This window comes from Mesorhizobium argentiipisi (SeqCode), assembly GCF_037179585.1.
GTDB lineage: Bacteria > Pseudomonadota > Alphaproteobacteria > Rhizobiales > Rhizobiaceae > Mesorhizobium > Mesorhizobium argentiipisi.
Genome location: NZ_JAPYKO010000006.1, coordinates 57426 through 170252, shown reverse-complemented (window position 1 = coordinate 170252; position 112827 = coordinate 57426). Strand labels below are relative to the sequence as shown.

110 protein-coding genes and 2 tRNA genes (2 of these 112 running past the window's edge) are annotated in these 112827 nt (G+C 64.3%); 40 read left to right on the top strand and 72 right to left on the bottom strand.

All coding sequences use genetic code 11. The annotated features are described in order from the left end of the window. The 6 genes in view from O7A05_RS11855 to O7A05_RS11830 are tightly spaced (at most 59 nt apart) and all read right to left on the bottom strand, a layout consistent with a single transcriptional unit that may run on beyond the window. Positions 1–642, bottom strand: partial view of an ABC transporter substrate-binding protein gene (locus tag O7A05_RS11855; RefSeq protein ID WP_140632473.1) — the 5' portion only. 612 nt of this gene lie to the left of the window's left edge; the window shows 642 of its 1254 coding nt (coding positions 1–642); the start codon lies at positions 640–642; its stop codon lies off the left edge, out of view. 59 nt (positions 643–701) lie between these two features. Further along, a complete protein-coding gene (locus O7A05_RS11850; protein ID WP_337093278.1) occupies positions 702–2213 on the bottom strand; it encodes an aldehyde dehydrogenase family protein in 1512 nt (503 codons plus the stop codon). 10 nt (positions 2214–2223) lie between these two features. Beyond that, on the bottom strand, positions 2224–2997 hold the full coding sequence (locus O7A05_RS11845; protein WP_337093277.1) for an enoyl-CoA hydratase/isomerase family protein: 774 nt from the start codon (positions 2995–2997) through the stop codon (positions 2224–2226). Further along, on the bottom strand, positions 2990–4591 hold the full coding sequence (locus tag O7A05_RS11840) for an acyl CoA:acetate/3-ketoacid CoA transferase (protein ID WP_337093276.1): 1602 nt from the start codon (positions 4589–4591) through the stop codon (positions 2990–2992). Before O7A05_RS11840 ends, O7A05_RS11845 begins: the two co-directional genes overlap by 8 nt. After that, positions 4588–5604: a Gfo/Idh/MocA family protein gene (locus tag O7A05_RS11835; protein ID WP_337093274.1), complete on the bottom strand. Its 1017-nt coding sequence runs from the start codon at positions 5602–5604 to the stop codon at positions 4588–4590. Before O7A05_RS11835 ends, O7A05_RS11840 begins: the two co-directional genes overlap by 4 nt. Then, positions 5601–6644, bottom strand: a complete 1044-nt coding sequence (locus O7A05_RS11830) for a LacI family DNA-binding transcriptional regulator (RefSeq protein WP_337093273.1) — start codon at positions 6642–6644, stop codon at positions 5601–5603. Before O7A05_RS11830 ends, O7A05_RS11835 begins: the two co-directional genes overlap by 4 nt. Before the next feature lie 242 nt (positions 6645–6886). On the opposite strand from O7A05_RS11830, the gene O7A05_RS11825 reads away from it, so the two are divergent. The 3 genes from O7A05_RS11825 to O7A05_RS11815 are packed head-to-tail and all read left to right on the top strand — an operon-like array spanning position 6887 to position 9212. Then, entirely contained in the window at positions 6887–8041 is a 1155-nt protein-coding gene (locus O7A05_RS11825; protein WP_337093272.1) for a dihydrodipicolinate synthase family protein, read from the top strand. Between the two features lie 16 nt (positions 8042–8057). Further along, the gene (locus tag O7A05_RS11820; RefSeq protein WP_337093270.1) at positions 8058–8888 is read left to right on the top strand and encodes an SDR family NAD(P)-dependent oxidoreductase; all 831 of its coding nucleotides are present in this window, start codon (positions 8058–8060) and stop codon (positions 8886–8888) included. A gap of 30 nt (positions 8889–8918) precedes the next feature. Further along, positions 8919–9212, top strand: a complete 294-nt coding sequence (locus O7A05_RS11815) for a DUF1330 domain-containing protein (RefSeq protein ID WP_337093269.1) — start codon at positions 8919–8921, stop codon at positions 9210–9212. 826 nt (positions 9213–10038) lie between these two features. Here O7A05_RS11815 and O7A05_RS11810 read toward each other — a convergent pair. Then, positions 10039–10320, bottom strand: a complete 282-nt coding sequence (locus O7A05_RS11810; RefSeq protein ID WP_337093268.1) for a hypothetical protein — start codon at positions 10318–10320, stop codon at positions 10039–10041. 303 nt (positions 10321–10623) lie between these two features. Here O7A05_RS11810 and O7A05_RS11805 point away from each other — a divergent pair, with 303 nt between their 5' ends. Beyond that, the gene (locus tag O7A05_RS11805) at positions 10624–10932 is read left to right on the top strand and encodes a hypothetical protein (protein WP_337093267.1); all 309 of its coding nucleotides are present in this window, start codon (positions 10624–10626) and stop codon (positions 10930–10932) included. Positions 10933–10982: 50 nt separating this feature from the next. Then, the gene (locus O7A05_RS11800) at positions 10983–11105 is read left to right on the top strand and encodes a hypothetical protein (RefSeq protein WP_337093266.1); all 123 of its coding nucleotides are present in this window, start codon (positions 10983–10985) and stop codon (positions 11103–11105) included. Positions 11106–11368: 263 nt separating this feature from the next. Here the strand turns inward: O7A05_RS11800 and O7A05_RS11795 are convergent. Both O7A05_RS11795 and cpdR read right to left on the bottom strand, forming a co-directional pair. Continuing rightward, positions 11369–11443 (bottom strand) — tRNA-Val (locus O7A05_RS11795). 127 nt (positions 11444–11570) lie between these two features. After that, the gene (gene cpdR / locus O7A05_RS11790) at positions 11571–11933 is read right to left on the bottom strand and encodes a cell cycle two-component system response regulator CpdR (RefSeq protein ID WP_006199474.1); all 363 of its coding nucleotides are present in this window, start codon (positions 11931–11933) and stop codon (positions 11571–11573) included. A gap of 151 nt (positions 11934–12084) precedes the next feature. Between cpdR and O7A05_RS11785 the strand changes: the two genes are divergently transcribed. Both O7A05_RS11785 and hisN read left to right on the top strand, forming a co-directional pair. Next, entirely contained in the window at positions 12085–13041 is a 957-nt protein-coding gene (locus O7A05_RS11785; protein ID WP_415926994.1) for an N-formylglutamate amidohydrolase, read from the top strand. A gap of 356 nt (positions 13042–13397) precedes the next feature. Further along, entirely contained in the window at positions 13398–14171 is a 774-nt protein-coding gene (gene hisN, locus O7A05_RS11780; RefSeq protein ID WP_337093264.1) for a histidinol-phosphatase, read from the top strand. A 12-nt stretch (positions 14172–14183) separates the two neighbouring features. Here the strand turns inward: hisN and O7A05_RS11775 are convergent, their stop codons facing one another. Next, positions 14184–15140, bottom strand: a complete 957-nt coding sequence (locus tag O7A05_RS11775; protein WP_337093262.1) for an alpha/beta hydrolase — start codon at positions 15138–15140, stop codon at positions 14184–14186. A gap of 513 nt (positions 15141–15653) precedes the next feature. Here O7A05_RS11775 and O7A05_RS11770 point away from each other — a divergent pair. Together O7A05_RS11770 and O7A05_RS11765 are read left to right on the top strand one after the other, a co-directional pair. Further along, positions 15654–16121, top strand: a complete 468-nt coding sequence (locus O7A05_RS11770; protein WP_040997220.1) for an Hsp20 family protein — start codon at positions 15654–15656, stop codon at positions 16119–16121. 135 nt (positions 16122–16256) lie between these two features. Beyond that, a complete protein-coding gene (locus tag O7A05_RS11765) occupies positions 16257–17009 on the top strand; it encodes a sulfite exporter TauE/SafE family protein (RefSeq protein ID WP_337093261.1) in 753 nt (250 codons plus the stop codon). Here the strand turns inward: O7A05_RS11765 and O7A05_RS11760 are convergent. After that, a complete protein-coding gene (locus O7A05_RS11760) occupies positions 17006–17869 on the bottom strand; it encodes an MBL fold metallo-hydrolase (RefSeq protein WP_337093260.1) in 864 nt (287 codons plus the stop codon). The genes O7A05_RS11765 and O7A05_RS11760 overlap by 4 nt on opposite strands. A 37-nt stretch (positions 17870–17906) precedes the next feature. Next, positions 17907–18956, bottom strand: a complete 1050-nt coding sequence (locus O7A05_RS11755; protein WP_337093259.1) for a threonine aldolase family protein — start codon at positions 18954–18956, stop codon at positions 17907–17909. 491 nt (positions 18957–19447) lie between these two features. On the opposite strand from O7A05_RS11755, the gene gltB reads away from it, so the two are divergent. After that, on the top strand, positions 19448–24184 hold the full coding sequence (gene gltB / locus O7A05_RS11750; protein ID WP_337093258.1) for a glutamate synthase large subunit: 4737 nt from the start codon (positions 19448–19450) through the stop codon (positions 24182–24184). 200 nt (positions 24185–24384) lie between these two features. Beyond that, positions 24385–25839, top strand: a complete 1455-nt coding sequence (locus tag O7A05_RS11745) for a glutamate synthase subunit beta (RefSeq protein WP_337093256.1) — start codon at positions 24385–24387, stop codon at positions 25837–25839. A 62-nt stretch (positions 25840–25901) separates the two neighbouring features. Here the strand turns inward: O7A05_RS11745 and O7A05_RS11740 are convergent, their stop codons facing one another. From O7A05_RS11740 to O7A05_RS11730, 3 genes are all read right to left on the bottom strand, one after another. Further along, positions 25902–26309 (bottom strand): MAPEG family protein, encoded by a 408-nt coding sequence (locus O7A05_RS11740; RefSeq protein ID WP_337093255.1) that lies wholly within the window; start codon positions 26307–26309, stop codon positions 25902–25904. A 129-nt stretch (positions 26310–26438) separates the two neighbouring features. Then, positions 26439–27656 (bottom strand): SGNH/GDSL hydrolase family protein, encoded by a 1218-nt coding sequence (locus O7A05_RS11735; RefSeq protein ID WP_337093254.1) that lies wholly within the window; start codon positions 27654–27656, stop codon positions 26439–26441. 114 nt (positions 27657–27770) lie between these two features. Continuing rightward, on the bottom strand, positions 27771–28991 hold the full coding sequence (locus O7A05_RS11730; RefSeq protein WP_337093253.1) for a lytic murein transglycosylase: 1221 nt from the start codon (positions 28989–28991) through the stop codon (positions 27771–27773). A 238-nt stretch (positions 28992–29229) separates the two neighbouring features. Here O7A05_RS11730 and galU point away from each other — a divergent pair, with 238 nt between their 5' ends. Next, positions 29230–30135 (top strand): UTP--glucose-1-phosphate uridylyltransferase GalU, encoded by a 906-nt coding sequence (galU, locus tag O7A05_RS11725; protein ID WP_337093251.1) that lies wholly within the window; start codon positions 29230–29232, stop codon positions 30133–30135. Positions 30136–30206: 71 nt separating this feature from the next. Here the strand turns inward: galU and O7A05_RS11720 are convergent, their stop codons facing one another. Beyond that, a complete protein-coding gene (locus O7A05_RS11720) occupies positions 30207–32003 on the bottom strand; it encodes an outer membrane beta-barrel protein (protein WP_337093250.1) in 1797 nt (598 codons plus the stop codon). Between the two features lie 159 nt (positions 32004–32162). Between O7A05_RS11720 and O7A05_RS11715 the strand changes: the two genes are divergently transcribed. Beyond that, a complete protein-coding gene (locus tag O7A05_RS11715) occupies positions 32163–33164 on the top strand; it encodes a KpsF/GutQ family sugar-phosphate isomerase (protein WP_337093249.1) in 1002 nt (333 codons plus the stop codon). 35 nt (positions 33165–33199) lie between these two features. Here O7A05_RS11715 and O7A05_RS11710 read toward each other — a convergent pair whose 3' ends face one another. The 11 genes from O7A05_RS11710 to O7A05_RS11660 all read right to left on the bottom strand — a co-directional run bounded on the left by O7A05_RS11710 (position 33200) and on the right by O7A05_RS11660 (position 46103). After that, the gene (locus O7A05_RS11710) at positions 33200–33664 is read right to left on the bottom strand and encodes an NfeD family protein (RefSeq protein WP_337093248.1); all 465 of its coding nucleotides are present in this window, start codon (positions 33662–33664) and stop codon (positions 33200–33202) included. A gap of 21 nt (positions 33665–33685) precedes the next feature. Further along, a complete protein-coding gene (locus tag O7A05_RS11705; protein WP_224514556.1) occupies positions 33686–34636 on the bottom strand; it encodes an SPFH domain-containing protein in 951 nt (316 codons plus the stop codon). A gap of 124 nt (positions 34637–34760) precedes the next feature. Continuing rightward, complete coding sequence (gene hemH, locus O7A05_RS11700; RefSeq protein ID WP_337093247.1) at positions 34761–35825, bottom strand: ferrochelatase; 1065 nt, start codon at positions 35823–35825, stop codon at positions 34761–34763. 144 nt (positions 35826–35969) lie between these two features. After that, the gene (locus O7A05_RS11695) at positions 35970–38096 is read right to left on the bottom strand and encodes a 5'-nucleotidase C-terminal domain-containing protein (RefSeq protein ID WP_337093246.1); all 2127 of its coding nucleotides are present in this window, start codon (positions 38094–38096) and stop codon (positions 35970–35972) included. Between the two features lie 190 nt (positions 38097–38286). Further along, positions 38287–38658 (bottom strand): hypothetical protein, encoded by a 372-nt coding sequence (locus O7A05_RS11690; RefSeq protein ID WP_337093245.1) that lies wholly within the window; start codon positions 38656–38658, stop codon positions 38287–38289. A gap of 86 nt (positions 38659–38744) precedes the next feature. Next, a complete protein-coding gene (locus tag O7A05_RS11685) occupies positions 38745–40190 on the bottom strand; it encodes a homospermidine synthase (RefSeq protein WP_337093244.1) in 1446 nt (481 codons plus the stop codon). Positions 40191–40331: 141 nt separating this feature from the next. Further along, the gene (locus O7A05_RS11680) at positions 40332–41258 is read right to left on the bottom strand and encodes a heme-dependent oxidative N-demethylase family protein (RefSeq protein ID WP_337093243.1); all 927 of its coding nucleotides are present in this window, start codon (positions 41256–41258) and stop codon (positions 40332–40334) included. A 39-nt stretch (positions 41259–41297) separates the two neighbouring features. Continuing rightward, positions 41298–41960: an aminotransferase class IV family protein gene (locus O7A05_RS11675; protein ID WP_337093241.1), complete on the bottom strand. Its 663-nt coding sequence runs from the start codon at positions 41958–41960 to the stop codon at positions 41298–41300. Next, positions 41909–43054, bottom strand: coding sequence for an aminodeoxychorismate synthase component I (locus O7A05_RS11670; RefSeq protein ID WP_337093240.1), 1146 nt, complete (start codon positions 43052–43054; stop codon positions 41909–41911). Before O7A05_RS11670 ends, O7A05_RS11675 begins: the two co-directional genes overlap by 52 nt. Before the next feature lie 153 nt (positions 43055–43207). Next, on the bottom strand, positions 43208–43912 hold the full coding sequence (locus O7A05_RS11665) for a proton-conducting membrane transporter (protein ID WP_337093238.1): 705 nt from the start codon (positions 43910–43912) through the stop codon (positions 43208–43210). 352 nt (positions 43913–44264) lie between these two features. After that, positions 44265–46103 carry a M3 family oligoendopeptidase gene (locus O7A05_RS11660; protein WP_337093236.1) on the bottom strand — a complete coding sequence of 613 codons (1839 nt, stop codon included), beginning with the start codon at positions 46101–46103 and terminating at the stop codon, positions 44265–44267. A 159-nt stretch (positions 46104–46262) separates the two neighbouring features. On the opposite strand from O7A05_RS11660, the gene O7A05_RS11655 reads away from it, so the two are divergent. The 3 genes from O7A05_RS11655 to O7A05_RS11645 all read left to right on the top strand — a co-directional run bounded on the left by O7A05_RS11655 (position 46263) and on the right by O7A05_RS11645 (position 50197). After that, a complete protein-coding gene (locus tag O7A05_RS11655) occupies positions 46263–47807 on the top strand; it encodes a sigma-54-dependent transcriptional regulator (RefSeq protein ID WP_337093234.1) in 1545 nt (514 codons plus the stop codon). Between the two features lie 378 nt (positions 47808–48185). Continuing rightward, a complete protein-coding gene (locus O7A05_RS11650) occupies positions 48186–50042 on the top strand; it encodes a peptidoglycan L,D-endopeptidase MepK (protein ID WP_337093232.1) in 1857 nt (618 codons plus the stop codon). An 81-nt stretch (positions 50043–50123) separates the two neighbouring features. Then, positions 50124–50197, top strand: a tRNA-Gln gene (locus O7A05_RS11645). A 50-nt stretch (positions 50198–50247) separates the two neighbouring features. On the opposite strand, the gene O7A05_RS11640 is transcribed toward O7A05_RS11645, so the two are convergent. Then, positions 50248–51117, bottom strand: a complete 870-nt coding sequence (locus tag O7A05_RS11640) for an AraC family transcriptional regulator (RefSeq protein WP_337093230.1) — start codon at positions 51115–51117, stop codon at positions 50248–50250. 234 nt (positions 51118–51351) lie between these two features. Between O7A05_RS11640 and O7A05_RS11635 the strand changes: the two genes are divergently transcribed. Beyond that, positions 51352–52098: an SDR family oxidoreductase gene (locus tag O7A05_RS11635; RefSeq protein ID WP_337093229.1), complete on the top strand. Its 747-nt coding sequence runs from the start codon at positions 51352–51354 to the stop codon at positions 52096–52098. A 9-nt stretch (positions 52099–52107) separates the two neighbouring features. On the opposite strand, the gene O7A05_RS11630 is transcribed toward O7A05_RS11635, so the two are convergent. Continuing rightward, the gene (locus O7A05_RS11630; protein WP_337093228.1) at positions 52108–52746 is read right to left on the bottom strand and encodes a 2-dehydro-3-deoxy-phosphogluconate aldolase; all 639 of its coding nucleotides are present in this window, start codon (positions 52744–52746) and stop codon (positions 52108–52110) included. Positions 52747–52890: 144 nt separating this feature from the next. Here O7A05_RS11630 and trhO point away from each other — a divergent pair, with 144 nt between their 5' ends. The 3 genes from trhO (at position 52891) to O7A05_RS11615 (ending at position 55659) form a co-directional block, all read left to right on the top strand. Then, positions 52891–53817 (top strand): oxygen-dependent tRNA uridine(34) hydroxylase TrhO, encoded by a 927-nt coding sequence (gene trhO, locus O7A05_RS11625; protein ID WP_337093227.1) that lies wholly within the window; start codon positions 52891–52893, stop codon positions 53815–53817. Between the two features lie 122 nt (positions 53818–53939). Further along, positions 53940–54671 (top strand): tellurite resistance TerB family protein, encoded by a 732-nt coding sequence (locus tag O7A05_RS11620; RefSeq protein ID WP_337093226.1) that lies wholly within the window; start codon positions 53940–53942, stop codon positions 54669–54671. A gap of 226 nt (positions 54672–54897) precedes the next feature. Then, positions 54898–55659, top strand: coding sequence for an SDR family oxidoreductase (locus O7A05_RS11615; RefSeq protein WP_337093224.1), 762 nt, complete (start codon positions 54898–54900; stop codon positions 55657–55659). A 12-nt stretch (positions 55660–55671) separates the two neighbouring features. Here the strand turns inward: O7A05_RS11615 and O7A05_RS11610 are convergent, their stop codons facing one another. After that, the gene (locus O7A05_RS11610) at positions 55672–56856 is read right to left on the bottom strand and encodes a pyridoxal phosphate-dependent aminotransferase (protein WP_337093222.1); all 1185 of its coding nucleotides are present in this window, start codon (positions 56854–56856) and stop codon (positions 55672–55674) included. Between the two features lie 82 nt (positions 56857–56938). Between O7A05_RS11610 and O7A05_RS11605 the strand changes: the two genes are divergently transcribed. The 4 genes from O7A05_RS11605 to denD are packed head-to-tail and all read left to right on the top strand — an operon-like array spanning position 56939 to position 59912. Next, positions 56939–57625: a GNAT family N-acetyltransferase gene (locus O7A05_RS11605; RefSeq protein ID WP_337093220.1), complete on the top strand. Its 687-nt coding sequence runs from the start codon at positions 56939–56941 to the stop codon at positions 57623–57625. Between the two features lie 56 nt (positions 57626–57681). After that, positions 57682–58677 carry a cation diffusion facilitator family transporter gene (locus O7A05_RS11600; protein ID WP_337093218.1) on the top strand — a complete coding sequence of 332 codons (996 nt, stop codon included), beginning with the start codon at positions 57682–57684 and terminating at the stop codon, positions 58675–58677. Positions 58678–58728: 51 nt separating this feature from the next. Beyond that, positions 58729–58935 carry a hypothetical protein gene (locus tag O7A05_RS11595; protein WP_337093216.1) on the top strand — a complete coding sequence of 69 codons (207 nt, stop codon included), beginning with the start codon at positions 58729–58731 and terminating at the stop codon, positions 58933–58935. Between the two features lie 2 nt (positions 58936–58937). Beyond that, positions 58938–59912 (top strand): D-erythronate dehydrogenase, encoded by a 975-nt coding sequence (gene denD, locus O7A05_RS11590; RefSeq protein ID WP_337093214.1) that lies wholly within the window; start codon positions 58938–58940, stop codon positions 59910–59912. A gap of 64 nt (positions 59913–59976) precedes the next feature. Here denD and O7A05_RS11585 read toward each other — a convergent pair whose 3' ends face one another. From O7A05_RS11585 to O7A05_RS11570, 4 genes are all read right to left on the bottom strand, one after another. Then, positions 59977–61140 (bottom strand): nickel/cobalt transporter, encoded by a 1164-nt coding sequence (locus O7A05_RS11585; RefSeq protein ID WP_415926993.1) that lies wholly within the window; start codon positions 61138–61140, stop codon positions 59977–59979. Positions 61141–61297: 157 nt separating this feature from the next. Next, positions 61298–61966 carry a DUF1007 family protein gene (locus O7A05_RS11580; RefSeq protein WP_337093211.1) on the bottom strand — a complete coding sequence of 223 codons (669 nt, stop codon included), beginning with the start codon at positions 61964–61966 and terminating at the stop codon, positions 61298–61300. Positions 61967–62045: 79 nt separating this feature from the next. After that, positions 62046–62945 carry a LysR family transcriptional regulator gene (locus tag O7A05_RS11575; RefSeq protein ID WP_337093210.1) on the bottom strand — a complete coding sequence of 300 codons (900 nt, stop codon included), beginning with the start codon at positions 62943–62945 and terminating at the stop codon, positions 62046–62048. A gap of 2 nt (positions 62946–62947) precedes the next feature. Continuing rightward, entirely contained in the window at positions 62948–64144 is a 1197-nt protein-coding gene (locus O7A05_RS11570; protein WP_337093209.1) for an amidase, read from the bottom strand. A 543-nt stretch (positions 64145–64687) separates the two neighbouring features. On the opposite strand from O7A05_RS11570, the gene odc2 reads away from it, so the two are divergent. Together odc2 and O7A05_RS11560 are read left to right on the top strand one after the other, a co-directional pair. Next, positions 64688–65821, top strand: coding sequence for an ornithine/lysine decarboxylase (gene odc2 / locus O7A05_RS11565; protein WP_337093208.1), 1134 nt, complete (start codon positions 64688–64690; stop codon positions 65819–65821). A 341-nt stretch (positions 65822–66162) separates the two neighbouring features. After that, entirely contained in the window at positions 66163–66663 is a 501-nt protein-coding gene (locus tag O7A05_RS11560; RefSeq protein ID WP_337093370.1) for a GNAT family N-acetyltransferase, read from the top strand. Between the two features lie 63 nt (positions 66664–66726). Here O7A05_RS11560 and O7A05_RS11555 read toward each other — a convergent pair whose 3' ends face one another. The 7 genes from O7A05_RS11555 to flhA form a co-directional block, all read right to left on the bottom strand. After that, a complete protein-coding gene (locus tag O7A05_RS11555) occupies positions 66727–67011 on the bottom strand; it encodes an SCP2 sterol-binding domain-containing protein (protein ID WP_224514514.1) in 285 nt (94 codons plus the stop codon). A 194-nt stretch (positions 67012–67205) separates the two neighbouring features. Then, positions 67206–67730, bottom strand: coding sequence for a hypothetical protein (locus O7A05_RS11550; protein ID WP_337093207.1), 525 nt, complete (start codon positions 67728–67730; stop codon positions 67206–67208). Positions 67731–67761: 31 nt separating this feature from the next. Next, positions 67762–68181, bottom strand: a complete 420-nt coding sequence (locus O7A05_RS11545) for a hypothetical protein (RefSeq protein WP_337093205.1) — start codon at positions 68179–68181, stop codon at positions 67762–67764. An 8-nt stretch (positions 68182–68189) separates the two neighbouring features. After that, the gene (locus O7A05_RS11540; RefSeq protein WP_337093204.1) at positions 68190–68759 is read right to left on the bottom strand and encodes a rod-binding protein; all 570 of its coding nucleotides are present in this window, start codon (positions 68757–68759) and stop codon (positions 68190–68192) included. Positions 68760–68830: 71 nt separating this feature from the next. Next, positions 68831–69217 carry a hypothetical protein gene (locus tag O7A05_RS11535; RefSeq protein ID WP_337093203.1) on the bottom strand — a complete coding sequence of 129 codons (387 nt, stop codon included), beginning with the start codon at positions 69215–69217 and terminating at the stop codon, positions 68831–68833. A gap of 2 nt (positions 69218–69219) precedes the next feature. Next, complete coding sequence (gene fliR, locus O7A05_RS11530; RefSeq protein WP_337093201.1) at positions 69220–69972, bottom strand: flagellar biosynthetic protein FliR; 753 nt, start codon at positions 69970–69972, stop codon at positions 69220–69222. After that, positions 69969–72056 carry a flagellar biosynthesis protein FlhA gene (gene flhA / locus O7A05_RS11525; RefSeq protein WP_337093200.1) on the bottom strand — a complete coding sequence of 696 codons (2088 nt, stop codon included), beginning with the start codon at positions 72054–72056 and terminating at the stop codon, positions 69969–69971. The genes fliR and flhA overlap by 4 nt, the downstream gene beginning before the upstream one ends. 122 nt (positions 72057–72178) lie before the next feature. Between flhA and O7A05_RS11520 the strand changes: the two genes are divergently transcribed. The 10 genes from O7A05_RS11520 (at position 72179) to O7A05_RS11475 (ending at position 81214) form a co-directional block, all read left to right on the top strand. Then, a complete protein-coding gene (locus O7A05_RS11520) occupies positions 72179–72478 on the top strand; it encodes a putative quinol monooxygenase (RefSeq protein ID WP_337093198.1) in 300 nt (99 codons plus the stop codon). 120 nt (positions 72479–72598) lie between these two features. Further along, positions 72599–72739: a cupin domain-containing protein gene (locus tag O7A05_RS11515; RefSeq protein ID WP_337093197.1), complete on the top strand. Its 141-nt coding sequence runs from the start codon at positions 72599–72601 to the stop codon at positions 72737–72739. Positions 72740–72897: 158 nt separating this feature from the next. Beyond that, on the top strand, positions 72898–74679 hold the full coding sequence (locus O7A05_RS11510; RefSeq protein WP_337093196.1) for a chloride channel protein: 1782 nt from the start codon (positions 72898–72900) through the stop codon (positions 74677–74679). 119 nt (positions 74680–74798) lie between these two features. Next, the gene (locus tag O7A05_RS11505) at positions 74799–75467 is read left to right on the top strand and encodes a helix-turn-helix domain-containing protein (protein ID WP_337093194.1); all 669 of its coding nucleotides are present in this window, start codon (positions 74799–74801) and stop codon (positions 75465–75467) included. Positions 75468–75508: 41 nt separating this feature from the next. Then, the gene (locus O7A05_RS11500) at positions 75509–76579 is read left to right on the top strand and encodes an extracellular solute-binding protein (RefSeq protein ID WP_415926997.1); all 1071 of its coding nucleotides are present in this window, start codon (positions 75509–75511) and stop codon (positions 76577–76579) included. 22 nt (positions 76580–76601) lie between these two features. Beyond that, positions 76602–77471, top strand: coding sequence for an ABC transporter permease (locus O7A05_RS11495; RefSeq protein WP_337093191.1), 870 nt, complete (start codon positions 76602–76604; stop codon positions 77469–77471). Further along, positions 77471–78268, top strand: coding sequence for an ABC transporter permease (locus tag O7A05_RS11490; RefSeq protein WP_337093190.1), 798 nt, complete (start codon positions 77471–77473; stop codon positions 78266–78268). The genes O7A05_RS11495 and O7A05_RS11490 overlap by 1 nt, the downstream gene beginning before the upstream one ends. Further along, complete coding sequence (locus O7A05_RS11485) at positions 78265–79377, top strand: ABC transporter ATP-binding protein (protein WP_337093189.1); 1113 nt, start codon at positions 78265–78267, stop codon at positions 79375–79377. The genes O7A05_RS11490 and O7A05_RS11485 overlap by 4 nt, the downstream gene beginning before the upstream one ends. An 80-nt stretch (positions 79378–79457) precedes the next feature. Continuing rightward, positions 79458–80843, top strand: coding sequence for an NAD(P)/FAD-dependent oxidoreductase (locus O7A05_RS11480; RefSeq protein WP_337093188.1), 1386 nt, complete (start codon positions 79458–79460; stop codon positions 80841–80843). A gap of 14 nt (positions 80844–80857) precedes the next feature. Then, positions 80858–81214 carry a cupin domain-containing protein gene (locus O7A05_RS11475; protein WP_337093187.1) on the top strand — a complete coding sequence of 119 codons (357 nt, stop codon included), beginning with the start codon at positions 80858–80860 and terminating at the stop codon, positions 81212–81214. 56 nt (positions 81215–81270) lie between these two features. Here O7A05_RS11475 and O7A05_RS11470 read toward each other — a convergent pair whose 3' ends face one another. The 31 genes from O7A05_RS11470 to O7A05_RS11320 all read right to left on the bottom strand — a co-directional run bounded on the left by O7A05_RS11470 (position 81271) and on the right by O7A05_RS11320 (position 109514). Then, the gene (locus tag O7A05_RS11470; RefSeq protein ID WP_337093186.1) at positions 81271–82914 is read right to left on the bottom strand and encodes an MFS transporter; all 1644 of its coding nucleotides are present in this window, start codon (positions 82912–82914) and stop codon (positions 81271–81273) included. A gap of 227 nt (positions 82915–83141) precedes the next feature. After that, complete coding sequence (gene fliQ, locus O7A05_RS11465; protein ID WP_040989996.1) at positions 83142–83408, bottom strand: flagellar biosynthesis protein FliQ; 267 nt, start codon at positions 83406–83408, stop codon at positions 83142–83144. A gap of 22 nt (positions 83409–83430) precedes the next feature. Continuing rightward, a complete protein-coding gene (gene flgD, locus O7A05_RS11460) occupies positions 83431–83838 on the bottom strand; it encodes a flagellar hook assembly protein FlgD (RefSeq protein ID WP_140632323.1) in 408 nt (135 codons plus the stop codon). A gap of 1 nt (position 83839) precedes the next feature. Continuing rightward, positions 83840–84277 carry a flagellar biosynthesis repressor FlbT gene (gene flbT, locus O7A05_RS11455; RefSeq protein WP_337093184.1) on the bottom strand — a complete coding sequence of 146 codons (438 nt, stop codon included), beginning with the start codon at positions 84275–84277 and terminating at the stop codon, positions 83840–83842. Next, the gene (gene flaF / locus O7A05_RS11450; RefSeq protein ID WP_337093183.1) at positions 84274–84621 is read right to left on the bottom strand and encodes a flagellar biosynthesis regulator FlaF; all 348 of its coding nucleotides are present in this window, start codon (positions 84619–84621) and stop codon (positions 84274–84276) included. The genes flbT and flaF overlap by 4 nt, the downstream gene beginning before the upstream one ends. A 31-nt stretch (positions 84622–84652) precedes the next feature. Beyond that, positions 84653–85702 carry a flagellar hook-associated family protein gene (locus O7A05_RS11445; protein WP_337093182.1) on the bottom strand — a complete coding sequence of 350 codons (1050 nt, stop codon included), beginning with the start codon at positions 85700–85702 and terminating at the stop codon, positions 84653–84655. 3 nt (positions 85703–85705) lie between these two features. Continuing rightward, positions 85706–87157 carry a flagellar hook-associated protein FlgK gene (flgK, locus tag O7A05_RS11440; RefSeq protein WP_337093181.1) on the bottom strand — a complete coding sequence of 484 codons (1452 nt, stop codon included), beginning with the start codon at positions 87155–87157 and terminating at the stop codon, positions 85706–85708. Between the two features lie 29 nt (positions 87158–87186). Next, positions 87187–88440: a flagellar hook protein FlgE gene (locus tag O7A05_RS11435; RefSeq protein ID WP_337093180.1), complete on the bottom strand. Its 1254-nt coding sequence runs from the start codon at positions 88438–88440 to the stop codon at positions 87187–87189. 91 nt (positions 88441–88531) lie between these two features. Beyond that, complete coding sequence (locus O7A05_RS11430) at positions 88532–89200, bottom strand: response regulator transcription factor (RefSeq protein ID WP_224514477.1); 669 nt, start codon at positions 89198–89200, stop codon at positions 88532–88534. A 223-nt stretch (positions 89201–89423) separates the two neighbouring features. Next, on the bottom strand, positions 89424–90014 hold the full coding sequence (locus O7A05_RS11425; protein WP_337093179.1) for a transglycosylase SLT domain-containing protein: 591 nt from the start codon (positions 90012–90014) through the stop codon (positions 89424–89426). Continuing rightward, on the bottom strand, positions 89944–91308 hold the full coding sequence (gene fliK / locus O7A05_RS11420) for a flagellar hook-length control protein FliK (protein WP_337093178.1): 1365 nt from the start codon (positions 91306–91308) through the stop codon (positions 89944–89946). The genes O7A05_RS11425 and fliK overlap by 71 nt, the downstream gene beginning before the upstream one ends. Beyond that, positions 91305–92750 carry a chemotaxis protein MotC gene (locus O7A05_RS11415; RefSeq protein ID WP_337093176.1) on the bottom strand — a complete coding sequence of 482 codons (1446 nt, stop codon included), beginning with the start codon at positions 92748–92750 and terminating at the stop codon, positions 91305–91307. Before O7A05_RS11415 ends, fliK begins: the two co-directional genes overlap by 4 nt. Continuing rightward, positions 92747–94153, bottom strand: a complete 1407-nt coding sequence (locus O7A05_RS11410) for a MotB family protein (RefSeq protein WP_337093175.1) — start codon at positions 94151–94153, stop codon at positions 92747–92749. The genes O7A05_RS11415 and O7A05_RS11410 overlap by 4 nt, the downstream gene beginning before the upstream one ends. Continuing rightward, complete coding sequence (locus O7A05_RS11405; RefSeq protein WP_337093173.1) at positions 94150–94776, bottom strand: hypothetical protein; 627 nt, start codon at positions 94774–94776, stop codon at positions 94150–94152. The genes O7A05_RS11410 and O7A05_RS11405 overlap by 4 nt, the downstream gene beginning before the upstream one ends. 3 nt (positions 94777–94779) lie before the next feature. Next, on the bottom strand, positions 94780–96426 hold the full coding sequence (gene fliF / locus O7A05_RS11400) for a flagellar basal-body MS-ring/collar protein FliF (protein ID WP_337093171.1): 1647 nt from the start codon (positions 96424–96426) through the stop codon (positions 94780–94782). Positions 96427–96599: 173 nt separating this feature from the next. Next, positions 96600–97670, bottom strand: a complete 1071-nt coding sequence (locus O7A05_RS11395) for a flagellin N-terminal helical domain-containing protein (RefSeq protein ID WP_337093169.1) — start codon at positions 97668–97670, stop codon at positions 96600–96602. A 256-nt stretch (positions 97671–97926) separates the two neighbouring features. After that, positions 97927–98913, bottom strand: a complete 987-nt coding sequence (locus O7A05_RS11390) for a flagellin N-terminal helical domain-containing protein (protein ID WP_224514468.1) — start codon at positions 98911–98913, stop codon at positions 97927–97929. Positions 98914–99160: 247 nt separating this feature from the next. Then, on the bottom strand, positions 99161–99892 hold the full coding sequence (gene fliP / locus O7A05_RS11385; RefSeq protein WP_320245743.1) for a flagellar type III secretion system pore protein FliP: 732 nt from the start codon (positions 99890–99892) through the stop codon (positions 99161–99163). Then, positions 99889–100383, bottom strand: coding sequence for a flagellar basal body-associated FliL family protein (locus O7A05_RS11380; RefSeq protein ID WP_337093168.1), 495 nt, complete (start codon positions 100381–100383; stop codon positions 99889–99891). The genes fliP and O7A05_RS11380 overlap by 4 nt, the downstream gene beginning before the upstream one ends. Positions 100384–100401: 18 nt before the next feature. Further along, positions 100402–101106, bottom strand: coding sequence for a flagellar basal body L-ring protein FlgH (gene flgH / locus O7A05_RS11375; RefSeq protein ID WP_337093166.1), 705 nt, complete (start codon positions 101104–101106; stop codon positions 100402–100404). After that, positions 101103–101708: a MotE family protein gene (locus tag O7A05_RS11370; protein WP_337093165.1), complete on the bottom strand. Its 606-nt coding sequence runs from the start codon at positions 101706–101708 to the stop codon at positions 101103–101105. Before O7A05_RS11370 ends, flgH begins: the two co-directional genes overlap by 4 nt. Before the next feature lie 8 nt (positions 101709–101716). Continuing rightward, positions 101717–102805, bottom strand: coding sequence for a flagellar basal body P-ring protein FlgI (locus O7A05_RS11365; RefSeq protein ID WP_337093369.1), 1089 nt, complete (start codon positions 102803–102805; stop codon positions 101717–101719). 149 nt (positions 102806–102954) lie between these two features. Continuing rightward, entirely contained in the window at positions 102955–103476 is a 522-nt protein-coding gene (flgA, locus tag O7A05_RS11360; RefSeq protein WP_337093164.1) for a flagellar basal body P-ring formation chaperone FlgA, read from the bottom strand. Between the two features lie 6 nt (positions 103477–103482). Then, complete coding sequence (gene flgG / locus O7A05_RS11355) at positions 103483–104271, bottom strand: flagellar basal-body rod protein FlgG (RefSeq protein WP_337093163.1); 789 nt, start codon at positions 104269–104271, stop codon at positions 103483–103485. 7 nt (positions 104272–104278) lie between these two features. Further along, positions 104279–104608 (bottom strand): flagellar hook-basal body complex protein FliE, encoded by a 330-nt coding sequence (locus O7A05_RS11350; protein WP_337093162.1) that lies wholly within the window; start codon positions 104606–104608, stop codon positions 104279–104281. Next, entirely contained in the window at positions 104608–105024 is a 417-nt protein-coding gene (gene flgC / locus O7A05_RS11345) for a flagellar basal body rod protein FlgC (RefSeq protein ID WP_337093160.1), read from the bottom strand. The genes O7A05_RS11350 and flgC overlap by 1 nt, the downstream gene beginning before the upstream one ends. A gap of 2 nt (positions 105025–105026) precedes the next feature. Next, positions 105027–105407, bottom strand: a complete 381-nt coding sequence (flgB, locus tag O7A05_RS11340; protein WP_224584028.1) for a flagellar basal body rod protein FlgB — start codon at positions 105405–105407, stop codon at positions 105027–105029. An 84-nt stretch (positions 105408–105491) separates the two neighbouring features. Then, the gene (locus O7A05_RS11335) at positions 105492–106271 is read right to left on the bottom strand and encodes a hypothetical protein (protein ID WP_337093159.1); all 780 of its coding nucleotides are present in this window, start codon (positions 106269–106271) and stop codon (positions 105492–105494) included. Further along, positions 106252–107658 (bottom strand): flagellar protein export ATPase FliI, encoded by a 1407-nt coding sequence (fliI, locus tag O7A05_RS11330; RefSeq protein WP_337093158.1) that lies wholly within the window; start codon positions 107656–107658, stop codon positions 106252–106254. Before fliI ends, O7A05_RS11335 begins: the two co-directional genes overlap by 20 nt. Positions 107659–107662: 4 nt before the next feature. Next, positions 107663–108385, bottom strand: coding sequence for a flagellar basal-body rod protein FlgF (flgF, locus tag O7A05_RS11325; protein ID WP_337093157.1), 723 nt, complete (start codon positions 108383–108385; stop codon positions 107663–107665). A gap of 7 nt (positions 108386–108392) precedes the next feature. Next, positions 108393–109514, bottom strand: coding sequence for a DUF1217 domain-containing protein (locus tag O7A05_RS11320; RefSeq protein WP_224603900.1), 1122 nt, complete (start codon positions 109512–109514; stop codon positions 108393–108395). A gap of 147 nt (positions 109515–109661) precedes the next feature. Here O7A05_RS11320 and motA point away from each other — a divergent pair, with 147 nt between their 5' ends. The 4 genes in view from motA to O7A05_RS11300 are tightly spaced (at most 43 nt apart) and all read left to right on the top strand, a layout consistent with a single transcriptional unit that may run on beyond the window. After that, positions 109662–110537 (top strand): flagellar motor stator protein MotA, encoded by an 876-nt coding sequence (gene motA / locus O7A05_RS11315; RefSeq protein WP_337093155.1) that lies wholly within the window; start codon positions 109662–109664, stop codon positions 110535–110537. Positions 110538–110571: 34 nt separating this feature from the next. Next, positions 110572–111507: a FliM/FliN family flagellar motor switch protein gene (locus tag O7A05_RS11310; RefSeq protein ID WP_337093154.1), complete on the top strand. Its 936-nt coding sequence runs from the start codon at positions 110572–110574 to the stop codon at positions 111505–111507. Between the two features lie 30 nt (positions 111508–111537). Further along, positions 111538–111918: a flagellar motor switch protein FliN gene (gene fliN, locus O7A05_RS11305; protein WP_337093152.1), complete on the top strand. Its 381-nt coding sequence runs from the start codon at positions 111538–111540 to the stop codon at positions 111916–111918. Positions 111919–111961: 43 nt separating this feature from the next. Beyond that, positions 111962–112827, top strand: the 5' portion of a protein-coding gene (locus O7A05_RS11300; RefSeq protein ID WP_337093151.1) for a flagellar motor switch protein FliG. The gene runs 157 nt beyond the window's last position; only the first 866 of its 1023 coding nucleotides appear in the window; the start codon lies at positions 111962–111964; the stop codon falls past the right edge of the window.

Here is a 112827-nt window from a genome sequence, read left to right as displayed (position 1 = left end):
GAGGTCGTTCATCGCCTTCTTGTAGAACTCCGGCCCGCCGGTCGACAGCACGACGGAGTCGAACATGGTCGCCTCCTGCCAGTTCTGGCCGCCGAGCGCGAGCGGGATGACGCCGGCCGCCTTGGCCTTGTCGAGCAATGCCACGAAGTCGTCGAAGGTCTTCGGCTCGGTGCCGCCGATCTTGTCCATCACCGCCTTGTTGATCCACAGCCAGTTGACGGAGTGGACGTTGACCGGAGCGGCGACCCATTTGCCGTCATAGACGGAGAACTTCTGCAGGGCGGCCGGAACCGACTTGTCCCAGCCTTCCTTCTTGGCGGTCTCGGTGAGGTCGCCCATGACGCCGGCAGCGGCATAGTCGAGCACGGTGTAGCCGAGCATCTGAGAGGCGGTCGGATAATTGCCGGCCGCGACCATCGCCTTCAGCGCGGTCATGGCGGCGTCGCCGCCGCCGCCGGCCACCGGCACGTCCTTCCAGGCATAGCCTTCCTTGGCCAGATCCTGCTTCAGCACGTTCAGAGCAGCCGCTTCGCCGCCCGACGTCCACCAATGCAGCATCTGCACTTCCTTGACGTCCGCGGCATGCGCCGAGAACGCAAAGCTCGTCGCAAGAGCCGTTCCGATAAGCAGTTTGCGCAACATGTACTACCTCCCTTGTTGCATTCACAGAACCGGCGGGATGGCCGCCGGGGTCTCCCAACTCAGCCGACCCACCATCCGGTGCGCTGGCCGCGATGAAACTGGATAGTCTTTTCCTCGGTATAATCCTCGACGGCGCGTTTGCCGAGTTCGCGTCCGAGACCGGACTGCTTGTAACCCCCGAAGGGCAGCTCGGGGTAACCTTCCATGAACGTGTTCACCCAAACCGTCCCCGAACGCACACCGCGCGCCACCGACATGCACGTGTCCATGCCGGCGCTCCATACCCCTGCAGACAGACCATAAGGCGTGTTGTTGGCAATGTGCAATGCCTTTTCAATCGTTTCAAAAGTGAGCAGCGATAGCACCGGCCCGAACACTTCCTCACGGGCAATCGCCATATCCTCCGTGACGTTACGGATGATGGTCGGATCGAGATATTGGCCGGCATTGGATGCAAGCCGGGCGCCGCCGGTGAAAACGCTGCCGCCGTCGGTTTGCGCCGCTGTTACATAGCCTACTACCTTTTCCATATGGTCGGCCGAGATCATCGCGCCGACCTTGGTGCGGTCGTCGAGCGGATCGCCGACACGGACCTTCCGGGACAGCGCCGCGACCATATTGAGGAAGTCATCGGCGATCGCCTCATGCACGATCAGGCGGCTGCCGGCATTGCAGCATTCGCCGGCATTGAAGAAGCCGCCGAACACCGCGGCATCCGCCGCCGCTTCGAGGTCGGCGTCGGGGAAGACGATCTGGCCGTTCTTGCCGCCGAGCTCCATCGAGATCTTCTTCAAGGAATCGGAAGCGGCCGCCATGGTTATCTTGCCGACGCGGGTCGAGCCGGTGAAGGAGACCATCTCGACCAGCGGATGGCTGACCATCGGCGCGCCGACATCGGCGCCAAAGCCGGCGAGGATGTTGACGACGCCGGCCGGCAATCCGGCTTCGAGCAGGATGTCGCCGAGCACGAAAGTGGAAGCGGACGTCATCTCGCTGGGCTTCACCACCGCCGTGCAGCCGGCAGCGAGCGCGAAAGGCAGCTTCTGGCTGACGATCAGGAAGGGGAAATTCCACGGCGTGATGATCGAGACGACGCCGATCGGCTCGCGCAGCACCACGCCCAGCATGGAATCGCCCAAATTGGCGTAGCTCTCGCCATGCAGCGTGCGGGCAAGCGAGGCGGCATAGCGCCAGATGTCGATCGCGCCACCGATCTCGCCGCGCGCCTGGGCGATCGGCTTGCCGGATTCCAGCGCGTCGAGGCGGGCGATCTCTTCCAGCCGGGTCTCGATCAGGTCGGACGCCTTCAGCAGAACCGCCGCGCGTTCCGACGCCTTCATGCGCGGCCACGGGCCGGCCTCGAAAGCCTTGTGCGCGGCCAGCACCGCCGCCTCGATTTCCGCTGCGCCCGCTTGCGCATAGCGGGACACGACAAAACCGTGGCCGGGGCTGGCGCGTTCGATGCTGCGGCCGTCGCGGGCATCGACATGCTTGCCGTCGATCAACAGCTTATAGGCCTTTGGCGCTTGGGATGCCTCAGCCGGCATGGCAATGTTGAGTGGTGCGTTCATTATGTCTTCTCTAGGATCTCGAAAAGGCCGGCTTCTGCTTGGCCTTGAATGCACTAACGCCGGCTTTGAGGTCGGCGGTCAGCGCCATGAAGCCGCTGGCCAGCGCCTCGGTCGCGGCGGCGTTTTCCTCGCCCTCGGCGATGCCGATCATCAGCTTGGCGGCCTCCGTGGCCAGCGGGCCGCGCTCGGCGATTTTTTCCCCCCAGGCCCTCGCTTCCTCGAAGGCCTTGCCTGTTTCGACCAGCCGGTCGACGACTCCGTGCGTCAGTGCCTCGGTTGCCAGGAAAATTTCGCCGCCAATCGCCATCCGGCGCACAATCTGTACACCGAAGCGGCGAACGGCGCGCTGCGTGCCGGACCAGCCGGGCACGACGCCGATGGAGGTTTCGGGGAAGCCGAGCTTCACCTGGGGTTCGGCGACGCGGAAATCGCACGCCGCGGCCAGTTCCAGCCCGCCGCCCAGCGCATGGCCGGACAGCACCGCGATGGTCGGTTGCCTGAGCCGCGCCAGCCGGTCGAAGACGCGGTGGCCGTAGCGGACCCATTGCACCTGGAAATCGGCGGCGCTTAATCGTCCCCAGGCCTCGACGTCGCCGCCGGCGCAGAAGCCCTTGCCTTCGCCGCGGATCAGCACGGCGCGGACGTCCTCGGCCAGTTCCGCTTCGTCAAGCGCCGCCTCGAGCGCGCGCAGCATCGGGACGTCGAGCGCGTTGAACTTTTCCGGCCGGCGCAGCGTGACGATGCCGATGGCGCCGTCCCGCTCGAGGGTGACAAGCTCAGCCATGCGCGCCTCCGAGCGAAGCGCCGCCATTGAGCGACAGACCGATCGGTCGGTCCTGATAGAGCGCCGCAGGCGTGATCTTGAGGTCGTTCGCCACAGCGAGCGGGATCTCGGCCTGCGCCAGCACATCGCGCTCGAGATCGATGCTGGGCGCCAGCTCCGTCACCATCAGCCCGTCCGGCGTAAGCTTCATCACGCAGCGCTCGGTGACATAGGTGATGTCCTGGCCTTGCGCGACGGCGCGTTTTCCCGAGAAGGAGATGTGCTCGACCTCCTGGACCACCTTCTTGACCTTGCCTTCCTGGTCGATGCGGATCCCGCCATCCGCTAGCGAGAGTTTCGCGCCGGCGTTGAAGAAGCCGGAAAAGACGATCTTCCTCGCTCGCGCGGTAATGTCGACGAAACCGCCGGCGCCGGCGGTCACATGCGGCCGCGCCGAGAGCTTCGAGACGTTGACCGAGCCATGCCGGTCGATCTGCAGGAAGGAGAGCAGCGAGGCGTCGAAGCCGCCGGCCTGGAAATAGATGAATTGGTGCGGCGAAGGCATGATCGCCTCGGCATTCGAGGCGCAGCCGAACTTGAAGTCGAGCAATGGCACGCCGCCGACCGCGCCCTGCTCGATCACCCAGGTGACCTTGCCGTGCTGGCCTTCCTCGAGAAGGATGCGCGGCACGTTGGCCGAGATGCCGAAGCCGATGTTGACGGCCATACCGTCGCGCAATTCCATGGCGACGCGGCGCGCGATGACCTTCTGGATATTCATCTCCGGCGTGCGGAAGGTCGACAGCGGCCGGAAGATCTCGCCGGAGATCGCCGGGTCGTAAGGGGTCTGCGTCGTCTGCAACTGGGCGGGCGCCACCACGATATGGTCGACCAGCACGCCCGGCACACGCACGTCATGCGGTTTCAGGGTGCCGTTTTCGACGACGCGCTTGACCTGCGCAATCACGATGCCGCCATTGTTGCGGGCAGCCAGCGCCTGCTCCAGGCCACCGAGATAGGCGCCCTCATGCTCGTAAGTCAGGTTGCCGCGCTCGTCGGCCGTGGTGGCGCGAATGATCGAGATGTTGGGCACGATGGCGCGGAAATAGAGCCATTCCTCGCCGTCGAATTGCTCGATCGAGACGATCGGCTCGCTGGCCGCCGCATTCATGGCGCAGCCCTGGTGACGCGGATCGGCAAAGGTGTCGAGGCCGACCTTGGTCAGCACGCCCGGCCGCTTGGCGGCCGCCTCGCGATGCATGTCGAACAGGATGCCGGAGGGCACGTTGTAGGCGGCGACCGAATTGTCGCCGATCATCTTCCAGATCTGCGGCGGCTCGGCGGAGGAGGGGCCAGACGGATAGGAGCCGCAGAGCGTGCGCTTCAGCAGGCCGGGCTTGGCGAGATGGTCGATGCCCTTGATGCCGTACATGTCGCCGGCGGCGATCGGGTGCAGTGTGGTGATCCCCTTCGGATGGCCGTCCGCGTCGAAGCGCTCGCCGATCGCGGCAAGCACGGCGTCGGGGCAGCCGAGCCCGCTCGACGACGACACCGAGACGACCATACCATCCTTGATCAGGCTGGCGGCATAGGCCGCCGAGACGAGCTTGCTCACGCGAGGGCCCCAAGTTGCGGGTCGATAGCGACGGCCTTGCCGGTGTTCGACGATTGCAGTGCTGCTTCGGCCGACGCCAGCGACCAGACGCCGTCCTCTCCGGTGGCGGCAGGCTGGCCTTCGCCGCGGATCGCGGCATGGAAATGGCGCAGCGAGCGGGTGTAGAGGTCCTCGCGCTCGAAGCTCAGCTCTTCCTCGCCATTCGCGGTGCGCAGCAGGACGGAACCGACCGGCTTCTGGGTCATCACATTCGTGGCGATCAGTGAGCCTTCCGAGCCATGCACCTCGAAGCCGGTGCCGGCGAATTTGGTGGTGAAGCCCTCATGCGACTGCGCGATGACGCCGGACTTGAAGCGCCAGATGCACATGGCGCCGTCCTCCAGGCCGCCGGATGCCATCCCGGCCGACTGCGTGAAGGCGGAGATCTCGACCGGATCGTCGCCGAGCACGAAGCGCAGCGTGTCGGCATCGTGCACGGTGATGTCGAGCACCACGCCGCCGCCGGCTTCGGGCTTGGTTATGCGCCAACCCTGCAGGTTTTCCGGCAGATAGACGGAGTGGAAGACGCGCGCCGCGATCGGCTTGCCGATACGGCCGGCGGCGATCGCCTCCCGCATGGCGCGGTGCGCGCCGGCATTGCGCAAATGGTGGTTGGTGCCGAAGACGATGCCGGCGGCTTTCGCGGCGACGACCATCTCACGCGCATCGGCGCTGGTCAGCGCCAACGGCTTCTCGCATAGCACATGCTTGCCAGCCTTGATGGCGGCCAGGCCCTGCTCGAGGTGCAATTCGTTGGTGGTCGAGATATAGACGGCGTCGATGTCCGAGTTGAGCAGTGCGTCGAGAGACGAGACGGCGCGTGCGATGCCGTTTTCCCTCGCATAAGCCTCCGCGCGCTCCGGATTTGAGCTCATCAGTGCGATGACCTCGCCATCGGCCTGCGCGCGGATGGCATCGATCATGAACTGTCTGGCGATCGTGCTGGCGCCGATCAATCCCCATCGTACGCTCATGCCGCGTCTCCCAGCTGGCTATTGCGGTCCGGACCGCTGCTTTCGCGAACGACGAGGCTGACGGCGCCGATATGATCCTCGGCGCGCGTGGTGCGCGACTGGATCATCTTCAGCATGACGTGGGCGGCCCGCTCGCCGAGGCCCGCAGTATCGACGGCAACGCTGGTCAGCGCCGGGCTGTAGTGCTCGGCCTCGGCGACATCGTCGAAGCCGACGACGGCAAAGTCCGTTCCCGCCTCGAGGCCGCGTTTGCGCAATGCCAGCATGGCGCCGAAGGCAACCGCATCGTTGAAGCAAAGCGCCGCCGTCGGTGGCTGTGTCGTGGCAAGCGCAGTCTCCAGGCAGGCCATGCCGCCCTTGCGGCTGGTCTCGCCCTCGACGATCAGCCGGTCGGAGGCCGGAATGCCGAGCGTTTCGCAGGCTGTGAGGAACCCGCCTAACCGCTGGTGATAGACAACAAGGTCGGACGAGCCACCAAAGAACGCAGGGCGGCGATGGCCCCTGCGGATCAGATGCTCGGTGGCAAGCACAGCGCCGCGATGATTGTCGGGCGCGATCACCGGGATGCGGCTTTCAGGCAGCCGGCGCATGGTAAAGGCGATCGGCACGCCGGCCGCCTCGATGCGGCGGAAGGCGCCCGGCGTGGTGCCGCGCGCCGGAGAGACGATGAGGCCGGCTACACCCTGCTCCATCAGCGACTTCAGCACCTCTTCCTGGCGCACCGGGTTTTCGGCCGTGTTGGCGATGAATGGCACGACGCCTGCCGCCTGGAAGACGCGCTCCATGCCGACGGCAAGCTCGGCGAAGAACGGGTTGGTGAGATCGTTGATCACCATGCCGATGACGTTGGAATGGGCCTTGCGCAGATTGGCGGCGCCGCGGTTGTAGACATAGCCGACATCCTCGATCGCTTTGCGCACCCTGGTCGCGGTTTCAGGCCGGATCAGCCCGCTGCCCTGCAGCACGAGCGACACCGTCGATTTGGACACGCCGGCCTCGCGGGCGATGTCCAGGATCGTCGCCTTGGCCCGGCTGGCCATCCTCGTCGCGCCCTCCGTATTTTGAGCAAATTTTATTGGAACGTTCTAATCATCGATCCAAATAGGAGTCAATCGCGATTCCATTGGAGATTCGAAAAATTGATTGAAGCGTTCAAAACTCCAACGAATGCAACGAGTCCACCTAGGGAGACGCAGTGCTTCGCCGGCTCGGGTGACTTGAACCATAAAGCTTCTTGATTTATTGGAACGTTCCATTTATAGCACCGCGACGGGAGAGTTCCATGGACATCATCTTGCCTGCGGCAAATGGCGACCGGGTCAGCTACCGGCTCGTCGGCAAACCGGCCGAACCGATCAAGGATGCGCGTTTTTCGCGCATCGCCTATGCCGCCGCCCATGTCGTGGCCGACCCCATCGCCATGACCAATCCCTGGTCGCGGCCTGCGGTCGACTGGGACCGGACCATGGCGTTCCGCCATCATCTGTGGCGGCTCGGCTTCCGCATCGCCGAGGCCATGGACACCTCTCAACGCGGCATGGGTTTCGACTGGGCGAACGCCAAGGAACTGATCCGCCGCTCGATCGCGGAGGCGAAAACGGTGCCGGGCGCGGATCTCGCATCGGGGGCGGGGACCGATCACCTGGCGCCGACGGCGACCAGGACGCTCGACGACGTCATCCGCGCCTATGAAGAGCAATTCGCCTTCATCGAAGGCGAGGGCGGCAAGGCGATCATGATGGCGAGCCGCGCGCTGGCGGCAGTGGCAAAGGGGCCGGACGATTATGCCCTCGTCTATGACCGCATGCTCTCCCAGGCGTCAGGCAAGGTCATCCTGCACTGGCTGGACGACATGTTCGATCCGGCGCTCAAGGGTTACTGGGGCAGCAACGATTTCGATACCGCGCTCGACACGGTCGTCGCCATCATCGAACGGCATGCGGGCAAGGTCGAGGGCATCAAGATATCGCTGCTCGACGCGGAGAAGGAAGTGCTGCTGCGCGACCGGCTGCCGAAGGGCGTCGTGATGTTCACCGGCGACGATTTCAATTATCCAGAGCTGATCGCCGGCGACGGCAAGAGGCATTCGCACGCGCTGCTCGGCATCTTCGACGCCATCGCCCCGGTCGCCAACGCTGCGCTGGCGAAGCTGGCGGAGGGCGACAAGGCCGGTTACGACGCGCTGATGGCGCCGACCGTGCCGCTGTCGCGCAAGATATTCGAAGCGCCGACAGAATACTACAAGGCCGGCATCGTCTTCATGGCCTGGTTGAACGGGCATCAGGACCATTTCACCATGGTCGGCGGCATGCAGTCGGCGCGCGGCATATGCCATTACGCGGATGTCTTCCGGCTCTCCGACCAGGCCGGCCTGCTGGCCGACCGCGAGCTTGCTACCGCCAGGATGAAGACCCTGCTGGCGATGGCGGGCATCTAGTCAGACCTACGGCGGCTTGCTCTGGCTGAGCGTGGGCTTTGGTTCTTATCTGCAAAACGATCGATCCAAACGGGGTGAGCAGATGGAAGTTCCAGGTTTGAAAGGCCGAGTAGCAGTCATTACCGCGGCCGGCCAGAACATCGGCAAGGCCGTCGCCCTGGCGTTCGCCCGAGCGGGGGCGCACATCGTCATAACCGGCGGCAGCGACGCGACCAAGATCGAGGCGGTCGCGGACGAGGCGCGGTCTTTCGGTGTCGAAGCGATGGCATTCGTCTGCGACGGCGCCGACGAGGCCGCCATGAACGCCCTGGTCGAGAGAGCGGTGGCAGAACTGGGTGGCGTCGACATCGCGATATCCTGCGTCGGGATAAGACCGCACCAGCCGATCGACGAGATTACCCTTCAGGACTGGCAGAAGGTGATCAACACCAACCTCGGATCGGCTTTCATCCTGACGCAGGCGGTGCTTCCTCACATGCGCAGGAGAAAGTATGGCCGCCTGCTTTACATGGCGGGCACGGATGCGCTTTTCCCGCTGGCGAACAGAGCGCATGTCGTCGCCGCGAAACACGGCATGCACGGCCTGGCAAAGGCCGTGGCGCTGGAATGCGGGCCGGACGGGGTGACCGCCAATAGCGTCGCCCCGGGCTGGCTGGACACGGACCGGAACGCAGCCTGGTATCCCGATCTCGCGGAAACCTACGAGCATGTGAAAGCCACGCTGCCGCTAAGGACGCTGGGGACTGCCGAAGACGTCGCCAATGCCTGTCTCTATCTCGCATCGGACATGGGCAAGTTCGTCACCGGACATTTGTTGCACATCAACGGCGGCGAGTTCATGGTGTAGGCCGGCAATCATCAGGGAGAGCGCTTCAGCGTGAAGGGATACTGGCTCATCGTCGGAACCGAGATTTCGGACCAGGAGGCGCAGGCCGAGTACAGCCGCCTCTGGAAGCCGATCGGCGAAAAATACCAGGCACGAACCAACACGACAAAGCAGCTGCCTCTGCTCGTCGAGGCGCGCGATGCCAAGCGCATGGTCCTTGTGGAATTTCTGTCGCTGGAGATCGCCAAGGCCTGTTACGCGGACCCGGATTATAAGGAAGCCATGCGCTTCGCGCTCAAGGCGTCGAATCGCGTGCTCGTGATGTTCGAAGGGGATCTCGGATAGTCAGCGCGCGTAGCGCCGCTCCGGGGGGCTGGCGCCCTTCGTTGCCGACAAGGCGCCCAGGCTGAATTAGCTGGCCAGACATACGATACCCGGCCTGCGGGAAGTCGGGGGACTAGGGCAGACAGGCCGGGCCCTTACCCCGGATTGCTGCGCGGGGCAGGCGAATATTATGCTCCAATTGGCGGGTTTCTGCATCAATGATTTTAGTGACAATTAATGAAATTAGGCCGCGCACAAGAAAGCCCGCCGACAGAGGCCTACGGGCTGTTCAGCGAGGGGATCAAATATTAAGACTATTAAGACGCTGTACCGGTCCATGTCAGGGTTCAAAGGCCATGACCAGTTCGCCCTGTCGGTGCACACATACGATGGCGCATCCTACAGCATCACGATCAACGTAAAGGTCGAGTAGCACAATTCGCTTCCCCGGAGGGGCACCACGGCCACCACCCGCCCGTTCACCATCGCCGCGGACGCACCTTAAACCCTATCGATCCCGTCTCAACCTACATCGCCGCGACCGACGCCGTGATGTTCACCATCGCAGTCTGGCGCTGCGGGCAGCGCGATTATGATTGGGATGGCAGCAAGCGCTCTTATGGCCGTGCTGCTCGTGCCGCGTGAGTTCAGACGAGCCCCGTCATATGGTTGAGCAACATTACGCAAGCCGCGTGCCCGGCCACGAAACCAGTGGAAAGGCATAGAAATTTATATCAATGCATGGATGCTAATTTAGCCTCCTCTTTGGCCGACTCATCCCTACCGAGTCGGTTAGGCCCGGCGGTTCAACCCAACGCAAACCCCAACGCGGAACTGTCGGGCCGCTCTACGGGGAAGGCGTCCAGCCCTTGCGCTGCTCCGGCGTTAGAGCGTGATTAGTGAACTGGAGGTTCCGGTCCTCCCGGCCGGCGGCTCGGCACTCGTGGCAGTAGATCACCTTGACCAAGTCCCAGTGCATGCAGGACTGATCCGGGCCAAGCCGGTTAGCTAGCTCATCGACATCTAAAAGAGCGCGCCGCTTGCACGTCAGGCAGCTCACCGACAGGCCAGTCCCGGCTGCCAGCTTCTTGCCAAGCGTGTCTTCAACGAAGGGGTACTTATTCGACATTGGCGATCCTCATGACTGGGGTCGCCGCACCATTGGAATATATTCCTCTGCACCGACTGATCGGCAAGAGTGCAGGCAACAAAAAACCCGCTGTGGAAAAACCACAGCGGGCTCTTTGCCGGGCCTCCCAGGGAAATCGCATCCCAGTGTGGGCCTGTTTGCGATAACACCCCACCCGACGCGACGCGCCGGGAAGGGAGGCAGCCCGAGCGCGCCGTCGTCTGCTTCATCAACTTCACGCCTGGTCTGATGTTCCATTAGCAGATGCTTGACTAAGCCGCTTCCCGCTCCAGACTCATCCCGATGGCAAAGGGCTCTTTCAACATTGGCGATGAAGTCGCCATCACAGCGACGGTGCGCAGGCGGGTGACAAAAGATTGGGTAAGCGTCTCTATCCCGTCCTACAATCAGCCGCATTCCATTGTGGACCGGACATCGAAGGTGAAGCATGGCCAGCCGATCGAGCTTCGAGGCGACGTGACCCGGGTCGATGGAGACAAAGTGACGGTCAATCTCGGTGTTCCGGTCACCGTCGACATCGCAACGGTCAAACTCGTGACAGCTTATGTGCCGCCCAAGAGAAAGACGCCGCTGATCGACAAAGCAACCTAGGCCCCGACTGCTGAGGTTGGTTCGTTCCCGAAGCCGGCGGAGTCACTACAATGACGCCGGAAATCGGCGAAGCGCCGCTGACGTTGCGCGAAGCCTGGGAAGTCTTCTTCACACTCGACAAGGTGTACGGGCATCATCACGTCGATTTGCAGAAGAACGCTGCGGAGGTCTAGCGGAGCTTTCTAGACGGTCCGGCTTCCGGGGCGGCTTCCTTGATCATGCTGGCGAGTTGCTTGCGGAGGGAATTGCCTTCCAGTTGCCTTCCGTCATAGCCTCACGTCGCAACCGCTCGCGCAATCCGTATAGATCCACGATGTCTCCCGAGCGGGCGAGTTCGAATGCGCGCTCAAGGGTCGTTTTGTTCGGGTCCATTAGCCGCCAATCAACCGGGTTTCTGTGCCAATCGGCACAAGGCTTAGCTAAGCTATTGGAAGGATGGTGGGCGTGACAAGGATTGAACTTGTGACCCCTGCAATGTCAATGCAGTGCTCTCCCGCTGAGCTACACGCCCATCCGAAGCCGCGCATACACCATTTTTGATCCGGCGCGTCAATAGCGGGAATGTGGAAAGACGGCTTCCGTTTGTCGCATCGGCGAAGTCCCTGCCGATGCAATCCTCGATGCAGGCCACAGATGGCTCAGGCGGCCTGCAGCATCTTCTCGACCTCGTTGACGAGATCGCGCAGGTGGAAGGGCTTCGACAGCACCTTGGCGTCCTTGGGCGCCTTGGAATCGGGATTGAGCGCGACCGCGGCAAAGCCGGTTATGAACATCACCTTGAGGTCCGGGTCGATTTCGGTGGCGCGGCGGGCAAGCTCGATGCCATCCATCTCCGGCATGACGATGTCGGTCAAAAGCAACGAAAAAGGCTCCTCGCGCAGCCGCTCATAGGCGCTGGCGCCATTGTCAAAGTCGCTTACCTGGTAGCCGGCGCGTTCCAGCGCCTTGACGAGGAAGCGGCGCATATCGTCATCGTCTTCCGCCAGCAGAATGCGTGCCATCATGTCCCGTCCGAATCACCCGCCCCAAGCCTGCCGCCGGGCAAGGCCGTTAACCATCCTGTATATGAGGTGGAGCCGGTAAACATCAAGTGAATGAAGGACATCCCAGATGTGGTTCGGCGCGCGGTTTCCACCGCCTGAAATGCTGGACATGCCGGGCGCAAGGTGGCAAGTTTTGCGTCATGATGCAGTGCTGTTTCCTGGTTCGTACAAATTGAAGACGGCAGCCGAGGATTTTTCGGTCGTTCCACCCTTCGAAATCCGATCGGGCGCCGAACAGCGCGTCCCCTTCCTGTTCAACTCACCGCATAGCGGCCGCCACTATCCGGAGCGGTTCCTGGCCATGGCGCGGCTCGACCGCAACGCCATCCGCCGATCGGAGGACTGCTATGTCGAAGAGCTTTTCGGCGGCGCCGTGCCGCTCGGCGCGCCGCTGCTTTCGGCCAATTTTCCGCGCGCCTATCTCGACGTTAACCGCGAGCCCTGGGAACTCGATCCACGCATGTTCGCGGAGCCGGTGCCGTCCTTCTGCAACATCCGCTCTGCGCGTGTCGCCGGCGGGCTGGGCACTGTGCCGAAGCTGGTCGGCGAGGGGCTCGACATCTATCCCGGCCGGCTGCCGCTGGCCGAGGCGGTCGGACGCATCGAAGCGGTGTACAAGCCTTATCACGAGACGCTGAAGCGGCTCCTGACCAGGACGCATGCCAGGTTTGGCTATGCCGTGCTGATCGACTGCCATTCGATGCCGGCCTCGATCCGCGTCGGCGACAATGGCGTGCGGCCCGACTTCATCATCGGCGACCGGTTCGGCATCTCGGCCTCGCCGGCGCTCACCGAAATGGCGATCAGCCTGCTTGTCGGCATGGGCTACACGGTCGCGCACAACAAACCCTATGCCGGAGGCTTCATCACCGAGCATTATGGCAGGCCGGCGCGGCATCTGCATGCGTTGCAGATCGAGGTCAATCGCGGGCTTTACATGGACGAGCGGACATTCCAGAAATCGGCCGGCTTCGACGCTTTGGCCGATGACCTGACCCGCTTCTCGGCCGACCTGATGTCGATGCCCGACCATCATTTCGTCGATTTGCCGCTCGCGGCCGAATGACGGCGCGGTCGCGGTGCCGAGTTCTTATGAACGCAATTCCGGACGGAAAACCGCGTCACACTTTTCCTGGAATTGCTCGAAAAAAAGACCGCGTCGTTTTCACGACACGGTCGAAGTCTAGGGAGGAAACGCCCAAGGAGGGCATGGACAGGAAAACCTGTCCGATAACAAAATTATTGTGCGTCGCACAAATGTCAATCGACATCGGGTTTTTTTAATTCAATATGATGTGGAAATTCCGCTTCGGCGGTTCAGATGTGGCATTCGGGCAACAGAAAGCGGGCGCCTGACCGGTCTACAGGGCGCCCGTTCTGCGAGAAAGAGCGGCTGGCAAGAGCCGCGATGGGGAGAGCGACTTGGATATCAGCACCGATTTCATGCGGCGCATCGCGCATGCCGCCGCCGCGGAAACCTTGCCGCGCTTCCGCAGCCAGGGAACGGTCACCAACAAGCTTGCGGGAAGCTTCGATCCGGTCACGGAGGCCGATCGCGAGGCCGAGCGCGTGATCCGCACGCTGATCTCCTCCGAATATCCCGAGCATGGCATTCTCGGCGAAGAGCATGGCAGCCAGAACCTCACCAGCCGGCATGTCTGGGTGATCGACCCAATCGACGGCACCCGCGCCTTCATTTCCGGCATACCGGTCTGGGGAACGCTGGTCGGGCTGACCGTCGATGGCGACGCGGTCGCCGGCATGATGTCGCAACCCTTCACCGGCGAGCTGTTCTATGCCAACGCATCCGGGTCGCATTACGAAGGCCCGGGCGGCCCGCGCCGGCTCGCGACCCGCAAGACGACCGGGCTCGCGCAAGCGACGCTGTTCACGACCACGCCGGCCCTGTTCAAGGGCGATGCGCGCAAGCGCTATGACCAGTTCGAGACAAGGGTCCAACTCGCCCGCTACGGCACCGATTGCTACGCCTTCGCCATGCTGGCGGCCGGCAGCATCGACATCGTCGCCGACCCGGGCCTGAAGCCCTACGATATCGTAGCGCTGATCCCGCTGATCGAAAAGGCCGGCGGCGTCGTCACCACTTTCGAAGGCGGGCCGGCTGAGAAGGGCGGCGATATACTGGCGGCCGCGACCCCGGAACTGCATGCGGCGGCGATGGCGGCGCTGCGCGGCTGAGCGGGCGCGCGCTCAGAGAGCATCGCCGGTGCCGGGAATGAAGGCGTCGAAAGCGGCCAGGAGCTGCTCGCGATATATGTCCTTCTCCTGCAGGATTTCATGCTGGGCGCCGTCGATCATCAACAGCGAGCCGACGCGCAGTTTCCTCGCATAGGCTTCCATCGCCTTGGTCGAGACCACCCGGTCGGCGCCGGCGGCGACGATCAGCATCGGCACCTTGATCCTTGCCATGAAATCCGGATCGGAGATGGCTTTCGCGGCCGCGGCTGCCGCCTTCAGCCAGCGGATGGTCGGGCCGCCGAGCGCCAGCTGCGGCCAGGCCTCGTAGATGCCGACATTGCGCCGGTAGCGTGCGGGATCCGAGGTCACCTTGTTCACCTCGAAAGGCGGCGGCACTTTCGGCTGCGGACCGAGCGCGGCGTAGAGCCGGCCGAGACCCAGCGCGCAGAAGATCGCGCAGACGCGTCGCACCGTGGCGATCGAGACCGGCAGGTCCGGCACCTCCAGAAAAGGCGTCAGCAGCACCATGCGCCGCACCCGGTTGGCCATGGACGGCGAGGCAAGCAGCGCAATCACAGCCCCGGTCGAGTGGGCGAGGATGTAATAGGGGCCTCGGCAGTCGGGCAGCACGATCTCCTCGAAAAATTGCTCGAGGTCGCGCGTATAGTCGCGGAAGCTGCGGACATAGCCGCGCTGGTGGTCACGCAGCAGGCGGCTGGAATCGCCCTGGCCGCGCCAGTCGAGGATGGCGACGCCGAAACCGCGATCGGCGAGATCGCGGATGGTCTCGAAATATTTCTCGATGCATTCGTTGCGCCCGGTCAGCAGAACCACCGTGCCCTGCAACGGACGGGCGACCGCGGCGAAGACGCCGTAGCGGATCTTCTTGCCGTCAGGCGTGGTGAAGAAGCCGCCCGCGGCATTCTGCGGCGGGGGATTGTCCTCGGTCAGATGGAAAAGATCCGTCATTCGGCGTCGTTGCTTTTCTTTGCCCGGACGGGCGAGGCGTCGGCATGGTGATAGACGGCCAGCCGGCAAAAGCAAAGCGTTGCGAGGATCTACGCGGCAACCCGCGAAGAGGAAGGCCGGAAGTGCCTGCGGCGCACTTCCGGCCTCGTCGATCCGGGAGGAAGGGACGTTGCACCCGGTTCGGCCTCGTCGCGGCGCAGGTGAAGGCGCCGCTTGTCTCTCTGTCTTGAGGCAATTCCGGACGGAAACCGCTTCGCGCTTTTCCCGGAATTGCTCGAGCTTGACCAAAGCATAGCGACGCCTGGCTGAACGGATGCCGAAACCGTGGTTCATCCACCATTCATCAACGTGGCTGCATTGCGACCGCCATGAAAGCCTTGAAATGGCTTTTTGAGCTTCCCAAATGAAGGTTGCGGCCGCCGATTGTCGGGGCCGCTGGCCTATCCGGAACGCCTTGCGAGGGTTTCGCACCGGGTCATACGCAAACCATGTTGCTCAACAGGAGAACACCTTATGCGTCACGTTGATTTTTCCCCGCTTTATCGTTCGACCGTCGGCTTCGACCGGCTGTTCACCATGCTCGATTCGCTGGGCCAGCCCGAGACCGCGCAGACCTATCCGCCCTATAACATCGAGCGCACCGGCGAGAACGCCTATCGCATCTCGATGGCCGTTGCCGGCTTCTCGGAAGACGAAATTTCGATCGAAGCCCATCGCAACGTGCTGACCGTCAAGGGCGAGCGCAAGGAAGAGAACAACAGCGAGGGTTCGGAGCTGCTTTATCGCGGCATCGCCTCGAGGTCCTTCGAGCGCCGCTTCCAGCTCGCCGACCACGTCGAAGTGGAAGGCGCCACGCTGAAGAATGGCCTGCTCTTCGTTGACCTCAAGCGCAACATTCCCGAGGAGCTGAAGCCGCGCAAGATCGCTATCACCTCGTCCTCGGACAAGGCCAAGCAGATCGAGGCCAAGGCCGCCGCGTAATCCGCGGGGTCCATCCGTAATACCAGTCTCCTCCCGAGACGAAAGCGGCGCCGCGAGGCGCCGCTTTTTATTGTGCCACCGGCAACAAGCCTTTCTGGCTCTTTTGAAGCATGCAGCGGCGGATCATGAAGGACCATGTCCGATTTTTCCCTGCTGTTGACGGCCACCGTCGCAATCACTTTCCTGCTCGCCGGTATAGCCAAGGGCGTTACCGGCATGGGCCTGCCGACACTGGCCACGGGCCTCCTGGGCACGATCATGCCGCCGGTGACAGCCGCCTCGCTGCTCATCGTTCCGTCCTTCGTCACCAATGTCTGGCAGCTTTTCGCCGGCCCGAGTTTTTCCGCGATCCTGCGCCGGCTCTGGCTGATGATGGCAGGCATTCTCGCCGGCACGATCATCGGCGCTCGGCTGCTCGCCAGCGACAACGTCAAATGGACGACGGCAGGTCTCGGCGCGGCGCTCATTCTTTACGCTGCCTATACATTGGCGGCGCGGCAGCCGTCGGTTCCAGAGAGGACAGAGCGCTGGTCTTCGCCGGCCGTGGGCTTCCTCACCGGCCTGGTCACCGGCGGCACCGGTGTCTTCGTGGTGCCTGCCGTTCCTTATATCCAGGCGCTCGGCTTGAGCCGCGACGATCTCATCCAGGCGCTCGGTCTTTCCTTCACCGTGTCGACGATCGCCCTGGCGCTGGGTCTCGCCTCGCATGGCGCGTTCGACGCCGGACATCTGGCGACGTCCTCGCTTGCGGTGCTGCCGGCCTTGCTCGGCATGTGGCTGGGGCAGGTGCTGCGCCAGAAGATCAGTCCGGCTACTTTCCGCCGCTGGTTCCTGGTTTTTCTGATCCTGCTCGGCGTCGAGCTGTTGCTGCGGCCTTTCCTCGCCTAGCGATCGGCTTTTGCCGCGAGAACAGCTGCGACGTTCTGCCGGTGAACGGCTTCGTATGGCGCGAAATGTTCGGCGGCCGTCGCGGCGAACATATCGGCGCCGAAAGACTTCAGGTCCTGTCTTGCCAGGTCCGGATCATGCCGGCAGGCAAGCAGCTTTCGGATATAGGCCTGTGTGGCGGCGATGAGGCTTCTGTCATAGCCGCCTGCTTCGATTGCCGGCAAGGAACCGTGATTGGGCAGGATCCGGTCGAACTGCCAGCCGGCCATGCGCTCGAGTTCGACCAGATGTTCGCTCAGGCGTTCCGGTTCCGAGACATAGGTGACGGAGTCTTCCAGCGTGTCGCCCGCCAAAAGCAGGCCGGCGTGGGGCATCAGCAGCACCGTGCCGTCATGGCTGTGGATTTCGACCTGGCGCAGTTCGATCGGGATCGCTCCCACCGTCAGGCGGAGGCTGCCGTCGAACGTCCTGTTGGGCAGCACCAGTGGCTTGATCGGCGGATTGCCGCCTTCGATATCAGTCCGGCCGCGTTCGAGCGCCGCGGCGGTCAGGCGGTTGGCGATGATCTCGCAATCCTTAAACACCTCGTTGCCGGCGATATGGTCGTCATGCCAGTGGCTGAGCACGACGCGTATCGAGGTCACGCCCTCGAGGGTCCGCCGGATGAAGCGGGCATGGGGCAGGGAGATGTGCGTGTCGTAGACAAGCGCCTGCGAGCCGTCGGCGATCGCATAGGTGCAGATGCCGAGCGTGTAGGCGCCGTCGTCGAGCCAGTTCGGCTCGTCCGACCAGATGCGGACGCCATCGACGCGGCCGTCATAGAAGCCGAGCACATTCGGTGCCGGACGGACCAGCAGCATGGTCGAGCCAAGAGGCGGCTTGGTCTTGGCGGGGAACTCAGGCGAGCAGCTGACCGAGACGGTCGATCTCTTCCGTCGTCGTCGCGAAGCTGGCGACGAAGCGGTAGATCGCTTCCTTGTCGCCGAGATGGCCGTCGAAACCCTGCGGCACGCCCCATTCGTAGAATTTGGCGCCGGCTGCCTGCAGCTTGTCGGCGGTTTCGCGGGTGAGGATGGCGAACACCTCATTGGCCTGAGGCAGCCAGGCGAGCTTGCCGACCGGCGCGTCCTCGATTGTCTCAGCCAGGTGTGCCGCCATCTGATTGGCCTGCCTCGCCATACGCAGCCACAGATCGTCGGTGAGATAGGCCTCGAACTGGGCCGAGATGAAGCGGGCTTTGGAGAAGGTCTGTCCGGCGCGCTGGCGCAGCAGGCGCAGATCCTTGCCGACGTCCGGATTGAGGATCACCACCGCGTCGGCCATCCAGCAGCCATTCTTGGTGCCGCCGAAGGAGATGATGTCGACACCGCTCTTCCAGGTCATTTCGGCCGGGCTGACGCCGGTCGCCGCAATCGCATTGGCGAAGCGCGCGCCGTCCATGTGCAGCGGCAGCTTATGGCGGCGGCTGACCTCGGCGATCGCCCTGACATCGTCGACGCTGTAGACCGTGCCGACCTCGGTCGCCTGGGTGACGGTGACCGCCATCGGCTGGCCGGCTGGAGCCAGATCCTGCGAATAGCGCTTGATGGCCCGGTCGAGAGCCTCCGGATTCATGCGCCCCAGCGGTCCCGGCACCGGCGCCATGCGTGCGCCGCCGGTATAGAAACCCATCGCGCCGAACTCGTCGACATTCATATGCGCCTCGGAATGGCAGAGCGCGATGCCCCCTATGCGGTTCAACGCCGCCATCGAAAGCGCGTTGGCCGCGGTGCCGGTTGCGGCGAAGAAGACCTGCACCTCACGATCGAAGATCTCGCTGAAGCGGCGATAGACGGCGCGGTCCAGATCGCCGTCGCCATAAGCGACAGCGGTGCCGGCGGCATGGCGCGACAGGTTGGCCGAAATGTCGGAGTGGACGCCGGCCCAGTTGTCGGATGCAAAGAACATCGAGAGGTCCATATCGTGATTGGCAAAAGCGGCGGGACTTGACCGCTTCGGCGGTCGAAGCGCAAGGGCCAATCGCCGGCAAAGCTGTGAAGCCAGCGCGTCGCCTCGAAAGACCCGGATCAAAGCTTGCGTTTCGGACGCTCGTCACGAAATTTTGTGTCGCGGCTCGGCCAAGTTTTTTGTGAATCGGTCTTGTGCAGCTGTCTGATTTCTGCCATAAAAAATTTAGGACAGTAGTGCTGTCTTATTTTGTCGCACAAAACAGGCTGGACTGGCGTATCATCACTGCCATTCCGGCCATTGTCGCGAGCGGCGGGTAGACGGCCCGGCTCTGGCCTGTACGATACCGGATGCGAACCGGGCGTATAGCCGTATGGTTCGATGGATTTCGCGAGACGTGCAGCAGGATGAAGGGGAAGCACTCTCGCTTCCCAAGGCAAACCAGCGCCCTGAGACAGTCGGGGTCAAGGTGGAGAACGGAGGATAGGACGATGACGGAACTGACGCCATCTGCGATCAACGGCCAGGCCGCGCAGACGAAAGCGGCAGCCGTTAAAAATACCGTCCCGGCCAAAGAGCTGCGAACTGCCAACGGCATGACCGCGCAGGGCCTCTATGATCCGCGCAACGAGCATGATGCCTGCGGCGTCGGCTTCATCGCCAATATGAAGGGCGTGAAGTCGCACGGGATCGTCGAGGACGGTCTGGCGATGCTGGAAAACCTCACCCATCGCGGCGCCGTCGGCGCCGATCCGCTGGTCGGCGACGGCGCTGGCGTGCTGGTGCAGATTCCGGACGCTTTCTTCCGCGAAGAAATGGCGGTCGTGGGCGTCGAACTGCCGCCGGCCGGTCAATACGGCGTCGGCCACTGGTTCATGCCGCAGGACGCGGCACTTCGCGCTCATATCGAAGAGATCATCGCCGAATCGGCGCAGTCGGAAGGGCTGCCGCTCATCGGCTTCCGCGACGTGCCGGTCGACAATTCGTCGCTGTCGAAGGCGCCGGATATCGTGGCGTCGGAGCCCTTCCATCGGCAGGTGTTCATCGGCCGCACGGCCGACATTCCGGACGACGAGGAATACGAGGCGCGGCTTTATCTGCTGCGCAAGGTGATCTCGGGCCGCATCTATGCCGAGAACGACAACAAGGATGTCGGCGCCTATTGCGTGTCGCTGTCGGCGCGCACCATCGTCTACAAAGGCATGTTCCTGGCCTATCAGGTCGGCGCCTATTACAAGGACCTCAAGGATCCGCGCTTCGAAACGGGTCTGATCCTGGTTCACCAGCGCTTCTCGACCAACACCTTCCCGTCGTGGAAGCTTGCGCACCCCTATCGCATGGTCGCGCATAACGGGGAGATCAACACTGTGCGCGGCAACAACAACTGGATGGCGGCGCGCCAGGCCTCGGTCGATTCCGAGCTGTTCGGCAACAACATCTCGAAGCTGTGGCCGATTTCCTATGAGGGCCAGTCGGACACGGCGTGCTTCGACAACGCGCTCGAGTTCCTGTTCCAGGGCGGCTATTCGCTTACCCACGCCATGATGATGCTGATCCCGGAAGCCTGGGCCGGCAACAAGCTCATGGATGCCGATCGCAAGGCTTTCTACGAGTACCATGCGGCGCTTATGGAGCCGTGGGACGGGCCTGCTGCGGTGGTGTTCACCGACGGCCGCCAGATCGGCGCCACGCTCGACCGCAACGGTCTGCGCCCGGCGCGCTATATCGTCACCGACGACGACCGCGTCATCATGGCATCGGAAGCCGGCGCGCTGCCGGTGCCGGAGGAAAAGATCGTGCAGAAGTGGCGGCTGCAGCCCGGCCGCATGCTGCTGATCGACCTCGCCAAGGGCCGCATCGTCTCCGACGAGGAGATCAAGTCGGAGATCGCGACCAGGCATCCCTACAAGACCTGGCTCGCCAACACGCAGCTGATCCTCGAAGACCTGAAGCCGGTCGAGCCGCGCGCGCTGCGCAAGGATGTCGGCCTGCTCGATCGCCAGCAGTCCTTCGGTTACACGCAGGAAGACACCAAGCTTCTGATGGCGCCGATGGCCACCACCGGCCAGGAAGCGGTGGGTTCGATGGGCACCGACACGCCGATCTCGGCGATGTCGGACAAGTCGAAGCTGCTCTACACCTATTTCAAGCAGAACTTCGCCCAGGTCACCAACCCGCCGATCGACCCGATCCGCGAGGAACTGGTGATGAGCCTGGTATCGTTCATCGGACCGCGGCCCAACATCTTCGACCTCGTCGGCACGTCGCGCCGCAAGCGGCTCGAAGTGCGCCAGCCGATCCTGACCAATGGCGATCTGGAGAAGATCCGCTCGATCGGCCACACCGAGGACCGTTTCGACACCAAGACGATCGACATCACCTACGGCTCGAACGAGGGCGCCGCCGGCATGCAAGGCGCCATCGACCGGCTCTGCGAGCGCGCGGAGGCGGCGGTCGCCGGCGGCTACAACATCATCATCCTGTCCGACCGCCAGGTCGGCCCGGACCGCATCGCCATCCCATCGCTGCTGGCGACGGCGGCCGTGCATCATCACCTGATCCGCAAGGGCCTGCGCACCGCGGTCGGCCTCGTGGTGGAATCCGGCGAGCCGCGCGAGGTGCATCATTTCTGCTGCCTGGCAGGCTACGGCGCCGAGGCAATCAATCCCTATCTCGCCTTCGACACGCTGCTCGACATGCACAAGCGCGGCGAGCTGCCGGAAGAGGTCGACGAATACGAGGTGGTCTCGCGCTACATCAAGTCGATCGGCAAGGGCATCCTCAAGGTGATGTCCAAGATGGGCATCTCGACCTACCAGTCCTATTGCGGCGCGCAGATTTTCGACGCCATCGGGCTGAAGTCTGATTTCGTCGAGAAGTATTTCACCGGCACGGCGACGCTGATCGAAGGCGTCGGCCTGGACGAGATCGCCACCGAGACGCTCAGCCGCCACAGCGATGCCTTCGGCAGCGATCCGGTGCTGCGCAACAATCTCGAGGTCGGCGGCGAATACATGTTCCGCATGCGCGGCGAGGCGCATATGTGGTCGCCCGATGCGGTGGCCAGCCTGCAGCACGCCGTGCGGCAGGGCTCCTGGGACACGTTCAAGGAGTATTCGGCGCAGATCGACAGTGCGACGGCCAGGGCGCAGACGATCCGGGGCCTGTTCAAGATCAGAACAGCGGAAGAGACCGGCCGCGAGAAGGTCGCGCTCGAAGACGTCATGCCGGCGGCCGAGATCGTCAAGCGCTTCTCCACCGGGGCGATGTCATTCGGCTCGATCTCCAGGGAGGCGCACACCACGCTGGCGCGCGCCATGAACGCCATCGGCGGCAAGTCGAACACTGGCGAGGGCGGCGAAGAGGCCGACCGCTATCTGCCGCTGCCCGGCGGCGGCAAGAACCCAGAACGCTCGGCGATCAAGCAGGTCGCTTCGGGCCGCTTCGGCGTCACGGCGGAATATCTGGTCAATTCCGACGTCATGCAGATCAAGGTTGCGCAGGGCGCCAAGCCCGGCGAGGGCGGCCAGCTGCCCGGACACAAGGTCGATGCCACCATCGCCAAGGTCAGGCACTCGACGCCCGGCGTCGGCCTGATCTCGCCGCCGCCGCATCACGACATCTATTCGATCGAGGATCTGGCGCAGCTGATCTACGATCTGAAGAACGTCAATCCGGCGGCCGACGTCTCGGTCAAGCTGGTGTCGGAGGTCGGGGTCGGCACGGTCGCGGCGGGTGTCGCCAAGGCGCGCGCCGACCATATCACCATCTCCGGCTATGACGGCGGCACCGGCGCTTCGCCGCTGACCTCGCTCAAGCATGCCGGCAGCCCGTGGGAAATGGGCCTCGCCGAAACACATCAGACGCTGGTGCTCAACGGCTTGCGTTCGCGTGTTGCGCTGCAGGTCGATGGCGGCCTGCGCACCGGGCGCGACGTCATCATCGGCGCGCTGCTCGGCGCCGACGAGTTCGGCTTCTCGACCGCACCGCTGATCGCGGCCGGCTGCATCATGATGCGCAAGTGCCACTTGAACACCTGCCCCGTCGGCGTGGCGACGCAGGACCCGGTGCTGCGCAAGCGCTTCAAGGGCACGCCCGAGCACGTCATCAATTTCTTCTTCTACATAGCGGAAGAGGTGCGGGCGCTGCTTGCCGACATGGGTTTCACCCATATCGACCAGATCATCGGCGACACCGATCTCCTGGAAAAGCGCGATGTCATCCAGCACTGGAAGGCGCGTGGGCTCGACTTCTCGAAGATGTTCTTCAAGCCGGACGCGCCGCATGAGGCGCTGCACTGGACCGAACGGCAGAAGCATCCGATCGACGACGTGCTCGACCGCCAGCTGATCGAACTGGCGAAGCCGGCGCTGGATGCCAAGCAGCCCGTGACCATCGAGCTGCCGATCCGCAATGTCGACCGCTCTGTCGGCGCCATGCTGTCGGGTGAAGTCGCCAAGCGGTTCAAGCACAAGGGCCTGCGCGAGGACACGATCAAGGTCAAGCTCACCGGCACCGCCGGCCAGTCCTTCGGCGCCTTCCTGGCGCGCGGCGTATCGTTCGAGCTCGTCGGCGCCGGCAACGACTATGTCGGGAAGGGCCTGTCGGGCGGCCGCATCGTCATCCGCCCGCCGGACGAAGCCAAGATCGTCGCGGCTGACTCGATCATCGTCGGCAACACGGTGCTTTACGGCGCCACCGAGGGCGAGGCCTATTTCGCCGGCGTCGCCGGCGAGCGTTTCGCCGTGCGCAATTCCGGCGTGGCCGCCGTCGTCGAAGGCGTCGGCGATCATGGCTGCGAATACATGACCGGCGGCATCGTGGTCGTGCTCGGCAAGACCGGCCGCAACTTCGCGGCCGGCATGTCGGGCGGCGTCGCCTATGTGTTGGACGAGAAGGGCGATTTCGCCGAACGCTGCAACATGGCGATGGTCGAGCTCGAGCCGGTACCGGAAGAGGACGACCTGATGGAGAAGCTGCTCCATCACGGCGGCGACCTCGACCACAAGGGCCGCGTCGACGTGTCGGGCGACATGACCAGCCATGACGAGGAACGGCTCTATCAGCTCATCTCGAACCACGTGCATTTCACCGGTTCGGTGCGCGGCCGCGAGATCCTCGACAACTGGCAGAATTTCCGGCCGAAATTCCGAAAGATCATGCCGGTCGAATATCGCCGCGCGCTGATCGAGATGGAACGCATGCGCATGAGCGTGGCGGCGGAGTAGGCTTCGGGCACGGGCCGGGGAGATGACTTCCCGGCCGGCATCCTCACCAACAATCCTGACCCCGCGAGCATGACCCCGAAAAAGTGGGAACCGGTTTTCGGCGAAGGTCATGCTCCAATAAGGTGCGGTTGCCATGGCAGCCTTAAGGGGTTAACGGGTGCGCGACAAAAAGCGTGCCTTCGGACAGCAGGGACTGGACTATGGGCAAGGTAACAGGCTTTCTCGAGATCGACCGGCAGGTGCACAAGTATCAGCCGGCCTCCGACCGCATCCGGCATTTCCGCGAATTCACGCTGCCGATGTCGGACAAAGAGGTCGAGAAACAGGCCGCGCGCTGCATGGATTGCGGCATCCCGTACTGCCACGGGCCGACCGGCTGCCCGATCCACAACCAGATCCCCGACTGGAACGATCTCGTCTATAATGGCGATTGGGACAGCGCGATCCGCAACCTGCATTCGACCAACAATTTCCCGGAATTCACCGGCCGCATCTGCCCGGCGCCTTGCGAGGAAGCCTGCACGCTCAACCTCGAGGACATTCCGGTCGCCATCAAGACGGTCGAGCAGGCGATCGCCGACAAGGCCTACGAAACCGGCCACATCCGGCCCTATCCGCCGGAGAAGAAGACCGGCAAGCGTGTTGCCGTCATCGGCTCCGGCCCGGCCGGCATGGCGGCAGCGCAGCAGCTCGGTCGCGCCGGCCATGATGTGCATGTCTATGAGCGCGAGAGCCGCCCCGGCGGTTTGATGCGCTACGGCATCCCCGATTTCAAGATCGAGAAGCACTATATCGACCGTCGCATCGAGCAGATGCAAGGCGAGGGCGTGACCTTCCATTGCGGCGTCAATGTCGGCGTCGACATGAAGGTGGCCGATCTCATCGAGGAATTCGACGCGGTGCTCTATTGCGGCGGTTCCGAAACGCCGCGCCCGGCCGGCATTCCGGGCGGCGACCTCAGCGGCGTCTATGACGCGATGCCATATCTCGTGCAGCAGAACCGCCGCGTCGGCGGCGAGCCGATCCAGTCGGTGGCCTGGCCCTCGCACCCGATCATCGCCGGCGGCCAGCATGTCGTCGTGGTCGGCGGCGGCGACACCGCGTCCGACTGCATCGGCACCGCCTTCCGCCAGGGCGCGGTGCGCGTGACGCAGCTCGACATCCGCCCGCAGCCGCCGGAGAAGGAAGACAAGCTGGCGGTATGGCCGTACTGGGCGACGAAGATGCGCACGTCCTCCTCGCAGGCCGAGGGGGCCGAGCGCGAATTCCAGGTGGCGACGCTCGAATTCATCGGCGAGGACGGCCAACTGACCGGTGTGCGCTGCTGCGAGGTCGACGACAAGCGCAAGCCGATCCCCGGCACGGAGTTCGTCATTCGCGCCGATCTCGCCTTCATCGCCATCGGCTTTGCCGGTCCTGCGAGCGACAGCCTGATGAAAGAGCTCGACGGCAAGATCAAGGTCGTCACCGACAGCCGCCGCTCGAAGAATGTCGAGGCGAACGACCACGACTACAGGACCAGCGTCGACAAGCTCTATGCGGCAGGCGACGTGCGGCGCGGCCAGTCGCTGGTGGTCTGGGCGATCCGCGAGGGCCGCCAGGCGGCGCGCTCGATCGATGAGGCATTGATGGGATCGACGGTACTGCCGCGCTGAAGAGGGTCGATGCGTTTCGAGGGCGGTTCAGCTTCGCGGAGACTTGCTCTCCCGGCTTCGTTCTAGCTCGCCAGTAGCGCTGCGGCCCAATAGGCTCCGATGATCATCTGGACCGCAAACGCCGAAAACCGAACCTTAACGGCAGTTGTGCTTGTCGACGTCAAATGAACGATCGACTGCGCGATGCGGGCCGCGAGGAACCAGTATGCAAGAGAATCGGTGATCGAAACGCGTGAGGTCATGATCGCCACAGCCATAAGACTTCCGAATATGGGTAGGCCTTCGATGCAATTTGCATGGGCCCGCGCAAGTCGCTGCATAAAGGGCGACAGGCCGGCGTTATCGGGGCTGAAACCATTTGCCGGGATACGGCCCGTCACAACCAGGTAGGTCCGCACGACTTCCATGACGATAAGCAGGCAAAGCGCCCAGGCTGTAAACCCGATGAACGCGTAACCGGTCGCTGACATCTTGTCCCCCAGTCATGACCGCAGCCATGGATATTGCCATTGCGGAAAATGCCATTGTTCCACCCGGTCTGGATATGCTGCATGCCGCAATTCCAGATGGAAACCGCTGCGCACCTTTCCTGAGTTGTTCTAGCGGTTGATGGCCGTCGTTGGATCCGGCTCGGCGCCGGCCGCGGCTGCCGGCTTCGGCGGCCAGGAGAAATCGTCGGCGCGGCCGGCCGAAGCGGTCGGCGCCTTGCCTTCCTGGATCAGCTTTTCGCCAGGCAGATTCGGATCGGCCCTGGCCGGCTGCGCTGCGCCCAGCAGTTCGGTGCCGCCGTCGAGCGCCGGGTCGCCGAGCAGCATTGGCGCGGTGCGGTCGACGATGACAGGCGCGGAAGCCGGCTTCGACGCTTCGACCGGGGCGCCGGCCGGCGCCGACACGGTCGTGACGCTCCCCGGCGCGGCCAGGCCGAGGATCTTTGCCAGCGGCTTTTCCGTGTAGAAAGCGAGCTTGCGCTTGCCGGCCTTGGTGACGTTGATGCCGTCGTCGGAACGCAGGCGAACCGGCTGGCCGTTAATGTCCGGGCCGGAGGTGACGAAAGCGCCGTTCTCGTCGACGAAGCCGTCCCATACATCTACGAATTCGCCACCGTGTTTCTCAGCGGCCGAGTGATAGATGTCGTTGAAGGCAAGCATGTCGGAGTTCATCTTCGACACACCGAAAGCCGGCATGCCGACCCACAGGAACGGCACCTTGGTATCCTGCATGGCCTTGCCGAGGGCATCGGTGCGGCGCTCATACTCCTTAGTCCAGTTCTCCGAGCGCGGCTGCTCGCGCACGTCGCCGACCTTCATCTGCTGGCGGTCGTTGGAACCCAGCATGATGATCACGGCCGCCGGTTTCTCGGTTTCGATCAGCGATTTTATCTGGGCTGGCCAATTGTAGACATCGTCACGAACGAAGCCGGACGAACCGTTGGCGCGGGCGACGATCCTGACGGCGGGATTGTCGGCAAAGGCCGTGTCCAGGCCTTCGGCCAGCCCGCCCGCCAGAAAATCGCCGACCACCAGCACGACTCGGGCGTCGTTGGTCTTCTCGACGATCGGGGTTTCCGGCTCCGCGGGCGGGCGCGGCTTGGCTTTCTTCTTCGGTTTCGGCCTTGGCTTCTGAATTTCGATCGGGGGCTCGATGCGTTCGCTGCGGCGCGGGAACAGAAGGTCGCGCAGCGACCAGCCTCGGCTTTCCTCCTGCGCGAACGCAGGGGCGTGGAAAGCGCCGGCGGCAGTGACGACAAGCACCGCAAGGGCGAGAATCAGGATCGGCGCCCGGCGAATGCTCTGCCTGCTACGCGCAACCCAAACCAAACACGTCTCCATCCCTTGGCGCATGATCGGACAGACATGGCAAAGTCATGCGCAAGCCGAAGCGCTACAGCATCCGTGCCGTCTTTGAAAGGACGCCTGGCGCTTCCGCAGGCTCTACCGCTTGCGGAGCCATTTGAGCACTTCCAGGCTTGGATAGCCATCCTGGGTCAGGCCGACCTTTGCCTGGTAGGCCATGATGGCGGCCTTCGAGCCGTCGCCGATCTTGCCGTCGAACTTGCCGTCATAATAGCCGTGCTCGGAAAGCCGCTTCTGCAATTCCTGCCGCTCTTCGAAGCTGAGCTTGGTGAAGGGCCGCTGCCAGTCCTGCACAAGGCCGGTGCCGCCGGCGATCTCATCGGCGAGCAGGCCGACGGCCAAAGCGTATTTGTCGGCATTGTTGTAGGCTTTGATGACAGAGAAATTCCTGATCATCAGGAAGGCGGGTCCACCCCGGCCGTCCGGCACTTTCAGCGTCGCCTTGTCGGTCAAGTTCCTGAACGGTTTGCCGTTGGCCCTGACGAGGCCGAGCGCCTGCCATTGGGCGATCGTCTTTGCTCCGCCGGGCAGTTTGCCGGCCGGGATAGTGACCTCATAGCCCCAGGTCTTGCCGGCCTGCCAGCCGTTCTTCTTGAGCAGATTGGCCGAGGTCGCCAGCGCGTCGGGGATCGAATTCCAGATGTCGCGCCTGCCGTTGCCGTCCATGTCGACGGCATAGCGCTGATAGCTGGTCGGAATGAATTGGGTCTGACCCATCGCGCCGGCCCAGGAGCCCATCAGATGGCTCTCGTCGATGTCGCCGGTCTGCAGGATCTTCAAGGCCGCGATCAATTGAGTGCGGGCATATTTCGAGCGCTTCGCGTCGCCATAGGCGAGCGTGGAAAGCGAACGGATGACATTGCGCATTATGTCATCGCGCTTGAGGATCTCGCCATAATTCGATTCCATCGACCAGATCGCCAGAAGGATATTGCGGTCGACACCGAACCGCGCCTCGATTCGATCGAGCCAAGGCTTCCATTTCTTCGCCATCGCCCGGCCGTTGGCCACCGACTGGTCATGTACGCGGTTGTCGAAATAATCCCAGGCGGGGGCGGTGAATTCCGGCTGGGTGCGGGCCTTTTCCAGCACGACCGGGTCGGGCTCGATGCCTCTCATAGCCTGGTCGTAGACGGCGCCCGAAACGCCGCCGGCCACCGCGGTGGCGCGGAAGCCCGCGACCCACTGACGGAACCCGGCATCGGCGAAAGCGGGACCGGCGGGCATCAACAAGGCCAGCGCGAGGCCCGCGGCCGTCGCCAATGCCGTCAGGCGCCTCGCGGTGTTGCGAACGGACATCATTTCCTCCTTCGACAAATCAGGAAGGATCATTCAACGCCGAACCGGGTTAGTATTTAGTTTACCATAGGTGCCACCGGGAACGAAAAGAGGTATCGCGGCTTTTAGCTCTTACGTTCACCGCCCGCCGTTAATCCAACATTCCGGCGTGAAAATGATTCCGTCGTGAAAATGATTGGGGGGATTGCGGAGCGTGCCGCCGAGCGGATAATTGGCCGAAACGGAAGGGGGTGTCAGCATGAAGCGCGTTCGCAAGGCAGTTTTCCCGGTCGCCGGCCTCGGCACGCGGTTTCTTCCGGCCACCAAGGCCATCCCGAAGGAAATGCTGACCGTCGTCGACCGGCCGGTCATCCAGTATGTGGTGGACGAGGCGCGCGAGGCCGGTATCGAGCATTTCATCTTCGTCACCGGGCGCAACAAGGCGGTCATCGAGGACCATTTCGACGTGCAGTTCGAGCTCTATGACACGCTCGCCCAGCGCGGCAAGGACGACCAGCTTGCCCGGCTGCAGCGGCTGCAGCCGGCGCCGGGACAGACCAGCTTCACGCGCCAGCAGGTGCCGATGGGCCTCGGCCACGCCGTCTGGTGCGCCCGCGAATTGGTCGGCGATGAACCCTTCGCGCTGCTCCTGCCGGACATGATCATGCAGTCGGAAAAGAGCTGCATGAGGAGTATGGTCGAACTCTATGCCGAGACCGGCAACAACATCGTCGCCGTGCAGGAATGCGACCCGGCGGAAGCGCATAAATACGGCATTGTCGGCCGCGGCGAGGACGCGCATCACGGCTTCCGCATCACCGGCATGGTGGAGAAGCCGAAACAGGGCACTGCGCCGTCCAACCTCTACATCAACGGCCGCTACATCCTGCAGCCGGAAATCTTCGGCATCCTGGAAAGCCAGGAGCGCGGCGCCGGCAACGAGATCCAGCTGACCGATGCGATGCTGAAGCTGGAAAAACAGCAGCCCTTCTACGGCTATCACTACAAGGGTCGCACCTTCGATTGCGGCTCGCCGGAAGGTTTCGTCGAGGCCAATGTCGCCTTCGCGCTGTGGCGCAGCGACATGAACGCAAGCATGGCCGGCGTCATCCGCACGCTGCTCGACGAGGTGCGGCCGGCGGAGCGCCGCGGCGCGGCGTTTTAGGCTACAGCGTTTCGTCACCGTCGGGTCCGGGCGTTCACTTCGCCGCCGTCAGCTCCGAGAATGAAGAGGCGTCAGCGCTGGACCTTCAGTCCGAGATAGACGCTATTGGCCGTGTAGTCGCGTCCAGGCAGATTGCTGGTCAGCTTCTCGGTCCTGACGCGGGTGGTAACTCCGGCATAGCGGTTCAGCCACCAGGTCAGCCCGGCCTCGGCGCTCAGGATCATGTCGTGGCCATCGGAGCCGGTGTAATCGCGCCAATCGAGGCCAAGCGCCGAGTTCGCCGTCAGATTGGCGCGGATCTGGCGTTCGCCGGTCAAACGTCCGGAGTAGAGGATGTCGCCGCTCTCGTTGGCCGTCGTGGTTGTCTCGACGCTGGTCTTGCCGGTGAGGCCGATGATGGTGCCGCGCTCGGGCGACCATTTGAGGTCGGCATTGATGGACGGCCCAGCGATTGCCGGAAGGCGGCTGTCGTCGATCGCCTCGCGCAACCAGCCGACGGAGAATTCGCCCGATAGCTTCTCGCCCATGTCGAGCTCGAGGCCGGCGCGCGCGCCGAGCCGCTTCGAGGAGCGCTCAAAGCCGTCGGTATCGAGACGCTGATCATAGACCCTGCGGCCGAGTTCGACTTCCGTGAAGGGCGTGAGCGCCGGCGAGATCTCATAGCCGGTGCGCAAAGTGGCGGTGTAGAGCGTATTGTTGCGATCTTTCTGCGATATCGTGGTGCCGTCGGTGAGCTCGGCATCGCCATAGAAGTCATGCGAGACCGCGCCGGTCAGCGTGTAACGCATCTTGCCGACACTCTTTTCGAGACCGAGGCTGCCATCCAGGGTCTGGCGCAGCGGCTGTTGGTTGACGCCGGCGATCGCGTCCGGCGAGGAAGCCGATTCCGGCGCTGCCTCATAGCCGAGCTTGGCGATGGCGCGCAGCTCGTTGTCGAGATCGACATTGAGCTGGCCTTCGATGCGGCCCCGCGCATCGTTGATCTTTTCGCCCGAGACGGTGTTGCGGAACTGGCCGTAGCCGGTGATCAGAGCCGAATTCTCGCGCCAGTCGGAGGTCGCGGTGAAACGCAGCGCCGTCTCGGACAGAACGGCGGATTTGCCTGTGCTGCTGGAATCGGCATTCGACGTCGCGGTGAAGCCTTGCTCGAGCGTCGGCCGGAAGACAAAGGTGCCGACCTTGACCCCGGGAGCAGCGAAGGGATCCTCCTCCGGCTTGACTTTCCGGCCTTCGATCGATCCGGTGCGTTCCTGGCCCGGGTCGAGCTTCTGCTTGTCGACGCTGTCGATGGTGACGGCGCGGCGGTTGCTGCCGTCGTCGGTCGCCGCGGTGTCGGTCTGACCGCCGGCGGCGGCGGTCGCGGCGGTGGTCGTGCCGTCGGTGGCCTCGCCTACCTTCTTCTTGGCCTTCTTCTTGTCGGCGGTCTTGGTATTCGCCTTGGCGTCGGCCTTGGTGTCGGCACGCCGATTCGCCGTCGAGGGCCGGCGCGGTTTTGCTGGCTTTGTCGTAACGGCCAATGGATCGTCTGTCGCCTGCGGCTGGTCGAAGATGCTGTCGGTCGCGCCTGCCGCCTGATCATCATCGGGAACGCCGCCGGGGCTCGACGGCTGGTAGGTCGTCGGTGCTGTGTCCTGGGCGGCCGCGGCGGCCGGCTGGGCCTGACCCAGCGACCCTTGCGCCCGCAACTGCCTCGCCTTGCGCTGCTGGTCGGCGAGTATGGCCGATTCGGAGACCTCGCCGCGCAGCTCGGTTTCCTGCGAAAACGCAGGCGCCGGGCGCAGCAAGGCAAGCGCGCTTGCCGTCAGCAGCAGTGCTGCAACGGCAATGCCCTTCCGACCGATTTTCGTTTCAGGCTGGCCCCCGGACATCGTCACCACTGCTTGCGCGGCGCGGTTGCGCCATACTTACCGAACCGTAAATGCGGATGGTTAACGGACGGTTGAAAGAGCCGCCTGAGAGCCCCTCCAATCGGAGGCTAAGGCAATTCTGTTGGACAGGGGCGCGGCAAAGCGCTAATCGCTTCGCCCATGCATGCGGGGTCCCCAGAAAGAAAGCAGCCGGACAGGCAGGCTGCGATCGAATCGGCGCTGAGAACGGTGGCGACGGAGCAGGCCGGTGTGGCGGCGCTGGCCACGGCGCTCGCGGACGGGCTGGCCGCGCCCTTCGCTGCGGCCATAGATCTGATTGCGCGGATCGAGGGCCGTGTCATCGTTACCGGCGTCGGCAAGAGCGGCCATATTGGCTCCAAGATCGCCGCGACGCTTGCCTCGACCGGCACGCCAGCCTTTTTCGTCCATCCGGCCGAGGCCAATCACGGCGATCTCGGCATGATCGCCAAGGATGACGCCATCCTCGCCATGTCGTGGTCGGGCGAGAGCAAGGAATTGATGGGCATCGTCGCCTATTCAAGACGTTTTTCCATCCCGCTGATCGCCATCACGTCCGGCGAGAACTCGGCGCTGGCGCGGACCGCGGACGTGGTCCTGCTCCTGCCCGCCGTGCCTGAGGCCTGTCCGCATGGGCTGGCGCCCACAACGTCTGCCTTGCTGCAACTCGTCATGGGCGATGCGCTTGCCATCGCGCTGCTCGAGGCGCGCGGTTTCACGCCGGATCATTTCCGCACCTTCCACCCTGGCGGACAGCTCGGCGCCAATCTGACCCAGCTGCGCGAGATCATGCATGTCGGCGAAAGGCTGCCGCTGGTGCCATCGGGCACCGGCATGCGAGAGGCGATCCTGGAATTATCGCGGAAGGGTTTCGGCTGCGTGGCGATCACCGGCGCCGACGGCGCTCTGGTCGGCATCATCACCGATGGCGACATCCGCCGCCACATCGCCAGCGACCTTCTTTCCATGAGCGTCGATCAGGTGATGACGAAGAAGCCGAAGACCGCAAGTCCGGACACGCTGGTGGCGACGGCGCTTCAGACGATCAACACTTCCGCCATCACCAGCCTGATGGTCGTCGAGGGTGGACGGCCCGTGGGATTGGTGCATCTGCACGACCTGCTGCGCATCGGCGCGGCATAAGATGCATTGATATTCAGGTGAGGCTGGTCATCTGCTCAAACCGCCTCGACCGTCAGCTCAAGATCAGTATCGGCGGCTCCCGTCACGCGCACCTGCGTGCCGGCCGGCAGATCCGGGCCTGAGACGCGCCACAGTGTGTCGCCTAGCTTGATACGGCCACGGCCGTCCTTGATCGGTTCGGCCAGGGTCGCCATCTTGCCGATCATTTGGGCGCCGCGGCGATTGAGCAGCGGCTGGTCGGTTGGATCCTGCCGCCCGCCGACCAGCTTCGTCCCGACATAGGCTGAGACCAGCGATAGTGCGAGGAAAGCGAGAATCTGGATTTGCCAAGTCCAGAACCCGGCGTCCCAGATGAGCAGCGATACGGCGCCGATGATCAGGGCGGCAATGCCGATCCACAGCATGAAGATACCCGGCGCAACGACTTCCATCACGAGCAGGGCGATACCCAGAACCATCCAGTTCCACGGGCCCAGTTCGGAAATAATGCGGTCGAGCATATGAGCGCGCTCCTTAAGACATCAATTCTCGCTCGGACGAACCACCGGCGGTCGGGCGGCCTGCCTTTGCGCGCCGGCCGTGCCTTCGTTCCTGAAGACCTCCTTGGCGATCTCGCCGATGCCGCCGAGAGTGCCGATCAGCGACGAGGCCTCCAGCGGCATCAGCACGACCTTGCTGTTCGTGGCAGAGCCGATCCTGGTCAGAGCCTCGGTATATTTTTGCGCGACGAAATAGTTGAGGGCCTGGACGTCGCCCTTGGAAATCGCCTCCGAAACGACTTGCGTGGCGCGGGCTTCGGCTTCGGCCGAGCGCTCGCGTGCCTCGGCATCGCGGAAAGCGGCTTCCTTGCGGCCTTCGGCTTCGAGGATCTGCGACTGCTTGAGACCTTCGGCGGCCAGGATCTGCGCGCGCTTGTTGCGCTCGGCCGTCATCTGCCGCCCCATCGATTCGATGAGATTGGCCGGCGGATTGATGTCCTTGATCTCGACGCGGGTGATCTTGATGCCCCATGGATGCGCGGCTTCATCGACGACACGCAGCAGGCGCTCGTTGATGGCGTCGCGGTTCGACAGCAGCTCATCGAGGTCCATCGAACCCATCACCGTGCGGATGTTGGTCATGGTGAGGTTGAGGATGGCGTTCTGCAGACCGGAGACCTGGTAGGCAGCCTGCGCCGCATTGAGTATCTGGAAGAAGGCGATCCCATCGACGCCGACGATGGCGTTGTCGCGGGTGATGATTTCCTGACTGGGAACGTCGAGCACCTGCTCCATCATGTTCATCTTGGCACCGATGCGGTCGATGAACGGAACGATGAGATTGAGACCGGGGCTTAATGTCTTGGTATAACGGCCAAAACGCTCAACCGTATAGTTGTAGCCTTGGGGTATTGTCCGAATGCCCTTGAAAAGCACCAAAACGACAAGTGCAACAAGAACCATAATCGCAATATCGAAACCGCTAAAGCTCATTTCGCTTCTCCCTCAAAGGCGGCGACCTCACGGAATCACTTAAGTGTGTTTCCGCAGCGTTACAATCAGGTGATCGTTAGCGAAGGCTTTTGCGCACCGGTTTCAAGCCTGTCGATGAAGCCGGTCACACCCAGCCGGAGAGCTCGCGCCGCACCAGTGCTTCGATTACGGCCATGCCCTCGACGCTGTCGTTGAGACAGGGGATGTGGGCGAAGTTCTTGCCGCCGGCGTGATGGAAGGTTTCGGCCGCTTCGCGGCCGATCTCATCCAGCGTCTCGATGCAGTCGACGGAGAAGCCCGGATTGACGATGGCGATCGATTTCACGCCATCCTTGGCCAGTTTCTCGACCGTGATGTCGGTATAGGGCTGCAGCCATTCCTGCGCGCCGAAACGCGACTGGAAGGTGGTTAGGAGCTTGTTCTCGTCCCAGCCGAGCCTTGCCCGCAGCAGCCGCGTCGTCTCCAGGCAGTGCGCCCGGTAAGGGTCGCCCTTGTCGGAATAGGGTTTCGGGATGCCGTGATAGGACGTGATCACCACGTCCGGCACGAAATCGAGCGTCGCGATGTGCTTCTCGATCGAACGCGCAAGCGCGTCGATATAGACCGGTTCGTCATAATAGGGCGGCACGCTGCGGATCGCCGGCGCGTGCCTGATCTTCATCAGCGCGCGGAACAATTGGTCGTTGGCCGTCGCCGTCGTCGTCGCCGAATATTGCGGATAGAGCGGGAAGGTCAGGATGCGCTCGCAGCCCTGCTCGACCAGTCTTTGGACGACGCTTGCCGTCGAGGGATTGCCGTAGCGCATCGCCCAATCGACCATCACATCGGGCAGGTCGGCCAGTGCGGCGGCGAGTTTCTGACCTTGAGCGCGGGTGAACGTGCGCAGCGGCGACTCGTTCATCTCCCGGTTCCAGATACGGGCGTAGTTGGCGCCGGACTTCTTCGGCCGGGTGGTCAGCACCAGCCCGTAGAGGATCGGATACCAGATCGCCTTGTTAAGCTCGATAACGCGCGGGTCGGAAAGGAATTCCCGCAGGTAGCGCCACATCGGCTTGAAGTCGGTGCCATCGGGCGTACCAAGATTGACCAGCATGATGCCGATCCTGCCTGGCCTGACCGGCGCGGCGTCGGCTGACAGCGGACCGACGGCCTTTGCGGCTTTGGCGTCGGTGGGGTTGGCAAGCGTCATCAACAGTCTCCGGTAGCGCCGCGAAACTAGCGATGCCCTGCCGGGTTTCAATGCCGCGTCTGGCCGCACCTTACCGCGTTACGACCTGAAAAAGGAACACCCGCCCGGTCGCCCGAGCGGGTGGCATGGGTTCCGGATGACTGGCTACTTCGCGGCCGGCGGAATGGTCAGCGTCGCGCCGAGCGGCAGGCGACGCGGCTTATAATCCTTGTTGGCTTCGGAGATGAGCTTCCACTTGGTGGCGTCGCCATAGGCTTTCTTGGCCAGGTCCCAATAGGTATCGCCGGCGGCGATGGTGTGGCTGGTCTCTGCCGGCGTCGCTTCAGCGGGCTTGGCCGGCTCGGTGGCGGGAGCAGGGATTGCCGGGGCAGCCTCGGCAGGCTTTGCCGGTTCCGCGGCCGGCGGCGCGGGCGCCGTCTCAGCCGGCTTCGCGGTTTCGGCAGGCGCGGCCGGAGCGGTTTCAGCCGAAACGGCCGGCGGCGTGCCGGCAATGTCGCTGGAGCCGGAAGGCAGGGCCGGCATCGCCGGTTCGCTGTTTGCCGGCGCAGCCTCGGCCGGTTTTACAGCCTCCGCCGCAGGCGCCTGGGTGGCGGCGGGAGCGGTCTCGGCAGGCTTTGCCGGTTCCGCAGGCTTGCTGGCCGGCTCAGCCGCCGCCGTCGTTGCCGCAATCTCGGTGATGCGGCCGTCGAGCTTGGGCGTGTAGGGCCGATGCGCGCCGAGATAGTCGGCCACCACCTGTTCTAGGCCCGGGCCGTAGTCGTAGGCGTCCGTCGCTTTCTCGGCGAAGACCTTGTAGCCGTCGCCGCCCTGGCGGACATAGTTGTTGGTGGCGACGAGGTACTGCTTGTCGGGATTGATCGGCGCCCAGGCGCCGTTCTCCATCACTTCGACCGATTTGACGCGGCCGGCATTGGGCGCGACCGACTTGTCAAAGGAATATTTCAACCCGGCAACCTGCGGGAAGCGGCCGGCGCCGTCCTCGACCTGGCTGACACCGCTTTCGAGGCCCGCAACCAGGTCCTTGCCGGAAATCTTGAAGGTCGCCAGCGTGTTCTGGAAGGGCAGCACGGTCAGCACCTCGCCCATGGTCACCGTCCCCTGGTCGATCGAGGCGCGCAGGCCGCCACCGTTCGAGATGACAATTTCGACGCCCTGGCCCTTGGTGCGGTCGAGGATGGCGTCGGAGACAAGATTGCCCATCTCGCATTCGCGCGCGCGGCAATTCTCGCGGCTGCCGTCGAGCGCCCTGGTGGTCTCGGCCACCTCCTTGTTCTTCAGCGCCTCGATCGGCGCGCCCAGCTCCTTGATGCGGGCGAGCACAGCGGGATCGGGCGTGATCGACTTGTCGAGATGGATCGGGGCGCCGCTGGCTTCCTTGACGACGCCGTTGTCGTCGAACACGACCTTGAACTCGCCGAGATATTTCGAATAGGACGCGGCCTGCACCACCGGCACCTTGGAGCCGTCGGGGTTGTCGACCATCGTCGGGTACGGTCCCTCGGCTTTCGGATCGGTGTTCGACAGAAGCGTGTGGCTGTGGCCGCCGACCACCACGTCGATGCCCGGGATCTTGGCGATGACGTCGCGCTCGCGCCGGTAGCCGATATGGGTAACCGCGATGATCTTGTTGATGCCTTGCGCCTTCAGCTTCTCGACCTCGGCGGTGATCGCCTTGACGTCGTCCGTGATGGCGATGTTCGGACCCGGCGAGGCGAGTTCCGGCGTGTCGTTGGTGACGGCGCCAACGATGCCGATCTTCTGGCCGCCGACCTCGACGACGATCGACGGCTTGATCTTGTCCTTGGCGCCGGACTTGTCGTTGGGCACGACATTGGCGCTGACGATCGGGAATTTGGCCTTGTCGAGATAAGGCACCAGAGCGGTCTCGCCGTCGTCGAATTCGTGGTTGCCGAGCGTCACGGCGTCGGGCTTGATCTGATTGAGGAATTCCTCTTCCGCCGCACCCTTGTAGGTGATGTAGAACAGCGATCCTTGGAAGCTGTCGCCGGCATTGAGCAGCAGCACGTTCTGGCCTTCGAGCTTCTTGCGCTCCTCAGCGATCGCCGTGATCAGCCGGCCGGCGCCGCCGATGCATTCGCCCTTGGTCTCCTCGTCGGCGGAACAGGTCGACTCGTATTTGTTGTTGCCTTCGATGCGGCTGTGCCAATCGTTGAAATGCAGGATGTTCAGCGTGTAGTCGGCAAAAGACACGCCTGCCGACAGGCCGAGCGCTGAGGCCGACAGGGCTAGGATCGCGGCAACCTTCTTCATCTTCGTCTCCCGGATAAGCTGACTTCGAATATGCTTAACGCCCTCGCTTGACTGGAAAATAGCAGTCAGCCTTGGGCCATGTTCACATCGGGTCCTGAGCGATGCAAGCACAAATCAGGGAGATGTTTGCCGGCACAAAAAAGACGGCGGCTCACGCCACCGTCCCTGTCAGCGAGACATTCGCTAGCCCTCAGGCCCGGCGCGTCAGCACGAAATTCTGGCCGCTGGCGCTGGTGCAGTTGAGCTGGGTGATGGAGATCATCAGGCAGTTGAAGCTGACCGGCGTCTGGCGGATCAGCGAGGTGCCGTGGATCTCGACCGAGGTCGGTCCGGTCAGGGTGTAGCTGCCTTCCGAGAGTTTCTGACCGGTGTCGGTGGCGACGGTGGTGAACTTGCCGGCCGTGAAGGTCGACAAGCCTGTGCCCTTGGCGTCGATCCAGTTGCCCTCGACGCCTTTGGGTGCGGCGGCCGGTGGTTGCGAAGGTCCGGTGGTGGTGCAGGCGGCCGCAGCCAGAAGGCTTGCCGCGGCGCCTGCCGACAGCAGTTTGCGCGCAATGGTCATTCTGAAAATCCTCTCCTCAGTCCGCCGATACTCAATCGCCCGATTTCCGGGCGATTGCAAGGCGGTGAGGGCTGTCAGGCTGGCTGCTATCGGACCAGAATGTTGCGGAACTGCCACGGGTCGTCCTTGTCCAGGTCCTCGGGGAAGAGGCCCGGCCGGTTATCCAGCGGCGTCCAATCGGTGTAGTAGCCCCTGACCGGCCCGAGATAGGGAAATTGCACTTCGAGGCAGCGCCGGTAGTCCATCTCGTCGGCCTCGACGATGCCGGCGGTCGGGTTCTCCAGCGCCCAGACCATGCCGGCGAGCACAGCCGAGGTCACCTGCAGGCCGGTGGCGTTCTGGTAGGGGGCAAGCTTGCGCGCCTCGGCCAGCGACAGCTGCGAGCCATACCAGTAGGCGTTCTTGTCGTGGCCGTAGAGCAGCACGCCGAGCTCGTCGACGCCGTCGACCAGTTCGTTCTCGTCGAGCACGTGATGGATCGGCTGCGGCTTGCCGGCGGCGCCGAACATCTCATCCAGCGACAGCATGGCGTCGTTGCAGGGATGGTAGGCGTAGTGGCAGGTCGGGCGATACTGGACCTTGCCCTTCTTCGACCGCACGGTGAAGAAGTCGGCGATCGAGATCGACTCGTTATGCGTCACCAGCAGGCCGTATTGCGGGCCGGGCGTCGGGCACCAGCTGCGCACACGCGTGTTGGCGCCGGGCTGTTCCAGATAGATCGCCGCCTTGGAGCCGTGCTTGTGCTTCTTGCCGTTCTTCGGCATCCAGTTCTCATGCGTGCCCCAGCCGAGCTCGGCCGGCTGCAGGCCCTCCGAGATGAAGCCTTCGACCGACCAGGTGTTCCAGAACAAGTTCATCGGCTTCGGCTTCTTCGTGCGCTGGGTGTCGCGCTCGGCGATATGGATGCCCTTGACGCCGGCCTTCTTCATCAGCCTGGCCCAGGCCTCGCGATCCTCCTGCGGGGGCTCGGAAAACTCGAGACCGAGATCGGTGGCGAGGTTGACCAGCGCCTTCTTGACGAACCACGAGACCATGCCGGGATTGGCGCCGCAGGTGGAGACCGCCGTCGGGCCGCCGGGGTTGTCTTGCTTTTCCTTGATCATCGCCTCGCGCAGCGCGTAGTTGGTGCGGCTGGCATTGTCGGCCTCGGCGTTGAAATAGAAGCCGAGCCACGGCTCGACGACGGTGTCGATGTAAAGCACGCCGAGCTTGCGGCACAATTTCATCAGGTCCACCGAGCCGGTGTCGACCGACAGGTTGACGCAAAAGCCCTGGCCGCCGCCATTGGTCAAAAGCGGCGTGAGCAGCTTCTTGTAATTCTTCTCGGTTACCGCGTCCTGCATGAAGGTGATGCCGCGCTCGTCGAGCAGCTTGCGGTCGGTGTCGCGCGGGTCGATGACCGTCATGCGCGACTTGTCGAACTTGAAATGGCGCTCGATCAGCGGCAGCGTTCCCCGCCCGATCGAGCCGAAGCCGATCATCACGACGGGACCGGTGATTTCACCGTAAACGGGCCAGTTCTCATTCGCCATTTTTTCGCACACTCCTTCAAACACGCGCAAAGCCGGGGCCCTTTGCCCGACGGCCAAGCGCTACAACCACAGATCATTGTCATAAACCAGCGAAAAGCACCAATCGCCGGCCAGGCCAGCCTGGAACCTTGGTTAAGGCGTTCAGGCCATGCCGCTGAGGAACTCGACCAGCCGGTCGCGGTCGGCGGTCAGGCCCTTGTAGTCGAGTTGCTGCTGGTCGAGGGCCAGGAGCTGCTCCGCGAAGGAGGCCGCCAGCACTGCCCGGTCGGGATGGCGGATGAGCAGCTTGAGCGGATCGAGATGGATGCGGATGGTGAAGAGGATGTCGCGCGAGACGGGAAGCTTGCGCAGCGTCTGGCGTTCGACGCGAATGAAGGCATGGGCTTTGACGTCGCCGTCGGGGAAACGGCTCGGGCGGTTCGTGGCGCGGTCGATACGCTCGACATTGGAAAGCGGATGATAGAGCGCATCGTTGGCCTGGATCGACCAGTTGAAGCGCTCGACCGCCTGGCCCTGCAGGCCGTCGAACATGCGGTTGATGAGCTCGGCCGGCCGCGTGCCGGGGCCGAATCCAGGCACCGGTTCGTGGATCTCCTGCAGCGGCTTGCCGAATTTCTCCTGCAGCGACCAGGACGAAGGAAAGCAGAGCGACCCAGCGGCGAGCCGCCAGCCGCGCTCGTCGCGACGCATCAGGATCAGGTCTTCCTGAACGAGCAGCGAGGCCTTTGCCAGCGGCGCGTCGCGCAGGGCAGGAGGCAGCCTGTCGATCGTCCCCTCGAAACCGATCGGCTCGACATCCGCTCCGCTGCGGCGGTGCGTGCCAAGGTGAGCGGCTTCGAGATGCGCGACGAGCAGGTCCAGCACTTCGCGCTGAGCCTCGCTTGTGCCGTCCTCCTCGACGAACACCTTTTCCGGGATTTCCGCATAGAGCCGTTGCTTTTCGGCCAGATGCGGCAGCAGGAATTCATCGACCTCGATCCAGCGGTCGAAGTCGAGCGGCTTCAGCCCGATGGTGAAGAGTTTCGAGGACCCGTCATAAGGCGTATGTGTCGGCTGGCGGAGGGTCATGCCTGTTTGGGTGTTATCCAGTTTATGTCTCCAGGGCGATCAGCCAAGCCGCGCCGGGATCAGCCCGCGCAGCGAGTTGCCGACGAAGATCGCCTTCGCCGCCTTCAGATCGTCGAAGCTGTAGATCGCTTCCACGGCGCGGCCTTCGTCCAGAAGCTCGCCGCGCAATATTCCAGGCAAAAGGCCGCAGTCGAGGCGGGGCGTGGCGAGCGGGTCGTCGCCGAAATCGGCGAAGAGATTGGTAATCGTGCCCTCGCAGAGCTCGCCGCGCTCGTTGGCCAAAAGCACTTCGTCGGCGCGGGTGGCGAGATATTCGCTGCGCGCCTGCGTGTAGACTTGGCGCAGGCTTGTCTTGTGGCGCAGCAGCGTGTTGGCGGAATCGAGACGGATGCGCGCCAGCTGCAGCCGCCAGACCTTGCCGGCGGGCAGCGGTTCATAGGCTTGAGCGGCGGCTGCCGCTTCGCCATTGCGCTGCAAGGCAAGGCGCACGCGCATGGCAACTCGGTGTCCGCCGACGGCGCTGGAAAGCGCCTGGCCGATCCGCGCCGGATCGCAGGCGAAGCCGAGTTCGGCGGCGGACGCATAAAGCCTCGCGAGGTGGCGCTCGAAGCGCAGGAAGCCCGAGCCAGGTTCCCAGCGCATGGTCTCGATCAGCTCGAAGCCGGCACCGTTCCCGTCGCGAAGCGCGCTTTCAACAGACACTCCCGATACTCCTCGTCGGCGGTGGAATCGAAAACGACGCCGCCGCCGACATTGTAGACGGCCTCGCCGTCGGCAAAGAGCGAGATGGTGCGGATCGCTACCGAAAAACGCATCCTGCCGTCCGGCGCGATCCAGCCAATGGCACCGCAATAGACATCTCGCGGTGCGTCTTCCAGCTCATGCAGGATTTCCATGGCACGGATTTTCGGCGCACCCGTGATCGAGCCGCAAGGGAAGAGCGCGGCGAAGACCTGGCGGATGCCGATGTCCCGTAAAAGCCTTGCCCGCACGCGGCTCACCATCTGGTGCACCGTCGGATAGGTCTCGATGCGGAACAGCTCCGGCACGTCGAGCGTGCCGACTTCGCTGATCAGCGAGATGTCGTTGCGCAGAAGGTCGACGATCATCCGGTTCTCGGCCTGGTTCTTCTCGTCGTTGCGCAGGAAGGCCTTCAGCCGGGTGTCTTCGGCCTTGGTCGCGCCGCGCGGCGCGGTGCCCTTCATCGGATGCGTCTCGATCATGCCGTCGGCATCGATCTCGAAGAACAATTCGGGCGAGCGCGACAGGACGATCGGATCGCCGAGCGAGACCAGCGCGCCATATTTCACCGGCTGGCGTTCCGTCAGCGCGTCGAAGGCCGCAAGCGGATCGCCGGACCACTGTGCACGGACCGAGAAGGTCAGATTGCCCTGGTAGCAATCGCCTTTGCGGATGTGGTTGTGAAGGCGCGCGAAGCGGCCGGCATAGTCCTCGGCCGACCAGGCTGCGCGGGCATCGAAGATCGGGCCGTTGCTGGCTGACCCCCGTGACTGCGGGACCTCCTGCTCGTCGGGCGCATCGAAGACACCGAGACAGATCAACGGCGCGCGGCGGCCTTCGGGCAGCAGCGGCACCAGTTTCGGCTCGAGCAGGTAGCCGGCTTCGTAGGAGAAATAGCCCGCCAGCCATTTGCCGGAATCGGAGGCGGCCTGCGCCCTTTCAAGCGCGGGCGTGAACTCTTCCGCGTCGTGCGCGACGATGATCCCGCGCGGCCTGTCGAAGACCAGCTGACGAGCGGTCGCGTCATTGCGGAAGATGGCTGCGGGCAGGGACATAAGCCTTGGATACGGACAATTCAGTCGACCGCTCTATATGGGGGTTCGGCGAGGCGCAATCGAGGGAACGGCGTCGGGCGGCGCAAAGGCGGCTGGCCCAAAACAAAGACGGCGCCCATGGGGGCGCCGCCCTTACGCCAACAGGCGGATTGTTCAGCTGTTGCTCGCGGTTCCCGCGCTCGGGAACTGGCGGGCGAATTCGGCCTCGTCGCCGGCGGCCAGCAATTTCGCCTGCTCGATCCATTTTTCGCGCGCGATGCGGCCGTCGAAATTGAGCACCTCCTCGACGCGTTTGACGTCGGCGTCGGTCCAGGCGGCGATCTGGGCATAGGTGGTGACGCCCAGTCCCTTGAGCAGCTTCTCGTTGACCGACCCGATGCCGATGAGGCGGCGCAGATTGTCGGCCTTGCCTGTCGTCGGCGCGGCAGCATTCTTTGCCGCGGGGGCTGCCGCTTTCTTGGACGGAGCGGCCTTGGCAGTCGGCTTCGGCGCCGCCGCGGCCTTCGTTGCCGCCGGCTTCTTTGCGGCGGCCGACTTCGCCGGAGCGGCCTTTGCCGATGTCGATGCGGCGGGCGTCGACATCAGTGCCGCCGGCGCCGGCGCGGCGGCCTTGTCGGTCCCGGCCTTGGCGGCAGGCGCATCGCGCAGCCGGCTTTCGAGATCGGCGCGGGCACGGCCGCAGGCGTCTAGCTCGCCCTTCAACCGATCGCTGTCGGCGCGCAGCCTGTCGCGCTCGCCTCGTGTGCGGTCGAGATCGCCGCGCAGACTGTCGAACTCTCCGCGCAGGCGGCCCCAGATGAACCAGCCAGCCAGAATACCCACAACGAACGCCAGGAGCATGTAGAAGAAAGTGCTCATTTCCCTCTCCAGTCCGATCTGTCGGCCGAGGCCCGAGAAAGGCGAGCGCACGCCAAGGATCGTCAAAGGTTCCGTGGTTGGCGGAACCGCCGGCTTCAATCGAGCCATCGGCGTTCGGCCTTGTCCGGGGCCGACGGCCATCATCGCATTCGCCGTGGCGCCGCGACCGGCCATCTCTGGCCCTGCGCGATGCGGCTGAGCTTGAGGCCGGACGCTATCATATGGCTTGTCGAAAGCCAGTTGAAAAATGCGCCGGAGAGTTATTCAAGAACAGCTATTTAAAACTAGAATAGAGTCTTGCTAATATGCGTCTTGGCTAAACTATAGCTGCCGACGCATCCTTCGTTGCAGTTCACTTTTCGAGCGCTTCCAACTCGTCGATCAGCGAACCGATTACGCCAAGGCCGATCTGCCAGAAAGCGGGATCGGTGGCGTCGAGGCCGAAGGGCGCCAGAAGCTCGGAGTGATGCTTCGTGCCGCCGGCGCGCAGCATCTCGAAATACTTCTCCTGAAATCCGCGCTCGGCGTTCTGATAGACGGCGTAGAGCGAGTTCACCAGGCAATCGCCGAAGGCATAGGCGTAGACGTAGAAAGGTGAGTGAATGAAGTGCGGGATATAGGTCCAGAAGACCTCGTAGCCCTCGCGCAGCTTGATTGCCGGCCCCAGGCTCTCGGCCTGCACCTCCAGCCAGAATTCGCCCAGCCTGTCCGAGGTCAGCTCGCCGTTCTTGCGCTCGGCATGCACCTTGCGCTCGAACTCGTAGAAGGCGATCTGGCGCACGACGGTGTTGATCATGTCTTCAACCTTCTGCGCGAGCATGGCCTTGCGCTCGCGTTTGTCGCCGGTCTGCTCAAGCAGCGAACGGAAGGTCAGCATCTCGCCGAAGACGGAGGCGGTCTCGGCCAGCGTCAGCGGCGTCGAGGCCATCAGCGCGCCCTGGCCGGCGGCCAGCACCTGGTGCACGCCATGGCCGAGCTCATGCGCCAGTGTCATCACATCGCGCGGCTTGCCCATGTAGTTGAGCAGCACGTAAGGATGCACCGACGGCACCGTCGGGTGGGCGAAGGCGCCAGGCGACTTGCCCGGCCTGACCGGTGCGTCGATCCATCTGCGATCGAAAAAGCCGCGGGCGATTTCGGCCATGTCCGGCGAGAAGCGCTGGTAGGCGGAGAGCACCGTGTCCCTGGCGTCGTCCCAGTTGATCACCGCCTGCGGCGTCTCCGGCAGCGGCGCGTTGCGGTCCCAGTGGTTCATCACCTCCATGCCGAGCCAGCGCGCCTTCATCGCGTAATAGCGGTGCGACAGCCGCGGATAGGCCTCGCGCACGGCCGCGGCCAGCGCGTCGACCACTTCGCGTTCGACCCGGTTGGCGAGATGGCGCGAGTCGGCAATGTCCTGGAAGCCGCGCCAGCGGTCGGAGATTTCCTTGTCCTTGGCTAAAGTGTTGGTGATGAGGGTGAAGGTGCGCAGATTCTTGCGGAACGTGGCGGCGAGCGCCTCGGAGGCGCGGCGGCGCACCTCGCCATTGGCATCCTGCAACCGGTTGAGCGCCGGCTCAAGCGTCAGCTCCTCGCCGTCGACATCGAAGCGCAGGTCGGTCATCGTCTCGTCGAACAGGCGGTTCCAGGCGCCGCGACCGGTGACCGACTTTTCGTGGAACAATTGCTCGACACGGTCCTCGAGCTGGTAGGGCTTGTCCTTCCTGAGGTCGAGCACCCAGGGCCGGTAGTGGCCGAAGGCCTTGTCGGCGGCTAAAGCGCTCTCGATCGCCGCATCGTCGATCAGGTTGAGCTCGAGCGCGAAGAACAGGAGATGGGCGCTGGCGTCGGTCATCTTTTCCTGGACGTCGCCATAGAGCTTGGCGCGCTGCGGATCGGCGGTGTTGCCGGCATAAATGAGCCCGGCATAGGAGACGATGCGGCCGATCAGTTCCTCGAGCGCCTCATAGGTTTTGAGCGCCTCGCCGAGCCGGCCGGCGGCGCCGCGTCCGGCTTCTGCAGCAAGGGTGCCTTTCCAGCGGGTTTCGAAGGCGACGGCGTCGCTGGCCGCCTTGGCGATGTCGCGCTTCAACTCGGGCGCTTCCATGCCTGAGTAGAGATCGGCGAGATTCCATTCCGGCAGGTCACCAAGCCCCGCAGCACCCTGGCCGGACGTTGGCGCCGCAAGCCGCCGACCAAACATCATGCGCATCAACGATACCTTCTTAGAACCAAGGGGTCAGAATCAAAGGGAAAGGAAAAGCCGGTCAAATCCTAAGGAATTCGTTCACCGGGTTTTTTGAAACCTTATTTAGAACCCTGTGCCAAGATGATCCATGGGGATTTTCTCAGGCGGACAACTCAAACAGTCATGACAGGTTCCATACTCATAGTCGATGACGATCCGGTGCAACGCAGGCTGGTCGAAGCCGCGTTGACCAAGTTCGGCCACAGCGCGATCGTCACGGATGGTGGCGAGGCCGGCCTCGACGTGCTCGACGGGCCAAACGCGCGCGAGGTCTCCGTCGTCATTCTCGACCTTGTGATGCCCGGCCTCGACGGCATCGGCGTGCTGAAGGCGATGCGTGAGCGCGCCGTCAACATTCCCGTCATCGTCCAGACGGCCCAGGGCGGGATCGAGACGGTCGTCTCGGCGATGCGGCACGGCGCCTTCGACTTCGTCGTCAAACCGGCGTCGCCCGACAGGCTGCAGACCGCCATCTCCAACGCGCTCAAGGTGGAAGCCGTCGAGGACGAGGTGAAGCGCGCATCGCGGCGGCGCGGCGGCGGCCATCTCACCTTCAAGGATATGATCACGCGCAGCCCGGCAATGGACCGGGTGATCCGCCTCGGGCAGAAGGCTGCGGCCTCCAACATCCCGATCCTGATCGAGGGCGAGTCCGGCGTCGGCAAGGAACTGGTGGCGCGCGCCATCCAGGGCAGTGGCGATCGCCGCTCGAAGCCCTTCGTCACCGTCAATTGCGGCGCCATCCCGGACAATCTCGTCGAATCAATCCTGTTCGGCCATGAGAAGGGTTCCTTCACCGGTGCCACCGATAAGCACACCGGCAAGTTCGTCGAGGCGAATTCGGGCACGCTGTTTCTCGACGAGATCGGCGATCTGCCACTCGACGTCCAGGTCAAGCTGCTGCGCGCCGTGCAGGAGGGCGAGGTCGATCCGGTGGGCGGCCGATCGACCATCAAGGTCGATATAAGGCTGATCTCGGCCACGCACCGCAATCTTCTGCAGCAGGTCAAGGACGGCAAGTTCCGCGAGGACCTGTTCTACCGGCTGAACGTCTACCCTATCTTCGTGCCGCCGCTGCGCGACCGCCGCGACGACATTCCCTACCTTGTCCGGCATTTCATGGAAAAGGTCGCCCCAACCGATCCGCGCCGCCGCCTTGCCGGCATATCGGCCGCGGCGCTTGCGATGCTGCAGGCCTATGACTGGCCGGGCAACATCCGCCAGCTGGAAAATGCGGTCTTCCGCGCATCGGTGCTTGCCGAGGGCGATGTGCTGACCGAGGAGGAGTTCCCGCAGATCCGGGCGCAGGTGGAGGGAACGGTCAATCTCGGAACGGAATCGGCATCCGCCGTCGCCGACACGGTTGCGGATGCGCCCCTGAATGAGGACGAGGTTGCCGACACGACGGGGCCTTCCTTGTCCGACGGCGAGGCGCCAGCCAGGCCGCAGCCGCGTTTCGGAACGCTCCGTGCGCTCGATGAGCGCGGCAATGTGCGGGCGCTGGCCGACGTCGAACTCGAGATGATCAGGCTCGCGATCGACCATTACAACGGCCAGATGAGCGAAGTCGCCAGGCGGTTGGGCATCGGCCGCTCGACGCTCTACCGCAAGTTGAAGGAATATGGCATTGATCCCGAAGCTGGTCGCGTCGACCGGCTTGCCTCATGAGGAGCAAGCCTCGAACCAGCTTGCCTGCCTAAAATCCGAGTCAAATTGTCGCTTCGAAGTGAAAACGCAGGGTTTCCCAGCGGTTGGCGTTGCCGAGGATCACGTATTAACGCTAACGGTAACAGATCGTGTTCTGGCCGGAGCCGGATTCTTGATCTAAACCAGCGGTTTACCACGAAATACCGTGCATCATTTTTGACGGGATATCGCCACGGTGTTACCGCATTTCGGCTTCAATAAACGATGATTAACCATTAGGATCGATATTCGGATGTGAAAACCACGCATCCGTTTGGTCAAATCCGGGGACAAACGGCAGCCTGAAAGCCATTTGATTTGAACAAAATCGAACGACACAAAGACGGGCGGCATTTTTACATGAGCGTCTGGCCGAGGTGGCTGACGTTCGTGATTTTGGCCGTCGGGTTCCTGTCCGCGGCGATGTCTGGCGCCCGGGCTGAAGTTCGTACGCTCAAGCTCTATCACCTGCACACGCATGAGAAGGCCGAGATCGTCTACAAGCGCAATGGCCGCTACGATCCGGAAGGCCTGCGCAAGATCAACATCATCCTGCGCGACTGGCGCCGCAACGAGCCGACCAAGATGGATCCGCGGCTGCTCGACCTAGTCTGGGAAGCCTATCGCGAAAGCGGCGCGACCGACTATATCCAGGTCGTTTGCGGCTATCGTTCGCCGTCGACCAACGCCATGCTGCGCTCGCGCAGCCGGGGCGTCGCCGAGAAGAGCCAGCACATGCTGGGCAAGGCGATGGACTTCTACATCCCCGGCGTGCCGCTGAAGAAGCTGCGCAACATCGGCCTCAAGATGCAGGGCGGCGGCGTCGGCTACTATCCGAGCTCCGGTTCCCCCTTCGTCCATATGGATGTCGGCAATGTGCGCCACTGGCCGGGCATCAGCCGTCAGGAGCTGGTCAGCCTGTTCCCCAACGGCAAGACGCTGCATGTGCCGAGCGACGGCAAGCCGCTGCCTGGCTATGAGCAGGCGCTGGCCGCTTATCAAGCGCGTAAGGGCGCCGGCACGCCCAATATCGAACTGGCCAGCGCCGGTGGCTCGACCAAGCGGTCCGGCGGCCTGTTTGCCTGGTTCCGTGGCGGCGGCGCCGACGAGGCCGACGACGAGGCCGATGAAAGCGCCCCCGCGCCGCAGCAGAAAGCTGTGAAGCAGGTTCAGGTCGCGAGCGCCGCCACGGCCCGCACCAGCAATCTTCCGGGTATCGCGATCGTCGCGCCGAAGGATGCCAAGCGCGCCAGCATCCCGCAGATCGCGGATGATAGCGCCGACGATTCGCAGCCGCAGCAGGATACGCCGGAGACGATCATCGCCGCTCTGCCGCCCAAGGAAATCCCGCTGCCCGATTTCGCGCCGCGTCCGAAGGTCGATGTCGGCCAGCAGACGCCGCAGAACGTGCCGTTCGCCATGGCGGATGCCTCGGCGACGACGGAGCAGGCGGTTTCGACGGCACAGGCGCCCGTGCCGGACAAGGTGCCGTTCGGCGCAGCCAGCGCCGCCGAAGCCGCGAGCACCGATCCGGCGCAGGTGGCGGTCAACAATATCCCGCTGCCGACCTCGCGGCCTGACCGTTCGACGCCGGCCGAACCGGCGCCGAAGGACAAGAGCGTGCTTCTGGCGCTGGCCGAAACGGCTTCGCAGGACAAGAGCGCGACCGACGCATTCTCCGTGCTGCCGACCGCGCGGCCGCAGCCTGGTAAGCAGGATGAGGTCAAAGCGGTTCTCGAACAGGCCAATGCGACCGTCGCGGCCGATGGCGCCGGCGCCGAATATCAGCTCGCGTCGCTGACCGAACCGGAGCCGCGCTCCGCCTTCAACGATCCGTCAGGCGTCGATGCGGCCTCGCCGCGCAAAGCCATCGCCGCCCTGCCGGCCGGGACCGATCCAGCACAGGCGATCGGCGGCGGTGTGAAGACGACAGCCAAGGAAGGCAGGGCGTCCGCCCAGGACCTGAAGCCAGGGCCCAAGGCCATGGTGGTGGCGCCGCCTCCGCAGGCCGCCCGCTGGGCGCTGGGCAGCGGCGTCAACATTGCCTCTGTTTCCGACCCGACGACGGCGCCGCGCTATGCCTACAACATCGTGCACACGCCGCCGAGCGAAGTGTACACGGCCGGCTTCCAGATGGATGGCCAGGTGCCGGACGCAAGCCGCTTCACCGGCAATGCGGTAAAGTTCCTCTCGGTCGCACGCTTCCAAACGAAATAGGCGAGCCAGCGTGGCCGCCGAAAAGCCGCGTTGGCCCGCCAGCGCGGCTTTTGTTTTATGGCATTTGGCTCGCCTGCACTTTCCCGCTTCGTCTAATGGTAGGACAGCGCCCTTTGAAGGCGTGAATCGTGGTTCGAATCCATGAGCGGGAACCAGACATGGCAATAGCTCAATCGGCGTTCCGTGCGCGCATGTTCACGCCAGGCTAAACTTCCAGCGTAGCCGCTTCGCCCTTGACCAGGAGCCGCGCGGCGTCGCGCGCGGGCGGCAATCCGAACTGGCGCGCATATTCGCGGCTGAACTGGGAAGCGCTTTCGTAACCGACAGCGAAAGCAACCTGCCCGGCGTTGCCCGGTTGCGCAATCAGCAGATGGCGCGCTTCCAGCAGGCGGAGCTGCTTTTGATACTGGATAGGGCTCATTGCCGTCGCCGACTTGAAGTGCCGATGAAATGCGGCGTTGCTCATATGCGACAGCTCGGCCAGCTGCGTCACATCGATCGGCTCGTTGTAGTGCGCGCGGATCCAGGCCGTGGCGCGGCGGATCTGCGACAGGCGCCCGTCGGCGCGCGCGAGCTGGCGCAGCTTTTCGCCTTGCGGGCCTTGCAAAAGCCTGAACGCGATCTCCCGTTCGAGCATGGGCGCGAGAACAGGAATCTCGGCCGGCTTGTCGAGCAGCCGCAGCATCCGGCGCCACGCATCGAGCAGCAAGTCATCGACTTGATTGGTCACGAAGCTATCGCCATCGATCGCCGGCTTGTGGTCGATGAGCAGGCCGGCGATCAGCTCGGTATCGATCGAGAAGGCAACGGCCATGTAAGGCTGCGCGACGCTCGCTTCGACCAGTTGGCTGGTGGCGGGTGTTTCAACCGCATAGACGAAATAGCTGCCGGCGCTGTAGACAAGCGTGCGGTCGCCGATCAGCACCGTCTTGGTTCCCTGCAAAACGAACAGGGTGGTCGGCTGGCAAAGCTCGGGCAGCGGCGGCGTCGGAACCTCGCTGCGGCCGATCGTAACGCGCGGGATAGCCGTCTTCGTCCGCCGTCCGCGCGCATGCCGGCCGGCGATCGCGATCAATTCCTGAAGCGCTCGTTCATCGTTGCAGCATTGCCGATCCCCTGCCGCCAAGCAACTAAGCGAGGCCGTGACGCGCACCTGGTCGCGAAGACGCGCAGCTGGGTGATGCGGAGGTGCGCAGTTGGTGACGCGAAGACGCGCACCTGAGAGGATTAGGCAAGAGCATGAGAGCTTTTGGCGCGCAAAGCGGCCCGGCTCCCGTCATCTCTAGGCCACCGAACAGGAGATATGGATATGACGACGAAGAATGCGCTGGTGACCGGCGCCAACAAGGGTATCGGCCTCGAGACCGTCCGTCGGCTGGCCGCCATGGGATTCAAGGTGTGGCTCGGTGCTCGCGACGCCGGGCGTGGCGAGACCGCTGCGCAAACACTGCGTGGCGAAGGGCTGGACGTCGAGTGGCTCGAGCTCGATGTCGCTAGCGACGAGAGCGTGGTGGCGGCAGCCGAAGCCGTCGCGGCGCGGGCGCCCGGCCTGGACGTTCTGGTCAACAATGCCGGCATTGCGTCCGGCTATGTCGAGGCGCTCGGCCCGGATGGCCGCTATGAGCGGCCGCCGAGCCGCGAGAATATCGCGGATATGAAAGCCACCTATGACGTCAATGTCTTCGGTCCGGTGCGGGTCACGCAGGCGTTCCTGCCGCTGCTCATGGCCTCGTCTGCTGCGCGGATCGTCATGGTGAGCAGCTATCTCGGATCGCTGGCGCGCGCGTCCGGCAATGGCCAGTCGCCCAATGCCATGGGTTATGGCAGTTCGAAGACGGCGCTCAACGCCGTAACACTGGCCTTCGCCCGGGAACTCGCGCCGCGCGGCATCATGGTCAATGCCGCCGCCCCTGGCTACACCGCGACGGACCTCAACGCGCACAGAGGCGGGCGCACGGTGCAACAGGCGGCCGAGATCATCGTGCGGCTGGCGACGCTGGCGCCGGGCGGACCGACGGGCGGTTACTTCGATGAGAACGGCGCGCTGCCCTGGTGAAAGCGCTGATTACGTCTTGAGCTTGCTCGCCTCACGCGCCAGCGCTTCGATCTCATCCCACTTGCCGGCCTTGATGAGATCGTCGGGCGCCACCCAGGAGCCGCCGACACAGATGACGTTGGGCAGGTTCAGATAGTCGGCCGCGTTCCTGGCCGTGATGCCGCCGGTCGGGCAGAATTTCACGTCCGCCAGCGGCGAGGCGAAAGCCTTCAGCGAAGCGATGCCGCCGGACTGCTCGGCCGGGAAGAATTTCAGGAAGCGCAGGCCGGCTTCGCGCGCGGCCATGATCTCGCCGGGCGTGATGGCGCCGGGCAAAAGCGGCACGGGGCTGTCCTTGGCCGCGTCAAGAAGCTCTCTGGTGATGCCCGGGCTGACGATGAATTTCGAGCCGGCGCGGGCTGCTTCGTCGAACTGCTTCGCATCTAGAATGGTGCCGGCACCGACCAAGGCTTCCTCGACCTCGGCGGCCACGCGGCGGATCGCTTCAAGCGCGTCGGCGGTGCGCAAGGTGATCTCGATCGCCCTCAAGCCACCGCGAGACAAGGCACGGGCGAGCGGCACCGCGTCCGCGACATTGACGATCTTCAGCACCGGGATGACCGGTTGACCGTTGAGAAGCGACAGGAGCTTTTCGGTCTTGCTGGTCATTTGCTGGTCTCCATCTCAATCGTTTAAACCGATTAGCAGAAGGGATATGCCAAGTCCACGAAGGGCGGCGTGTCGTGATGCCGCGTGGCCAGCTGCATATCGGTTGCCTTGAAACGGCTTTCAGCACGGTCTAGTGGCATGGCCATGACAACGACAACACAAAATCCGTTCCGCGTCGCCGCGCTCTATAAATTCGCGCGCCTCGACGGATACGAAGCCTTGCGCGCGCCGCTCGCCGCCTTCTGTTGCGGGCGCGGCATCAAGGGCACGCTGCTTCTGGCGCATGAAGGCATCAACGGCACCGTCGCCGGCAGCGAGGAAGCGATTGCCGCGCTTGTGGACCATCTGCAGGCCATCCAAGCCCTGGCCGGTCTGGAAGTCAAATACAGCAGCGCCGCCGAAATGCCGTTCCACCGCATGAAGGTGCGGCTGAAGCGCGAGATCGTCACCATGGGCGTCGAGGATATCCATCCGGCAACCAGCGCCGGCACCTATGTCGCGCCGGCCGACTGGAACGCGCTGATCTCGGACACCGACACCGTCGTCATCGACACCCGCAACGCCTACGAGGTCTCGGTCGGCACCTTCAAGGGCGCGGTCGATCCGAGGACCGGCAGCTTCCGCGAGTTCCCGGCCTGGGTGGAAGAGCACCGTAAGGAGCTCGAAGGCCGCAAGGTGGCGATGTTCTGCACCGGCGGCATTCGCTGCGAGAAGGCGACGGCCTATGTGAAGTCGCTCGGCCTCAAAAATGTCTTCCATCTCAAGGGCGGCATCCTGAAATATCTGGAAGACGTGCCGGCCGAAGAGAGCCTCTGGCAAGGCGAATGTTTCGTGTTCGACGAGCGGGTGTCCGTCTCGCATGGTCTGGCCGAGGGCGAAGCCGAACTCTGCCGCGCCTGCCGTCACCCGCTGACGGTCGAGGACCGGCTGTCGCCGAAATACGTGACCGGCGTTTCATGCCCGCATTGCTTCGAGGCGCGGTCCGATGCGGATCGCGAGCGCTATGCCGAACGCCACCGCCAGGTCGAACTTGCGCAAGCGCGCGGCGGCAAGCGCCATATCGGCAGTTAGAGCGGCGGGCTCCGCGACCGAAAAGTCGCCCCGTCATTGTAATGCCAAAGCGCGGAGCCTACGTCTTGCCGGTCCGAAACCCTGCCCGGGCGCATTCGGCCGGGCCAATTCTGGAGGCATTGATGCTCGACCCCAAGAAGCTGCTCGACGACCTTCTCGGCTCGCAAGTCCCTGGGACCGGCTCGACTGTCCGCGACAAGGCGGGGCAAGCGGTGCAGATGGCGAAGGACAATCCGCTTGCCGCCGGCGCGCTTGCCGCGGTGCTGCTCGGCACCGGGACCGGGCGGCAAGTCACGGGCGCTGCCATCAAGCTTGGCGGTCTGGCGGCCATCGGCGGCCTCGCCTACAAGGCCTACCAGAACTACAAGGCAGGCAAAGCGCCGGAGCAGGCGCCTTCATCAGGCGAGCCGGAGTTGCTGCCGCCGCCGGCCGACACCGCCTTCCATCCATCGCAGGCGCCGCAAGGCGAGGGCGAGTTCACGCTGACGCTGGTCAGGGCGATGATCTCGGCGGCGAAGGCCGACGGCCATGTCGACGACGAAGAGCGCAAGAAGATCGCCGACAAGCTCAAGCTTGCTGGCATCGGCGCTGAAGCGGAAAAATTCCTGCTTGCCGAGCTCGAAAGCCCACTCGATCTCGACACGCTGGTCGCCGGCGCCAAGACCGATGCGCAGAGGCTCGAGCTCTACACCGCCTCGCGGCTTACCATCGACCCCGACACACGCGCCGAGCGCGGTTATCTCGACCTGCTCGCCGGCCGCCTCGGCCTGCCGGACGCTCTGGTCGATCATGTCGAGGCGACGGTTTCGGCGGCAAAGGCGCCCGCTGGCAGCGCCCCGAGTTCGCCTTGGTAAACGCCAGGGTTAGCGGGTGCGGTTGCCGTTAGTTTCTCGTTAACCCAGCAAGCGCATCATTCTAATCAGTCGGACCGGCTTTTCTTCCTCCCAAGCGCGGTTCAGATCGGGGCGGTCGCCAATGGCCGCCCTTTTTGTTGGCCTTTTCTTTATTGCCAACAGTGGCTTGCCATGACCCCAGGCATTTGCGATGCCACGTCTTTCCATGCATGACCGGAGGACGGCGATGACAGCCATAGTAGAGAAAACCGCCATCATTACCGGCGCCGGCACCGGCATCGGCAAGAGCGTCGCCACGGCGCTGCTCAAGGCAGGCTGGAACACGGTGTTCTGCGGGCGCCGCAAGACGCTGCTGGAAGAGGCGATCGCCGAGGCGGGCAAGACGCAGGCCAAGGCACTGGCCGTCGCTTGCGACATCAGCAAAGCCGAGGAAGTCGACGACATGTTCGAGACCGTGCTCGAGGCCTTCGGCCGCGTCGACCTGCTCTTCAACAATGCCGGCATGGGCTACAAGTCGACGCTGATCGACGAGATCCCGGTCGAGGTCTGGAACGATGTCGTGGGCGTCAACCTCACCGGCTCGTTCCTGTGCGCCCGCGCGGCTTTCGGCGCGATGCGGAGGCAGAAGCCGATGGGCGGCCGCATCATCAACAACGGCTCCGTGTCGGCCTATGCGCCGCGCCCGGGCTCAGCGCCCTATACGGCGACGAAGCACGCGATCACCGGACTCACCAAGACGCTGGCGCTCGACGGCCGACCCTTTGACATCGCCTGCGGCCAGATCGACATCGGCAACGCGCTGACCGAGATGGCGCAGCCGATGACCGTCGGCGTGCCGCAGGCCAACGGCTCGATCGCCGCCGAGGCGGTGATGGATGTACAGCGCGTCGCCGACGCGGTGCTGCACATGGCGAGCCTCCCGCTCGACGCCAATGTGCTGTTCATGACCGTGATGGCGACGAAGATGCCGTTTGTCGGGCGCGGGTAAGCGCCTGACGGGTCACTTCTTCAGAAACGCCTCGATCCGCTCCAGCGCGCGCAGGATATTCTCCTCGGAATTGGCGTAGGAAAGGCGGATATAGCCTTCGCCGAGAACGCCGAAATCGGGGCCGCCGATGAGCGCCACGCCGGCATCCTCCAACAGCGCCGAGGCAAGCTTCTTCGCCTTCCAGCCGGTCCTCGAGACATTGGGGAAGGCATAGAAGGCGCCCTTCGGCGTGATGCAGGAAATGCCCGGCAGTGCGTTCAGCCCTTCGACCACGATCTTCCTGCGATTATCGAAAGCGCGCATCATCTTTTCGACATCGTCCTGCGGGCCGTCGATCGCGGCGATGCCGGCATACTGGCTCGGCGCGTTGACGCAGGACCAGCAATTCACCGCCAGTTTGCGCACCTTGTCGTAGAGGTAAGCGCCCTTTTCGCCGTTCGGCCAGATCGACCAGCCCATGCGCCAGCCCGTCATCGCCCAGGTCTTCGACCAGCCGTTGAGCACGATCAGCCGATCGCGGATTTCGGGGAAATTGAGCAGCGAGCAGTGGGTCTCGCCGTCATAGGTCATGACATCGTAGATCTCGTCCGACATGATGGCGACCTGCGGGTGCTTCTCCAGGCCTTTGACCAGTTTCTCGATCTCGGCCCGCGGAGTGACGCCGCCGGTTGGATTGGCCGGCGAATTGAGAATGAGCAGCCTGGTCTTCGGCGTGATCAGCGCCAGCGTCTCGTCGGCCGAGAAGGCAAAGCCGTTCTCCTCGCGGATCGGCACCGGCACCGGCGTGGCGCCGGTGAACTCGATCATCGAGCGGTAGATCGGAAAGCCGGGATCGGGATAGAGGATTTCGGTGCCCGCTTCGCCGAACATCAGGATCGCGGCGAACATGGTCGGCTTGCCGCCTGGCAGGATCATCACATTCTCGGGCGACACCTCGACGCCGGTGGTGGTCAGCGTGCGGCGCACGACCGCCTCGCGGGTGGCCAAGAGCCCATTTGCCGGCGTGTAGCCGTGGTGACCGTCACGCAGCGCCTTGATCGCCGCCTCGACGATATGCTGCGGCGTCTTGAAGTCGGGCTGGCCGATGCCGAGGTTGATGATGTCGCGGCCCTGATGGGCAAGCGCGGTGGCCCTGGCGAGCACCGCGAAGGCATTTTCCTCGCCGAGCCGGTCGAAGGCCGCGATCGTGTGGAGCATTTTTCCCGTCCCTGTGGTTCTTTCTGTAGGCGAGCGTTTTTGTGACCGTCCGCCAGCAAAAGTCAAACGGATTGGAATGGCCGTGTCGGAAGATCTGAAGAATTGGCAGCCGCGCCTGCGGCCGGAACGCAAGGCGATCGAGGGACGCACCGTCAGGCTCGAGCCGCTGAGCGCGGCAAAGCATGGCGACGGCCTCTACGAGGCCTCCTCGGTTTCCGATGCCGGCGGACGTTTCGCCTGGCTGCCCGACTATCCGCCCGAAACCCGCGCCGCCTTCCAGCCCTGGCTCGACAAGGCGGAAGCCAGCGAGGATCCGCTGTTCTTCACCGTCATCGACAAGGCGAGCGGCAAGATCGCCGGGCGCCAGACGCTGATGCGCATCGACGCCAACAACGGCGTCGGCGAAATCGGCAACATCTATTGGGGTCCGCTGATCTCGCGCAAGCCGGCAGCAACCGAGGCGCAGTTCCTGTTTGCGAAATATCTCTTCGACGATCTCGGCTATCGCCGCTACGAGTGGAAGTGCAACAACCGCAACGAGCCCTCGAAGCGCGCCGCCGAGCGCTTCGGCTTCAAGTTCGAAGGCGTCTTCCGCCAGCATCTTGTGGTCAAGGGTGAAAACCGCGATACGGCGTGGTATTCGATCATCGACAAGGAATGGCCGGCCTTGCGCAAAGCCTATGAAGGCTGGCTCGATCCGGCGAATTTCGACAGCGAAGGCGGCCAGAAGCGGCGGCTTGAGGATTTTCGCGCCGACTTTGGCGCGTAGACCACGATCTCCGGAAGCAGGAAATGCTTGCGGCAGGTCAGACAGGAGTTTCGGCAATGGCGCATGACCACGCTTCGCACGATCATGGCTCGGCCGGTCACAGCCAAGCCGCCGGCCATGTGCATGGCTCGACCGACAAGAAGCGGGTGCTGATCGCGACCTGCCTGACCGCGGGCTTCATGGTCGCCGAGGCGCTCGGCGGCTGGCTGACCGGATCGCTGGCGCTGGTCGCCGATGCCGGACACATGTTGGCGGACGCCATTGCGCTCGGTCTCGCCTGGTATGCCTTCCATCTGACAGGCCGTCCGGCCACCGGCCGTCTCACCTATGGCTTCGCCCGGGTGAAGACGCTGGTCGCCTACACCAACGGCATCGCCATCTTCGTCATCGCGCTCTGGATCGTCTACGAGGCCTGGGGGCGGCTGATGAACCCGGCGCCGGTGCTCGGCGGGCCGATGCTGGTGGTGGCGGTGGCAGGCCTCCTGGTCAACATCGCGTCCTTCTTCGTGCTGCATGGCGGCGATCGGGAAAGCCTCAACATGCGCGGCGCCATCCTGCATGTGCTGGGCGACTTGCTGGGTTCCGCGGCGGCGATCGTCGCCGCCATCATCATCGTGGCGACGGGGTGGACGCCGATCGATCCGATCCTGTCGGTGCTGGTAGCGCTGCTCATTCTCTCGACGGCATGGTCGCTGATGCGCCAGGCAGCCCACGTCCTGCTCGAAGGCGTGCCGGCAAGCCTCGACCGCGACGTTGTCGCCAAGGACATCGAACGCGCGGTCAAAGGCGTGCGCGAGGTGCATCACATGCATGTCTGGTCGCTCGACGGGACCTCCAACATGGCGACGCTGCATGCCTGCCTGAACGACGGCGTCGATGCGCATGTGGCGGTGAGCGCCATCAAGAAGCGGCTTGCGGTCAAGCATGGCATCGAACATGCCACGGTCGAGCCCGAATTCGGACAATGCGCCGACAGCCATGACAAGCATGACCATCACCATGATCACGACCACGCGCATGGCGCGCCTGCCGATCGCCGGCATTATCATTGATCCCGCCGTGACGATGAAACTGAACAGCCTCGAACCGAGGACCTTCCGCTGATGGATCGTGACACAAAGAACGCGGCGATCGCCGCGGCGGTGATACTGCTCGTGTTCGGTCTCGCCGCCTATTTCCTGCCAGCCATCATGCTGGCCGCCGGCAAGGTGTCGACGGTGCTGGCGGCCGTCATCGCCGTGGTCTTCATGGTCGGGCTGTTCGTCGTCCTGTGGCTGCGCGGACGCAGCCAACGCAAGAAAGGTCTCTGAAGATGAGAATTCTGATCACAGGCGCGGCCGGCATGGTCGGCCGCAAGCTTATCGCGCGGCTCGCCAAGGACGGCATGCTGCGCGGGCGCAAAATAACGGCGCTCGACCTTCATGATATCGTGGCGCCGCAGGCGCCGGCGCTGGCCGGCGTCGATGTCCGGATTCACACCGGCGATCTGTCCGCGCCCGGCGCCATGGCGGCTCTCGTGGCTCCGCGCCCGGACGTGATATTCCATCTGGCGGGCATCGTGTCGGGCGAGGCGGAAGCCAATTTCGATCTGGGCTACAGGGTCAATCTCGACGGCACGCGCGCGCTGTTCGACGCGGTGCGCCTGGCGGCCTTCGCGCCGCGCCTTGTCTTCACCTCGTCGATCGCCGTGTTCGGCGCGCCGTTCCCTGATGTCATCCCAGACGAATTCCATCCGACTCCGCTCACCTCTTACGGCACGCAGAAGCAGATGAGCGAAGCACTGCTCGCCGACTATACGCGGCGCGGCTTCTTCGACGGTATCGGCATCCGGCTGCCGACGATCTGCGTTCGCCCCGGCAAGCCGAACAAGGCGGCGTCGAGCTTCTTCTCAGGCATCATTCGGGAGCCGCTCGCCGGGCAGGAGGCGATCCTGCCGGTGCCGCGCTCGGTTCTGCACACCCATGCCAGCCCGCGCTCGGCGGTGAATTTCCTCATCCACGCGGCCGAAATAGACGGCGACAAGGTCGGTCCGCGCCGCAACCTCACAATGCCGGGGGTCGCCGTCACCGTCGGCGAGCAGATCGAGGCGCTGGAGCGCATTGCCGGCGCTGCGGTCGCGAAGCGGATCCGCGAGCAGCCCGACGAGACCATCTGGGCGATCGTCAAAGGCTGGCCAACGCGCTTCGAGGCCAAGCGGGCGCGGGAACTCGGCTTCGCCGCCGAAAGCAGCTTTGACGAGATCATTCGGGCGCATATTGAGGATGAGCTTGGCGGAAAGATCGCCTGACGTCTATCGATACCAAGTGATGCCGGCCTGACCCGAAGCTCAATACAATTTGGGCACTGCCTGATCAGGCGCCGCCCGACAGGCCGGCCGACAGAAGCAGCAGGCCGACCAGGAAGATGAAGGCGGCGCCGCCGATCTCGACGATGGAATGGATACGGTTGCCGATGCGTCCGTCGCCGGCGAAATAGACCGCCCAATTTTTGGCCAGCACCGCGATCGTCGCCAGCGCCGAGACGGTGATCGCGGTACCGATCGACATCGCCAGCACCGACAGCAGCCCTCCCACCCACAGTCCGTTAAGCAGCGCGAAGCTCAGCACGATCAGCGCGCCGGAGCAGGGGCGGATGCCTACGGCGGCCACCGCCGACCAGGCGGTCTTCCAATCGAAGCGGTCACCCGACAGCATTGCCGGATCCGGGGCATGCGAATGGCCGCAGGTCTCGCAGACTTCGCCCGGGCCATGATCGTGGTGGGCGTGGTCATGCGCGGCGTGATGGTCATGCGCGCCATGATCGTGGCCGTGCGCGTGCGAATGGTCATGATGAACATGGTCATGATCGTCATGCACGTGCAGTGCATGGGAATGCGCGGCGTGTGCATGCGCATGAGCGTGAGAATGGCTGGAATGGGAATGCGCATGAGCATGCGAGTGGGCCGCATGCCCGCCATGCGAATGACCGGCATGAGCGGCTGACAGGCTGTAGGCGGGCGTCCTGCCGAACAGGCGCAGGATCGACGGACCGAGCTTGCGCCACAAAAGCCAGGCGCCGAACAGCGTCACCAGGACATAGCTCGAGATTTCCAGGAACCAGGCCGCGTCGGTCATCGAGATCGCGGTGCCGCGCAGCACGAAATAGGCAAGCATCATGACGACCACCGCCGTCAGGCCCTGCAGCAGCGCCGAGACGAAAGAGAGCATGATGCCGCGCTTCAGCGCCACTTCGTTAGCGACCATATAAGACGAGATCACCGCCTTGCCGTGGCCCGGACCGGCGGCGTGGAAGATGCCGTAGGTGAAGGAAAGCCCGATCAGCAGCCAGAGCTTACTGCCGTCCTGGCGCATCGCCTTCATGGCGGCGGCGAGCGAATGGTAGAATTCCTGCTGGCGCAGATTGATCCACATCAGGATATGGGCGAACGGGCCGGTGGTGGTGGGTGCCATGCCGTCATTGGTGCCGATGCCGAGCGAGCTTTGCGCATGCGCCACGACAGGCAAATGAGTGATCACCAGGGTTGCGGCCAAAAGGCCGAGCGCTAAGCGGATATTCGCGGGATGCCCCACAAATATCCGCTTAGATTCCCTTGTTTGTCGCAGGTTCCGATCGCAAAACCGTGAGACACTTTTGCGGAACCTGCTTACGCGCAGCGGTGGTTTCATCACCAAATCATCCTTCCGGCGGGCAGTTCAACTCGAGCTTGGTGGCGAAGATCTTGCTCATGTTGGTGCCTGTTGGATCGTTGAAGAACGCCTCCGTCAGGGTCTTCTGGTTTTCCTTGATCGCCTCGTCAGGATCGGGCCGGATGACCTTCTTGGTGCAGGTCGAGGGCAGGCCTTCGACGGCAAGGTTGGCGTCGTCGGTGAAGTCGATCGCCGTATAGAAGGTCGGATCGTAGACGCCGATGTCGACTTTGCCGACGAGCTTGATCGGGGTCTTCGGCTGCGATTCGAACAGGATGATCAGTTGGTCGTTCTCGAAGTTCGCCATCAGATGCGGCGGCGGCACCATCGGCACGTCCTTGCCGTCCTGGGTTACGAGCTGGAAGTAATTGAACTCGGCCAGCGAGGAATGGACGGTGTCGGCCACTTCCTTGAGCTCTTTGTCGTCGAGTTTCAGATCGGAGTTCTTGTCGAACTCCATCATCACTGTACTCGAAAACAGGTCGTCGAAGCGCCAAAGGTGGCGCAGCGCCGTCACACTTTGGTGATCCTGGCTGAGGATGACGTCGAGGCGCGCTTCGGCGAAGACATGCGGGTGGACTTCGGCCTGCTCGACCGAGGCGAACGTGGCCGCGAGGGCCGAAGCCAGCATGGTTGCTTGCCGTTTCAGATGCATTCCGGGCCGCGATTCCATCGACTTCGGGAGTGAGGACCCGAGAGTTAACATAAAGGGGGCGAAATTGGGACGCGGGTTATCACGCTGTGTCGCGCGTCTTGAACCACTGCACCAGGAAATCGACGAGGACCCTTACCTTGGCCGGCAGATAGCGGCGGTGCGGGTAGACGGCGAAGATGCCGGTGCCCGCCAGGAGACGATCGTCGAGCGCGGTGACCAGCTTGCCGGATGCGACGTCGGGGGCGGCGACGAAATCCGGCAGCATGGCAAAGCCCAGGCCGGAGAGCGCGGCGGCTCTCGCCACGATCGGGCTGTTGACCTCGATCGGGCCTGAAACGGCGACGCTGATGGAGTCCTCGCCCTCGCCCTTGAAGCGCCAGTTGGACAGCGAGCGGCCGTTGGTGTCGACGATGCAGGGCATGTTGGCGAGATCCTGCGGACGTGTCGGCTTGCCATGCTTGGCCATCAGCTCCGGCGACGCGCAAAGCCTGACCGAGAACGGCGCCAGCCGTCTGGCGATCAGCGAGGAGTTCTCCAGCCGCGAGATGCGCACGGCAAGGTCGAAACCTTCCTCTACGAGGTCGACGAAGCGGTCGTCGAGATGGATGTCGAGCACGATGTCGGGATGCTGCCTGGCGAAGTCGACCAGTGACTGGCCGATCGGGGCATCGGCGAAGGTGCGGGCGGCCGACAGCTTGATCCTGCCGCGAACGTCGCCGGAAGACTGGCGCACAGCCTCGGCGAGGCTGTCGACCTCGCGCACGATCTCGGAGGCGCGCTGATAATAGGCGTGGCCGGCTTCGGTCAGCGAGAACTGGCGCGTGGTGCGGTTCAAGAGCAGCGCGCCGAGCTCGTCCTCCAGCTCGCGCACATATTTCGACAAAAGCGCCTTGGAGCGGCCGATCTTGCGCGCCGCGGCCGAAAAGCCTTCCGCCTCGACCACGTCGATGAAGGCGCGCATGCGCGTCAATGTATCCATGGTCAGACCTTTCGTGCCGCGTCGAGAATCCTGCGGCCGAGCCGTATCAGGGCAACGTCGCTGCCGGAAGGGCCGAGCAGCGAAAGACCGAAGGGCGCGCCATCGACGGAGCCGATCGGCAAGGTGATCTGCGGAAAGCCCGAAAGACCGGAAAGGCACAAGAGATGCAGCGCCCTTTCGCGATAAGCCTGGAACTGTTCCGGCGTGCTGGCGGCAAGCGGTGCTGCGCCGGGAACGGTGGGCAGGACTAGAAAGCCGTTGTTGCCGAGCAGCGCCTCGAATTCGGCCCGGAACGCCAGGCGGCGCGCGGCTTCGGTGGCGGCAGTTTTGGCGTCGATGGTGCGGCCGAAGCCGAAACGCTCCTCGACGCCCGGGCTGAGCCGGCCGCCGGCCGCGATCCAGGGGCCATGCTCGCGCCAGGCCTCGAAGGCCTGCAAGCGGCGGAAGCACCAGTAAAGCTTGTCCGGGGAAGAGGCGAAGGCGTATTCGGTCTCTACCGGCTGGCCGATGATGCCGGCCGCCAGCGCCTTCATGCTCGCATATTCGGCGGCTTCCGCCGGACCGGTGACGAAGGCGTCAAGCCAGCGGATCGACAGCGGGCGGTTGAGCGGGTGCTGGTGCGGATCGCGGCCGAGCAAAAGCTTGCCGACCGCCTCGTAGGTCTCGATGTCGTCGGCGAACCAGCCGAACGTGTCGAAGCTCGATGCCAGCTTCATCGCGCCGTCGAGCGGGATGCGGCCATGGGTGGTGCGCAGCCCGATCAGGCCGCAGAAGCTTGCCGGCGCGCGGATCGAGCCGCCGGTGTCAGAACCGGTGGCGATGTTCGCCAGCCCGCCGGCGACCGCGGCGGCCGAGCCGGAGGAGGAGCCGCCGGTGACGCGGTCGGGCGCGGCGGGATTGACCGGGTAAGGGAAATGCGCGTTCTGGCCGAACAGCGAGAAGGCCAGCTCGTCGGTCTGGGTCTTGCCGACGAATCGCGCGCCGGCATCGAGGATCGTCTGCACCGCTTGCGCCGTGCGCGAGGCGGCGTGCGCCTCCTCGAATTTTTGCGGATTGCCGCAGCCGGTGCGGTAGCCGGCGACGTCATAGATGTCCTTGACGGCCAGACGCAGGCCGGCGAGCGGGCCCAATTCCGCATTCGCCACAGGCATTTGGCGCAGATCGAGGAAGGCGTTCAGCGGTCCTTGAGTTCCTGGCATCGTTCGATTTCCGGATACGGTTCGGCCAACATTGTTCGATGCCAGAAATTTTACAACCTGGGCTGACGATTTTTATTGATTGTGAAACCCTTCGCTCTTATATCGCGCTTGCCCAAAGTCGCACGTGCCTGTGGGTGTCCGCCGATCCTCGAATGGTGAGGGCAATCGGTAAGGTAACTGGAGCCAACCCCCTCCAGTCGGTCAGTGGCCAACCACAAGACCGAGGACACCTTGAAGCAACGACGGTGCGGGCCTTTCTGGTTCTCTTCCGGTTGTCCAAAGACCGGGGTTACTAAAGAGGCACACCTTCATTGCCGGCAGTGCGGACGGGGTCTCCCATCCAAGCCAAGGCAGACAAAGCGAACCGAGGCCGGGCAAGGCCAAGGTTCACCGCCGCGAGACGGCATTTCATGGTTCCGGGGTCTCCACCGGCTGGTCCCATGGATTTTCCGTCCCGCCTTTGTCCACCGCGAGTTCGCGAGGCCGAGCGCCCGCGTTCCGCAGCCTTTGTGCGCGCCGAAAGGCGCCAATGGAGAGACCTCGATGGCCACTCAGCGCATCCTTGATTTCCTCGCCACCCGACGTCCGAACGGCCCTTGCCTCGTCGTCGACCTCGATGTCGTGCGCGACAATTTCCGCGCCTTCGAGAAGGCGCTGCCCGATTCCAGGATCTACTATGCGGTGAAAGCAAACCCGGCGCCGGAAATCCTGCGCCTGCTTGCTGCGATGGGCTCGTCCTTCGACACCGCATCGGTCGCCGAGGTCGAGATGGCGATGGATGCCGGCGCGCCGGCCAACCGCATTTCCTTCGGCAACACCATCAAGAAGGAGCGTGACATCGCACGCGCCTACCAGCTCGGCATTCGCCTTTTCGCCGTGGACTGCGTCGAGGAGGTCGAGAAGATCGCTCGTGTCGCTCCCGGCTCGCGCGTGTTCTGCCGCGTGCTGACCGACGGCGAAGGCGCCGAGTGGCCTCTGTCGCGCAAGTTCGGCTGCGTGCCGGCGATGGCCGTCGACGTGCTGCGCCATGCCAAGGGCCTCGGCCTCGACGCCTATGGCGTGTCGTTCCATGTCGGCTCGCAGCAGACCGACCTGTCGGCCTGGGATCGCGCCCTGAGCGACGCCAAGACGGTGTTCGCGACGCTCGCCGAGGAAGGCATCGTCTTGAAGATGGTCAATATGGGCGGCGGCTTCCCGACCCGTTACCTGAAGGACGTGCCGGCGGCGCAGGCCTACGGCCAGGCGATCTTCTCGGCGCTGCGCAAGCATTTCGGCAACGCGCTGCCCGAGACGATCATCGAGCCGGGCCGCGGCATGGTCGGCAATGCCGGCGTCATCAAGTCGGAAGTCGTGTTGATCTCGAAGAAGGCCGACAACGACAATGTGCGCTGGGTGTTCCTCGACATCGGCAAGTTCGGCGGTCTCGCCGAGACCATGGACGAGGCGATCCGCTATCCGCTGGTCACCCGGCATGACGGTTCGGAGACCGCACCTTGCGTGCTCGCCGGCCCGACCTGCGATTCGGCCGACGTGATGTATGAGAAGACGCCTTATCCGCTGCCCTTGTCGCTGACCATTGGCGACGAGGTGCTGATCGAAGGCACCGGAGCCTACACGACCACCTATTCGGCGGTCGCCTTCAACGGCTTCGAGCCTCTCCGATCCTACGTGATCTGAGCGGTTCGCAAGAACCGCTCAGATCGACCGGCGCGGGCGCCTGTCGCCCGCCCGGGCTCGCTTGTGGGACAGATCTCCGCTCGTGAAGGATCGCGGACATGGACATTGCAGATTTCATCGTAGAGGGCGCAGCACGCCGGGTAATCTCCCCCCTTGAGGGGGAGATGGCCGCGCAGCGGCCAGAGGGGGTCGTCTCACATAGATCTCCAACGCCGTTGGTTGTCGCAGAAGGCGCCGGCGCTTCACGCGCGGCGACCCCCTCTGTCGCCTTCGGCGACATCTCCCCCTCGAGGGGGGAGATTGCGCGCGCCATTGCGATCGTCGCCGAATGCGCCGGTGACATGCAGGCGCGCGAAGCGCTGCTTGACCGTGCCATGGGGCCGAAGCGCAAGAAGAAGTCGTCCGAGAAGCTGCGGCGCGGCCGCCGGCCTTCGGAGGGTCTGGCCTTTGTCGCCCGTGATGCCTCGGGCGCGGTCGTCGGCACGGTGCGGCTGTGGGATGTGAGGTTGGGCGAGGGCGGTCCGGCGGCGCTTCTGCTCGGCCCGCTCGCGGTCGAGCCGGGGTTGAAGAGCGGCGGCATCGGCTCGGCGCTGATGCGGCATGCAGTCGCGGAGGCCGCGCGGCTCGGCCATGGCGCGATCCTGCTCGTCGGCGACGCGCCCTATTACGGACGCTTCGGCTTCTCGGCCGACCGAACCGGGACGCTTGCCATGCCTGGCCCCTATGAGCGGCACCGGCTGCTGGCGCTGGAGCTGAAGGACGGCGCGCTGAACGGCGCCAAAGGCACGATCAAGGCGGCCGGCCGCAAGATCAAGGGACAGGCGCCGGGCTTCGTCGCCTGAAGCCCTTCGGTTCGACAGAACAGGAACGCCGCCCATCGGGCGGCGTTCCTGTTCAGCGAAGGATCAGCCGAGCAGCTGGCTGAGCGCCATGGCGACGGTCATGTCGCCTTCGACCTTCAGCTTGCCGGCCATAAAGGCCATGGTCGGGTTGAGGTCGCCTGCGATCAGCGATTCCAGATCGTCGAGTGACAGCTTCACGGTGCAGTCGGTCGGCGCATCGGTGGTCGAGACGGTCGCGCCGTCGATGACGATGACGCCGTCGCTACCGGTGTCGAACTTGACCGAATGCTCGAAACCCGCGCTTGCCACGCGCGACCTGATCTTGTCGGCAATCTCCTGAACGCCCATGCCGGTTCTCCTCGTTGGTTGCGTTGACGCGCACCGGCTTGTCGAGCCGCTGGGCGAGGTAGGCGCGCCGCGCCTGTGCGGTCGCCTGTCTCCGGTGCATATAGCTTCGGGTTGACGTAAACGTCAACGCGGTCACCGTGCGTCATGTCGCATCACCGGCAAGCGGGCAGCCGCCGGCTATCCCTGAAGGGCGATCAATGTTCAGTCTGGAAGGGCTTGGTCATCGCCGCCGCAGTTTCGCCGGCATTCTTGCGGCGGCGAAGCGCGTTGTCGCGGATATCGTCCTTGGAGAGGAAGTTGACCTGATCGATCAGTACCTCGTGCACCAGCTCGACGCCGACGCGGGCGTTGATGGTGTCGCGGATCGACTTGCGGAAAGCGTCGAGATCGATCGATTCCTTCTTGGTGAAATCGATCTGGGGGTTGGAATAGAGATAGGAATAGACCTGATCGGTCATCAGCGCCTGCGCCGGGACCGACAGCTTCTTTATCTGTTCCGGCTCGACCGTGTAGACGAGCTTGGTGAGGAAATAGCCGTCGATCGTGCCGTTGCGCAGCAGCGGCACCGAGATCATGTCGGTCTTGACGTAGTCAAGGCCGCCCAGCATCGGCTTCGGCGGTTCGGCCGTGCCGCGCTGGCCGGCCGCCTGGAAGGAATAGAAGACCGCGCCGAGCGTCACGGCGCAGATCCACAGCGCAGCGGCGATGAACTTTATCACCGGGTCTGTCCTTGCGCCTCGATCATCTCAATCAGGCCCGCGCCATGCCGAACTCGCCGGCCGAATAGGTGCCGTCGGTGTCGGCACGCTGGATGGCGTTCCTCAAAAGCGTGGCGACCTCGTTGACCGCGTTGAGATGGGCAAGGATCGCCGCCTCGTTCCTGGCCAGCTTCTGGCGCAGCCGCAGCAGGCCTTCGCGATGCTGCTCGAGGAACTCGATCTCGTTGGCGCCCTTCAGGGCGCGGTTCAGCTCGTAGAGATACCGGCTTTTGCGCGCGTTCGAGGCCTTGAGGTCATAGGCCGTTCCGCCGCGGATGCCGGCGGTCTCCTCGTCCACGACTTCCTCGATGCGGCCGATGATGGCGGCTAGGTTGCCGGGTCGTGCGGCGGCGGGTGCCTCCATCATGTTGGTGCGTGCGGGAAGGTTGGAAAGGTCCGTTTGGTCGGCCATGTAGGTCCCTAGATCTTGATGTCCGTTTTTATGGTCGTTTCGTCGCCGGTCATCGACCGTGCGGCTTTGCGCTCAAGCTCCTCGATCATCGAGGTCGAAAGCCGGGTTTGCTGGTCGAGCTCGGCTTTCTGCGGTCCGCCGGCAACAGGACCGACCGGCACCTTGTGCTTGCCGTCGAGATAGTGGTCGGCGAGCATCGATCGGGCGATGCCGATGCCGCCATGGGCGGCCATGACATCGGCCACCTTTTCGGCGAGCTGCGACTTCCACATGTCGCCCGCCAGGCCCTTGCCGTAAACACCCTCGGTGTCCTTGGGCATCATGTTCTGGATGAAGGTGGTCAGCACCATCGCCTCGAAGCGCTGGAACTTCTTCGCCGGATTGGCGGCTTCCGCCTTGTCGGCCGTTGCGCGCGAGAGAATGGAGCCGGCATCGACCGTCGCGGATGGATCGACAGAGAAAGGCGCCGAGGTGCCATTCGCCCTTCTCGCGAGGGCCGCGCGCGCGGCCTCGACATCGGCCGGCTCCGCTGCGCGGGCAACGTCCATGACGATGTCGCTGGGTGGGGAAATGGCCAAGAAAGCTCTGCCTTTTGCCGGTTTTGTCAGTTGCACAATGACTCAAGAAGCTTGTGGCAGGCTTGCGGTGATTAGCCTTCGTCCACCCGCTTCTGCATGATCAGATCGAGCCGCTCGCGGTCGGAGCGTTCGCGCTCGTCGCGGCGGCGCTCGTCCTTGTAGGCGCGCTCGACCATGTTGGTGCGCGCCGTCGCAGTTGCGATCAGCGACACTTCCTGGCGGGCATTCCCGAGGTTCCGTTCCTGACGGCCGAGCGCGTCGGTGATGCGGCGGTGGTACATTTCCGGAAAGAGCGGACCCAGCGAGCTGTCGGTGTCGAAGCGCTCGATCAGCTCCTTGGCCTCCGCTTCGGCCTTGACGGCGGCGGCGAGGAAGCCGGCATGGCGGGTCTCGTGCAGCGCCTTCAACTGCTCCTGCACCTTGACCAGTTTCTTCAGGCGGTCTTTGCGCGCGGTCATGGCTATCTCGCCAGCGTGAGGTCGACGAAGCCGTCGACGAACAGCGACAACAGTGAGCCGACGGCGAAATAGAAGATGATCATGCCGCCGGCGATGACGAAGGGCAGCGAGATGAAATAGACCGGGATCTGCGGGGTCAGCTTGTTGACGAAACCGATCGTCAGATTGACCAGGATGGCATAGGCGACGAAAGGGCTGCCGAGCCGAATGACCAGGAAGAAGGCGTCCGAGACCATGTCGGTGACGTCGACCAGGGCGGCCTGCGGGTTGAAGAACACATTGACCGGAGCGACCTGGTAGGAGGCGACGAGCGCCTTGACGATCTCATGGTCGAAGTCGAAGACGAAGAGCAGAAGCAGCGCCGAGAACGAGATGATGGCGGCGAGCGCCGCCTGCGGCTCGGGCTCCTCGATCGCCGGTCCGCCCGAGCCGCCATAGCCGATCATCATGGCGATGGCCGAGCCCATGAAGCGCAGCGCCTCCATATAGAGCCTGGTCATGGCGCCGATCAGCCCGCCGACCAGCAGCTCGGAGACGATCATCGGCGCCAGGACCTGCGGGCGCGGATCAACGAACGGATAGATGCGGTCCCACAGGAAAGCGAGCAGGCCACCGGTCGCCGCCACCGAGACGAAGAGCCGGATCTGGATCGGTACCCGGGCGCTGGACAGGCCCGGCATCAGCATGAAGCAGGCGCCGATGCGGCAGAAGGCGAGGAAGGCGGCGATGACGACGCCTTGCGAGAGCGCGTTCACGAGATGGTCCCGAGCACCTTGATCTCGACGCCCTTGGCGATCTCGACATGGCTGAGAACGGGAAGCGTCGTGAACAGCCGCTCGATGATCATGCGCACATAGGGCCGGGCGTCGGGCGCGGTGACGAGCACGAAACGCTCGCCGGCCTCGAGATGCTTGCGGATCGCCTTGGTGGCGTCCTGGCCGAATTCCTCGAGCTGGCGCGGATCGATATCAAACTCGCGCACCTCGCCCTTGGCGTCGCGCTTGAGGCTCTGGTGGAAGGCGAGATCCCAGCGGTTGCCGAGACGCAGCACCTTGAGCATGCCGCCTTCAGAGAGGTCGCCGCAGATCTGCTGCGCCATGCGGATGCGCACATGCTCGACGATCTGCTCGGTGCGGCGCACATGCGGCGCGATCTCGGCGATGGCCTCGATGATCAGATGCAGGTTGCGGATCGACACGCGCTCGGCGAGCAGCAGCTTCAGCACGGCCTGCAGGCCGGGATAGGAGATGTGCGAGGTGCAGATCTCGTCGGCGAGCTTGCGGTATTCCGGATCGAGCCGTTCCAAGAGCGCCTTCATGTCCTTGTAGGACAGGAGCTGCGGCAGATTGTTGCGGATCACCTCTGAAAGATGCGTGAGCAGCACCGACATGTTGTCGGCGAAGGTGAAGTTCTCGCGCTTCAGGTCCTCGGCAAAGGTTTCGAGCACCGAGTAGGCGCGCATGCCGAAGGCCGGCTCGCGGATTTCTTCGCCGGGGATTTCCGGCACGCCGCGCGTGCCGAGCAGCACCATGATCTCGCCGACGCGCATCTGGTATTCGGCGACCACCGTGCCGTGCACCTTGATCTGGTAGCTCTTGGGCGGGATGGCGAAGTCGTCGGCGACGCGCACCTCCGGCACCACGAAGCCGTATTGCTGGGCGAATTTCTTGCGCATTTTCGACATGCGGAACACCAGCTCCTGATGCGCCACCATCAGCCTTGTCGAAAGCTGTTTGCCGATCAGAAGCTCGATCTCGGCGGTGACCAGCGAGGCCTTGACCGAGTTCTTCTCCTCCTCGACCTTGTTCGCCTTTTCCTGCGTCTTAAGGGCTTCGGCGGCGGCGCGTTCGCGGCTCTGGCGCAGCGGGATGATGTAGCCGAGGCCGGCCATGCCGCCGGCGAGCGCGAAGAAGGGGAACAGCGGCAGGCCGGGCATCAGGCCGAGGACGACCAGCAGCGAGGCGGCGACGTAGAGGGCGCGTGGATGCGCGCCGAGCTGGCCGAACACCGCCTGGTTGGTCGAACCGCGCGTGCCGCCCTTGGAGACCAGCATGCCGGCGGCGAGCGAAACGATGAGGGCGGGGATCTGGGTGACGAGGCCGTCGCCCACCGACAACTTGATGAAGACATCGGCCGCCTGGCCGAGGCCCATGCCGTGGCGCAGATAGCCGATGGCGATGCCGCCGACGATGTTGATGGCGGTGATGATCAGACCGGCGATCGCGTCGCCGCGGACGAATTTCGAGGCGCCGTCCATCGAGCCGAAGAAGGAGGATTCCTCTTCCAGCTCGCGGCGGCGCAGCTGCGCCGTCTTGTCGTCGATCATGCCGGCGGAGAGATCGGCGTCGATCGACATCTGCTTGCCGGGGATGGCGTCCAGGGTGAAGCGCGCGCCGACTTCGGCGATACGGGTGGCGCCCTTGGTGATGACGATGAAGTTCACCACGATCAGGATCATGAAGACGATGAGACCGATGACGAAGTCGCTCGACATCACCAGTTTCGAGAAGCCGGAGATGACATAGCCGGCCGCATGCGTGCCCTCATTGCCGTGCGACAGGATCATGCGCGTCGTGGCGATGTTGAGCGATAGCCGCAGCATTGTCGCGATCAGCAGCACGGTCGGGAAGGACGAGAAGTCGAGCGGCCGCTGGATCCACAGCGCCACCATCAGGATCAGCACCGAAAGCGCGATCGAGAAGGCGAGGCCGATATCGATGAGGAAGGCCGGGATCGGCAGGAACAGCACCGCCAGGATGACGACGATGCCGAGCGCAAAGAAAACGTCGCGCCCGTTCTTGGCTACCGCGCCGGGCACAAGTGTTTCGCTGATTGCCATGTCGTCCCCAGATCCAGAACCGCCACATAGAGGGCAGGCCCTCGACCGTAGCCTTCCAAGCTTGCGCGAAGGTGGGAGAATGGCTACGGCACCTGGCCACGGTCTTTGCGAAAGGAAGGCAGATGCTCCTGATCATCGGCACGATCCGGCTGCCGCCAGACAGGCTCGAACAGGCAAAGCCGGCGATGCTACGCATGATCTCGGCCAGCCGCGCCGAGCAGGGCTGCCTCGGCTATTCCTACGCACAGGATGTGCTGGATGCCGGCCTCATCCATGTCTCGGAAGCCTGGAGCGACCGCGCCGCGCTCGAAGCACATTTCAAGTCGGCGCATATCGCGCAATGGCGCGCGAGCTGGGCGGAACTCGGCATCGGCGACCGCAAGCTCACGCTCTTCGAGACGGACAGCGGCGCGCCGACCTGATCGGCTGAGCTATTTACGGCTGTGCCGCGTCCGCGGTCGCGACGGCGACCAGCCAGCGCCGTACGGCGCGTTCCTCCTCGGCGGAGAGGCCGGCGGTCAAGTCGGGCGCTGGCCTACACGATGGGCCAAATCTGGTTCGAAGCGCCGGGCGCGATCCATTCTTTCGCCGAGAATGCCAGTGCCACCGAGCCGGCCGAGCTGCTGGCGATCTTCGTCGCGGAGGACGACTGCGGCCCTCTCACCATCCCGGTAGCTGACTGAGTCTATCTCTTGGTCGCGACGACAAGTCCTTCGTAACGCTAATCCGAGCAACGCCAAAATGGCGCCATAAGCGGTCGGCATTGCGATTGCCACGCAAAGCCGCCGCGCGTATCAGGCACGGCAGCTGTTTTTCTTTCGCATACCGGCGAGCCGTCCCGTTGCCTGCCAGAAACGACCCACAAGTCTACGCCCGGCGGCTTCGCGCGGTGCTGATCAGTTCGATTCCCGTGCTCGAGGCACGCGGCATCGTGATCGTGCTGATGGCCGGCGTGGTCGGCGTCATCGCGGGCGCGGTGGTCACCGGCATGAGCGCGCTGGTGCAAGGCATGCATTACCTGCTGTTCGACGTGCAGCCGGGCGGCCGGCTTTCGGCGATGTTCTCGCTTGCCGACCCGGTGCAGGCGATGTTCCCGGCGATCGGCGGCCTGCTGCTCGGGCTTTCCGTCATCTGGCTCAGAAAGCGCAAGTTCCGCACGCCGGTCGACCCGATCGAGGCCAACGCGCTCTATGGCGGGCGCATGTCGCTCACCGACACGTTCATCATCGTGGCGCAGACGATGATCTCCAGCGGCTTCGGCGCCTCGGTCGGATTGGAAGCCGGCTACACGCAGATCGGCTCCGGCATTGCTTCCCGACTTGCCCGCGCCTTCCACCTGCGCCGCAATGACGTGCGCATCCTGGTCGGCTGCGGCGCGGCCGGTGCGATCGCCGCCGCCTTCGACGCGCCGCTGACCGGCGCCTTCTACGGTTTCGAGCTGGTGATCGGCATCTACTCCGTCGCCAATGTGGCGCCGGTGATGACGGCGGCAATCTCGGCCTCGCTGACGGCGGAAGTGTTCGGCGGCGTGCCGTTCCCGCTGGAACTGTCGGGCTTACCGAATTTGACCGCCAGCGAATATGTGCCGTTCCTGCTTCTGGGACTGCTTGGCGGGGCAGCCTCGATCGCCATCATGCATCTGGTGAGCATCGTCGAGCGCGTCTTCGTGCGGTTGTCGATCGACGCGTCGGCCAGGCCCTTCATCGGCGGCATCTTCGTCGGCCTGCTTGGGCTGGTCACACCGCAGGTGCTCTCCAGCGGCCATGGCGCGCTGCACCGCGAGTTCGCCATGAACTACGCGCTGCCGGTGGTGGCGAGCGTCTTCGTGATGAAGCTGGCGGCCTCGGCCATTTCGCTCGGCTCCGGCTTCCGCGGCGGCCTGTTCTTCGCCTCGCTGTTCCTGGGCGCTTTGCTCGGCAAGGTCTTTGCCGGCGTCATGGCGCTGACCGCGCCATCGGCCGGCATCGACCCGGCGGTCGCCGCCGTCGTCGGCATGACCTCGCTTGCGGTCGGCGTCGTCGGCGGTCCACTGACCATGACCTTCCTGGCGCTGGAATCGACCCGCGACCTGACGCTCACCGGCGTGGTATTGGCGGCCTCGATCATGTCGGCGATCCTGGTGCGCGAGACCTTCGGCTACTCCTTCTCGACCTGGCGTTTCCACCTGCGCGGTGAGACGATCCGCAGCGCGCATGACGTCGGTTGGATGCGCAGCCTCACCGTCGGCTCGATGATGCGCAAGGATGTCCGCACCATTCCTGCCTCGACCACGCTTGCCGAATTCCGCAAGGAGGTGCCGCTCGGCTCGGGACAGCGCGTCATCGCCGTCGAGCAGGCCGACCAATATGTCGGCATGCTGCTGGTGCCGGAACTGCACAGCGATCGCTCCGACGGCGATATGCCGGTGAGCGCGCTGGCCCACTTCAAGGACGCGGTGCTGGTGCCTTCGATGAACGTCCAGACCGCGGCCGAAACCTTCCAGCGCACCGGGGCCGAAGAGCTGGCGGTGGTCGAGGACTTCGACGAGCGCATCGTGCTTGGCCTGCTCACCGAAAGCCATCTGATGCGCCGTTATGCCGAAGAGCTCGACAAGGCGCGCCGCGATCTGTCGGGTGAGGGCTAGCCCTCTCTTTCAACTGAAGCCCTGGCTCGGCAGCCGCGAGGATGCGGCCCGACCGCGCAACCATGCCTCTTGCCATCTGTACAGTGACACTGTACAAGTTGTTCAGTGGAGGAACATGAATGCCCAAGGCATCTGGCAACGGTCGGGCGCAGGCGGCAAACGCCGCCGGTGCGGCCGCAACGCTTGCCCATCAGGCTCTGGGCATGCGGCTCAAGAGCCTTCGCCTTGCTCGCCGCCTTTCCTTGCGCGACCTCGCCGAGGCGACCGGAACCAGCGCCAGCTTCATCAGCCAGCTCGAGCGCGGCCTGACCGGTGCCAGCACGGCATCGCTCAATCAGATCGCTTCCGCGCTGGGAGTCAGCGTCGCGCTGCTGTTTGCGGAAAGCGCGGCTCAAAATCACCACGGCGTGCTCAGGCGCAGCGAGCGCCCAAGCCTGCCGCCCAGCGACGGCTGCCGCAAGATGCTCTTGTCGCGGCCGCCGCTCAGCGACATGGAAGTCTATGTCGGCGAGTTCGAGATCGGCGGCTCGACCGGCCCCGACCAATACACGCATGGCGACGCGCATGAGATGCTGATCGTGCTGCGCGGCATTGTCGAGGTCTCGCTCGGCGAGGCGCATCATGTCCTCGAAGAGGGCGACAGCGTCGAATACACAACGGCCACTCCGCATCGCACGGAGAACATCGGCAGCGGCCGGGCCGAAGTGATGTGGATCATCGCGCCGCCGACCTCAGCGCGCGCCGAGCTCGACCAATACACGACCTGGAAACCGCCCGCCGCCAGGTAACCGATCAAAACGCGGGCATGAATGGGAGAGTCATCGTTATGATGAAATCGAGATATGGCATCGGCGCCGTCCTAGCGCTCGGCGTTCTGACCGGCGCGGCCTTCGCGCAGGACAAGCCCGTGGCAGGCGAGGTGAAGGAAGGCTCGCTCAAAGGCAAGACCCTGACCTTCGTCTCCTATGGCGGCATCTATCAGGACGGCCAGACGGCGGCGCTGAAGGAGTTCGTCGACAAGTCCGGCGTCAAGCTGCTCAATGACGGTCCGACCGAGATCGCCAAGCTGCAGGCGCAGGTCGAATCCGGCAATGTCACCTGGGACGTCGTCGATACCGACGACCTTCCGCCTTACGTCTATTGCGGCAAGCTGTTCCAGAAGCTCGACCTGACCAAGCTCGACGTCTCGAAAATCCCGGAAGGCCAGGTCGGCGAATGCTCGGTGCCGGCGATGAACTACGGTGTCGTGCTGATGTACAACAAGGAGAAGTACAAGGATAATCCGCCCAAGAGCTGGGCCGACTTCTTCGACACCGAAAAGTTCCCGGGCGTGCGCGGGATCGACGGTTCGGGCAGCCCGGCCGGCGGCCTGCTCGAACAGGCCTTCAAGGTTGCAGGCGGCGATCCGAAGGCGATGACGGTGGCCGATATCGACAAGGCCATCGATGTGGTCCGCAAGCTCGGTCCCGACACCATCTTCTGGAAGACGGGCGCTGAATCGCAGCAGCTCGCCGAATCCGGCGAGGCCGACATGCTGATGATGTGGACCGGCCGCGCCATGACCGCGGTCAAGAACGGCGCCAAATACGCACCCGCATGGCAGGATTGGCTGGTGGTGATGGACCAGATGACGATCCCGGTCGGCGTCAAGGACACGGATGCCGCTTACGCGCTGCTCAACGCCTATCTCGGCAAGAATGCCCAGGAGATCCTGACCGAGAAGACCTCCTACACGCCGATCAACAGCGAGGCGCAGCCCAAGGTCGACGCTTCCGTCGCCGCCTTCCTGACCAACACGCCGGAGCGCCAGAAGCAGGGCTACAAGCAGAACTTCAAGTTCTGGGTGCCGAACTTCGCCGTGGCGCAGGAAAAGTGGTCCGCGCTGATGGCCGGCAACTGACCGGCTGAGAGAGGCGAAGTCCGTGAGCGCGCTAGAACCGACGACGCCCTCCGCCCCGCAACGGGCGGGCAGGGCATGGCGGCCGTACGCGCTCACGCTGCCGGCACTCGTGCTGCTGGTAGCCGTCATCGGCTACCCGCTGCTGACCATCGTGCTGCGCAGCCTGTCTGAGCCGCAATGGGGCCTGCAGAACTACGCCTGGTTCTTCGGCGCGCCCGTCAACCTGATGGTGCTTCAGCGCACCTTCACTATCTCGGCCTGGGTGACTGTGGTCTGTGTGGCCTGCGCTTATCCGTACGCCTATCTGATGACGGCGGTCGGGCCGCGCGTGCGGCTCGTCCTGGTGCTTTGCGTTTTGATCCCGTTCTGGGTGAGCGGCGTGGTGCGCACGCTCTCCTGGGTGATCCTGCTGCAGGATTCCGGCGTCATCAATTCGCTGCTGAGATCAGCCGGCTTCGACGGGGTCCGGCTGATCCGCACCCAGACCGGCGTGGTGATCGGCATGGCGCAGGTGCTGCTGCCCTTCATGATCCTGCCGCTCTATTCGGTGATGAAGGGCATCGACCTCAGGCTGGTGCAAGCGGCGCGAAGCCTGGGCGCGCGGCCGTCCCGCGCCTTCTTCACGGTCTACCTGCCGCTGTCGCTGCCGGGCGTCTATGCCGGCGCGATCATCGTCTTCATCCTGGCGCTGGGTTTCTACATCACGCCGGCGCTGCTCGGCGGACCGCGCTCCACCATGCTGTCGACGCTGGTGCAGACACAGGTGCTGAGCCTTCTGCAATGGGGACGCGGCGGCGCCATGGGCGTGGTGCTCCTGGTCGCGACCTTCGTCTTGCTGGCGCTGGCGGCCCCGGTGATGCGGTCCAGGCACCGGGAAGCGGGGCGACGCTGATGGAGATGAAGCCGCTCACCCGCCTCATCCTCGGTCTCGTCTGCCTGCTCGTGGCGATCTGGCTGGTGGCGCCGACGCTGGTCGTCGTGCCGATGTCGTTCAACGAGAACAAGTCGCTTGCCTTTCCGCCGCAGGGCTTTTCCTGGCAGTGGTACCAGAACTTCGCCACCAATCCGGAATGGTCGACCAGCTTTCTCAACTCGCTCAAGGTCGCTTCGCTGGTGGCGGTGCTGGCGACGGTGCTCGGCACGCTGGCCGCCTTCGGTCTCGACCGCATGAAGGCGCGTCCGGCCAATCTCTTGCGCATGCTGATGCTGACGCCGATGGTCGTGCCGGGCGTCGTTCTGGCCATCGGCATCTATGCCGTCTATCTCGATGCGCAGCTCGTCGGCACGCTGATCGGCTTCGTGCTGGCGCATACCATCCTGGCGCTGCCCTTCGTGCTGATCGCAGTCTCGGCCAATCTCGAAGTGTTCGACCGGCGGCTGGAAACGGCGGCGGCAAGCCTCGGCGCCGGCGCGCTGACCACATTCCGCACGGTGACGCTGCCGCTGATCCTGCCCGGCATCCTGTCGGGCCTGCTGTTCGCCTTCGCCACTTCCTTCGATGAGATCGTGGTGTCGCTTTTCATCACCAACCCCTATCTGAAAACATTGCCGGTGCAGATATTTTCCTCGATCACGCGCGACGCCGATCCGACGGTCGCGGCCGTCGGCACCATCCTTTTGTTCGCCACCACGATCCTGATCGGCGGCGGCATGCTCCTCCTTGGCCGCGAGCGGAAGGGACGCTTATGAACCCGAGAGCGGAAAATCGCGGCGCCGCGATCGACCTCGATACGGTCAGCAAGGCCTATGGCTCCTTCAAGGCGCTGGACGGCGTCTCGCTCAGGATCGAGCCCGGCGAGTTCATGACGCTGCTCGGACCGAGCGGCTCGGGCAAGACGACCACGCTCAACGTGATTGCCGGCTTTACCGATGTGACCAGCGGCAAGCTTTTGGTCGGGGGAAAGAGCGTCGTCGGCGTGCCCGCGCACAAGCGCAATATCGGCGTCGTCTTCCAGCACTATGCGCTGTTCCCGCATATGACCGTCGGCCGCAACGTCGCCTACCCGCTGACATTGCGCGGCATCAAGCAGGATGAGCGCAAGAAGCGCGTCGCAAGAGCGCTCGACATGGTCAAGATGGCCGACTTCGCGCATCGCTATCCGAGTGAGCTGTCGGGCGGGCAGCAGCAGCGCGTGGCGCTGGCCCGCGCCATCGTCTTCGATCCGCCGCTGCTTCTGATGGACGAGCCGCTCGGCGCGCTCGACAAGAAACTGCGCGAATGGCTGCAGCTCGAGATCAAGCGCATCCATCGCGAGCTCGGCACCACCTTCGTCTATGTCACGCACGACCAGGAGGAGGCGCTGGTGCTGTCGGACCGGATCGCTGTCTTCAATCGCGGGCGCATCGAGCAGGTCGGCACCGGCCGTCAGCTCTATGACGAACCGGCGACTTTGTTCGTCGGCCGATTCATCGGCGATTCCACCGTGCTGCGCGGCGCGGCGAAAAGCGACGGCGCCAGCACGGCGCTGACCATCGCCGGCGAGACGGTCAGCGCGCCGCGTCGGCTCCCGGGCGAAGCCAATCCGGTGATGCTGCTGCGGCCGGAAAAGCTTGCCATCCGTCGACCGCGGCAGGATGCCGCCGGCACGAACCGACTGTCGGGAACGATCGCCGAGGCGATCTATCTCGGTTCGGGGTCGAAATATGAAGTAAAGCTCGGCGACGGCTCGACCGCGATCGTGCGTTCGCCGCTCGCCGGCGAGAGTTTTGGCCTCGGCGAGAAGGTCGAGCTGTGCTTCGACGGCGTCGATGCGAAACTCCTGCCCGACGACAGCACGGCCGACACCACGCTCACCTGATCACCTCTTTGTTTTAACGCAATTCCGGACGGAAAACCGTTTCACACTTTTCCTGGAATTGCTTTGGCGGAAACCATCCCATGCAAGTCAAGCGCAATGGCGACATCTCGTTCTGGTATGCGGATCTGGGTCACATCCCCGCGCCACGTCCATCTTTGCCGGGCGACATCGAGGCGGATGTCGCGATCGTGGGTGCCGGCTATACCGGGTTGTGGACGGCCTACTATCTGAAGAAGGCGAAGCCATCGCTGCGCGTCGTGCTCATCGAACGCGAGTTTGCCGGCTTCGGCGCTTCGGGGCGCAATGGCGGCTGGCTGTCGGGCGGATTCGGCTGGTCGCGCGAAAAGTATCTGAAGACCTCGACACGGCAAGGCGTCACCGCGATGCAGAAGGCGATGGCCGGCTGCGTCGACGAGGTGATCCAGGTCGCGACGGAGGAAGGCATCGACGCGGACATCCGCCGCGTCGACAATCTGACGGTCGCCACCAATCCGGCGCAGCTGGAACGCGTGCGCGAAGAATGCGAGACGATCCGCTCCTGGGATGCCGATCCCGAACGCATCGAGCTGCTCGACGCCGAGGCGACCCGGGCGCGCATCAACATCCGGAACGTCATGGGCGGCTTCGTCATCCACGGCCAGGCGCGGGTGCAGCCGGCCAAGCTGGTGCGCGGGCTCGCGGCGGCGGTCGAGCGCCTCGGCGTATCCATCTATGAGAAGACGACGGTCACTGCGATTGCCAAGGGCGTTGTGACCACGGATCGCGGCACCGTGCGGGCCGAAACCATCATCCGCGCCACCGAAGGGTTCACGGCCGGAATCCCTGGAGAAGAGCGGACATGGCTCGCGCTCAACAGCGCGCAGATCGTCACCGAGCCGCTGCCGGAAGAGCTTTGGCGCAAGATCGGCTGGGAGGGACACGAGCTGCTCGGCAACGCGGCGCATGCCTATTGCTATGCCCAGCGAACGCGCGAGGGGCGCATCACCATGGGAGGCCGCGGCGTGCCTTATCGCTACGGGTCGCGCACCGACGTCAACGGGCAGACGCAGCAGGCGACGATCGACCAACTGCACACGATCCTGACGACGCTGCTGCCGCAGACGGCTGGGTGCCGCATCGATCACGCCTGGTGCGGCGTGCTCGGCGTGCCGCGCGACTGGTGCACGACGGTCGGCCTCGACCCCGCGACGCGGATCGGCTGGGCCGGCGGCTATGTCGGACTCGGCGTGTCGAGCTCCAACCTGTCCGGGCGCACGCTCGCCGATCTCGTGCTAGGCCAGAACACCGAGCTGACGCGGCTGCCCTGGGTCAACCGCAAGGTGCGGCCCTGGGAACCGGAGCCGTTCCGCTGGCTGGGCGTCCATTCGATGTATCAGCTCTACCGCATCGCTGATAACCGCGAGGCTGCCGGGCTTGCGCATACCTCGAGGCTTGCTGCCCTGGCCGACAGCATAACGGGCCACTGACACTGGAGCCTATCTTGATCGATCTTTCGACTTTCCACGACCTCGCCAAGGCCGACATCGGCGCCTTTTCACCGAAACCGACCTCGATCGAAGGGGATCAGCTGGAGGCCGCCCGATCCTTCTTCCAGTCGCCGGACGGGAGCGTCGACATCGGCATCTGGGAATGCACGCCCGGCCGCTTCACCGCCGACCGCACCAACTCGTCGGAGATCTGCCACATCATCTCCGGCCGGGTCGAGGTGGGCCGCGCCGATGGCGAGATGCGCGAGTTGGGACCGGGAGACCTCCTCGTCCTGCCGCAGGGATGGAAGGGCGAATGGCGCATCCACGAGACCACGCGCAAGCTCTACATGATCCAGAGCGCCGGCTGATCCTTGATTCTTCGGCCTACGCTGTTTGCTGGAAGCATGCTTCGGACGACGTGCGATCAGTGATCGATCGGACCCTTCGGCGAGACAAGCGTCGTGCCAGCGGTGGTCGGACGCTCGATCATGCGGCGCACGCGCGGCGGGTTGACGCCGCTGTGCAGCGCGCGGATGCGTTCGCCGACCACGGCGTCGGCGTGAGTGGCGCGCCGGTTGTGGCGGATATACTCGACCCAGGTCGGCGTGTGGTAGTGCTCGATCCACACCGACGGGTTTTCGAGGTCGCGGGCCAAAGTCCAGTTGCGGGCGCCGTCACGGCGGCGGATGCGGCCGCGCTCGGCCATGGTCGCCAGGAATTCCGGCACGTCCTGCTCGCGGATGATGTACTCGATCATGATGGCGATCGGGCCGCTGCGCGGCTTGAGGTCGAGCGCCAGCATCGGTTCCTTGAAGCGGTTGAGCGGATCGAGGTTGAGCACCGTCTGCCGCGGCAAGGGTAGGACGAAGCCGATGGCGCCGCCGGCGAGCATCGCGATCGCCGCCGCGGTCAGCGCGATTTCCGCGCCATGCGCGTCGGCGACGACGCCCCAGATCCAGCTGCCCAGCGCGATGCCGCCGAAGGTCGCCGTCTGGTAGATCGACAGCACGCGGCCGACCACCCAGCGTGGCGTCGACATCTGCACAGTGACGTTGAAATGCGAGAGCGCGATCACCCAGCAGGCGCCGCCGATGAGCAGGCCCGCCGACGTCTGCCAGGCATTGTGGCTGATGGCGGCGTTGAGGGCGCAGAGCGCGAAGCCGCAAAAGGCCATGCGCACCATCGTCTCGCTCGACAGCAACTGCCTGAGCCGCACGCTGATCAGCGCGCCGCCGACCGCGCCGATGCCGAAGGCGCCGAGCATGATGCCGTAGGTCAGCGCGTCGCCCTTGACGACGTCGCGCGCCACCAGCGGAAGAAGCGCCAGCACCGCGCCGGCGCTGAAGCCGAAGGCCGAGCCGCGGACCAGCACCTTGGCGATGTTGGGCGACATCGCGACATAGCGCAGGCCGGCGCCCATCGCTGCGCCCAGCGACTCGCGCGGCAGGGTTTGCTCAGGCAGCGCCGGCTTCCAGCGGGCGAGCACGGCGATCAGGCCGATATAGCTGACGGCGTTGGCGGCGAAGGCGGCCGCGGCTCCGGCGGCGGCGACGATGACGCCGCCGATGGCCGGGCCGACGCTGCGGGTGATGTTGAAGCCCAGCGAATTGAGCGCGACCGCCGCCGGCACCTTGGCGCGTGGCACCATGTCGCCGACCGAAGCCTGCCATGACGGGCTGTTCAGCGCGGTTCCGCTGTCGATCAGGAAGGTGAAGGCAAGCAGCGTCCACGGCGTCATCCAGCCTCGCCAGGTGAACAAGGTCAGCAGCGCCGAGACGACCAGCATGAAGGTTTGCGCCACCAGCATCACCTTGCGGCGGTTGAAGCTGTCGGCGATGGCGCCGGCAACGAGCGCGAACAGCATGATCGGCAAGGTGGTCGAGGCCTGGACCAGTGCCACCTGATAGGGCGAGGTGGCGATCGTGGTCATCATCCAGGCGGCGCCTACGCCCTGGATCAGGCCGCCGAAATTCGACACCAGGTTGGCCGCCCACACGGCGCGGAAGATGCCGTGCCGGAACGGCGCCAGCGCGGAGACGCGTTCGCTTTCCGGCTCGTCGTCGATCATGATTGCGCCTTCGTCCGCTATGCAGGCTCGCCGCGCCCGAAGCGGCGGGCGACTCGCCAAAGAGTGCGACCCAACAACAGGATGGCAAAGGCGAAAATGCGTCGGCGAAGCTTTAAGCCAAGCATCTCGCCGGTCTGGACCAAGATTTCGCTAATTCGCGCCTTCCAACTCGGCCAGGTCTATCATCTCGCTGCCCTCGCAAAGCCCGAGCGCATGCCGACGAGGCGTCAGAAGCCGTGTTCGATGCGCTCGAAGATGACGTTGGTGAAGGCCGAGATCTGGCTGCCGATGAACGGACCGGTGAGCGCTACCACGAGCATGATGGCGACGATCTTCGGCACGAAGGTCAGCGTGATTTCCTGGATCTGGGTCAGCGCCTGGATGAGCGCTATGCCGATGCCGACTACCATCGCCACGAGCACCACGGGGGCGGAAGCGGTGAGAACCGTCCACACCGCGTACTGGACGATATCGAGGGCATCGGCCTCGTTCATCGGCTGTCCCTTATGCGACCGGTTAGGCGGCCGGCTTGATCGACACGCCCGCGCCGACCGGAACCTGGGTGCCGTCCTGCAGCACCGCGATCAAGCCGCTGCTGGAGAGCGTCACCGAAGCCACCGTGCCGGTGGTCTTGCCGTCGGCCGAGGTGATCGAGCGGCCGATGAGCGCGTCGGCCTGCGACAAGGCCGAGGACTGCATGATCTGGTCAAGCTTGGTGTTGGTCTGCACCGACTGCTCGACCTGGGAGAAGGTCGCGAGCTGCGCGACATATTGCGTGGAATCCATCGGCTTGGTCGGATCCTGGTTCTTCATTTCGGCGATCAGGAGCTTCAGGAACGACTGGTAGTCCACCGCCGTCTTCGAGGTCTTCTGGCTGGCCTGGTTGGCGCCAACCGGGATCGTTGTCGTCATGTCCACGGCCATCCTATGCTCCTACAGCCAGTGCGCGCGGCGTTTCGGGAATGTCGTCATTGCTTTCGAGCGCCTTGCGCTCGAGCGGATAGAGCGCGCGGATCGCCTTCAGCGCCTCGTAGATCTCATCCTCGCCGACCATGCGGTCGATCTGCTTCAAGCTGTTGCAGATGTCCTGGTTGTCGAAGCTCGCGATCAGCATCGGCAGCGAGCGGCGGAACATATCGCGCGCCTCCGCGGCACCCGCCGGGTTGATCAGCATGATCTGCACGATGAAATAAAGCTGCCTGAGCGGCGTCGAGGCCTGGTCGGCCTGGATGACATGGCTTTCGAGCAGGAACTGCACATAGTTCATCAGCTCGATGGTGACCTTGCGGTCGACGCGGATGACCGCGCCGTTGATATAGATCTTCTCATTGGGCTTCAGCGAGATCTTCAGCGTGTTGGTCATTGGATGCCGTCTCGGATGATCTGGGAGACCTCGATCAATCCTTCGAAATTGTTGGTGCGGCCCTGGCGGATGTCCTCGGTCTCGCGCAGCAGCCAAAGGCCGATGGAGATCAGGTTGGCGCGCAACTCCTTGGGCAGGGCGTTGTCGCTGGAGCCGAGATCCTCGACGAAGGCGGTCCAGACGCGGTTGGTGAAGTGCAGCGCCTCGACCGCTTCCATCGTATCCGTGCCGACGGCGGCTGCCGCTGCCAGCATGTCGATCGAGCGGGTGAGCAGCTGCCGCTCCCGGTCCTTGGCATCGGCGACGGAGTCGGTCTGGATGTCGGCGTAGGAGAATTGATACATCGTCGGCGCTCTGGCGTTCCGGTTTACGTGTTCAAGTCAGATAGTTGAGCAGGCTGAGCTGCTGCAGACGCGCGGTCAGGGCGAAGGACGTCTCGATATGCTGCGTCAGGTCGGCGACGCGGGTCGCGGCCTCCGAGGGATCGACGCCCTCGAGATCGACGATATGCTTCTCGAAGAGGTCGACCTGGGTCTTCATGCGGTCGCTGGCGTCGGACACGCGCTGCTGGGCAATGCCTGTCTGAGCCCGTATCTGGGTGATGCCGCCGATGGCTTCGCCGACCAGCGCCTGCGCGCGGCTGACGACCGCGTTCCGGGCGGCCTCGCTGATGCTGCCGGTAAGCAGGCTGCTGACCATGGCGGACGCCATGGCGAGCTTGCGGATGCCCTGCTCGTTGGCGCTGACCGAGGTCTGGGTGGTTTCGTTGAGCGAGATGCGGCTGGTGATCTGATCGTCGGTGGCGCTCGACCAGTTGGCTTGCCAGCCGGCGCCCAGGAATTGCGGCTCGACCTTGGTGGTGATGAAGTCGTCCATCTGCGCGGCAGTGATGTTGGCTGCCGCCGGGTCGGTCTGGGCAAAGCCGAAATAGCTTGAGAAGGCGGCATCGAAGGCGGCCTTGGCCGGCGAGCCGGCGGCGTTGAAATCGTCGATCGGCTTGACGTCGGTGTTGGTGCCGGCAAACAGATATTCGCCGTTGACGCTGGTGTTCAGGATACCCGTCATCTGCTGCAGCGCCGAGGCGCCGGCGGTCTGCAGGATGCTGGTCGAGGAGTCGCCCGACACGCCGCTGGTCAGCGCCGACAGGAAGCTCTGCGCGGCACCGGCGATCTGGCCGAGCGAATCCTGGGTCGATGTCAGGCGCGCTTTGACGAGCGCGTTGGAATCGACGATCCCGTTCAGCCGGTCGAGGTCGCGCTGGAAGGTGACGGCCTGGGTCGTGCGGCTGCCCAGCGCCAGGCCGACATCGGCGACCGAACCGGTCTGCGATTCCTTGGTTGCCTTGATGAGGTCGGCCTGCATCTTCGCTTGCTGGTAACGCAGAGCGTTGGAGATGGCAGCAGAGGAAACGCCTGTCGCTTTCATGAATTATCCTACCGCGCTCATCAGGGCGTCCAACATGTCGCTCACGGTCTTCATCATATGCGCTGAGGCCTGATAGGTGTGCTCGAGGTCGAGTAGGAGGGACATTTCCTGGTCGACATTGACCCCGGTGTCGTTGGATAGCGCCTCGGCCGTTCGCGCGGCCAGCGCCTGCTTGCTGTCGGCATTGGCAGAGGCCTGCTGGCGCACGCCTTCGAACCAGCCGATGGCATTGGCCGCGTAGTCGGAGACGCCGGAGCTGGCGGCGATGCCGGCGGAGCTGTCAAAGGCCATTGGCTGATCGAGTTTGTTGCCGTAGCTGATCAGAAGGTCCGCATAGGATGCGCCGCCGGTGTTGACCACATAGGCTGCGCCGTTGGCGCCCCCGTCGCGCAACAGCGCGGGGTTGCCGCCGGCGCTCGGATCGAAGGCGGCGTTGACGCTGATCGTGCCGGCGAGGCCGTCGACCAGGGTGCCGGCGAACGGAATCGCCGGAGCGCCGGGCCAGGTGAACAGGCCGGCTGCATTGGGCTGCGATGGCGCGGTTTCGGCAAATGCCGTGACGAGGCCGCGCGCGATTTCGTCGAGCTGGCTCTGCATGGTCAAGGCCACGCCGTCGCGCAGCTTCAGAAGGCCCGCAAGCTTGCCGTCAGCGGTGGTGTTGTCGGCAGCGCCGGCCGAGACCGGCACGTTGTCGATGTAGACCGTGTTGCCGGGCGTGCCGGCCGAATAGCCGGACGACGGCGTGAAGGCCACCGAGCGCGGCACGGTCTCGAACAGCGTCGCGCCGTCTTTGGTGGTGATGACCATGTCGTTGTCGCCGCGCGTGAAGGTCGAAACCGGGACATATTCCGATATCTTCTTCAGGAGGGCGTCGCGCTGGTCGAGCGCGTCGGAGACGTCGGTGCCGGAACGGGTGCCCGAGATGACCGCCTTGTTGGCATCCTGGAACTGGCTGAGCAGCGAATTGAGATCGTTGATGGCGGTGGCGATCTGGCTGTCCGCCCGGGTGCGGAAATCCTGGATCGCCTGGGTACCGCTGTTCAGCGAATTCACCACTTGCTTTGCGGCGTCGACGACGCTGGTGCCGAGGTTCTGGTTCGAGGGCGTGGTGGCGTAGAGCTGCAGAGCTTTCTGCAGGTTGGCGATCGCGGTAGAGGGGGACGACGCGTTGTCGACCCCGTTGACCGACAGATCGAGCTGATCCATGCCGTTGTAAAGCGCGCTCTGGCCGCTCCATGCCGACAGCGCCGAGAGGTTCTGCCGGAACAGGAGATCATTGGCGACGCGCTGGATTTCCACCGCCCTGGCGCCGGGCGCCGTGCTGGTCACGACGGCGATGCGGCGGGTGTAGTCCGGGTTCGACGCATCGGCCACATTGCGCGATACGACGCTGGTCTGCTTGGACGTGGCCAGAAGCGCCGATTGGGCAATGCTTAGTGCGGAGGAAAGCGACATGCTGATCTTTCACGGGCGGCGCCCGTCGTTTATCTCTTCAGGTTGACGAGGACGTCCATCAGGTCCGAACCGGTCTGGAAGACCTTGGAATTGGCGGTGTAGCTGCGCTGCGCCGCAATCATGTTGGTCAGTTCCTCGGCGATATCGACATTGGAGTTTTCAAGCGCCCCGGAGACGATGGAGCCGAGCTTGCCTTCATTGGCAAAGCCGATGTGGACGGCGCCGGAATCGGTGCTCTGCACATAGACGTTGCCGGGCATGGCGGTGAGATTGTCGGGGCTCTGAACGTCGGCCAGCGGGATCTTGTAAAGCGCCTTGGTCGAGCCGTCCTCGAACTGCGCGTAGATGACGCCGTCCTGGCCGATCTGCACCTTCTGGATGGAGCTCGGCGCATTGCCGTTGACCTTGGCGTCGGCAACGGTGAAGCCGGTTCCAAGCTGCGTCAGCTGGGAGAGGTCGAGGTCCAGCGTCGAGCCGCCCGGTACCGTGAACGAGACGCTGTCGGGCGTGCCGGTAAGCTTGCCTGTCGTGGTGTCGAAGGTGAGGTTGGCTGATCCCAGCGCGCCGCCGGTATAGGGGAAAGAGGTGCCTGCGGTCGCCTTCGACTGATCGAAGACCGAGACTTCCCAGGTGCCGGCGCCGGTGTTGGTAAAATAGACGTCGAGCAGCTTCTTGTTGCCGAGATTGTCGTAGGCAACCAGCGAGGTTTTCGACGTGTATTCGGCGGTCGCGCTGTTGCTGGACGGCGGCGGGCCGGAGGGCGGCGTCGCGCCCGCCGGCAGGTTGCCGGAGAAGAGGCCCTCGGTGCTCGGCGTCGCCGTCATCTGCTGGTCGGAGATCTGCACCGGCACGAGGCCTTCGAAGCCGTTGGCGGTCGCGGCCGGGTCGCCATTGGCGTAGCTGTAGGCCATGAGCTGGTAACCCGCGGCGTTGACCAGCCGGCCTTGCGCGTCCGGAACGAACGAGCCGGCGCGGGTGAGGTAGGGCGTGCCGCCGGCATCCTGGACGACGAAGAAGCCGTCGCCGTTGACGGCAAGGTCGGACACCGAGGTGGTGTAGGTCATGACGCCTTGCGTGCTGACGGCCGAGCGGATCGTAGTGGTCACGCCACCGGAATTATAGGCACCCCCGGTTCCGGGCATGATCAGTGTCGAGAACTCGGCCGAAGAGCGCTTGTAGCCGGTGGTGTCGGAGTTGGCGATGTTGTCGGCCACCGCGGAGAGGCGGTTGGCCTGCGCGTTCATACCGGAAACGCCGGTGCGCATCATTCCGTAGAGGCTCATCGATGGATCTCCGCAGTGCCTTGGTAGCAGGCCATGAAATTAGGCCTCGTGTCTTGCGCGAGGCTGGCGCGAGACGTGCCTTGGGCGGCCATCAAAACACCAGCCGGTAGCCGAGGAACCTCTTGGAATCGATCGGGTCATGGCCGAGCTTCTCGCGCAGCTTCTTGCGCAGCTTCGAGATGTGGCTCTCCACCACGTTCTCCTCGACCTCCTCGTCGAAGATGCCGTAGATGGCGTTGAAGACCTGCGTCTTGGTCACGCGCCGGCCGCGGTTGCTGGCCAGATATTCCAGGATGCGCCGCTCGCGCCGCGGCAGCGGCAGCGGCTCGCCGTCGATCTCCGGATCGCGGCCGTCCATGAAGATGCGCATCGAGCCGACTTCGGTGTAGGCGGCTTCTTCGGAACCGCGACGGCGGATGGCGGTGATACGAGCGAGAATCTCGCGGATATGGACGGGCTTGCGAACGACGTCGTCGACGCCGCTTTCGAACAGCCGCAACGTATGTTCGAGCGAATGATGCTCGCTGAGCGCGATCACCGGCGCGCCGGTGCGGTCGCGGATCTGGCGCGGCGAGATCGCGCCCTCGCGGCAGTCGCCGATGAGAAAGGCCCTGACGGATCTGAGATCGGTGTCGGCGGCGGAACTCACCCATTCGCCGAATTCGCCTGGCGCGAAGCCGGCTGTGGCCACTCCCTCGCGGTCGAAAAGTGAAGAGTAGCCCTCTGTCACGAGCTCCCGCTCGTCAACGATCACGATCATCGGCCCGCCCTCCGAATCAAATTCACTTGCCCCGTGCGGAAAGGGGTACCCGGCTCGGCGAATCCTGAAAAACCATCATTTCTTGTAACTATTTTCTTGGGAGTTTTTTTGGAGCCCGTAATAAAGGCGGTCCCGCAGGTGTATTCGCGCCGAACTGTCGGCTGGCGATATGGACGCCGGCGAGCATGCCGGCGAGGGTCGATCGATGTTCGAAGTTTGACAACTATTGATTGCAGAAAGCGCTGGCATTCGGCGTCCATTTGCCGAAGCCGGTGGCGACCATGTTGGCGATGACTCGGCAGACATAGACCTTCTGCGCCGGGTCGTTGTCGGGGCCGGCATGATAGCGGGCGACGGCCATCGACCAAGTCATATGCCGGGCATGCAGGCTCACCAGGAAGCGCGCCGCGTAGTCGACATTTTGATGCGGGTCGAGCATGTCCTCGACGCTGCGGAACTGCGCGCCGTGATAGCGATGGTTGATCTGCATACAGCCGAGGTCGATCAGCGTCTTGCCCTCGCGACGGGCATTTTCGAATGTGGCGAGCGCTTCGGTGCGGCTGCGAGGAAAGACAGCTTTTCCTTCTATATTCAAGGCATTAGGCTGAAGGCTGCCTTTCTTTCCGGTTTCCGTCAAGCCGACCGCATAGAGGATGCCGGCCGGCACGCCGTAGCGGTCGGCGGCACGCAGGATCTCCGGCTCGCAGGGATTGGCGGTGGCGCCGGCCGTGCCGACGGCGAAACTAGATATACATATCGTCGTCAGCACGCTCGCGAAGAGGCGAAGCGGCACGAGCGAATTCCTGTGCGCCATTGCCATCGTTCCTTCCCGGTTGCCGGTCGCCGCCCCCGCCGTTGCCGCCCGAATTCCCGGGCTGGAACGAAGGCTGGTCGCGGCCTGTCGACATCGGCATGCCGCCGCTTGCGTCGGCGCGGCCGGCCGCATGTGCTGCTATCGAAGGTTGCAGGATCGTAACCTTGTCGACATCGAAGCCGAGGCTGCGCATGGACTTGACGATGGTATCGCTGTCGGCGGTGAGACGGCGGTATGCCTCGTGTGTCTCAGGCTTCATCTCAATCGAAAGTTGCTCGCCTGAGAGCCGCAGGCTGGCGGTGACTGATCCGAGCTCCGAAGGGTGGAGTTCGATCTTCAGCACATGTGTCGGAACGGCAACAGAATTGGTCGTCTGCAAGCCCGCCGAGGCGCTTGCGAAGGCTTGCTGAACGCCCTTTTCGGAGGCAAGCGTGTCAACCAGCGCCGATGCCGTCTGGCCGATCGGGTTTTGCGCCGGCGCTGGGAAGCTCTGCTGGCTGACGACTTCCATGCGGGCGGCGGAAGAAGGCGGCTTGCCCGGTGTCTGCTGCGTAGCCGATTGCGATTGTAGGGAGGTCTTGGAGACGGAAGCCGGCCGCCAGCCTTGCAGCGATACCGCGCTGTCGGCCTGCGGTTCGTTCCCTTGTGCCGGCACGATTTTGCTACCCATGCGCCCCGGCATGTCGAGAGCCACGTCAGCCTTCACCGGCTTCTGCCCGAAGTCAGGCCCGTGATCTTCAGCCGCCGTCGAACGGACGGATCGCGACTGCGGCTCGCCGGAACCGTCGACCACCCTGCGCTTGCCCGGGCGCAGCGGCAATTCCAGCGATCCGCGCTCGCCGGCGCCATCGTCACCGTCGGCGGAACTCTTGCCGCTGGTGCCCGACGACTGCGCGAAATGCTTCATGTCGCTCAGCGCCATCAGCAACGGCAAGCGGTCTTGCAGCGGCGCGGAATCGTCGGCTTGCGCCGTGGAATCTTTGTCCGTCGTCGGCTTCGCTTGATGTGTCTGGGCGGTGGTCTTGGCAGACTTGCCCGCGGTTGCTTTCTGCGAGCCGGTTTTAGCCCGCGCGTCGTGATCGGGCTCTTGATTGCCGTTGTCGGCCGATGAACGCTTTGCGGGATGTGGGTCCGGCAATGCGAGCCCGGCCGCGGGCTTGTCCTGGGGCCGATCGGGCTTTTCCATCCCGTGCACCATCTCGCCGAAATTCTGATCGTTGTCCTTGCCGCCGGCGGCTTGCTGGCGGGGCTGGGTCGAAGCAAAGCCCGGCAAGGTCTGGCTGACGCTGGTCATTTGGGGGCTGCTCCGAGGAGTTGGTCGATCTGGTCGAGCTGACGGCGCGTGCTGGTCACCGCCGCATCGATCGGATCTTGCGCATCAGTCATCGTCGCCGGCGCGGATGCCTGCACCACCGGGGCGGCGTCGGTCGGTGCAGGAGCGGCCGCCGGCGTTTCAGCCGATGTTTGCGCCGGCTGCGGGACAGAGGCCTGCGCGTCTTTCGCTTGATCGCGCGGCGCCGGATCGCTCGCCGCGACCGCCGGATCGCGTGCCGCGACCGGTGGCTGGTCGGGCATCGCTCCTTCCACCGCAGGCAAGTCCGCATTGGCCGAATCGGCCGAGGCTTCCGCCGCGGATTTCGCATCCTCGCCTTTTGCGGCGGTTGCCGGTGCAGCGTCGGCTTTCGCGGCCGCTTTCACCGGTGCCATCACTTCGCCCGCGACAGCCTGCGCGGCGTCGAGCAGGTCGCGGTCGCCTTGCGAAAGCTTGCGACGATCAATTTTGCCGAGCTTGGCACGCACTTCGTCGACATTGGCCGACGTCATGGTGGAGAGGCTCGAATAGAGCTGGGTGCGCGGGTCGTCCTGGTTGCCATTGCCGTTGCGGCCCAGCTCCGCCTTGGCAGAGGCGAAAGCCGAGAGCTCCGTCATGCCGTCGATCGCGGCGCGGCGCGCGATGCGGAGGTAGATCACCTTCTCGCGCTCGGGATCCATCATCGAGGTGATGTCGGCGATCTTGTCCTGGCTGATCGCCATGTGCAGCGTGATGACGCCGGAAACGAAGGCGTCGGCGAACTGGCTGGCGTAAGGCGAATAGAGACAGGACGCGACATATTGGGTCGAGGCGAGCGCGAAGCGGGCGGCGTCGCCCTGCGCGGCCGCGATGCCGACGGAGCGGCGGAGCGCAGCCTCCTCGACCAGCGTGCCGGGGCTGAGCAGGCGCGCCTCGTCGAGCAGCCTAAGCGCTGCTGCCGGGTCGTCGGTCGCAAGCAGCGAGCCCTTGACCAGCGCCAGGAAGGCGCCGAGGTCGGCGGGCACGACCATCGGATCGATCGGCTTCAGCGTTTCGATCGCCTCGGCCGGCCGTCCGTTCAGATAGGCGACAACGCCCTTGGCGATGGCGAGGCTTTGCGGGTCGGTCACCGCGCGCGAAGCCGCCGCCGCGACCGTCACCGGATTGCCGCCGCTCATGCCATAGACGAGCAAGGCGCGGAAATTCTTCGGCTCCTTGAAATCCTCGGCATTGGCGTTGCGCATCCGGGCGTCGATCATTTCGAGGAGCTTCGCCTGCATCGGCAGCGCGGCATGATCGCCGCCGGCAATCCGGTCCTGGACCAGCTGCAGCGAACGCACCAGCTGATAGGGCTGCAGCGCGTCCTGCGCGAAGGCCGCCCACGGCGACCCTGCGGCAAGCAATAGCAGCGCTACCGCGCAGCCGATGGCGCTCCTGCCCTTCATCCGCCGGCCGTCATCAGGATTTCGATGCGCCGGTTCGCGGCCGCCATCGGATCGGAGGCGATCTTGGGCTGCCGGTCGGCGAAGCCCGCGACCTCGGTGATGCGGCTTTCGTCGACGCCGCCGCGCACCAGCATGTAGTAGGCTGAATGGGCGCGCGCGGTGGACAGCCGCCAGTTGTCGTAAGTGTCGCTGCGGAACGGCCGCGCGTCGGTGTGGCCGCTGATAGTGATGGTGCCTTTCTTCTGGTTGATGATGTGGCCGACCTTTTCCATCGCCAGCACCAGCTCACGACGCGGCATGGCCGAGCCGATCTCGAACATGCCGAAATCCAGCTGGTCGGTGATCGAAATGACGACGCCCTTGTCGGTGGCCTCGACCGAGACGCCGTCGGCCAGCTTTTCGCCCGGCAGGAACGCCTTGGCGAGTTCCTTCTTGATATCCGCCGCTGCCTGTAGAGCGGCTTTGCTTGGCGCCTTGTCACCTTTGTCGGCGGTCTGCTCGGGTTCGGCCTTTTCCGCCTTCGCAGGTTCGGCCGCTGAAGCCTCGCGCTCGTCGGCTTCAGCTTTCCCGGTTTGGGCTTTCTCGGTCTTGTTTGCTTCGCCCGACAGCTTCCCGGCGTCGCCTTGCGCAGCTTTTGGCCCGCTCTTGGCGTCGGTCTTTTCCGGGGTTGCCAGCGGCTCCAGCGGCGCGGCCGTCAGCGCAGGAGCGGCCGGAACGGCCTTCACCTTCGGTACCGCGACGGTGGCGACCTTCTCGCCGGGCCTGACCGGATCGCCCTCGATCCTGGCGCGTTCGGCGGTGGCCTCGGCGCCGGGCGCCGCCACCTGCTGCGACCAGAAATCCGGTGCGAACGGATCGCGATAGGATTCGCCGCCGGACGCGCCGGTCGCCGGACCGGCCGCCTGAGCGCCGCCTTCGCCCTTGGCGCTGACGTTCTGCATCACGCCCGTATCGGCGGCGATCTCCGCCAGCACCGCGTAGGGATCGGCAAACAGCTTTTCGTCAGACAGCTGGGCATCCTGCGCCCCGGCCTTGGTCTGGCGGCGTTCGGAGGAACCGGCGCCGCCCTTGCCGTCATCGCCCGCTTTGGTCGCGCCCTGTTGCGGGTTGTCCGCAGTCAGCCCGACCTTGCTCGGGCCGTCGCCGAGGTCTTCCAGGCCCTTGCGGCTGGAGTTGCGGTCGATCAGCTCGACCGGGTTGAAATAGCTGGCGACGGCTGCCTTGGTCTGCTCGTTGGCGGCGTTGATCAGCCACATGACGAGGAAGAAGCACATCATCGCCGTCATGAAGTCGGCGAAGGCGATCTTCCAGACGCCACCATGGTGACCGTCGTCATGATCGTCGTGATTGCGCTTGACGATGATGATCTCGTGCCGGGGGTCGGCATGGTCGACGGCGCTCATGACAGGACCTCCGACAAGGACGCCGACCACTCGGCGACACGCGTCTCGAACACCGTTTCGTCAATGGTGACCGTCAGGTCGAAGCCCGGCGCCTCGCTGAAGTCGAGATTGGCGGCGCGGGATCCGAGCGCTGCCTTCAGCGGCTGGAACAGCGAGAGCGGTCCCCGGACACCGATGCGCACGGCCTCGCTGTCGGCGACCGCGGCGCTGATAACTTGCGAAAGCGCCTGCAACGAACGTTGCTGCAGGTCGTCGCTGAGAAGGCCGCCGACCATGCGGGCGACGGTTGCGCCGGCAAGCTCGGCAACGCGCCGCTCCATGGCTTCGATACGTGTGGCGACGGCAGCGCCGACGTCGCCGCCGAAGCTTTCAAGGAATGCTTTCGCCGCTTCATCATTGGCCCGTCGCTCGGCGTCGAGCTCGGCCTGATGGGAAAGCGCAAGGCGCGCCTCGAGTGCCGCCTCCGCCTCGGCCACAGCTTCGGCGATCAGCGCGCCGATGTCGGCCTGCGGCGGCGGCGCGGCCGGCATGTGTTGGACGTCGCGATCCTTCGGCGCCTGACTGGCTGCCGAGGTCCGCGACCCGAAATCGGGCAGGAGATCGAAGAGGGCTGCCGAAGCCATGGCCTAACCCACGGCTTCCGGGGCGGCAGCCCATTTGCGCAGGATCTGTGCGGTGCGCTCCTCGTTGAGATCGACCATGCGGGCAAGCCGCTCCTGCGGCGCCGGCCGGATCTTCTGGCGCAGGTCGTCGAGCGGGGTTGCGCCGGCGCGCGCGCCGGCCGGAGTCTCGGCGGTGATCGCGGCGACGGGTGCGTCGGGCGTCGGCAAGGAACGCTGCACGTCGTCGAAGCTTGGGCCGGCAATGGCAGCGGGCTTCGCCGACGCCGTCAATGCTGCGGCCATCGGCTTTAGGCCGAAGAAGGCGACCAGGAAGACGACGACGACGAAGGCGCCGGCATTGATCAGCGTGCCGGTATAGGTGCCGATCGAGGCAAGGATGCCAGGCTGGTCGATCGGCTCGCCGTCGAGGCCGTTGATGAATTCGACCGCCGACACGTCGATGATGTCGCCGCGCTTGTCGTCGAAGCCTGTCGCCGAGGCGACCATCTTCTGGATATCGGCGACGCGCTTGGCGATCTGCTCCGGGGTCGCGTCCTTGCCGAGGATGGTCTTCAGGCGATCCTGGTTGACGACGACAGCGATCGACATTTTGTTGACCGTGTAGCCGTTCGAAACGGTCGCGATCTTCTTGGAGTTGATCTCGTAGTTGGTGATCTCTTCCTTGCGATCGTTCTGCGAGGTGGATTGCGGTCCCTCGGTGGTGGTGGTCTGCGTCTCGGGCAGGTTCTGCTCGACACTGGTCGGGGTCGAAGCTTGCTTTTGGTTGCTGGCTTCGTTGGTCTTCACCGATTGCACCGAACGCTCGACGCGTGAGTTCGGATCGAAGATCGTCTCCTCCGTCTGGCGGCTGTCAGTGTTGACGTCGGCCTTGACGCTGGCGCGGAAATTATCCGGGCCGAGATAGGGTGTGAGCGCGCGGCGGATGTTGTCGCCGATGTGCGCCTCGACCGTCTGCTCGACGCCGAGCGTGCGCACGGCGCTCGTGTTGGACGGGTCGTCGCCGGCGGCCAGCAGGTTGCCGTTGGAATCGAGCACGGTGACCTTGTCGGCCGAGAGGCCCGGAACAGCCGCGGCCACGAGGTGGCGGATCGACAGGGCGCTCTTCTCGGCATCATTGCCGGCATAGCGGATGACCACCGAGGCGGAGGGCTGCTGCTCGTCGCGGCGGAAATTGGCGCGCTCGGACATGACGATGTGAACGCGCGCCGCCTTGACGCCGGAGATCGACTGGATGGTGCGCGCGATCTCGCCTTCCAGCGCGCGCACACGGGTGATCTGCTGCATGAAGGAGGTGAGGCCGAGCGAACCGACATTGTCGAACAGCTCGTAGCCGGCATTGGCGCTGGTCGGCAGGCCTTTCTCGGCAAGCAGCATGCGCGCCTGCGCGGTGGTGCCGGCCGGCACCAGCACGGATGTGCCGTCGGAGCCGACATCGAAACCGATGCCGGCATCGGCAAGCACCAGGCCGATCTGGTTGACGTCGGAACGCTCGAGGCTGACATAGAGCGTCTCATAGGCCGGACGGTTGAGATAGACCGACGCGATGCCGATGACGGCCATGACCAGGGCCGCGATGCCGCCCATGAGCGCCAGACGCCTCACGCCGAAGCTCTTCAAATTCGCGATGATGCTCTGGATCTGTTCCGGCACGATTCAACCGCTCCCAGCATGACTGTCCGCTGGAAGACTAGACCGCGAAGCTTGTGCGAGGATGATAGGCCTGCCGCCGAGGTCCAGCAAAGCGTCGATCCGGCATCTTGTCGAGAAACGAAAAGGGCCGTGCCCGAGGCGCGGCCCTTCGCTGGTCAGAATATTTCTGCCGCTTAGCCGTTCTTGAACAGCTGCAGGATCGACTGCGAGGAGCTGTTGGCGATCGACAGCGACTGGATGCCGAGCTGCTGCTGCACCTGCAGCGCCTGAAGGCGGGTCGATTCCTTGTTCATGTCGGCATCGACGAGCTGGCCGACGCCGCGGTCGATGGAGTCCATCAGGCTCTGGGTGAAGGTCTTCTGCAGGTCGATCGAGCTCTTGGCGGCGCCGAGCACGGTGGCGGCGTCAGTAAGCTGACTCATGACATTGTCGATCTTGGTGACCATCTGCGTGATGATGTCGTCGGTCACGCCCGTTGCCGTGATGTCGAGATTGAAGGCGGAGACGTTGTCGATCTTGACGGGCGTGCCCGACACAGCACCCTGGCCCGCGGTGTTGGCGGCGATGTCAGTGGCGCCGCCGGCGATCGAGGCCGCGTAAGCGGCATCATATGCCGACTGGTCCGCGGCGGTGGAATAGATCGAAGTCTTGCGATCGAGAATGCCCTGGTTCTTGACGGCCGTCGCGAGGCCGGAATCGAACAGTTTGGTGCTCTCGACATTGATGTCGATGGTGCCGAGCGTGATGGCGCCGGACGAGGAGCGATTGAAGGAGGAGACGATCTGTGCGTCGGGCTGAACGCCGTCATTGGCGGCCGCGACCTGCTTGGACGTCACCGAAAGATAATTCGAGCCGGAGAAGGTGGCGGCGTCGGCGAAGGATTTCATCTGCGCCTGCAGCGTGGTGATTTCGGTCTGCGTCTTGGCCTTGTTGGCACCCGATTGGCCGACAGCTGACAAAAGCTTGGTCTTGATCTGGCCGATCGTCGAAAGGACGTTGTTCATGCCGGTATAGGCGGTGTCGACCTTCGAGGCGCCGAGGCCGAGCGCATCCTGCACGGTCGACAGCGCGGAATTGTCGGAGCGCATGGTGGTGGCGATCGACCAGTAGGCGGCGTTGTCGGAGGCCTCGGAGACCCGGTAGCCGGTGGAGATCCGGGCCTGCGTCTGCTCGAGCGATTTGTTGGTGGCGTTGAGGCTTTGAAGTGCAGTCAACGCCGCAGCGTTCGTCATGATGCTCGCCAAGAAACTCGCTCCTTCTCAAAGCCGGCATGCCACACAGGCCGGGTCTCGACCTGCCCATCGGTTGCGATCGTGCCGGTCGGGCCGATTCGACAACCTAGTGATTGGTTAACCATACCTAGCGCGATATGGTTAATGGCCTGTTAAAAGTAGGCTTCGGAGAAGTTAAGGAACGAGGGTTGCGCGAGCCTTGAGCAAACGCAAATCGGGCCGCGCTTTTGGCGCGGCCCGACGCTTTGGTCCGGTCAGTATAGAGCGATCAGCCGCGGAAGAGCGACAGGATCGACTGCGACGAGCCGTTGGCGATCGACAGCGCCTGGACGCCGAGCTGCTGCTGAACCTGCAGCGCCTGGAGGCGGGTCGATTCCTTGTTCATGTCGGCATCGACAAGCTGGCCGACGCCGCGATCGATGGAGTCCATCAGGCTCGAGGTGAAGGTCTTCTGCAGGTTGATCGAGCTCTTGGCGGCGCCGAGCTTGGTGGCGGCGTTCGTCATGTCCTTCAGCGCGGCATCGACGACGTTCATCATCGCCTGGATCTGAGTGTCGCTTGCAGCGGTGGTGCCGGAGAAGATCTTCAGGCCGGCGACCGAATAAGTGTCGGTGGCGGCGGCAGCAGCGCCCAGGGTCGGGGCCGAGGCCGTGGTGACAGCGGCGCCGGTGGTGCCGAGGCGCTCTGTGTCGAGGATGCCCTTCGCGGTCGGGGCAGCGCCCGAGTCATAGAGCTTGATGCTTTCCACATTGACGTCGATCGTCGAGATCGAAACCGCGCCGGTGGCGCCGCGGTTGAACGCCGATACGATCTTGACGTCCGCCGCCGTGCCCGAAGCCGTCGAGACCGACAGCATGTTGGTGCCGGAGAACGTGGCGCCGTCGGCATAGGCCTTCAATTGGTTCTGAAGAGCGGCGATTTCGACCTGGGTCTTTTCCTTGGAAGCATCCGTCTGGCCATAGGAAGCGGTCAGCTTCTGCTGGATCTGGTTGATGGTCGAGATCGCGCTGTCCATGCCGGTGTAAGCGGTGTCGACCTTCGAGGCGCCGAGGCCGAGAGCGTCCGAAACGGTGGACATGGCCTGGTTGTCGGAGCGCATCGTGGTGGCGATCGACCAGTAAGCGGCGTTATCCGAAGCCTGGGAAACGCGATAGCCCGTCGAGATGCGGGCCTGGGTGGTGTCGAGGTTCTTCTGGGTGGCGTTCAAGCTCTGCAGCGCGGTCAGCGCCGAGGCATTGGTCATGATACTGGCCATGGCTACTCGTACCTATTTTTTACACGGAATTTTTTACATACCGGCATGTCCGGTATGACGGTGCGGCATCATGCCAATGACCGCTCAGTTGGGTCACCCGCCATCTGCGAGCGACTATGGCGGCAAGTTGCTACCAAAGACCTAAATCGGACGGTTAATCGAAAATAATGTTGGAAGACTTGCGTGCACCTTCCTCAATCCGTCGAGAGGTGAGGCGACACGCCTGCGCGCGGTCCGGCAGGAACGATCAGGTGAAGGATCGCACCAGGCTGCCGACCAGAAGGTTCCAGCCGTCGATCAGCACGAAAAACAGGATCTTGAACGGCAGCGATACCACTGTCGGCGGCAGCATCATCATGCCCATGGCCATGGTGACGGTGGCAACGATCAGATCGATGACGAGGAAGGGCAGGACGATCAGGAAGCCGATCTCGAAGCCGCGCCGGATCTCCGATATCATGAAGGCCGGCACCAGGATGCGCAGGTCGACGGTCTCGCGCGAGACGGTCTGGCCGCGCTCCCGGGCGAGGTCGGCGAAGAGGTCGAAATCCTTGTCGCGCACATTGTGCAGCATGAAGTCGCGGAACGGGCCGGAGATTTTCTCGAACGCCTCGCCCTGCGTGATCTGGTTGTTCATCAGCGGCTTCACGCCGGTGTTCCAGGCCTGGTCGAAAGTCGGCGCCATGACATAGAAGGTCATGAACAGCGACAGCGAGATCAGGATCAGGTTGGCCGGCGTCGATTGCAGGCCGATGCCGGCGCGCAGGATCGAAAAGGCGATGACGAAGCGGGTGAAGCTCGTCACCATGATCAAGAGCCCGGGCGCCACCGAAAGCACGGTGAGCAGGCCGAACATCTGGATCAGGTAGCCGACAGTCGTGCCGTCGGCCTTGCCGATGCCGCCAAGATCGAGCTGCTGGGCCGCCGCGACGGAGGTGGTGACGACGATGAGCGCCGTGGCTATGAGGAACTTTCTCATTCGAGCAGCATCGTCCTGACGAGAACCTTTTTGACGTGGCCGCCGCTGCGCAGCGCCGCGCGCTCCTCGAGATCGGCCTTGAGATGCTGATAGCCGCTGGCGCCCTCGATCTGGTGCAGCTTGAGGGTGCGCACGAATGCGAGCAGATCCTGATGGACCTGCTCGGCCATCTCCGGCGGCTGGGGAGCATCATAAAGCAGCGACGCCTCGAGCCGGATCCAGACGTCCGACGGCGAGGCGAGATTGGTGGTGATCGGGGCCAGTTGCACCAGCGTCGGTCCGGCGGCGGCCTTGCCGCCCTCGGCGGGTTTTTCGGCGGTGCCGGCGTTTTCCGGCGCCGCGGGCACCGGCGCCGGCGTTTCGCCTTGCTTGAGATAGCCGCCGGAAAGCCAGCCCATGCCGAGCGCAGCGCCCGTCATGACCAACAGCATGGCGAGCTGGATCACCAGGGAGGGTCCCTTCTTGGGCTGGACTTGCTCGACATTCGCCACGGCAGCGCTCTCCCGGCCCTAGAAAGGAAGAACCTGGTCGAGGACCTGCTGGCCATAGGCCGGCTGCTGAACCTCGCTCACACGGCCACGGCCGCCATAGGAGATTCGCGCCTCGGCGATGCGCTCGTAGGGGATGGTGTTTTCGGCGCCGATATCGGACGGACGAACCATGCCGGCGATGGTCAGCACCCGAAGCTCGTAATTGACGCGAACCTCCTGCGAGCCTCTGATCATCAGATTGCCGTTGGGCAGCACCTCGGTGACGACGGCCGCAACATTGAGCTCCAGGTTCTCCGAGCGCTTGATCTCGCCGTCGGCATTGGTCTCGGTGCTGGAGCTCAAGCCGGCGTCGCCCTTGCCGCTGGTGCTCCTGCCGTCCCATCCGAGCGTGACGTCATAGCCGAGCTTGCGCGCGGCGGTGCGGCTGCGGTCGTTCTGGTTCTTGAAATTGGCCTTGTCGTTGAGCCTGATGTTGACGGTCAGGATGTCGCCGGCGCGCAGCGCGCGCGGATCGGTAAACAGCCGGCTCTGGCGATCGTCCCACAGCGAGAATTTCTTCGGCCGCGAAGCAGGCGGTTCGGGATAGCTGTAGGGGCCGGAACCGCCTTCATCGATGCCGGAACCGACCGGCGACAGAGCGGGTTCCCGGCCGATCTCCTTGAAATTGGTGCCGCAACCGGACAGCGCCGCAACCGCGACGAGGACAAGGAATTGCAACTTCATGACGGATCAACCCTTCGCGCCGCGCTGGCCATGATGCCGGTGAGCGTCGCCGCCGCCTTCTGGTCCATTTCGTTCAGGATGACGCCGGCCTTGCGCGAATCGAGCTTCATCAGGATGGCGGCCGCGAGCTCGGCATTGACCATCGCCAGACGTTCGGCGGCCGCATCGGGCTTCATGCCGGCATAGATCTTGACGACGCCGTCCTCCGCGCGCGCCAGGAACACTTCGCGCCGCTTCAGCCATTCCTCGTACTCGGCCCGCTTCGCCTCCAGCGCCTTCATGCGCTCGTCGATGCCGGCCTGCAGCTGCTTCAATTCCTCGGCCTGAAGAGCGTAGCGGCGGTCGCGCGCGGCGTCCGCAATGTTGGAGCAGAAGCGCTGGACCTCGCTTTCGTCGGGCGCCTTCCCGGCCGCGAGCGCGGCCGGCTGCGCCGGCTCCCTCTCGCGCGTGAGTTCGGCCGGCTGGAGCGGGGCCTGCCCGCCAGGCAGCACCTGCCGAACTTCCTCAGCGCCGACGGAAGCGCCGCCAAGCAGCACGGCCGCTGCCGCGGTGGCGATCATTGTGAGGAGGCGACGTGTCTTCGAGGAAAAAAGCGCGATCATCGGCGTGCCTATTGGAGAACCAGGTCGGCCTGCAAGGCGCCGGCCGATTTGATGCCTTGCAGGATTGCGATGATGCCGTCGGGCTTCACACCGAGGCGATTGAGGCCGGAGACGAGCGTTTCGAGGTCGGGACCGTCGAGCACGGCAACGCGCGCGTCGGGCCGGCTCGCTTCGATGGCGGTGAAAGGCTCGACAGCGGTTCGACCCCTGGAGAACGGCTCCGGCTGGACCACCTTCGGCGCTTCGGTGATGCGCACGGTGAGCGTGCCGTGGCTGATCGCTACGCGCGAGATCCGGACATTGCTGCCGATGACGATGGTGCCGGTGCGCTCGTCGATGACGACGCGGGCAGGGGCATCGGACTCGACGACGAGGTTTTCGATCTCGGCATAGAAACGCGCGGCGGAGACATTTGTCGGTCGCCTGATCTGCACGGTGCGGGCATCGCGCTCGGCGGCGACGCGCATGTCGAAACGCTGCGAGGTATAATCGTTGATCGCGTCGGCGATGCGGATGGCGGTCGAGAAATCTGGGTTGCGCAATTGCAGCGTCAACACGCCCTGGTCGTCGAACTCGGCCGGCACCGAGCGCTCGACGATGGCGCCGTTCGGCACGCGGCCGGCGGTGGGCACGCCCTGCGTCAGTTGTTCGGCCTGACCCTTGGCGGTGAAGCCGCCGACGATCACCGATCCCTGGCCGACGGCATAGATCTCGCCGTCCGCCGCCTTCAGCGGCGTCATCACCAGCGTGCCGCCGGCGAGCGAGCTGGCGTCGCCCATCGAGGAGACATCGATGTCGATGCGAGCGCCCGACTGGACGAAGGGCGGCATGTTGGCGGTGACGATGACGGCGGCCACGTTCTTGGCGCGCGCGCTGCCGCCTTCGGTGGCGATGCCGAGATTCTCCAGCATGGCGCGGATCGACTGTTCGGTGAAGGGCGAGTTGCGCAGGCTGTCGCCAGTGCCGGCGAGGCCGATGACCAGGCCGTAGCCGACGAGCTGGTTGTCGCGCGCGCTCTGCAGCTGCGCGATATCCTTGATGCGCGCGGCGACCTGGCCGGGCGGCAGTGCGCTTGGGCCGGTCGAGACCCGGAACATGCGCTGAGTGGTGGCTGGATCATATTCCGGATCGTCGTAGACGCCGCCGTTTTTCTGCGCGAGCTCGCGCTTGGCCTTGGGTGTCAGCCCATCCGCCAATGCCGGCTGAAGGCCGATGGCGGCGCTCAGCAGAAGGACAAAGGCGCGCATCACGAAGCGCCGACCTTGATGGTGCCGTCTGCCATCACCGTGCCCGAGATGATCTTCCCGCTGTCGATGTTGCGGATCTTGATCTGGTCACCGGCCGCACCTGGCTGCAATGTGACGCCGGCTGCCGAAATGGTGAGCGCGCCGGCGGTGAAATAGACCTGCACGGAAGCGCCCTGCTCGACCAGCCAGGCGTCGCGGATGGCGGTGACCGGGATATAGCGTCCAGGCAGAAGCGTGCGCTTGGCGACCTTGCCCTGAAGCTCCTCCGAGCGCGCTGCCATGCCGTCCGGCTTGTGCTTGCCGGGGATGAGCGTCACCTGTTTGAGCGAGGCGGACTCGATGGCCTCGCCGGGATAGATGACCCGGTTGGGGATCAGCACGGCCTCGCCGACGGGCTGGCCGGCGGCGATCTGGCTTGCCGACTGGCCCGTCGCGTCCTGCGCGAAAGCCGGCATGCCGGCGGCCACCAGGACGGTGGCCAGCGCGGCGCGACGGAGTGCGGAGGAGATCGGCCAGGCCATCATCCGTTACCTGATGTTCTTGGAGACCACGGAGGCCATGTCGTCGGCGGCCTGGATGACCTTGGAGTTCATTTCGTAGGCGCGCTGCGCCGAGATCAGCTCGGTGATTTCCTTCACCGGATCGACATTGGAGGACTCCAGATAACCCTGCTGGATCGTGGCAAAGCCCGGATCGCCGGGAACGCCGACATTGGCCGGGCCTGAGGCAGCCGTCTCCTGGAAAAGGTTATCGCCGAGCGGCGCCAGGCCGGCCTCGTTGGCGAAGTTGACGATCTGAAGCTGGCCGAGCAGTTGCAAATTCGTCTGACCGTCCAGGCGGGCAAAAACTTGGCCGGTCTTGTTGACGATGACTTCGACGGCGTTGGTCGGCACGGTGATGGCCGGAATGACGTTGGCGCCGTCCACAGTCACCAGTTGCCCGGTGGCATTGGTGTTGAAGGCGCCGGCGCGCGTATAGAGGGTGCCGCCGTCGGCGCCCTCGATCTGGAACCAGCCCCTGCCGGTCAAGGCCAGGTCGAAACTGTTGCCGGTGCTGGCCAGCTCGCCCTGCGTGTGGACGTTGCGCACGGCCGTCGTCTTGACGCCAAGACCGATCGAGACGCCTTCCGGCACCAGCGAGGTGTTGGAGCGGTTGGGCACGCCCTGCGTGCGGTCGACCTGGTAGAGCAGATCGGAGAATTCGGCCCGCGCCCGCTTGTAGCCGGTGGTGTTGATGTTGGCGATGTTGTTGGCGATGACTTCCAGATTGGTCTGCTGGGCATTCATGCCGGTGGCGGCGATGGCAAGGGCTTTCATGACGGTCCTAAATGCTCATGCGACTGATTTCGAGATAGGCCGAGACGACCTTGTCGCGGATGGCGATAGTGGTCTGCAGCGCCTGTTGAGCGCTCAGCACCGCATCGACGACCTGGCGCGTGTCGGCATCGCCCTTCAGCGCCTGTATCGACATCTGCTCGGCGCCCTGCAGCGTGTTGACGGTTTTCGTCGCCGCCTGGCTGAGGACTTCGGCGAAGCTGCTGCCGACGCTTTCGCCGGCCTGCGTTCCGACACCGCCCTGCAGCAGATTCGGTGACGCCGACTCCGCTCCGTCGACTGCCGTCTTGAATTGTATTGCCCCGATACCGCCGATCATTACTGGTTCCTCATCAGGTCGATGGTCATGGAAATCAGATCGCGAGCCTGCTTGATGACCTGCAGGTTGGCTTCATAGGAGCGGTTCGCCTCGCTCATGTCGGCCATTTCGACCAACGTGTTGACGTTGGGCATCTTGACGTACCCCTTGTCGTCGGCGGCTTCGTTGCCGGGCTGGAATTCGATCGGGAAGTCCGAAGGATCGCGGGAGATCGCGCCGACTTCCACCAGCGAGCCGCCCGTTGCACGGTCGACCTCGGACTGGAAGGTGATTGTCTTGCGGCGATAGGGATCGGCGCCCGGCGTGTTGCCAGTCGACTGGGCGTTGGCAAGGTTTTCCGAGACCACGCGCAGGCGCTCCGACTGGGCGCCAAGGCCGGAGGCCGCGACTTTGAGGGCTGCGGTGAGGGCGTCCATGGTCAGCTCTTCACCACCATCGTCATCATCGAATGGAAGGCCTTGACGATTGCCGTGTTGAGCTCGAAGGAGCGGCGGACCTCGCCGGCCTTCATCAGCTCCTGTTCGAGGACCACGGTGTTCTTCGACGGCATGATCGCGCCGTCGGGGTCCTGAGGCTTGACGTTGAAGCCGGCATTGGCCGTTTCGGCGCCGAGGTGGCCGGCCTGCGTGGCGGCAAGCGTCACCGCGGTCCGATCGAGGAGCTTTTCGAAGGGCTCGACGTCATTGGCCGTGTAGCCCGGCGTGTTGGCATTGGCGATGTTGGAGGCAATCGCCGACTGGCGCACGGCCAGCCATTGCGACTGCCGCGTGGCGAGATCGAAAAGATTTACGGGTTCCATGGGAATCTCCCGGGCAAGTACGCACAAGACTAGGCGGCCAGTCTTGCGCGGACCTTGCGCGGGATGGGCTTGTGCCCGGCGCGGCTATTTCGAGAGCTGGATCACCTTGTCGGTGCTGGTGACAATCACCCATTTGCCGCCGCGCTGTTCGATCGAGGCGACGCGGCTGGAATCGGGCAGGACAGAGCCGCGCTGCACGAGCCACAGACCGGTATCGTCCTCGATCATGGCGCGACCATTGGCGACATGCACCATCTTGAATTCCGAAGCGGCGGCGGGGAAGGGCTGGTCGCCGGGCGCCGGCGTGGGATCGTCCTCAACCGTTCCGGTGGCAAAGAGGTCGATATCGGCATTGGGAACGTCCTTGGCCGTCAGCGGCCCGCCGCGTTCGGCCACGACACCGCCGCCCTCGCGTCCGGAGTTGCTGCCGCTGCCGCCGAACTTGATGGCCTGAACGCCGAACTGCTCCTGGTTGAAGAAGATGTACCAGGGAAACAGCGCGCAGATCAGGCCGAGCGTGATGCCGAGCGCGGCGATGACGAAATCGCTGCGGCGGTCGGCGCTCTTGTCAGCCAGGCGCGGGAACTGCGCTTTCGGCGGCTCCGGCCATTCGGTGCGGGGGAAAAGGCCGTCGAGCAGGGAATCGCGGCTGGCCTGTGCGACATCGGCGGTCTCGGCGGTGGATGTCCGCGGCGGATACGACCTGTCGGCTCTGGTCAGAAGTGCCGTTGCCTGTTCCATCTTGGTGCGCGCGGCCCTGTCCTTGGTAATCCTTGCCGCGTCGGCCTCGGCCCTCTCGGCCTCGGCAAGCATGTCACGCAACATGCGCTCGGTGTATTGGAGCTCAGTCTCCTTGATCGCCATTCAGCTTCCCCTTGAGGTGGCGGGCGAGGTCGGCGAACGGATCGGCCGACGCGCGGTCCCTCGGCGATTGCGTGAGCGCCTCGTAGATCAGCGGCACCTGGCGCACCGCGTTGTCGAGCTCGGCGTCGGCGCCGCTCTGGTAAGCGCCCAGCAGGCGAATGTCGCGCGTGTCCTCGAAGCGTGCGATCATCGATTTCAGCTTTGTCACCAGCATGCGCTGCTCGGCGCTCCAGACCTTGTCGGCAAGGCGTGAGATCGACGACAGTGGATTGACCGGCGGATAACGGCCCTGCTCGGCGAGCGCTCGGTCGAGCACGACGTGGCCGTCGAGAATGCCGCGCACCGAATCGGCGACCGGATCATTATGGTCGTCGCCGTCGACCAGCACGGAAATGATGGCGGTGATCGAACCCTTGTCCTCGGCTCCAGGCCCGGCGCGTTCGAGCAGCTTCGGTAGGTCGGTGAAAACCGAGGCCGGATAGCCGCGCGCGACCGGCGGCTCGCCCGTTCCGGTCGCCACCTCGCGCAGCGCATGCGCAAAGCGGGTGATGGAATCGAGCACCAGCAGCACGCGATGGCCTTGGTCGCGGAAATGCTCGGCCACGCACATGGCGGTGTCGGGCGCGCGCCGGCGCATCATGGCGCTTTCGTCGCTGGTGGCGACGACGGCGACGGTCTTGGCCATGCTCTGGGCGCCGATCGTATCCTCGAGGAATTCGCGCACCTCGCGGCCGCGCTCGCCGATCAGCGCCACGACCACCGTATCGAAGGCCGCGGCGCCGGCAAGCATGGCAAGTAGCGTCGACTTGCCGACGCCGGAACCGGCGAAGATGCCGAGCCGTTGGCCGAAGCAGAGCGGGGTGAAGATGTCGATCACTCTGACGCCGGTGAGGAAGCCGGTGCCGACGCGTTGGCGCGCTAGGGCGCCCGGCGTCGCGCCGTGCGCGACCTCGGCGGCATTCGGCCTGATCAAGGGCGGGCCGCCGTCAATGACGCGGGTCAAGGCATCGATGGCGCGCCCGCGCCAGGAGACGTGCGGGGTGATCGCGAGCGGGCCGCGGCGAAAGACGGCGTCGCCGATGCCCGCATCGGCGCTGCGTTCGAAGGGCGCGACCACCACCTCGTCGCTGCCGATCTTGACGATCTCGCCGCGTCGCGCGCCGGCCTTGCCGCGCTGCTCGACGATGTCGCCGAGCCTGGCAATCCCGGACAGGCCCCGGACCTTGTAATGCGTCGGCGATATCTCGGCGACGCGGCCGCCGCGTGCAAGCAGCGCCTGCGGATCGTCGAACCGCCGCCAGACGCGTTCGAGCGCGGCCAGCCTGTCGGTCCGTTCGGTATCCGGCGGGTTCTCGGAGGCGCGCAGCAGGGACGAGCCGGTCGTCATGCGGTCACTTCGAGCCGAGCGTCTTGATCGCGTCGTCGGTGGAGGAATCGGCCTGCCGCATCAGCGCCGCCGTGTTCTCGAAAGCGCGCTGCACCTGGATCAGCCGGGTCATTTCCAGCACCGGGTTGACGTTCGATTCTTCCAGAAATCCTTGAGCGATACCGACGTCCGAACGATCGGTGACGGGTTCGGGCGTGCGCGCCGGAACGATGCCCGAATTGCCATAGCGCACGAAATTCTCGCCGGGGTCGAAATTGTAGAGGCCGATGGCGCCGACCAGCTGGTCGTTCTGCCTGAGCGAGCCGTCGGCGCCTGCCTTGGGCGGGCCGTTGCGCGGATCGAGCTGGATCGGGGCGCCGCCGGCGTCCAGCACCGGGTAGCCTTCGATCGACATCAATTCGCCGTTCTCGTTCATGGAGAAGCGGCCGTCGCGCGTCATCACCGTGCCGGCGGGCGTGTCAATGGCGAACCACGCATCGCCCTGCACGGCAAAGTCGAATGGGTTGCCGGTTTCGGTCAACGCGCCATGCGCGCCGGAAAGATAGGTCTTGCCGGAAGAGGCGAAGGAAACTGACTTCGGCCCGGTGCCCGAGACCACGTCCTCGAACTTCACGCCGGTGGCGCGAAAGCCGATGGTCGAGGCGTTGGCGACGTTGTCGGCTATGGTGTCGAGACGGCGCTCGAGCGCGATCTGAGAGGAAAGGGCGACGTAAAGGCTGTCCTGCATGATCTTCTCAGAACTTCAACTGCTGCATGGCCATCATCAGGTCGGTGGATATGCCGACACTGGTCGGCTGCGCGAAGAGCACGCTGACCGACGTCACCGCTGTCGAGGTGGGGTGGTTGATCTCGTACATGCTGGTGAAGCGGGTCAGGAATTTGCTGAGCTTCTCGGGGTCGGTGAAGTCTTTGATGTCGAGCTTCTGCTCGAACAGCTGCGCCTGCTTGTCGATGTCGGCGGTAGCGAAGGAATCGGGCAGGCCGAGCGCGGTACGCGCCACGCTGGCCAAAGCGGTGTCGGCCAGCACGTCGTACCAGCTGGTGATGTCCGGCGCCTTGCGCTGGAAATAGAGCGCCAGCCGCACGCCCTCGTTGGTCTGGCCGGCGTCCTCTTCCAAGGTCTGGCGCAGGTATTTGTCGACGGTCGGCTGCTGCGCTGGAACATAGGTGGTGGCATTTGCGCCGTACTGCTCGAAGTTGAGGGCCGAGGCCAGCCCGGCATAGGCCTTGTTGGTCTGCTTGTTGGCAACGCTGTCCGGATCGCGCACACCGCCCTCAAGGACCTGCCTGATCAGGTCCTTGTCTTCGGTGGCGGAGTCGAGACCGAATGCGGCCAGCGCGTAGGTGTAGAGCCGGTCGTTCGACATCAGGTCGTCGACCGATTTCACCTTGGTGATGTTGGCGAGATAATATGTCGTCTCGCCCTTCACATAGTCCGAATCCGGGTCGAGACCGGCGATCTCAGCCTGCATTGCGTAGTTCTTCGTGACCAGCTGCTGCGCCGGATTGTAGACCGTCGCATCGGCGCCATCCGCCGCGAAGTTGAAAGCGCGGACGAATTGGGCGTAGCGCTTGTCGGTCAGCTTGTTGGCGAAGCTGTTGGGATCGGAGACGCCTTCCTTGAGCGCCTTGACCATGAAGGCTTTGGCATAGTCCATGTTCTCCAGCCCGTAAGCCTTCATGGCGTATTTGAACAGGCGGTCGTTTTTGACGAAATCGTCGATCGATTTCACCTTGGTGATGTTGGCCAGATAGTATTGGGTGTCGCGATCGACCGTCGGCTGCTGCTCGATGCGGGCGATAGACTTGGGGATGTCTTTGGCGATCAACTGGTAGCTGAGGTAGGTACTAAGCAAAGGGCGTGCCTCCGGCCGAAGCTATCCCCGCACAATAGCGTCACTTCCTTGCGCGAAGCTGAATCGCTTCCGCTGCCTGCGATTCAAGCCTCACACAAGGCACGGCGACTATTCCTGATCACGACGTGACGTGCGGAAGGACCTGTCGTGGGCATTCTGATTGGACTTGTGGTGACGCTCGGCTGCGTTCTCGGCGGCTTCATGGCTATGGGCGGGCATCTGCACGTGTTGCTGCAGCCTTGGGAAGCGGTGGTCATCTGCGGCGCGGCGCTCGGCACTTTCCTCGTTGCCAATCCGATGAAGACGGTCAAGGACACCGGCAAGGGCATTCTCGAAGCTTTCAAGCAGGCGGTGCCGAAGGAGCGCGACTATCTCGAGACGCTGGGCGTGCTGCACAGTCTGATGCGCGAATTGCGCTCGAAGTCGCGCAGCGAGGTCGAGGCGCATATCGACAATCCGGAAGAGTCCGCAATCTTCCAGGCCTTTCCGACCGTGCTCAAGAACCACGACTTGACGAATTTCATCTGCGACTACTGCCGCATCATCATCATCGGCAATGCCCGCTCGCATGAGATCGAAGCGCTGATGGATGAGGAGATCCAGACGATCCGCAGCGACAAGCTCAAGGCCTATCACGCGATGGTCGCGGTCGGCGACGGCCTGCCGGCGCTGGGCATCGTGGCGGCCGTGCTCGGCGTGGTGAAGGCGATGGGCGCGCTCGACCAGTCGCCGGAAATCCTCGGCGGCCTGATCGGCGCCGCACTCGTTGGAACCTTCCTCGGCATCTTCCTGTCCTATGCGGTGGTCGGTCCGGTCGCCACCAAGATCAAGACGGTGCGCGAAAAGAAGAACCGCCTCTACATCATCGTCAAGCAGACGCTGCTTGCGTATATGAACGGGGCCCTGCCGCAGGTGGCGATCGAATTCGGCCGCAAGACCATATCCTCCTACGAACGTCCGACGATCGATGCCGTGGAGCAGAGCACCATGAACGCCGGCACCGCCGAGAAGAAGGCGGCCTGAGCATGCAGCATCGCAGACAGGGCCGCCTGCCGTCATGACCAGTCCGGCCAGTCCGTCAGAAACGCGGGCCTTGATCATCGAGCGGCTCGTCGGCGACAGCGGCGAGGCGGCGCAGGTGATCGGTGTTGGCCGCGGCATGGCCGAGCGGGCGCTGCCGTTGCTGCAGAAGGCGCTTGCCGCAGAGCTCGGCGCGCCGGTGACCGTCGATCTGCAAGTGGTGGAGGTCGCCCGCGTTCCCGAGGCGCGTTCACGCGCCGGAGATGCCTTTGCGCTGACCATCGTGTCCTCGCCGGCCTCGGCCGACGCTATGACGCTGGTGATGGATGCGCACGCGGTGGCTGTCATGGTGAGCGCGCTGTTCGGCGGCGATCCCGACCAGCCGGTGGCGCCGATCGAGCGCGACCTGTCGCAGATCGAGGCCGATGTCGCGACCATCGTGTTCCAGGAGGTCGCGGCGGCGCTCAACGGATCCGGCAAGCGCTCGCTCGAGCTGCGCCTGCCGGTGCCAAAGGCGACGTCGGGCGGCGAGGCGAGGCGGCGCGTGCTGCGCGACGGCGCCGCGGTCCGCATCGTGTTCGGTGTCTCCACGCCGACGGATACCGGGACCATCACGGTGATGATTCCGCAACGCGTCCTTCTGTCTACGCGCGGAGCCACCGCCAGAACCGAAGAAGGCGAAGCCAGTGAATTCGACTGGCGGGCCCGCTTCTCCGAAGAGGTGATGCGCTCGACCGTCCGGCTCGAAGCGACGATGCCGCTCGCTCGGCTGACGCTCGGCGACCTCGCCGCGTTCGAGCCCGGCCAGGTGATCGAATTGGAGGAGAACGCCCAGCTCAACGCCAGGCTCAGCGCCCGCGACAAGACACTGTTTGTCTGCGAGTTCGGCAAGTTGGGGCAGAACTACACCGTCCGCATCAGCCATCCGCATGATGCCGGACAGGATTTCATCGACGGACTGATGCCGGGCTGACGCCAGGCACGGGAATCATGGAGACGACAGATGGCAAAAACCAAGATGGAAGCCGAACCCGATCAGCCCGACGAGCAACTCGACCGCGCCATCGAGGAACTGCGCGGCGTGCTGCGGGAAGAGGAGAGGCGTCCGGACGCCACCCTTCAGTCGAGTGCCAATTCCTCCATCATCATGACCATTCCGGTCGACGTCCAGATCATCCTCGGCAGCACGGAGATGCCCGTGTCGGAGCTGATGGCGCTGCAGAAGGGTTCCACGGTCGCGCTCAATCGCCGTATCGGCGAGCCGGTCGACGTCGTGGTCAACGGCCGCAAGATCGCGCGCGGCGAGATCACGGTGCTGGAAAGCGATCCGACGCGCTTCGGCATCCGGCTTACCGAGATCATCGCGGCGACGAAGAGCGCCTGACAATGGTCGACCGGCGGACCAATCGGCAGCGAGGGCAACACGCATGACGACGGCATTGGCGCTGACACGTCCGCAAAAGGCGGCAGCCATATTGGTGGCCATGGGCAAGCCCGCGGCCAGCCGCCTGCTCAAATTCTTCAAGCAGGACGAGCTGAAGGCGCTGATCGAGGGCGCGCGTCTCTTACGCACCATTCCGCAGGCCGATCTGGAGCGCATCGTCGCCGAGTTCGAAGCCGAATTCACCGAGGGCGCCGGCCTGCTCGATTCAGCCGATCGGATGGATACGATCCTGAACGAATCGCTGTCGCCCGAGGAGATGAGCGCCATCATGGGCGAGAGGAAGTTCGAGCCGGTCCCGGAAGGACCGCCGCCGATATGGCCGGACCTCGAGAAGCTGGAGCCGTCGCGGCTCGGCAGCTTCCTTGCCGGCGAGCATCCGCAGACGTCGGCCATGGTGCTGTCGAAGCTTGCGCCGCAGACGGCCGCCAACGTGCTGCTGACGATCGAAAAGCCGATGCGCAGCCAGATCATCAAGCGAATGGTCACGATGGCCAACATCCCGGACGTGGCGTCCAGGATCGTCGAGGACCAGCTGCGCGTGAGCGTGCTGTCGCAGAAGGCCAGCCGGGACACCACGGCCGGCCAGGAGCGCGTCGCCAGCATGCTCAACGAAATGGCGAAGCCCGAACTGGACGAACTCATGCATGACCTGGAGCAGGCCGGCACGCCCGATCTCGCCGGCGTCAAGTCGCGGCTGTTCGCCTTCGACGATCTGCCGCTGCTGCCGCAGAAAGCGCGCGTCCTGCTGTTCGACGGGCTGTCGACCGAACTCGTCACGCTGGCGCTGCGCGGCGCGCCACCGGAGCTCGCAGAATCGGCGCTGTCGGCGATCGGCGCGCGTTCCCGCCG

Excerpts from the sequence above, each read along its gene's own strand:
- O7A05_RS11850 (WP_337093278.1), bottom strand. The coding sequence starts at position 2,213 with ATGAACGCACCACTCAACATTGCCATGCCGGCTGAGGCATCCCAAGCG.
- O7A05_RS11845 (WP_337093277.1), bottom strand. The coding sequence starts at position 2,997 with ATGGCTGAGCTTGTCACCCTCGAGCGGGACGGCGCCATCGGCATCGTC.
- O7A05_RS11835 (WP_337093274.1), bottom strand. The coding sequence starts at position 5,604 with ATGAGCGTACGATGGGGATTGATCGGCGCCAGCACGATCGCCAGACAG.
- O7A05_RS11830 (WP_337093273.1), bottom strand. The coding sequence starts at position 6,644 with ATGGCCAGCCGGGCCAAGGCGACGATCCTGGACATCGCCCGCGAGGCC.
- O7A05_RS11825 (WP_337093272.1), top strand. The coding sequence starts at position 6,887 with ATGGACATCATCTTGCCTGCGGCAAATGGCGACCGGGTCAGCTACCGG.
- O7A05_RS11810 (WP_337093268.1), bottom strand. The coding sequence starts at position 10,320 with ATGTCGAATAAGTACCCCTTCGTTGAAGACACGCTTGGCAAGAAGCTG.
- O7A05_RS11805 (WP_337093267.1), top strand. The coding sequence starts at position 10,624 with ATGGCAAAGGGCTCTTTCAACATTGGCGATGAAGTCGCCATCACAGCG.
- O7A05_RS11800 (WP_337093266.1), top strand. The coding sequence starts at position 10,983 with ATGACGCCGGAAATCGGCGAAGCGCCGCTGACGTTGCGCGAAGCCTGG.
- cpdR (WP_006199474.1), bottom strand. The coding sequence starts at position 11,933 with ATGGCACGCATTCTGCTGGCGGAAGACGATGACGATATGCGCCGCTTC.
- O7A05_RS11785 (WP_415926994.1), top strand. The coding sequence starts at position 12,085 with ATGCCGGGCGCAAGGTGGCAAGTTTTGCGTCATGATGCAGTGCTGTTT.
- O7A05_RS11775 (WP_337093262.1), bottom strand. The coding sequence starts at position 15,140 with ATGACGGATCTTTTCCATCTGACCGAGGACAATCCCCCGCCGCAGAAT.
- O7A05_RS11770 (WP_040997220.1), top strand. The coding sequence starts at position 15,654 with ATGCGTCACGTTGATTTTTCCCCGCTTTATCGTTCGACCGTCGGCTTC.
- O7A05_RS11765 (WP_337093261.1), top strand. The coding sequence starts at position 16,257 with ATGTCCGATTTTTCCCTGCTGTTGACGGCCACCGTCGCAATCACTTTC.
- O7A05_RS11760 (WP_337093260.1), bottom strand. The coding sequence starts at position 17,869 with ATGCTGCTGGTCCGTCCGGCACCGAATGTGCTCGGCTTCTATGACGGC.
- O7A05_RS11755 (WP_337093259.1), bottom strand. The coding sequence starts at position 18,956 with ATGTTCTTTGCATCCGACAACTGGGCCGGCGTCCACTCCGACATTTCG.
- gltB (WP_337093258.1), top strand. The coding sequence starts at position 19,448 with ATGACGGAACTGACGCCATCTGCGATCAACGGCCAGGCCGCGCAGACG.
- O7A05_RS11745 (WP_337093256.1), top strand. The coding sequence starts at position 24,385 with ATGGGCAAGGTAACAGGCTTTCTCGAGATCGACCGGCAGGTGCACAAG.
- O7A05_RS11740 (WP_337093255.1), bottom strand. The coding sequence starts at position 26,309 with ATGTCAGCGACCGGTTACGCGTTCATCGGGTTTACAGCCTGGGCGCTT.
- O7A05_RS11730 (WP_337093253.1), bottom strand. The coding sequence starts at position 28,991 with ATGTCCGTTCGCAACACCGCGAGGCGCCTGACGGCATTGGCGACGGCC.
- galU (WP_337093251.1), top strand. The coding sequence starts at position 29,230 with ATGAAGCGCGTTCGCAAGGCAGTTTTCCCGGTCGCCGGCCTCGGCACG.
- O7A05_RS11720 (WP_337093250.1), bottom strand. The coding sequence starts at position 32,003 with ATGTCCGGGGGCCAGCCTGAAACGAAAATCGGTCGGAAGGGCATTGCC.
- O7A05_RS11715 (WP_337093249.1), top strand. The coding sequence starts at position 32,163 with ATGCATGCGGGGTCCCCAGAAAGAAAGCAGCCGGACAGGCAGGCTGCG.
- O7A05_RS11710 (WP_337093248.1), bottom strand. The coding sequence starts at position 33,664 with ATGCTCGACCGCATTATTTCCGAACTGGGCCCGTGGAACTGGATGGTT.
- O7A05_RS11705 (WP_224514556.1), bottom strand. The coding sequence starts at position 34,636 with ATGAGCTTTAGCGGTTTCGATATTGCGATTATGGTTCTTGTTGCACTT.
- hemH (WP_337093247.1), bottom strand. The coding sequence starts at position 35,825 with ATGACGCTTGCCAACCCCACCGACGCCAAAGCCGCAAAGGCCGTCGGT.
- O7A05_RS11695 (WP_337093246.1), bottom strand. The coding sequence starts at position 38,096 with ATGAAGAAGGTTGCCGCGATCCTAGCCCTGTCGGCCTCAGCGCTCGGC.
- O7A05_RS11690 (WP_337093245.1), bottom strand. The coding sequence starts at position 38,658 with ATGACCATTGCGCGCAAACTGCTGTCGGCAGGCGCCGCGGCAAGCCTT.
- O7A05_RS11685 (WP_337093244.1), bottom strand. The coding sequence starts at position 40,190 with ATGGCGAATGAGAACTGGCCCGTTTACGGTGAAATCACCGGTCCCGTC.
- O7A05_RS11680 (WP_337093243.1), bottom strand. The coding sequence starts at position 41,258 with ATGACCCTCCGCCAGCCGACACATACGCCTTATGACGGGTCCTCGAAA.
- O7A05_RS11670 (WP_337093240.1), bottom strand. The coding sequence starts at position 43,054 with ATGTCCCTGCCCGCAGCCATCTTCCGCAATGACGCGACCGCTCGTCAG.
- O7A05_RS11665 (WP_337093238.1), bottom strand. The coding sequence starts at position 43,912 with ATGAGCACTTTCTTCTACATGCTCCTGGCGTTCGTTGTGGGTATTCTG.
- O7A05_RS11660 (WP_337093236.1), bottom strand. The coding sequence starts at position 46,103 with ATGCGCATGATGTTTGGTCGGCGGCTTGCGGCGCCAACGTCCGGCCAG.
- O7A05_RS11655 (WP_337093234.1), top strand. The coding sequence starts at position 46,263 with ATGACAGGTTCCATACTCATAGTCGATGACGATCCGGTGCAACGCAGG.
- O7A05_RS11650 (WP_337093232.1), top strand. The coding sequence starts at position 48,186 with ATGAGCGTCTGGCCGAGGTGGCTGACGTTCGTGATTTTGGCCGTCGGG.
- O7A05_RS11635 (WP_337093229.1), top strand. The coding sequence starts at position 51,352 with ATGACGACGAAGAATGCGCTGGTGACCGGCGCCAACAAGGGTATCGGC.
- O7A05_RS11630 (WP_337093228.1), bottom strand. The coding sequence starts at position 52,746 with ATGACCAGCAAGACCGAAAAGCTCCTGTCGCTTCTCAACGGTCAACCG.
- trhO (WP_337093227.1), top strand. The coding sequence starts at position 52,891 with ATGACAACGACAACACAAAATCCGTTCCGCGTCGCCGCGCTCTATAAA.
- O7A05_RS11620 (WP_337093226.1), top strand. The coding sequence starts at position 53,940 with ATGCTCGACCCCAAGAAGCTGCTCGACGACCTTCTCGGCTCGCAAGTC.
- O7A05_RS11615 (WP_337093224.1), top strand. The coding sequence starts at position 54,898 with ATGACAGCCATAGTAGAGAAAACCGCCATCATTACCGGCGCCGGCACC.
- O7A05_RS11610 (WP_337093222.1), bottom strand. The coding sequence starts at position 56,856 with ATGCTCCACACGATCGCGGCCTTCGACCGGCTCGGCGAGGAAAATGCC.
- O7A05_RS11600 (WP_337093218.1), top strand. The coding sequence starts at position 57,682 with ATGGCGCATGACCACGCTTCGCACGATCATGGCTCGGCCGGTCACAGC.
- O7A05_RS11595 (WP_337093216.1), top strand. The coding sequence starts at position 58,729 with ATGGATCGTGACACAAAGAACGCGGCGATCGCCGCGGCGGTGATACTG.
- denD (WP_337093214.1), top strand. The coding sequence starts at position 58,938 with ATGAGAATTCTGATCACAGGCGCGGCCGGCATGGTCGGCCGCAAGCTT.
- O7A05_RS11580 (WP_337093211.1), bottom strand. The coding sequence starts at position 61,966 with ATGCATCTGAAACGGCAAGCAACCATGCTGGCTTCGGCCCTCGCGGCC.
- O7A05_RS11575 (WP_337093210.1), bottom strand. The coding sequence starts at position 62,945 with ATGGATACATTGACGCGCATGCGCGCCTTCATCGACGTGGTCGAGGCG.
- O7A05_RS11570 (WP_337093209.1), bottom strand. The coding sequence starts at position 64,144 with ATGCCAGGAACTCAAGGACCGCTGAACGCCTTCCTCGATCTGCGCCAA.
- odc2 (WP_337093208.1), top strand. The coding sequence starts at position 64,688 with ATGGCCACTCAGCGCATCCTTGATTTCCTCGCCACCCGACGTCCGAAC.
- O7A05_RS11560 (WP_337093370.1), top strand. The coding sequence starts at position 66,163 with ATGCAGGCGCGCGAAGCGCTGCTTGACCGTGCCATGGGGCCGAAGCGC.
- O7A05_RS11555 (WP_224514514.1), bottom strand. The coding sequence starts at position 67,011 with ATGGGCGTTCAGGAGATTGCCGACAAGATCAGGTCGCGCGTGGCAAGC.
- O7A05_RS11545 (WP_337093205.1), bottom strand. The coding sequence starts at position 68,181 with ATGGCCGACCAAACGGACCTTTCCAACCTTCCCGCACGCACCAACATG.
- O7A05_RS11535 (WP_337093203.1), bottom strand. The coding sequence starts at position 69,217 with ATGACCGCGCGCAAAGACCGCCTGAAGAAACTGGTCAAGGTGCAGGAG.
- flhA (WP_337093200.1), bottom strand. The coding sequence starts at position 72,056 with ATGGCAATCAGCGAAACACTTGTGCCCGGCGCGGTAGCCAAGAACGGG.
- O7A05_RS11520 (WP_337093198.1), top strand. The coding sequence starts at position 72,179 with ATGCTCCTGATCATCGGCACGATCCGGCTGCCGCCAGACAGGCTCGAA.
- O7A05_RS11515 (WP_337093197.1), top strand. The coding sequence starts at position 72,599 with ATGGGCCAAATCTGGTTCGAAGCGCCGGGCGCGATCCATTCTTTCGCC.
- O7A05_RS11505 (WP_337093194.1), top strand. The coding sequence starts at position 74,799 with ATGCCCAAGGCATCTGGCAACGGTCGGGCGCAGGCGGCAAACGCCGCC.
- O7A05_RS11500 (WP_415926997.1), top strand. The coding sequence starts at position 75,509 with ATGAAATCGAGATATGGCATCGGCGCCGTCCTAGCGCTCGGCGTTCTG.
- O7A05_RS11490 (WP_337093190.1), top strand. The coding sequence starts at position 77,471 with ATGGAGATGAAGCCGCTCACCCGCCTCATCCTCGGTCTCGTCTGCCTG.
- O7A05_RS11485 (WP_337093189.1), top strand. The coding sequence starts at position 78,265 with ATGAACCCGAGAGCGGAAAATCGCGGCGCCGCGATCGACCTCGATACG.
- O7A05_RS11480 (WP_337093188.1), top strand. The coding sequence starts at position 79,458 with ATGCAAGTCAAGCGCAATGGCGACATCTCGTTCTGGTATGCGGATCTG.
- O7A05_RS11470 (WP_337093186.1), bottom strand. The coding sequence starts at position 82,914 with ATGATCGACGACGAGCCGGAAAGCGAACGCGTCTCCGCGCTGGCGCCG.
- fliQ (WP_040989996.1), bottom strand. The coding sequence starts at position 83,408 with ATGAACGAGGCCGATGCCCTCGATATCGTCCAGTACGCGGTGTGGACG.
- flgD (WP_140632323.1), bottom strand. The coding sequence starts at position 83,838 with ATGGCCGTGGACATGACGACAACGATCCCGGTTGGCGCCAACCAGGCC.
- flbT (WP_337093184.1), bottom strand. The coding sequence starts at position 84,277 with ATGACCAACACGCTGAAGATCTCGCTGAAGCCCAATGAGAAGATCTAT.
- flaF (WP_337093183.1), bottom strand. The coding sequence starts at position 84,621 with ATGTATCAATTCTCCTACGCCGACATCCAGACCGACTCCGTCGCCGAT.
- O7A05_RS11445 (WP_337093182.1), bottom strand. The coding sequence starts at position 85,702 with ATGAAAGCGACAGGCGTTTCCTCTGCTGCCATCTCCAACGCTCTGCGT.
- flgK (WP_337093181.1), bottom strand. The coding sequence starts at position 87,157 with ATGTCGCTTTCCTCCGCACTAAGCATTGCCCAATCGGCGCTTCTGGCC.
- O7A05_RS11435 (WP_337093180.1), bottom strand. The coding sequence starts at position 88,440 with ATGAGCCTCTACGGAATGATGCGCACCGGCGTTTCCGGTATGAACGCG.
- O7A05_RS11430 (WP_224514477.1), bottom strand. The coding sequence starts at position 89,200 with ATGATCGTGATCGTTGACGAGCGGGAGCTCGTGACAGAGGGCTACTCT.
- O7A05_RS11425 (WP_337093179.1), bottom strand. The coding sequence starts at position 90,014 with ATGGCGCACAGGAATTCGCTCGTGCCGCTTCGCCTCTTCGCGAGCGTG.
- fliK (WP_337093178.1), bottom strand. The coding sequence starts at position 91,308 with ATGACCAGCGTCAGCCAGACCTTGCCGGGCTTTGCTTCGACCCAGCCC.
- O7A05_RS11415 (WP_337093176.1), bottom strand. The coding sequence starts at position 92,750 with ATGAAGGGCAGGAGCGCCATCGGCTGCGCGGTAGCGCTGCTATTGCTT.
- O7A05_RS11410 (WP_337093175.1), bottom strand. The coding sequence starts at position 94,153 with ATGAGCGCCGTCGACCATGCCGACCCCCGGCACGAGATCATCATCGTC.
- O7A05_RS11405 (WP_337093173.1), bottom strand. The coding sequence starts at position 94,776 with ATGGCTTCGGCAGCCCTCTTCGATCTCCTGCCCGATTTCGGGTCGCGG.
- O7A05_RS11390 (WP_224514468.1), bottom strand. The coding sequence starts at position 98,913 with ATGGCCAGTATCATGACCAATGCCTCGGCGCTGACCGCGCTGCAGAGC.
- fliP (WP_320245743.1), bottom strand. The coding sequence starts at position 99,892 with ATGAGAAAGTTCCTCATAGCCACGGCGCTCATCGTCGTCACCACCTCC.
- flgH (WP_337093166.1), bottom strand. The coding sequence starts at position 101,106 with ATGAAGTTGCAATTCCTTGTCCTCGTCGCGGTTGCGGCGCTGTCCGGT.
- O7A05_RS11370 (WP_337093165.1), bottom strand. The coding sequence starts at position 101,708 with ATGATCGCGCTTTTTTCCTCGAAGACACGTCGCCTCCTCACAATGATC.
- O7A05_RS11365 (WP_337093369.1), bottom strand. The coding sequence starts at position 102,805 with ATGTTCCGGGTCTCGACCGGCCCAAGCGCACTGCCGCCCGGCCAGGTC.
- flgA (WP_337093164.1), bottom strand. The coding sequence starts at position 103,476 with ATGGCCTGGCCGATCTCCTCCGCACTCCGTCGCGCCGCGCTGGCCACC.
- flgG (WP_337093163.1), bottom strand. The coding sequence starts at position 104,271 with ATGAAAGCCCTTGCCATCGCCGCCACCGGCATGAATGCCCAGCAGACC.
- O7A05_RS11350 (WP_337093162.1), bottom strand. The coding sequence starts at position 104,608 with ATGATCGGCGGTATCGGGGCAATACAATTCAAGACGGCAGTCGACGGA.
- flgC (WP_337093160.1), bottom strand. The coding sequence starts at position 105,024 with ATGGACGCCCTCACCGCAGCCCTCAAAGTCGCGGCCTCCGGCCTTGGC.
- flgB (WP_224584028.1), bottom strand. The coding sequence starts at position 105,407 with ATGGAACCCGTAAATCTTTTCGATCTCGCCACGCGGCAGTCGCAATGG.
- O7A05_RS11335 (WP_337093159.1), bottom strand. The coding sequence starts at position 106,271 with ATGGCGATCAAGGAGACTGAGCTCCAATACACCGAGCGCATGTTGCGT.
- fliI (WP_337093158.1), bottom strand. The coding sequence starts at position 107,658 with ATGACGACCGGCTCGTCCCTGCTGCGCGCCTCCGAGAACCCGCCGGAT.
- flgF (WP_337093157.1), bottom strand. The coding sequence starts at position 108,385 with ATGCAGGACAGCCTTTACGTCGCCCTTTCCTCTCAGATCGCGCTCGAG.
- O7A05_RS11310 (WP_337093154.1), top strand. The coding sequence starts at position 110,572 with ATGACCAGTCCGGCCAGTCCGTCAGAAACGCGGGCCTTGATCATCGAG.
- fliN (WP_337093152.1), top strand. The coding sequence starts at position 111,538 with ATGGCAAAAACCAAGATGGAAGCCGAACCCGATCAGCCCGACGAGCAA.